The 112200-nt window shown below is 67.1% G+C and carries 99 protein-coding genes, 3 tRNA genes and 2 riboswitches (1 of these 104 cut by a window edge); of the genes, 52 read left to right on the top strand and 50 right to left on the bottom strand.

The genetic code is table 11. The features are described 5' to 3' along the window. From ACLNGM_RS11070 to ACLNGM_RS11090, 5 genes are all read right to left on the bottom strand, one after another. On the bottom strand, positions 1-122 hold the start of the coding sequence (locus ACLNGM_RS11070) for a PTS glucitol/sorbitol transporter subunit IIA (RefSeq protein ID WP_416354953.1). 259 nt of this gene lie to the left of the window's left edge; 122 of the gene's 381 nt are visible here — the first part of the coding sequence; the start codon lies at positions 120-122; the stop codon falls past the left edge of the window. Between the two features lie 80 nt (positions 123-202). Then, entirely contained in the window at positions 203-1246 is a 1044-nt protein-coding gene (locus tag ACLNGM_RS11075; protein WP_416354954.1) for a PTS glucitol/sorbitol transporter subunit IIB, read from the bottom strand. A 22-nt stretch (positions 1247-1268) separates the two neighbouring features. Further along, a complete protein-coding gene (locus tag ACLNGM_RS11080; protein ID WP_416354955.1) occupies positions 1269-2120 on the bottom strand; it encodes a PTS glucitol/sorbitol transporter subunit IIC in 852 nt (283 codons plus the stop codon). 75 nt (positions 2121-2195) lie between these two features. Beyond that, the gene (locus tag ACLNGM_RS11085; RefSeq protein ID WP_416354956.1) at positions 2196-2627 is read right to left on the bottom strand and encodes a transcriptional regulator GutM; all 432 of its coding nucleotides are present in this window, start codon (positions 2625-2627) and stop codon (positions 2196-2198) included. A 97-nt stretch (positions 2628-2724) separates the two neighbouring features. Beyond that, entirely contained in the window at positions 2725-3696 is a 972-nt protein-coding gene (locus tag ACLNGM_RS11090) for a sugar-binding transcriptional regulator (protein ID WP_416354957.1), read from the bottom strand. A 130-nt stretch (positions 3697-3826) separates the two neighbouring features. Between ACLNGM_RS11090 and ACLNGM_RS11095 the strand changes: the two genes are divergently transcribed. Together ACLNGM_RS11095 and ACLNGM_RS11100 are read left to right on the top strand one after the other, a co-directional pair. Continuing rightward, positions 3827-4531 carry a hypothetical protein gene (locus ACLNGM_RS11095; RefSeq protein ID WP_416354958.1) on the top strand — a complete coding sequence of 235 codons (705 nt, stop codon included), beginning with the start codon at positions 3827-3829 and terminating at the stop codon, positions 4529-4531. Between the two features lie 28 nt (positions 4532-4559). After that, on the top strand, positions 4560-5222 hold the full coding sequence (locus ACLNGM_RS11100) for a hypothetical protein (RefSeq protein ID WP_416354959.1): 663 nt from the start codon (positions 4560-4562) through the stop codon (positions 5220-5222). Between the two features lie 4 nt (positions 5223-5226). Here ACLNGM_RS11100 and ACLNGM_RS11105 read toward each other — a convergent pair whose 3' ends face one another. Further along, positions 5227-5925 carry a GntR family transcriptional regulator gene (locus ACLNGM_RS11105; protein ID WP_416354960.1) on the bottom strand — a complete coding sequence of 233 codons (699 nt, stop codon included), beginning with the start codon at positions 5923-5925 and terminating at the stop codon, positions 5227-5229. Positions 5926-6120: 195 nt separating this feature from the next. On the opposite strand from ACLNGM_RS11105, the gene ACLNGM_RS11110 reads away from it, so the two are divergent. From ACLNGM_RS11110 to ACLNGM_RS11135, 6 genes are all read left to right on the top strand, one after another. Continuing rightward, a complete protein-coding gene (locus ACLNGM_RS11110; protein WP_416354961.1) occupies positions 6121-7158 on the top strand; it encodes a 4-hydroxythreonine-4-phosphate dehydrogenase PdxA in 1038 nt (345 codons plus the stop codon). Positions 7159-7266: 108 nt separating this feature from the next. Beyond that, positions 7267-8163 carry a sugar phosphate isomerase/epimerase family protein gene (locus ACLNGM_RS11115; RefSeq protein ID WP_416358430.1) on the top strand — a complete coding sequence of 299 codons (897 nt, stop codon included), beginning with the start codon at positions 7267-7269 and terminating at the stop codon, positions 8161-8163. Then, positions 8160-9872: a dihydroxyacetone kinase family protein gene (locus tag ACLNGM_RS11120; protein ID WP_416354962.1), complete on the top strand. Its 1713-nt coding sequence runs from the start codon at positions 8160-8162 to the stop codon at positions 9870-9872. Before ACLNGM_RS11115 ends, ACLNGM_RS11120 begins: the two co-directional genes overlap by 4 nt. 76 nt (positions 9873-9948) lie before the next feature. Beyond that, positions 9949-10935 (top strand): Bug family tripartite tricarboxylate transporter substrate binding protein, encoded by a 987-nt coding sequence (locus ACLNGM_RS11125; protein WP_416354963.1) that lies wholly within the window; start codon positions 9949-9951, stop codon positions 10933-10935. A gap of 77 nt (positions 10936-11012) precedes the next feature. Continuing rightward, positions 11013-11558 (top strand): tripartite tricarboxylate transporter TctB family protein, encoded by a 546-nt coding sequence (locus ACLNGM_RS11130; RefSeq protein WP_090960850.1) that lies wholly within the window; start codon positions 11013-11015, stop codon positions 11556-11558. Positions 11559-11570: 12 nt separating this feature from the next. Then, positions 11571-13073 carry a tripartite tricarboxylate transporter permease gene (locus ACLNGM_RS11135; protein WP_416354964.1) on the top strand — a complete coding sequence of 501 codons (1503 nt, stop codon included), beginning with the start codon at positions 11571-11573 and terminating at the stop codon, positions 13071-13073. Positions 13074-13131: 58 nt separating this feature from the next. Here the strand turns inward: ACLNGM_RS11135 and ACLNGM_RS11140 are convergent, their stop codons facing one another. Genes ACLNGM_RS11140 through ACLNGM_RS11155 form a run of 4 tightly spaced genes read right to left on the bottom strand, consistent with a single transcriptional unit; the run spans position 13132 to position 18491 of the window. Beyond that, the gene (locus ACLNGM_RS11140; RefSeq protein WP_416354965.1) at positions 13132-14754 is read right to left on the bottom strand and encodes an ABC transporter ATP-binding protein; all 1623 of its coding nucleotides are present in this window, start codon (positions 14752-14754) and stop codon (positions 13132-13134) included. Position 14755: 1 nt separating this feature from the next. After that, positions 14756-15922, bottom strand: coding sequence for an ABC transporter permease subunit (locus tag ACLNGM_RS11145; RefSeq protein ID WP_090960842.1), 1167 nt, complete (start codon positions 15920-15922; stop codon positions 14756-14758). Further along, positions 15915-16838 carry an oligopeptide ABC transporter permease OppB gene (gene oppB / locus ACLNGM_RS11150; protein WP_416354966.1) on the bottom strand — a complete coding sequence of 308 codons (924 nt, stop codon included), beginning with the start codon at positions 16836-16838 and terminating at the stop codon, positions 15915-15917. The genes ACLNGM_RS11145 and oppB overlap by 8 nt, the downstream gene beginning before the upstream one ends. Positions 16839-16895: 57 nt before the next feature. Then, positions 16896-18491, bottom strand: coding sequence for a peptide ABC transporter substrate-binding protein (locus tag ACLNGM_RS11155; RefSeq protein WP_416354967.1), 1596 nt, complete (start codon positions 18489-18491; stop codon positions 16896-16898). Between the two features lie 414 nt (positions 18492-18905). Here ACLNGM_RS11155 and ACLNGM_RS11160 point away from each other — a divergent pair, with 414 nt between their 5' ends. Then, positions 18906-19874, top strand: a complete 969-nt coding sequence (locus tag ACLNGM_RS11160) for a lysylphosphatidylglycerol synthase transmembrane domain-containing protein (RefSeq protein ID WP_416354968.1) — start codon at positions 18906-18908, stop codon at positions 19872-19874. 12 nt (positions 19875-19886) lie between these two features. On the opposite strand, the gene ACLNGM_RS11165 is transcribed toward ACLNGM_RS11160, so the two are convergent. The 4 genes from ACLNGM_RS11165 to ACLNGM_RS11180 are packed head-to-tail and all read right to left on the bottom strand — an operon-like array spanning position 19887 to position 22959. Further along, complete coding sequence (locus ACLNGM_RS11165; RefSeq protein WP_416354969.1) at positions 19887-20669, bottom strand: methyltransferase type 11; 783 nt, start codon at positions 20667-20669, stop codon at positions 19887-19889. Next, complete coding sequence (locus ACLNGM_RS11170) at positions 20666-21724, bottom strand: glycosyltransferase family 4 protein (protein WP_416354970.1); 1059 nt, start codon at positions 21722-21724, stop codon at positions 20666-20668. Before ACLNGM_RS11170 ends, ACLNGM_RS11165 begins: the two co-directional genes overlap by 4 nt. Next, positions 21721-22119, bottom strand: coding sequence for a 6-pyruvoyl trahydropterin synthase family protein (locus ACLNGM_RS11175; RefSeq protein WP_090960829.1), 399 nt, complete (start codon positions 22117-22119; stop codon positions 21721-21723). The genes ACLNGM_RS11170 and ACLNGM_RS11175 overlap by 4 nt, the downstream gene beginning before the upstream one ends. 45 nt (positions 22120-22164) lie before the next feature. Beyond that, positions 22165-22959 carry a zinc-dependent alcohol dehydrogenase gene (locus tag ACLNGM_RS11180; RefSeq protein ID WP_416354971.1) on the bottom strand — a complete coding sequence of 265 codons (795 nt, stop codon included), beginning with the start codon at positions 22957-22959 and terminating at the stop codon, positions 22165-22167. 401 nt (positions 22960-23360) lie between these two features. Here ACLNGM_RS11180 and ribA point away from each other — a divergent pair, with 401 nt between their 5' ends. From ribA to ACLNGM_RS11220, 8 genes are all read left to right on the top strand, one after another. Continuing rightward, complete coding sequence (gene ribA, locus ACLNGM_RS11185) at positions 23361-24482, top strand: GTP cyclohydrolase II RibA (RefSeq protein ID WP_416354972.1); 1122 nt, start codon at positions 23361-23363, stop codon at positions 24480-24482. Between the two features lie 5 nt (positions 24483-24487). After that, positions 24488-25273 (top strand): CDP-alcohol phosphatidyltransferase family protein, encoded by a 786-nt coding sequence (locus ACLNGM_RS11190; protein WP_416354973.1) that lies wholly within the window; start codon positions 24488-24490, stop codon positions 25271-25273. Next, positions 25270-26046 carry an FkbM family methyltransferase gene (locus ACLNGM_RS11195; RefSeq protein WP_416354974.1) on the top strand — a complete coding sequence of 259 codons (777 nt, stop codon included), beginning with the start codon at positions 25270-25272 and terminating at the stop codon, positions 26044-26046. The genes ACLNGM_RS11190 and ACLNGM_RS11195 overlap by 4 nt, the downstream gene beginning before the upstream one ends. Then, on the top strand, positions 26043-27683 hold the full coding sequence (locus ACLNGM_RS11200) for a sulfatase-like hydrolase/transferase (RefSeq protein ID WP_416354975.1): 1641 nt from the start codon (positions 26043-26045) through the stop codon (positions 27681-27683). Before ACLNGM_RS11195 ends, ACLNGM_RS11200 begins: the two co-directional genes overlap by 4 nt. Then, complete coding sequence (locus ACLNGM_RS11205; RefSeq protein WP_416354976.1) at positions 27680-28438, top strand: RibD family protein; 759 nt, start codon at positions 27680-27682, stop codon at positions 28436-28438. The genes ACLNGM_RS11200 and ACLNGM_RS11205 overlap by 4 nt, the downstream gene beginning before the upstream one ends. Before the next feature lie 106 nt (positions 28439-28544). Beyond that, the gene (locus tag ACLNGM_RS11210) at positions 28545-29105 is read left to right on the top strand and encodes a TadE/TadG family type IV pilus assembly protein (RefSeq protein WP_175526777.1); all 561 of its coding nucleotides are present in this window, start codon (positions 28545-28547) and stop codon (positions 29103-29105) included. A gap of 92 nt (positions 29106-29197) precedes the next feature. Next, entirely contained in the window at positions 29198-29653 is a 456-nt protein-coding gene (locus tag ACLNGM_RS11215; RefSeq protein ID WP_416354977.1) for a hypothetical protein, read from the top strand. Positions 29654-29691: 38 nt separating this feature from the next. Further along, entirely contained in the window at positions 29692-31410 is a 1719-nt protein-coding gene (locus tag ACLNGM_RS11220) for a pilus assembly protein TadG-related protein (RefSeq protein ID WP_416354978.1), read from the top strand. A gap of 6 nt (positions 31411-31416) precedes the next feature. Here the strand turns inward: ACLNGM_RS11220 and ACLNGM_RS11225 are convergent. Beyond that, positions 31417-31489, bottom strand: a tRNA-Ile gene (locus ACLNGM_RS11225). 141 nt (positions 31490-31630) lie between these two features. On the opposite strand from ACLNGM_RS11225, the gene ade reads away from it, so the two are divergent. Next, positions 31631-33337 (top strand): adenine deaminase, encoded by a 1707-nt coding sequence (ade, locus tag ACLNGM_RS11230; protein WP_416354979.1) that lies wholly within the window; start codon positions 31631-31633, stop codon positions 33335-33337. Positions 33338-33352: 15 nt separating this feature from the next. Here the strand turns inward: ade and ACLNGM_RS11235 are convergent, their stop codons facing one another. Both ACLNGM_RS11235 and ACLNGM_RS11240 read right to left on the bottom strand, forming a co-directional pair. After that, on the bottom strand, positions 33353-35044 hold the full coding sequence (locus tag ACLNGM_RS11235; protein WP_416354980.1) for an aconitase X: 1692 nt from the start codon (positions 35042-35044) through the stop codon (positions 33353-33355). Between the two features lie 256 nt (positions 35045-35300). Next, a tRNA-Pro gene (locus ACLNGM_RS11240) sits at positions 35301-35377 on the bottom strand. A gap of 140 nt (positions 35378-35517) precedes the next feature. Here ACLNGM_RS11240 and ACLNGM_RS11245 point away from each other — a divergent pair. Further along, positions 35518-35592: transfer RNA gene (locus ACLNGM_RS11245), tRNA-Gln, on the top strand. Positions 35593-36379: 787 nt separating this feature from the next. Here ACLNGM_RS11245 and ACLNGM_RS11250 read toward each other — a convergent pair. From ACLNGM_RS11250 to ACLNGM_RS11275, 6 genes are all read right to left on the bottom strand, one after another. Then, on the bottom strand, positions 36380-36697 hold the full coding sequence (locus ACLNGM_RS11250; RefSeq protein WP_416354981.1) for a hypothetical protein: 318 nt from the start codon (positions 36695-36697) through the stop codon (positions 36380-36382). Continuing rightward, positions 36697-37092 (bottom strand): hypothetical protein, encoded by a 396-nt coding sequence (locus ACLNGM_RS11255; RefSeq protein WP_416354982.1) that lies wholly within the window; start codon positions 37090-37092, stop codon positions 36697-36699. Before ACLNGM_RS11255 ends, ACLNGM_RS11250 begins: the two co-directional genes overlap by 1 nt. Before the next feature lie 298 nt (positions 37093-37390). Beyond that, positions 37391-37765, bottom strand: a complete 375-nt coding sequence (locus ACLNGM_RS11260) for a hypothetical protein (protein WP_416354983.1) — start codon at positions 37763-37765, stop codon at positions 37391-37393. A 1-nt stretch (position 37766) separates the two neighbouring features. Next, entirely contained in the window at positions 37767-39845 is a 2079-nt protein-coding gene (locus ACLNGM_RS11265) for a hypothetical protein (protein WP_416354984.1), read from the bottom strand. Positions 39846-39863: 18 nt separating this feature from the next. Further along, positions 39864-40334 (bottom strand): hypothetical protein, encoded by a 471-nt coding sequence (locus ACLNGM_RS11270; protein WP_416354985.1) that lies wholly within the window; start codon positions 40332-40334, stop codon positions 39864-39866. A 156-nt stretch (positions 40335-40490) separates the two neighbouring features. After that, the gene (locus ACLNGM_RS11275; protein WP_416354986.1) at positions 40491-41075 is read right to left on the bottom strand and encodes a hypothetical protein; all 585 of its coding nucleotides are present in this window, start codon (positions 41073-41075) and stop codon (positions 40491-40493) included. A gap of 244 nt (positions 41076-41319) precedes the next feature. Between ACLNGM_RS11275 and ACLNGM_RS11280 the strand changes: the two genes are divergently transcribed. Then, positions 41320-41991 (top strand): recombinase family protein, encoded by a 672-nt coding sequence (locus ACLNGM_RS11280; protein ID WP_416354987.1) that lies wholly within the window; start codon positions 41320-41322, stop codon positions 41989-41991. 199 nt (positions 41992-42190) lie between these two features. Here ACLNGM_RS11280 and ACLNGM_RS11285 read toward each other — a convergent pair whose 3' ends face one another. From ACLNGM_RS11285 to ACLNGM_RS11310, 6 genes are all read right to left on the bottom strand, one after another. After that, positions 42191-43066 carry a hypothetical protein gene (locus ACLNGM_RS11285; protein ID WP_416354988.1) on the bottom strand — a complete coding sequence of 292 codons (876 nt, stop codon included), beginning with the start codon at positions 43064-43066 and terminating at the stop codon, positions 42191-42193. Between the two features lie 134 nt (positions 43067-43200). Continuing rightward, positions 43201-44841 (bottom strand): DEAD/DEAH box helicase, encoded by a 1641-nt coding sequence (locus tag ACLNGM_RS11290; RefSeq protein ID WP_416354989.1) that lies wholly within the window; start codon positions 44839-44841, stop codon positions 43201-43203. Between the two features lie 62 nt (positions 44842-44903). Then, on the bottom strand, positions 44904-46592 hold the full coding sequence (locus ACLNGM_RS11295; RefSeq protein ID WP_416354990.1) for an ATP-binding protein: 1689 nt from the start codon (positions 46590-46592) through the stop codon (positions 44904-44906). Positions 46593-46769: 177 nt separating this feature from the next. Further along, on the bottom strand, positions 46770-47603 hold the full coding sequence (locus tag ACLNGM_RS11300) for a phosphoadenosine phosphosulfate reductase family protein (protein WP_416354991.1): 834 nt from the start codon (positions 47601-47603) through the stop codon (positions 46770-46772). Further along, complete coding sequence (locus tag ACLNGM_RS11305) at positions 47600-50959, bottom strand: ATP-binding protein (RefSeq protein ID WP_416354992.1); 3360 nt, start codon at positions 50957-50959, stop codon at positions 47600-47602. The genes ACLNGM_RS11300 and ACLNGM_RS11305 overlap by 4 nt, the downstream gene beginning before the upstream one ends. Before the next feature lie 17 nt (positions 50960-50976). Further along, positions 50977-52074, bottom strand: coding sequence for a DUF4007 family protein (locus ACLNGM_RS11310; RefSeq protein ID WP_416354993.1), 1098 nt, complete (start codon positions 52072-52074; stop codon positions 50977-50979). 1 nt (position 52075) lies between these two features. On the opposite strand from ACLNGM_RS11310, the gene ACLNGM_RS11315 reads away from it, so the two are divergent. Then, positions 52076-53233, top strand: coding sequence for a cysteine desulfurase family protein (locus ACLNGM_RS11315; protein ID WP_416354994.1), 1158 nt, complete (start codon positions 52076-52078; stop codon positions 53231-53233). Between the two features lie 321 nt (positions 53234-53554). Here ACLNGM_RS11315 and ACLNGM_RS11320 read toward each other — a convergent pair whose 3' ends face one another. Continuing rightward, the gene (locus ACLNGM_RS11320) at positions 53555-55333 is read right to left on the bottom strand and encodes a DUF6538 domain-containing protein (protein ID WP_416354995.1); all 1779 of its coding nucleotides are present in this window, start codon (positions 55331-55333) and stop codon (positions 53555-53557) included. A gap of 381 nt (positions 55334-55714) precedes the next feature. Here ACLNGM_RS11320 and iolG point away from each other — a divergent pair, with 381 nt between their 5' ends. The 4 genes from iolG to ACLNGM_RS11340 all read left to right on the top strand — a co-directional run bounded on the left by iolG (position 55715) and on the right by ACLNGM_RS11340 (position 62227). Continuing rightward, on the top strand, positions 55715-56710 hold the full coding sequence (iolG, locus tag ACLNGM_RS11325; protein WP_416354996.1) for an inositol 2-dehydrogenase: 996 nt from the start codon (positions 55715-55717) through the stop codon (positions 56708-56710). Between the two features lie 175 nt (positions 56711-56885). Further along, the gene (locus tag ACLNGM_RS11330) at positions 56886-58454 is read left to right on the top strand and encodes a Re/Si-specific NAD(P)(+) transhydrogenase subunit alpha (RefSeq protein WP_416354997.1); all 1569 of its coding nucleotides are present in this window, start codon (positions 56886-56888) and stop codon (positions 58452-58454) included. A gap of 13 nt (positions 58455-58467) precedes the next feature. Beyond that, positions 58468-59904, top strand: coding sequence for an NAD(P)(+) transhydrogenase (Re/Si-specific) subunit beta (locus ACLNGM_RS11335; RefSeq protein WP_416354998.1), 1437 nt, complete (start codon positions 58468-58470; stop codon positions 59902-59904). A gap of 193 nt (positions 59905-60097) precedes the next feature. Beyond that, positions 60098-62227 (top strand): putative bifunctional diguanylate cyclase/phosphodiesterase, encoded by a 2130-nt coding sequence (locus ACLNGM_RS11340; RefSeq protein WP_416354999.1) that lies wholly within the window; start codon positions 60098-60100, stop codon positions 62225-62227. Here the strand turns inward: ACLNGM_RS11340 and ACLNGM_RS11345 are convergent. Then, positions 62224-63612, bottom strand: coding sequence for a PLP-dependent aminotransferase family protein (locus tag ACLNGM_RS11345; protein ID WP_416355000.1), 1389 nt, complete (start codon positions 63610-63612; stop codon positions 62224-62226). The two genes, ACLNGM_RS11340 and ACLNGM_RS11345, sit on opposite strands and share 4 nt — an antisense overlap. A 134-nt stretch (positions 63613-63746) precedes the next feature. On the opposite strand from ACLNGM_RS11345, the gene ACLNGM_RS11350 reads away from it, so the two are divergent. Next, complete coding sequence (locus ACLNGM_RS11350; protein WP_416355001.1) at positions 63747-64604, top strand: DMT family transporter; 858 nt, start codon at positions 63747-63749, stop codon at positions 64602-64604. 9 nt (positions 64605-64613) lie between these two features. On the opposite strand, the gene ACLNGM_RS11355 is transcribed toward ACLNGM_RS11350, so the two are convergent. After that, positions 64614-64901, bottom strand: a complete 288-nt coding sequence (locus tag ACLNGM_RS11355; RefSeq protein ID WP_416355002.1) for a hypothetical protein — start codon at positions 64899-64901, stop codon at positions 64614-64616. Positions 64902-64948: 47 nt separating this feature from the next. Continuing rightward, positions 64949-65053, bottom strand: a riboswitch (SAM-I-IV-variant riboswitch). Between the two features lie 229 nt (positions 65054-65282). On the opposite strand from ACLNGM_RS11355, the gene ACLNGM_RS11360 reads away from it, so the two are divergent. Continuing rightward, the gene (locus ACLNGM_RS11360) at positions 65283-65687 is read left to right on the top strand and encodes a diacylglycerol kinase (RefSeq protein WP_090960784.1); all 405 of its coding nucleotides are present in this window, start codon (positions 65283-65285) and stop codon (positions 65685-65687) included. Here the strand turns inward: ACLNGM_RS11360 and ACLNGM_RS11365 are convergent. Beyond that, positions 65662-65847 carry a DUF2256 domain-containing protein gene (locus ACLNGM_RS11365; RefSeq protein ID WP_090960781.1) on the bottom strand — a complete coding sequence of 62 codons (186 nt, stop codon included), beginning with the start codon at positions 65845-65847 and terminating at the stop codon, positions 65662-65664. The genes ACLNGM_RS11360 and ACLNGM_RS11365 overlap by 26 nt on opposite strands. A gap of 93 nt (positions 65848-65940) precedes the next feature. Here ACLNGM_RS11365 and ACLNGM_RS11370 point away from each other — a divergent pair, with 93 nt between their 5' ends. Beyond that, the gene (locus tag ACLNGM_RS11370; protein WP_416355003.1) at positions 65941-66633 is read left to right on the top strand and encodes an SDR family oxidoreductase; all 693 of its coding nucleotides are present in this window, start codon (positions 65941-65943) and stop codon (positions 66631-66633) included. Between the two features lie 4 nt (positions 66634-66637). Here ACLNGM_RS11370 and ACLNGM_RS11375 read toward each other — a convergent pair whose 3' ends face one another. From ACLNGM_RS11375 to ACLNGM_RS11405, 7 genes are all read right to left on the bottom strand, one after another. After that, positions 66638-68020 (bottom strand): deoxyribodipyrimidine photo-lyase, encoded by a 1383-nt coding sequence (locus ACLNGM_RS11375; RefSeq protein WP_416355004.1) that lies wholly within the window; start codon positions 68018-68020, stop codon positions 66638-66640. Between the two features lie 30 nt (positions 68021-68050). Next, positions 68051-68788 carry an ABC transporter permease gene (locus tag ACLNGM_RS11380; protein ID WP_416355005.1) on the bottom strand — a complete coding sequence of 246 codons (738 nt, stop codon included), beginning with the start codon at positions 68786-68788 and terminating at the stop codon, positions 68051-68053. Beyond that, positions 68785-69723 (bottom strand): ABC transporter ATP-binding protein, encoded by a 939-nt coding sequence (locus tag ACLNGM_RS11385; RefSeq protein ID WP_416355006.1) that lies wholly within the window; start codon positions 69721-69723, stop codon positions 68785-68787. Before ACLNGM_RS11385 ends, ACLNGM_RS11380 begins: the two co-directional genes overlap by 4 nt. Beyond that, positions 69720-70922 (bottom strand): ABC transporter permease, encoded by a 1203-nt coding sequence (locus ACLNGM_RS11390; RefSeq protein WP_416358431.1) that lies wholly within the window; start codon positions 70920-70922, stop codon positions 69720-69722. The genes ACLNGM_RS11385 and ACLNGM_RS11390 overlap by 4 nt, the downstream gene beginning before the upstream one ends. Positions 70923-71142: 220 nt before the next feature. Continuing rightward, positions 71143-71700 carry a DUF4166 domain-containing protein gene (locus ACLNGM_RS11395; RefSeq protein WP_416355007.1) on the bottom strand — a complete coding sequence of 186 codons (558 nt, stop codon included), beginning with the start codon at positions 71698-71700 and terminating at the stop codon, positions 71143-71145. Beyond that, positions 71697-72122, bottom strand: a complete 426-nt coding sequence (locus ACLNGM_RS11400) for a thiol-disulfide oxidoreductase DCC family protein (RefSeq protein ID WP_090960765.1) — start codon at positions 72120-72122, stop codon at positions 71697-71699. The genes ACLNGM_RS11395 and ACLNGM_RS11400 overlap by 4 nt, the downstream gene beginning before the upstream one ends. A 101-nt stretch (positions 72123-72223) precedes the next feature. Continuing rightward, positions 72224-74380: a TonB-dependent siderophore receptor gene (locus tag ACLNGM_RS11405; protein WP_416355008.1), complete on the bottom strand. Its 2157-nt coding sequence runs from the start codon at positions 74378-74380 to the stop codon at positions 72224-72226. Between the two features lie 184 nt (positions 74381-74564). On the opposite strand from ACLNGM_RS11405, the gene ACLNGM_RS11410 reads away from it, so the two are divergent. The 11 genes from ACLNGM_RS11410 (at position 74565) to ACLNGM_RS11460 (ending at position 89264) form a co-directional block, all read left to right on the top strand. Next, complete coding sequence (locus tag ACLNGM_RS11410; protein ID WP_416355009.1) at positions 74565-75488, top strand: class I SAM-dependent methyltransferase; 924 nt, start codon at positions 74565-74567, stop codon at positions 75486-75488. Next, positions 75485-76222 carry a pseudouridine synthase gene (locus tag ACLNGM_RS11415; RefSeq protein ID WP_416355010.1) on the top strand — a complete coding sequence of 246 codons (738 nt, stop codon included), beginning with the start codon at positions 75485-75487 and terminating at the stop codon, positions 76220-76222. The genes ACLNGM_RS11410 and ACLNGM_RS11415 overlap by 4 nt, the downstream gene beginning before the upstream one ends. A 115-nt stretch (positions 76223-76337) precedes the next feature. Further along, positions 76338-77477 (top strand): efflux RND transporter periplasmic adaptor subunit, encoded by a 1140-nt coding sequence (locus ACLNGM_RS11420; RefSeq protein WP_416355011.1) that lies wholly within the window; start codon positions 76338-76340, stop codon positions 77475-77477. After that, entirely contained in the window at positions 77474-80629 is a 3156-nt protein-coding gene (locus ACLNGM_RS11425; RefSeq protein WP_416355012.1) for an efflux RND transporter permease subunit, read from the top strand. The genes ACLNGM_RS11420 and ACLNGM_RS11425 overlap by 4 nt, the downstream gene beginning before the upstream one ends. 144 nt (positions 80630-80773) lie before the next feature. Continuing rightward, complete coding sequence (gene choX, locus ACLNGM_RS11430; RefSeq protein ID WP_416355013.1) at positions 80774-81715, top strand: choline ABC transporter substrate-binding protein; 942 nt, start codon at positions 80774-80776, stop codon at positions 81713-81715. Between the two features lie 78 nt (positions 81716-81793). Then, positions 81794-83314 (top strand): choline-sulfatase, encoded by a 1521-nt coding sequence (gene betC / locus ACLNGM_RS11435; protein ID WP_416355014.1) that lies wholly within the window; start codon positions 81794-81796, stop codon positions 83312-83314. Between the two features lie 159 nt (positions 83315-83473). After that, positions 83474-84772, top strand: coding sequence for a sn-glycerol-3-phosphate ABC transporter substrate-binding protein UgpB (ugpB, locus tag ACLNGM_RS11440; RefSeq protein ID WP_416355015.1), 1299 nt, complete (start codon positions 83474-83476; stop codon positions 84770-84772). An 82-nt stretch (positions 84773-84854) separates the two neighbouring features. Then, positions 84855-85739 (top strand): sn-glycerol-3-phosphate ABC transporter permease UgpA, encoded by an 885-nt coding sequence (gene ugpA, locus ACLNGM_RS11445; protein WP_416355016.1) that lies wholly within the window; start codon positions 84855-84857, stop codon positions 85737-85739. 4 nt (positions 85740-85743) lie between these two features. Beyond that, the gene (gene ugpE, locus ACLNGM_RS11450; RefSeq protein WP_416355017.1) at positions 85744-86592 is read left to right on the top strand and encodes a sn-glycerol-3-phosphate ABC transporter permease UgpE; all 849 of its coding nucleotides are present in this window, start codon (positions 85744-85746) and stop codon (positions 86590-86592) included. Continuing rightward, positions 86592-87650, top strand: a complete 1059-nt coding sequence (locus ACLNGM_RS11455) for a sn-glycerol-3-phosphate import ATP-binding protein UgpC (RefSeq protein ID WP_416355018.1) — start codon at positions 86592-86594, stop codon at positions 87648-87650. The genes ugpE and ACLNGM_RS11455 overlap by 1 nt, the downstream gene beginning before the upstream one ends. Positions 87651-87717: 67 nt before the next feature. Continuing rightward, positions 87718-87807: riboswitch (glycine riboswitch) on the top strand. 143 nt (positions 87808-87950) lie between these two features. Then, complete coding sequence (locus tag ACLNGM_RS11460) at positions 87951-89264, top strand: D-amino acid dehydrogenase (RefSeq protein ID WP_416355019.1); 1314 nt, start codon at positions 87951-87953, stop codon at positions 89262-89264. Between the two features lie 61 nt (positions 89265-89325). Here the strand turns inward: ACLNGM_RS11460 and ACLNGM_RS11465 are convergent, their stop codons facing one another. Further along, positions 89326-90021 carry a TIGR02594 family protein gene (locus ACLNGM_RS11465; protein WP_416355020.1) on the bottom strand — a complete coding sequence of 232 codons (696 nt, stop codon included), beginning with the start codon at positions 90019-90021 and terminating at the stop codon, positions 89326-89328. A 178-nt stretch (positions 90022-90199) separates the two neighbouring features. Here ACLNGM_RS11465 and otsB point away from each other — a divergent pair, with 178 nt between their 5' ends. The 5 genes from otsB to ACLNGM_RS11490 all read left to right on the top strand — a co-directional run bounded on the left by otsB (position 90200) and on the right by ACLNGM_RS11490 (position 94764). After that, a complete protein-coding gene (otsB, locus tag ACLNGM_RS11470; protein ID WP_416355021.1) occupies positions 90200-90958 on the top strand; it encodes a trehalose-phosphatase in 759 nt (252 codons plus the stop codon). Positions 90959-90960: 2 nt separating this feature from the next. Beyond that, on the top strand, positions 90961-92412 hold the full coding sequence (locus ACLNGM_RS11475) for an alpha,alpha-trehalose-phosphate synthase (UDP-forming) (RefSeq protein WP_416355022.1): 1452 nt from the start codon (positions 90961-90963) through the stop codon (positions 92410-92412). Positions 92413-92501: 89 nt separating this feature from the next. Then, on the top strand, positions 92502-93143 hold the full coding sequence (locus ACLNGM_RS11480) for a 2-dehydro-3-deoxy-phosphogluconate aldolase (RefSeq protein ID WP_416355023.1): 642 nt from the start codon (positions 92502-92504) through the stop codon (positions 93141-93143). An 89-nt stretch (positions 93144-93232) separates the two neighbouring features. Beyond that, a complete protein-coding gene (locus ACLNGM_RS11485; protein ID WP_416355024.1) occupies positions 93233-94096 on the top strand; it encodes an alpha/beta hydrolase in 864 nt (287 codons plus the stop codon). Continuing rightward, positions 94093-94764 (top strand): GNAT family N-acetyltransferase, encoded by a 672-nt coding sequence (locus tag ACLNGM_RS11490; RefSeq protein WP_416355025.1) that lies wholly within the window; start codon positions 94093-94095, stop codon positions 94762-94764. Before ACLNGM_RS11485 ends, ACLNGM_RS11490 begins: the two co-directional genes overlap by 4 nt. Before the next feature lie 13 nt (positions 94765-94777). Here ACLNGM_RS11490 and ACLNGM_RS11495 read toward each other — a convergent pair whose 3' ends face one another. From ACLNGM_RS11495 to ACLNGM_RS11515, 5 genes are all read right to left on the bottom strand, one after another. Then, on the bottom strand, positions 94778-95218 hold the full coding sequence (locus ACLNGM_RS11495) for a hypothetical protein (RefSeq protein WP_090960718.1): 441 nt from the start codon (positions 95216-95218) through the stop codon (positions 94778-94780). 159 nt (positions 95219-95377) lie between these two features. Beyond that, complete coding sequence (locus tag ACLNGM_RS11500) at positions 95378-96463, bottom strand: autotransporter outer membrane beta-barrel domain-containing protein (protein ID WP_416355026.1); 1086 nt, start codon at positions 96461-96463, stop codon at positions 95378-95380. Positions 96464-96559: 96 nt separating this feature from the next. Beyond that, on the bottom strand, positions 96560-97546 hold the full coding sequence (locus ACLNGM_RS11505) for a 2-hydroxyacid dehydrogenase (protein WP_416355027.1): 987 nt from the start codon (positions 97544-97546) through the stop codon (positions 96560-96562). 17 nt (positions 97547-97563) lie between these two features. Beyond that, positions 97564-98598, bottom strand: a complete 1035-nt coding sequence (locus tag ACLNGM_RS11510; protein WP_416355028.1) for a LacI family DNA-binding transcriptional regulator — start codon at positions 98596-98598, stop codon at positions 97564-97566. 80 nt (positions 98599-98678) lie between these two features. Continuing rightward, positions 98679-99155, bottom strand: coding sequence for a MarR family winged helix-turn-helix transcriptional regulator (locus ACLNGM_RS11515; protein WP_416355029.1), 477 nt, complete (start codon positions 99153-99155; stop codon positions 98679-98681). A gap of 120 nt (positions 99156-99275) precedes the next feature. On the opposite strand from ACLNGM_RS11515, the gene ACLNGM_RS11520 reads away from it, so the two are divergent. The 3 genes from ACLNGM_RS11520 to ACLNGM_RS11530 are packed head-to-tail and all read left to right on the top strand — an operon-like array spanning position 99276 to position 102270. Next, entirely contained in the window at positions 99276-100088 is an 813-nt protein-coding gene (locus tag ACLNGM_RS11520; protein WP_416355030.1) for a creatininase family protein, read from the top strand. 41 nt (positions 100089-100129) lie between these two features. After that, positions 100130-101293 (top strand): CobW family GTP-binding protein, encoded by a 1164-nt coding sequence (locus ACLNGM_RS11525; RefSeq protein WP_416355031.1) that lies wholly within the window; start codon positions 100130-100132, stop codon positions 101291-101293. Beyond that, complete coding sequence (locus tag ACLNGM_RS11530; RefSeq protein WP_416355032.1) at positions 101293-102270, top strand: WD40 repeat domain-containing protein; 978 nt, start codon at positions 101293-101295, stop codon at positions 102268-102270. Before ACLNGM_RS11525 ends, ACLNGM_RS11530 begins: the two co-directional genes overlap by 1 nt. Before the next feature lie 6 nt (positions 102271-102276). On the opposite strand, the gene ACLNGM_RS11535 is transcribed toward ACLNGM_RS11530, so the two are convergent. The 3 genes from ACLNGM_RS11535 to odc2 form a co-directional block, all read right to left on the bottom strand. Then, positions 102277-104673, bottom strand: coding sequence for a PAS domain S-box protein (locus ACLNGM_RS11535; RefSeq protein ID WP_416355033.1), 2397 nt, complete (start codon positions 104671-104673; stop codon positions 102277-102279). Between the two features lie 157 nt (positions 104674-104830). Further along, on the bottom strand, positions 104831-105412 hold the full coding sequence (locus ACLNGM_RS11540) for a GNAT family N-acetyltransferase (RefSeq protein WP_416355034.1): 582 nt from the start codon (positions 105410-105412) through the stop codon (positions 104831-104833). A gap of 126 nt (positions 105413-105538) precedes the next feature. Beyond that, positions 105539-106672, bottom strand: coding sequence for an ornithine/lysine decarboxylase (odc2, locus tag ACLNGM_RS11545; protein WP_416355035.1), 1134 nt, complete (start codon positions 106670-106672; stop codon positions 105539-105541). A gap of 527 nt (positions 106673-107199) precedes the next feature. On the opposite strand from odc2, the gene ACLNGM_RS11550 reads away from it, so the two are divergent. From ACLNGM_RS11550 to ACLNGM_RS11565, 4 genes are all read left to right on the top strand, one after another. Continuing rightward, the gene (locus ACLNGM_RS11550) at positions 107200-108123 is read left to right on the top strand and encodes a LysR family transcriptional regulator (protein WP_416355036.1); all 924 of its coding nucleotides are present in this window, start codon (positions 107200-107202) and stop codon (positions 108121-108123) included. A 41-nt stretch (positions 108124-108164) separates the two neighbouring features. Next, positions 108165-108671, top strand: coding sequence for a L,D-transpeptidase (locus ACLNGM_RS11555; RefSeq protein WP_416355037.1), 507 nt, complete (start codon positions 108165-108167; stop codon positions 108669-108671). Positions 108672-108746: 75 nt separating this feature from the next. Continuing rightward, entirely contained in the window at positions 108747-109415 is a 669-nt protein-coding gene (locus tag ACLNGM_RS11560) for a DUF1007 family protein (protein ID WP_416355038.1), read from the top strand. After that, complete coding sequence (locus ACLNGM_RS11565; protein WP_416355039.1) at positions 109400-110473, top strand: nickel/cobalt transporter; 1074 nt, start codon at positions 109400-109402, stop codon at positions 110471-110473. Before ACLNGM_RS11560 ends, ACLNGM_RS11565 begins: the two co-directional genes overlap by 16 nt. Here the strand turns inward: ACLNGM_RS11565 and ACLNGM_RS11570 are convergent. Continuing rightward, the gene (locus tag ACLNGM_RS11570) at positions 110470-111225 is read right to left on the bottom strand and encodes a gamma-glutamyl-gamma-aminobutyrate hydrolase family protein (RefSeq protein WP_416355040.1); all 756 of its coding nucleotides are present in this window, start codon (positions 111223-111225) and stop codon (positions 110470-110472) included. The two genes, ACLNGM_RS11565 and ACLNGM_RS11570, sit on opposite strands and share 4 nt — an antisense overlap. 181 nt (positions 111226-111406) lie before the next feature. Here ACLNGM_RS11570 and ACLNGM_RS11575 point away from each other — a divergent pair, with 181 nt between their 5' ends. Beyond that, entirely contained in the window at positions 111407-112123 is a 717-nt protein-coding gene (locus ACLNGM_RS11575) for a chromosome partitioning protein ParA (RefSeq protein ID WP_416355041.1), read from the top strand. Positions 112124-112200: the final 77 nt, after the last annotated feature.

Consider the following 112200-nt stretch of genomic DNA (forward strand, 5'->3'; position numbering starts at 1 on the left):
ACGGAGACTTCGGCAAGCTCCGGCGGGGCGCCGTCGGCGAAGAGGATGAGGACGCCGCCTTCCAGAAGATCGGGAACGTCCGGCCCGACGGCGGTGACGCGGGTGCGCAGGAACTGGGTCATGAAGGCTCCTCGGGCGGGCAGGGCCCGCGGTCAGGGATAGGGCGGGGCGAGCAGAGGTGCATCCGCCCCGCCTCGTCGTGTCAGAGCAGGAAGCTCGCGCCCCAGGCGATCAGGACGGCGATCGGCCCGGTGATCTGGCGGCTGATGAGCACCGCCGGCACGCCGATCTCGATCGTCTTCGGCTTGGCTTCGCCGAGCGCAAGGCCGACCGGCACGAAGTCGCAGCCGACCTGCGCGTTGTAGGCGAACAGCGCCGGCAGGGCCATCGCCGGGGCAATGGTGCCGTTGGCGATCTGCGGGCCGATGATGGCGACGCCGATGACCTGCGCGATGACCGCGCCTGGGCCGAGGATCGGCGACAGGAACGGCAGGGCGCAGATCGCCGACAGGACCACGAGCCCGAGGATGTTGTTGGCGAGCGGCCCGAGCGGCGCGGCGAGGAGGTCGCCGATGCCGGTGTAGAGGATGATGCCGATCAGCATGGTCACGAAGGCCATGAACGGCAGGACGTTGCGCACCACCATGTCGATCGTGCGCCGGCCGGCATTGAAGAAGATGCCGACCGCGCGGCCCATGACGCGGCCGACGCTCGTGATCGCGCCGATGAGGCCGCCCTGGTTGGAAGCCGGCATCGCGCCGCCGAGCGCGGCGGTCGCCTCGGCGGGCGAGGAGAACGAACGCGGCGCGGCCGTCGGCTGGCCCATCGCGGCGGGCGAGGCGGCCTGTTGTCCCGCCGGTGCGGCGGTGCCGTCGGCGGGCGCCATGTCGTCCGGCGTCACGCCGGAGACGTAGATGTCCTCGGTGATGAACTGGGCGAGCGGACCGGACTGGCCGACCGGCATGATGTTGATCGTCGGGATGCGCTTGCGGGCGTAGACGCCGCAGCGGGCCGTGCCGCCGCAGTCGATCACGACGGCCGCCATCTCCGATTCCAGCGGCGGATTGCGGAACCCGTCGACGACGGTGGCGCCCGTCAGTTCGGCGAGGCGCTGGGCGACGGGCGGGATGCCGCCGCCGGTCACCGCCACGATCTTGTCGCGCTCGGGCGTCGGCTGGATCACCAGCGGGCCGCCCCAGCCGCCCTTGCCCTGCGACACGCGAATGGCCTTGAAGGTCTTGGTCATGGGTTCGATCCTCCCCGGGGCCTTAGAGCGTCACGCCTTCGCGCGCGGCGAGGAAGCGCGTGACGCGCTCGGTGACGATGCCGCGCAGGAGGATCACCACCACGCCGACGATGAAGTAGTAGATCGCTAAGTTGATGTGGTAGCCGGCCGGGATGACGCCGCGGTTTTCGAGCTCCAGGAGCGCCACGAGCACGCCGCCCCAGACGAAGTATTCGCCGGCATTGGCATGCGGGAAGAGCCCGAGGATCGGGTGGCAGAACGAGACGGCCGAATCGTAGAAGGCCGGCTTGTGCTTCTCTTCGAGGAAGGTGCCGAACGTGTAGGCCATCGGGTTGGTCAGGAAGAACATCGAGAGGACCGGCAGCACGGTGTAGCGGGTCAGCGCGATGCGGCCGGCCTTCTGGGCGAGGCCATGGACGCGCTCCTCGCCGATCATGCCGGTGAGCGCGTAGAAGGCCGTCATCAGCACGACCAGCGTCGGGATGATGCCGGTGACGAAGCCAAGGAAGACCTCGCCGCCCTTCTGGAAGACGCCGATGAAGTGGCGGCCGATCGTGGCGAGCCAGCCGAGCTGCTCTTCCTGGTTGCCGGTGGCCGACAGCTGCTGCACACGCCGGGCGTATTCGTCGGCCGAGATCGCGCCGCCGCCGGACGCCGGGGCGGTCGCTGCCGCCGTGCCCGCCGCGCCGGGATCGGTCGCCTGGGCGAGCAGCGTGGCGCCGTGCTGGGCGGCGTCGGCGGCGCCGGCGCCGTGGTGCGCGGCCGCATCGGTCAGCGCGGCCGCAAGCGCGGGGTCGGCCAGGGTCTGGGCGTGGATGGCGCCGTGGGCGGCCAGATCCGCCGCCCCCTGCGCCAGCATCATCATCGTCAGCATAGTCGGCCCTCCCAGCCGTGCCCGCGTCGGGGCGTTGCGACGTTCGTGTCGAGTGTTTGGTCCCGTCGGCCGGGATCAGGCCGGCAGCGGCTCGCCGTGCTCGGCCGCCGGTGCCGCGGTCTGGCGCGAGCGGGCCTGATCGATCTGGTCGAGCGCGCTGAGGATCGCGGCGGCCAGCGGTTCGCGGCGGCGCGTCCCGGCATCGGCTCGCACGTCCGCCACCGACCGGCCTTCGAGGTCGGGCAGGCGCCGGGCCTTGGCGAAGATCGTGCGGCCTTCGAGGCTCGTCGCCCGGCGCACCCGGCCGTCCGGCGAGACGGTGATCATGGCGATGGCCGCGCCGCGCAGGGCGCCGCCGCCCTTGCCCACCCCCATCCACCCGTCATCCGACGAGCCGCTGAGGTCGCGGAATGCGTCGCGATAGCGCCGCACCTGGATCACGGTTCCCACGCACTGAAGCGCCCAAGCCAGCGCCAGGAGCGCCAGCGCGATCTGCCAACCCGTCATGCCCTTCGCCTCCCGGAAAGCGTCCGTCCCCGCTTCCTTTCGGTCAAGTGAACATTTGACTTGCGTTGTGTCAACATGTTCGTTGAAAGGGCTTGGGTCAGTCGAGAAGCCGCTGGGCCGTGGTCTCGTCGGTGACCAGCACCGTCGGCTTCAGAAAGGCGAGGGCGGCCTTGAGGACCGCGATCTTCTCGGGACCGCCCGATGCGAGGATCCGCTCTGGCGCCCTGCGAATCGCCGCCATGTCGGCGGAGACGATGCGCTCGTTGATGGCATGATCCACCAAGTTTCCGTCGCGGTCCAGAAAATGAAACAGGAGATCGCCCACCGCGCCGGCCTTTTCCAGCGAGCGCCGCTCGGCCTCGGCGATGTAGCCGGTGCGGTAGGTCGTGGCGTTCTTCTCGATGCCGCCGACGCTGAGGACCACGAGGTCGAGCTTCTCCGCCATCTCGAGCGTCGAGCCGAGGCCGCAGCGCTCGACGAGGGCCGTCTTCGTCTCCGGGCTGTCGACGATCGCCGGGGCGCTGAGGAGGAAGGCGTCGCCGTTGAAGATCTGGGCGAAGCGCCAGACGAACTCGGCCGGGTTGAAGCGGTGCGCCTGGTTGATGCCGCCGAGCAGCGAGACGACGCGCATTTCCTCCAGCGCGTGCGGCTCGATGAAGGGCAGCGATTCGAGGAGCGTGCGACCCCAGCCGAGGCCGACCGTCATGCCGCTGGCGACCGCACCGGACAGGACCCCGCCGATCGCCGCGCTGATGGCGCTGGACGGGTCTTCGCCCTTGCCGGGCGCCGGCGCGACGACCGCGCTGCGCAGGCCGTAGCGACGCTCGAGCGCCCGCTCGGCCGCGGTCAGCTCGGCCAGCGCGCCGGATACCGAGATGCGCACCTCGCCCCGTGCGCGCGCTTCGGCCAAAAGGCGCACCACGCTGACGCGGCCGATGTCGAGGGCGGCGGCGATGTCGCTCTGCGTCAACTCCTCGACGTAGTACATCCAGGCCGCGCGCACGCGCATGCGGTCGGCGCGGGTGTCGGTCGCGGGCGCTTCCGCGCCGTTGCGCGAGCGGCCCTTCACGAAAGCCCCCGGCGCGAAGCATCGCATAGAGGCCGTCGCGCGTTGAAGGAGCGGGTCTGCGCGCTGTCAGGAAAACGTCTCATGCTTCCGCCGTTCGTATGGTATTCGTCGGACCAGTTCGGAGAGCTTCATGTTGCCCCATCCCCATAATCTGACGCTGCCGCTCAAGGAAGGCATCCGGGACCTGCGGACGTCGATTCGCCAGGAAGCGGCGGCGGGCTCGATCTCGGCCCGGCTGATCGGCACGCCGGAGCCGGCCCGGCGTCTCGCCCGAATGGCGGACGGGGTGCTGTCGCGCGCCGAGAAGGTGGCCGAGCGCGTCATCCCGCGCGGCGGCGCCGACGTATCGCGCACGCTGGACCGCATGGCGACCTCGCTGATGGGCGTCGGCGCGCCGGTCGAGAGCGCCGATCTCTATGCGCTATGCCGCGAGGTCCTGTCGCTCGGCGGCCCGCGCGACGCGGTGGTGTCGGAGTTGCGGCTGGCGATGGCGTCCGAGGATCTCGGCCGCCGGGTCCGCGACGAGGATACGGTGACGGCAGCGGCCCGTGCGGCGGGGCGCCTCGCCGCGGTCGGCGCGGCGCGGCCCTGCCTCACCAGCGCGCTGGGCCCCGTCGACCCCGAGGACAGCGCGGCGGTGAACGATCACATGGCGCTGGCGGTCTGGCTCGGCGTTCTCGTGCGACGCGACAGCGGGGCGTCCGGCGAACTGGCGCTCGTCGGCGCGCAGCGCGCCGTCGAGGCCGAGGGACCGCAGTGGCGCACGCTGATGCGCGACGAGCGTTTCACCGATCTCGCCGCTGCTTGGCGCTCGACCATCCCCTACCTTCCCTGAACCATCGCTAAGCGAGGCGCCGCGTCCCGTGAACGACCCCGTCCTGACGCTCAGTCTCGAAGCCGCCGACGCCGGCGGTCGCCAGTCGCTCCGCCGGTCGATCCGTCGCCTCGGCGACTTTTCGCGCACGGTCGACATCGCGCTCGGGCAGTTCAACGTCCGCTATGGCGTCCACATGACGCTGGCGCAGCGCAGCCTGACGCGCGCCTTCCTGGAATGGATGCGCCAGTTCGATGCGCAGCGCTCGCTCGCCGATCGCGACCGGCGCGACTTCAGCCATTTCGCCGCTGGCATCCTCCTGTCGAGCCTCATCCGCAACCGCCCGGTCACGGGCGGCGCGGCGCGGCCGAAGGGCGGCGACCTCGCCCGGCCGGAAGAGGCGCTCGTCGCCTTCTGGCCGGAGGGCGTCTTCTATTTCGAGTTCTGCATCACGGTGCTCGACAAGGTTCTCGCCGAACAGGATCTCGAGGGCATCCACCTGTCGTCGCAAGCGCTGGAGCTGCGGTCCTGGGCGTCGTTCCGCGAGAACGTCGCGAGCGACCCGGACCTTGCGATCCCCTTCCTCGACCTCTTCCTCGGCGGCGATCCGAACTGGGACTTCCCGAAGGCCGCGCGCTTCCGCTCGGCGTTGAAGGGGCGGATGCTGGACTGGGACAAGCGCTTGGCCGCGCCCGCCGCAGCGGAGGCCTGAGCCGTCAGATCATGTCCGCCACGCGATCCCAGGCGCGGGACAGGTGGCGGGTGAGGATCTCCGACAGGGCGGGCCCGTCGCGCTTTTCGAGCGCGGCGATCATCTCCTCGTGCTCGGCGACGGCCGCCGCCCATTTGTCCGCGCCCTCGTGGGCGATGAAGCGGACGCGCTTCAGGCGCATCTGAAGGCCAGCATGGACGTGCATGAGCGCGGCGTTGCCCGACAGCTCGACGATGCGGGTATGAATCTCCTGGTTGAGCTTGTAATAGGCGAGGCGGTCGCGCGCCTTGTAGCGATCGATCATCGCGTCGTGCGCCCGTCGAACGGCGGCGATCCCCGCATCGCTGCCGGCCTCGCACGCGAGCCGGCCCGCCAGATGCTCGAGCTCGCGCAGGACGATCAGCATATCGTGGACGTCCTTGCGGCCGAAGCGTCGCACCACGGCGCCCCGGCTCGGCACGAGCTCCACGAGCCCTTCGCTCGCCAGATACTTGATCGCCTCGCGCAGGGGCGTGCGGGAGACGCCGAGCTGTTCGCCGAGCTGCCCCTCGTGCAGTCGTGAGCCGGGCTCCAGCGCGCCTTCGATGATCATGTCGCGCAGCCGCCCGACGATCGTGTCGTGCAGCGAGGTCCGCGAGATGCGCCCGAGATCCGTCCCGACGGCTCCGTTGATCGGACGAGACGCAGACATCGTATCGCTCATCGATCCCTCCCTATCGAACCCGACGCTCGGCATCCGAAGCGTCGTGGCTCCCGCGCGGAATGGCTTCACTCACACCACAACATCACCAAACCGTCAAACGCGAATGCTGTATGCAGAATACAAAATGAAAAAGGCTTGATGCGTGCATGCGAATGGGATAGCGCTATGGGCAAGCTTCATTCGGGAGGACTGGGAATGGCTTTCGCGACCAACGCAGCGGATCGTCCGATCGTGGCACTCGCCATGGGCGACCCCGCCGGCATCAGCCCGGAACTGGCCGCCATGCTGCTGGCCGACCCGGAAACCAACGAGCGCGCTCGCGTCGTGGTGTTCGGTGACCGCCGCATTCTCGATCGCGGTGCCCGCGAGGCCGGTGTGACGCTCGACCTCGGCGAGGCCAGCGATGTCGATCACATCGGCGACGGCTCCCGCCCTGTGATGATCGACCTCAAGAATCTGGCGGTCGAGGACGTGCGCCGCGGCGAGGCGACGCTCGAGGGCGGCACTTTCGCCACGACCAATTTCCGCCGCGCTCTCGAAATGGCCCATGCCGGCCGAGCGGACGCCGTGATCTTCACGCCCTTCAACAAGCAGGCGATGCGCCACGCCTATCCCGGCTACGACGACGAGATCCGCTTCGTGGTCGACGTCACCGGCTTCTCCGGCAAGGTGCGCGAGTTCAACGTTCTGGAGAAGGTCTGGAACGCGCGCGTCACCTCGCACATCCCGCTGAAGGAGGTCTCGGACCACTTGTCGGTCGAGGCGATCCTCGCCGAGGTGAAGCTCACCCACGATTGCCTCAAGCAGTCCGGCATCGAGCGTCCGCGCATCGCGATCAACGGCCTCAACCCGCATGCCGGCGACGGCGGCGCCTTCGGCATGGAGGAGATCGAGATCATCGAGCCCGCCGTGCGGGCCGCCAAGGAGGCCGGCTACGACGTGGACGGGCCGTTCCCGGCCGACACGGTGTTCCTGCGCGCCTTCAAGGACGGCTGGCACGCGGTGCTGACCATGTACCACGACCAGGGCCAGATCGCGATGAAGCTGATCGGCTTCGACAAGGGCGTGACCATGATGGGCGGCCTGCCGTTCCCGCTCTGCACGCCCGCCCACGGCACGGCCTACGACATCGCCGGCCAGGGCAAAGCCGATCTCGGCGCGACGCGCGAGGCTTTCCGCCTCGCCGTGCGCATGGCCAACCAGCGCCGCGCGCTGGCCGCCGCGGCCGAGTGAGCGCCGACGGCCGAGCCTTGAAGCGTCCGCATGCGTGAGGGAGGTGTGCGCGTGTCTGAAGGAGCCGGGCGAAAGCTCGACCGAACTAACTGGCCGATCGCGGCCGCGATGATCCAGTATCCGGGTATCCTGCCGGACGGCCGGACGACGCAGGACCAGTCCGCCGAGGAATGGTCCGCAACGCTCGCCGACGTCGCCGACGCCGGCTTCACCGAGCTCGACCCGACCGACGGCTGGCTGCGCATCGCCGACCTCGAGCCCTCGCGGCTCGACGAGTTCATGGGCGTCGTCGCCTCGCACGGGCTGACGATCCCGGCGATCTCCACCGCGCGCAAGAACCTCATCGACCCGTCGCTCGGCGAAGCGCATCTGGCCTACGGCCACCGCGTTCTCGACACGGCCGCGAAGATCGGCGCCAGCGCCGTGTCCTTCGGCTTCTTCGACCCGCTCACCGACGCGCAGAGACAAGCGCTCTGGTTCTGGACGGTGGAGGGCGAGCGCAACCCGACCGATGCCGGCACCTGGTCGCTCGCCGTCGAGCGGCTGCGCGATCTCGGACGCCATGCCGCCGACCTCGGCCTCGAGATCTCGCTGGAGATGTACGAGGACACGCTGATCGGCACGGCCGACGGCGCGGTGCGCTTCGTCACCGACGTCGATCTGCCCAACGTGAAGATCAATGCCGACATTGGCAACCTGATCCGCCTCCATCGTCCGGTCGAGCACTGGCAGGTAATGATGGAGAAGATTGCCCCCTTCGCCGGCTTCTGGCACGTCAAGAACTACACGCGCATCGAGGACGAGACGACCGGGGCCATCATGACCGCGCCGGCGCCCCTCGAGTTCGGCACGATCAACTACCGGACCGCCATTCGCATGGCGCTCGCCCACGGCTTCCGCTCGCCGTTCCTGGTCGAGCACTACGGCGGCGACGGGCTGTCGGTCAGCGCCACCAATCGCGATTATCTTCGCCGCATCCTTCCGCGTCCGGAGACCACGGCATGACCCTCATTTACGACGAGCCCGAACGTTTCGCGCAGAGCGCCCTCGAAGGCTTCTGCGACATCAACGCCCATCTCGTGCACCCCGTGCGCGGCGGCGCCGTGCGGGCGACGCAGACGCCCGAGGGCAAGGTCGCGCTGGTGATCGGCGGCGGCTCCGGCCACTACCCGGCCTTCGGCGGCTATGTCGGCATCGGCCTCGCCGACGCGACGGTTGCCGGCGACGTCTTCGCCTCGCCGTCGACGGAATCGGTGGCGCGCATCTGCCGGCAGGCCCATCGCGGCGGCGGAATCGTGCTTGGCTTCGGCAACTATGCCGGCGACGTCCTGAACTTCGGCGCGGCGGCGACGCGGCTGCGCGGGGAGGGGATCGACGTGCGCGTTCTCGCCGTCACCGACGACGTGGCGAGCGCGCCGAAGGAGACGCCCGAGCTTCGCCGCGGCGTGGCAGGCGACGTGCCGGTCTTCAAGATCGCGGGCGCGGCGGCCGAAGCCGGCATGACCCTCGACGAGGTCGAGCGTCTGGCAAGGCTGGCAAACGCGCGCACCCAGTCGTTCGGAATCGCCTTTTCCGGCTGCACCCTGCCGGGCGCCGACGCGCCGCTCTTCACGGTCGAGAAGGGTTCGGTCGCGGTCGGCCTCGGTATCCATGGAGAGCCGGGGATCCGCGACGAGACGGCGATGTCGGCGAAGGCCTTGGCCGACCTCCTCGTTGATCCGCTCTTGGCCGAGCGTCCCGCCGGTGCGAACGGGCGCGTCGCCGTGCTCCTCAACGGGCTCGGCGCCACGAAGTACGAGGAGCTCTTCGTCCTCTGGACCCATGTTGCCCGCCGCCTGCGCGACGCAGGGCTGACCCTGATCCAGCCCGAGGTGGGTGAGTTCGTGACCAGCCTCGACATGGCCGGCTGCTCTCTCACGATCACTTGGCTCGACGGGGAACTGGAGCCGCTCTGGCTGGCGCCCGCCCACGGTGCCGCATTCCGGCGTGGCAATGTCGAGCCGCGCGCAGCTGCGCCGAAGCCCGTCGAAGCGAATGCCGACACCTTGTCCTTCGCAGCGGCGTCGGACGCCTCGCGCCGGGATGCGGCCAAGGCCTGCGCCATCGTCGAGCGGCTGGCCGACGTGCTGGCTGAGGCCGAGGACGAACTCGGCCGCATCGATGCGGTGGCAGGCGACGGCGACCACGGGCAGGGGATGCGGCGCGGCTCGGCCGCGGCTGCCGAGGGCGCACGCAAGGCGTTGGCCGCAGGTGCGGGAGCGGGCTCGCTCCTCGCCCATGCCGGCGATCGCTGGGCGGACACCGCTGGCGGCACCTCCGGTGCGATCTGGGGACTTCTGCTGCGCGGCTTCGGCACGGCGCTCGGCGACGATGCTCCCGTGGATGCCGCCGCTGCGGCCCGCGCCGCGACGGCCGGCCGGGACGCGGTCACCACGCTCGGACGCGCCCGGGTCGGCGACAAGACGCTGGTCGATGCGCTGGTTCCGTTCGTCGAGACGCTCGACACCGAGGTGAAGCGCGGCGCGCGCCTGCGCGATGCGTGGGGCCGGGCTGCCGAAGCCGCGACACGCGCTGCCGACGAGACCGCCGGGCTGACGCCCCGGCTCGGCCGTGCGCGCCCGCTCGCCGCCAAGAGCATCGGACATCCCGATGCCGGCGCCGTCTCGCTGGCGCTCTGCGCCCGCACGGTCGGCGAGGCCCTCAACGCCGGCTGACCCGTTCTCCATTCCCCGGCCGGACGACCGGCCGGGTGCCCTTTTCTTCAACGATCCGTCTGGGAGGCATGATCCAATGAAGCTCTTCGCAACCACCGCCCTCGTGACCCTCGCTCTCGCCGCGCCCGCCATGGCGCAGTGGGCTCCGACGAAGCCCGTCGAGTTCATCGCGGCCGGCGGCGCCGGCGGCGGCACCGACCAGTTCGCACGCCAGATCCAGGCGGCGATCGCCAAGGAGAACCTGTCGCCGACCAACGTCGTCGTCTCCAACAAGGGCGGCGGCTCCGGCGCCGAGGCGTTCATCTACGGCGCGGGGGCGGAGGGCGACGATCACAAGCTGATCCTCGGCACCTCCAACGAGTGGCAGCTGCCGCTCGTCACGCGCCTCGGCTACAAGTCCGAGGACCTCACGCCGGTCGCGACGCTCGCGGTCGACGAGTTCGTGGTCTGGGTGCAGGCCGACAGCCCCTACAAGACGATCACCGATCTCGTGGAAGCCGGCAAGGCGACGCCGGGCAAGATCCGCTTCGGCGGCTCGCAGTCCAAGGACGTCGACCAGACGCTTGTGCGCCGCATCGAGGCCGCGACGGGGGCGAAGTTCCTCTATATCCCCTTCAAGTCGGGCTCCGAGGCCGCCGTGCAGCTCGCCGGCAATCATATCGACGCGAACACCAACAATCCGGCCGAGAACGTCGGTCAGTGGCGCGCCGGGCAGGCCAAGCCTCTGTGTGTGATGTCGAACGAGCGGATGGCCGATACGACCAAGGTCACCGAGACCATGTCGTGGAACGACATCCCGACCTGCCGCGAGCAGGGGCTGCAGTTGGACGCCTACCAGATGCCGCGCACCGTATTCGCCCCGGCCGACGTGCCGGCCGAGGCCGTTGCCTGGTACACCGATCTCCTGAAGAAGGTGTCCGCGACGCCGGAGTTTCAGGCCTACCTGAAGAACACCTCGCAGACGGCCCGTTTCATGACGGGCGACGAGTTCAAGTCCTACATCGCCGCCGACGTCGAGCGCTCGCGCAAGCAGTTCGAAGCGGACGGCTGGCTCGTCAACTAAGCCGACCGCCGGCAGTACGGGCGGCCGGCCGACGGCCGCCCGAAGCCAGCCCGTCACGCAAAAGGGGAGGACGCGCGATGGTGACCCGCCGTCACATCGAAGTCGCGACCGGCCTTTCGGCAACCCTCCTGGGTGTCGTCACGGCCTATGGCAGCCTGGAGAACGGCACCGGCTGGACGGATTTCGGTCCGTCCGCCGGCTATTTTCCGTTCCGCATCGGCATCATCCTGACGGTGCTCGGCCTCGTGATCGCCGTCAAATACGGCCTCACCGGGCGTCGTCGCGCGCCCGCCAACCTCGAGGCGCAGGCCGCCGGCGGCGCCGTCGCGCTGCACGAGCCGACCGGTCTCGACGAGCGCTTTCTGGAGGATGGGGCGCTCGGGCGCATCGCTTCGGTCTTCGTGCCGACGGCGATCTCCGCCGCGCTCATCCCGTGGCTCGGCGTCTATCTGTCCGGCGCGCTCTTCCTCGTCTTCTCGATGATGACGCTCGGCAAGGTCGGCGTCGTGAAGGCGACGGTGATCTCGGTCGCCACCATGGCCGTCTTCTTCGTCACCTTCGAGTTCTGGTTCCAGGTGCCGCTCGCCAAGGGCGTCGTCATGCCGCTGCTCGGCATCTATTGAGAAGATCGATCCATGGCTGACATCGCCAATCTCCTGCACGGCTTCTCCGTCGCCTTCTCGTTCTACCATGTCGCGCTCATCGTCATGGGCGTGCTCCTCGGCATTCTGGTCGGGGTCCTTCCGGGCCTCGGCGCGCCCAACGGCGTGACGCTGCTCCTGCCGCTGACCTTCACGATGGAGCCGGTCTCGGCGATCATCCTCCTGTCCTCGATGTACTGGGGCGCGCTGTTCGGCGGATCGACGACCTCGATCCTCTTCAACATCCCCGGCGAGCCGTCATCGGTGGCGACCACCTTCGACGGCTATCCGATGGCGAAGCAGGGCCGGGCGACGGAAGCGCTGTCGACCGCCTTCTTCTCGGCCGGCATCGGCGCGCTGACCGGCGTCATCGTCATCACGCTTCTGGCGAGCTGGATCGCCGAATTCGCGCTGCGCTTCTCGAGCCCCGAGTTCTTCGCGATATACCTTCTCGCCTTTTGCTCCTTCATCGGCCTCGGCGGCGGCGATCCGATCAAGGCGGCCGTCTCGCTGCTGGCAGGCCTGGCGTTCGCGACCGTCGGCATGGACACGGTGTCAGGCGAGCTTCGCCTCACCTTCGGCTGGCCGGACCTTCTGCGTGGCATCTCCTTCCTCGTCGCCGTCATCGGTCTCTTCGGCATCGGCGAGCTGCTGCTCACCGTGCAGGAGGAGCTGAAGTTCAAGGGCGTCTCGTCCAAGATCGAGGTGCGCGAGATCTTCAGGGCGCTCGCCCGCCTGCCGCACTACTGGGTGACCTTCCTGCGCTCGGCCGCCGTCGGCGTCTGGATGGGCATCACGCCGGGCGGGCCGACGGCCGCGTCCTTCATGAGCTACGGCCTCGGCCGCCGCTTCGGCAAGTATGGGCGGAACTTCGGCAAGGGCGAGCCGGAAGGCGTCATCGCGCCGGAGGTCGCAGACCACTCGGCCGGAACCTCGGCGCTCCTGCCAATGCTGGCGCTCGGCGTGCCGGGCTCGGCGACGGCGGCCGTCATGATGGGTGGCCTGATGATCTGGGGCCTCCAGCCCGGCCCGCTTCTTTTCGTGGAACAGCCGGACTTCGTCTGGGGCCTCATCGCGTCGATGTACCTGTCCAACATCATCGCCGTGGTGCTGGTGCTCGCCACCGTGCCGCTCTTCGCCTCGATCCTGCGCATTCCCTTCGGCATCATCGGCCCGATCATCATCGTGGTCTGCCTGATCGGCGCCTACACGGTGGCGAACGCCGAGTTCGACGTGATGTTGGCGGTGGCCTTCGGCATCGTCGGATACGTCTTCAAGCGGCTGGACTACCCGATCGCGCCGCTGGTGCTTGCCATGGTGCTCGGCGACAAGGCCGAGGACGCGTTCCGCCAGTCGATGCTCTATTCCGGCGGGTCGCTTTCGATCTTCTGGTCGAACGGGCTGGTCGGCACGCTGATGGCGCTGGCGCTCCTGCTTCTCGCCTGGCCGCTGATCTCCAAGGCGATCCAGATGGTGCGGCCGGCGCGCACCGCCTGACCGATCGAAGACCTGGGACAAAAGAAAAGGGGCGCCGATGTGGCGCCCCTTTATCGGTTCAGGCGGCCAGTTCGCGCGGCCGCTTTGCGTCGAAGGCGGCGGCGATCAGCGTGCGCGTGTAGTCCTCGCGCGGGGCGGAGAAGATCTCCTCCGTCGCGCCTTCCTCGACCAGCCTGCCGTCCTTCATGACGAGGATGTGGTCCGAGATCGCCCGGATCACCGCCAGATCGTGGCTGATGAAGACGTAGGACAGGCCGTGCTCGCGCTGGAGCTTGCGCAGAAGCTCGACGATCTGCACCTGCACCGAGCGGTCGAGCGCCGAGGTCGGCTCGTCCAGCACCACGACCTTCGGCTTCAGGATCATGGCGCGCGCGATGGCGATGCGCTGCCGCTGGCCGCCCGAGAACTCGTGCGGGTAGCGGTTGCGTGCCTCAGGCGGCAGCCCGACCTCCTCGAGCGCGGCGGCCGCGCGGCGTGAGCGCTCGGTGGCCGACAGCGCCGGTTCGTGAACGAGCAGGCCCTCGGTGACGATCTCGCCGACCGTGAGGCGGGGGCTGAGCGAGCCGAACGGGTCCTGGAACATCAGCTGCAGTTCGCGCCGCAGCGGGCGCATGCGCCGCCGGTCGAAGGCGGTGATGTCCTGCCCCTCGAAGCGGTATCGCCCGTCGCTCGGCAGGAGGCGCAGGATGGCGCGCCCGAGCGTCGACTTGCCCGATCCCGATTCGCCGACGACGCCGATCGTCTGGCCGCTCTTCAGGGCTAGCGAGACGTGGTCGACGGCGCGGAACGTGTCAGGCCCCTTCGAGAACAGGCTTTTCGATCCCCGCAGGTCGTAGTCGACGACGACGTCCTGCGCCGACAGGACGAGCGGCGCGCCCTCCGGGACCGGCGGCTTGCCGCCCTGCGGCTCGGCCGCGAGCAGCATCTTGGTGTAGTCGTGGCGTGGCGACCGGAAGATCGCTTCCGTCGGCCCTTCCTCGACCACGTTGCCGCGGCGCATGACGACGACCCGCCCCGCGAAATGCCGGACGACGCCGAGATCGTGGGTGATGAGGAGGATCGCCATGCCGAGGCGCTTCTGGAGATCGGCGAGAAGCTTCAGGATCTGCGCCTGCACCGTCACGTCGAGTGCCGTCGTCGGCTCGTCGGCGATGAGGAGTTCCGGATCGTTGGCGAGCGCCATGGCGATCATCACGCGCTGGCGCTGGCCGCCGGAGAGTTCGTGCGGAAAGCTGTCGATCCGCCGCTCGGGCTCGGGGATGCCGACGAGGCCGAGGAGTTCGAGCACCCGCGCCCGCACGGCCGAGCCGCGCTTGCCCGAATGGTGACGGATCACCTCGCCGATCTGCCGTCCGACGGGATAGAGCGGGTCGAGCGAGGTCATCGGCTCTTGGAAGATCATCGAGATCTTGGCACCGCGATAGCGGTTGAGCTGGCGGGCGGGGAGCCCGAGGATTTCCTCGCCGCGATAGCGCGCCGAGCCTGATGCTCGGCCGTTGGCGGCCAGAAGCCCCATCACCGCCATCATGGTCTGGCTCTTGCCGGACCCGGACTCCCCGACGACCGCCAGCGTTTCGCCGGGCGCGACCTCGAAGGATACGCCCTTCACGGCATCGAGTTGGCCGTCCTCGGTGTCGAAGGCGACGCGAAGGTCGCGGATGGAAAGCACGGTCTCGACCATGTCAGCGGTCCCTCGGATCGAAGGCGTCGCGCAATCCGTCGCCGATGAAGTTGAGCGCGAAGAGCGTCACGCAGAAGAGCACCGCCGGAAAGAGCAGGAGCCAGGGGGCCGCCTGGATCGTCTGCGCCCCGTCAGAGATCAGCGCGCCCCAGCTCGTCAGCGGCGCCTGGACGCCGAGGCCGAGGAAGGACAGGAAGCTTTCAAGCAGAATCACCTTCGGTACCACGATGGTGACGAAGACGACCACCGGACCGATCGTGTTGGGCACGATGTGGCGCCGGACGATCTGCCGGTCGGTGAGGCCCATGGCCTCCGCCGCCGCGACGAACTCGCGCCGCTTGATCGTGAGCGTCTGGCCCCGCACGATGCGCGCCATGTCCAGCCATTCCACGAGGCCGATGGCCACGAAGATGAGGACGAAGGACCGGCCGAAGAAGGCGACCAGCATGATGACCATGAAGACGAAGGGCAGCGAGTAGAGGATCTCGACGAGGCGCATCATCAGGTTGTCGACGCGCCCGCCGACATAGCCGGAGATGGCACCGTAGGTGACGCCGATCACGAGAGAGACGAGGCTGGCGAGAACGCCGATCACGAGCGAGATCTGCCCGCCGACCATGGTGCGGACCATGAGGTCGCGCCCGTTGCCGTCGGTTCCGAACGGGAAATAGGTCTGCCCGACGGTGCCCGCGACGACGAGTTCGCGCCCGTCCTCGCGCGTCTCGGCGACGGACGCGCCGGTGCCGAGTTCGCCCGCCCGGTCGAAGTAGCGCAGGACGCGCGGATCGATCGGCTCGTCGGAGCGGATGGTGGCGAGGTAGCGACCATCCTCGACGTCGAAGGCGGCGAGCGTGACGCGCGCCCGCTCGGCCACCCGTTCGACCGCACCCTTCAGGTTCTCCTCGCGCGGCCAGGCTTCCAGCGATGGCGGCACCGAGACGTAGGACTGGAACACCTGATCGTAGCGATGGTCGGTGAACTGCGGCCCGAGGAACGAGAACAGCGCGACGAGGATCAGGATCACGAAGCCGGCCATGGCGGCACGGTTCCGGCGAAGGCGCAGGAGCGCCAGCTGGAACAGCGAGCGGCCGCGGACGTCCTGCGGTGCAACGGGCAGGTCGCCGGGCAGCGGGCCCGGATCGGGCGTGGTGGATGCGAGGTCAGTCATGGCGGATCCTCGGGTCGAGGAAGGCGTAGAGAAGGTCGACCAAAAGGTTGAAGGCGATGATGAAGACCGAGATCAGCACCACCGTGCCCATCACCAGCGTGTAGTCGCGGTTGAGCGCCCCTTCCACGAAGTAGCGGCCGACGCCGGGAATCGTGAACAGCGTCTCCACCACGGTTGATCCGGTAAGGAGCGCGGCGCAGCAGGGTGCGAGGTAGGTGACGGCCGGCAGCATCGCACCGCGCATCGCATGGGTGACGACCACCGAGCGCCAGGGCAGGCCATAGGCTTTCGCCGTTCGCACGTGGTCGGTGCGCATCGCCTCGATCATCGAGCCGCGCGTCAGGCGGGCGAAGACGGCGAGCTGCGGCAGGCCGAGGGCGATGACCGGCAGGACGAGATTGCGCAGCGAGCCGTCGCCCCAGCCGCCGGCCGGGACGAGCGAGAGGGTGATGGCGAAGATCAGCGTGAGCACGGGGCCGATCACGAAGTTCGGGACCGTGATGCCGACGGTGGCGACGCCCATCACGAGATAGTCGACCCAGCCGTTCTGGCGCAGCGCCGCCACGACGCCGGCGATCGTGCCGCCGATCACAGCGAAGGCGAGCGCCCAGAGGCCGAGCGTCACGGAATAGGGCAGGGCCTGGAGGATCAGCTCGGAGACGGAATAGTCCCGGTAGATGAAGCTCGGACCGAAGTCCCCATGCACGACGTTGGAGAGATAGGTCGCGTACTGCACGACCAGGGGCTGGTCGAGCTGGTAGGTGGCCATCAGGTTGGCCATGGTCGCGGGCGGGAGCGGGCGTTCGAGATTGAACGGCCCGCCGGGCGCCGCCCGCATCAGGAAGAAGGAAATGGTGACGACGATAAACAGCGTCGGCACCGCGCTGAGAAGGCGGCCGAAGACGAAACGGATCATGGATGAAACTCTCGGGAAGGGTTGGGCGGCGCCGAAGCGCCGCCCGCCGGCCGCCGGTTAGCGGTTGACCGAGAGGTACTTCGACAGGTGCTCGTCGGCGGCGTTGTCGCCCCAGCCGGAGACCTTGTTCGACACGAGCCAGAGCGAGGCCGAGTTGAGGAGCGGGACGATCGGCTGTTCCTTGAGGATCAGCGTCTCGGCCTGATGCAGGATCTCGGCGCGCTTGGCCGGGTCCTGCTCCTCGTAGGAGGCGGCCATCAGCCGGTCGTATTCCGGGTTCGACCACTTGGAATAGTTGAAGGTCTTATTGCCGGTCGTCGTCAGCGCGAGGAAGTTCTCGGCGTCGGCATAGTCGGCGACCCAGCCGGCACGCGCTACGTTGAAGGTGCCGCCTTCCTGCAGGTAGGCGTAGTGCGAGGCGACGTCGGAGTTCTGCAGCGTCACGTTGGCGCCGAACTGCGTGCGCCACATGTCGGCGATCGCGGTGGCCACCCGCTCGTGGTTGGTGTTCGTGTTGTAGCGGATCGAGATGTTGAGCGGCTTGCCGCCCTCGCCGTAGCCGGCGTCCTTGAGAAGGCGCAGCGCCTCGTCCTCGCGATCGAGCTGGTCCATCGAGGCATATGTCGGCTCGCTCGGCTTCTCGTAGCCGACGATGCCCGGCGGCACGAAGGAGAGGGACGGCAGGCGGGCGCCCTGGAAGATTTCCTTCGACAGGAAGTCGCGGTCGATCGCCATCGACAGCGCGTTGCGCACGTTCACGTCGTCGAAGGGCGCGGTACGCGTGTCGAAGGCGTAGTATTCGGTCGAGAGCTTGGGCGTCACGCGGACCTGGTCGCCGAACTCCTTCTTCAGGAAGTCGAGCTGGTCGGCGGCGAAGTCGAACGTCATGTCGATCTCGCCGGCCTGGAAGCGGCGCTGCGCGGCGGCGGCGTCGTCGATCGGATAGAAGATCACCTCGTTCAGCTTCACGTTCGCCGCGTCCCAGTATTCCGGGTTCTTGGTGACGGTGATGTGGTCGTTGGTGACCTGCTCGGTGAGCTTGAAGGCGCCGTTCGAGACCATCACGCCGGGCCGCACGAAGTTGTCGCCCTGCGCCTGGACGGTCGCGGGGTGCACGGGCAGGCCGGTCTGGTGGGCCAGAAGCTCGATGAAGAACGGCGTCGGCCGCTCCAGGGTGATCTCGAGCGTCTTGTCGTCGACGGCGCGCACGCCGATCTGGTCGAGCGGCACCTCGCCCTTGTTCGCCTTCTCGGCGTTCTTGATCGGGTAGAGGATGTTGGCGTACGGCGCGGCGGTCTTCGGGTCCTGGATGCGGCGCATCGAGAAGACAAAGTCCTCGGCCTTCACCGGATCGCCGTTCGACCACTTCGCCGCGTCGCGGATCTTGAACGTGTAGACTTTGCCGTCGTCCGACACCTGCCAGCTCTCGGCGGCGCCCGGCACGATCTTGCCGTTCGGGTCGTAGATCGTCAGGCCCTCGTAGAGATCCTTCAGCACGAAGGCCTCGATGTTCACCGAGGTGCGCGCCTGGTCCAGCGTCTGCGGCTCGCCCGCGTTGCCCCGATGCAGGGTCTGGGCGAAGGCCGGACCTGCCAGAAGGGTCGAAGTGAAGAGGGCGGCGCCGATGAGCGCGTGGATCGGACGAAGGGTCATCAGGTGACGTCTCCATGTCGGTTGGTCGCCGGGAGTCCACCTTGTTGCGGACTCGACCGGTCGAACGGAAGGCACGGTTGAAGCATGGCGCGGGAACGATAAGCAAGCCGGACGGTATAGGCGAATGCCGCGACCAAGCGTCGTCGCTCATCTCGGCTGGGCCAGACATCGAAGCCGCCGCATGCCGGTTCGACTTCGCCTCGACTGGTCTTCAGGCGGCGATACTTTCGCATGTGGCTCGGATAGACATCGATCCTCGGTACGCTGACAGTTTTGCAGGCACGGCCCTCTCGGATCTTTGATGGCATCGATGTCCCCCTTGCGGCCCTGTCCGCGGCGGGGCTGGGCCGCTACATGCCGTTTGCAACCCCATGCCTCCGATCCGAGCCGGCGGTGGGCCTGCCCGGAGACGACGTGCCGAGACTTCCTCCCCTGTCCGCGATGCCCGCCTGGTGCCGCATCGTCCTGCCGCTTCTCGCCGGGGCCGCGATCCTGGCGCTCGTCGCAGCGATGCTCGACCGCGGACAGGTGATCGCCCGGCTGCGTCAGGCCGATCCCGTCTTCGTGGCGCTCGCGATCCTTTCGGTGCAACCGCAGATCGTCCTGTCCGCGCTGCGCTGGCGCTTCGTGTCGAAGCGGCTCGGCGAGCCGCTCGCGGCGGGACGGGCGATCGGCGAATATTATCTCGCGACGCTCCTCAACCAGGTTCTGCCGGGCGGCGTCGCCGGCGACGCGGTGCGGGTCGTCCGCGCGGCGCGGGAGGGACGGGACGATCGCTGGACCGGACGGGCCGGACAGGCTGTCGTGCTGGATCGCCTTTCGGGACAGCTCGTCCTCTTCGCCACGGCGGGCATCGGTCTTCTCGCCGCGCCGTTCGTGTTCGGCGTCGTCCCGCCGGGGGGGCGGGGGCTGCTCGTTTTCCTCGGGGCTGTCGCGGGGATCGTCGGGATCGGCTGGCTGCTTGCGCGCGCGCTCGGCGAGCGGGCTGCGCGGTTCCGTGCTGGTTTCGGACCGGTGCTCGCCGAGGTCTTCGTCCGGCGCGGTGCCTTCATGGTGCAGGCGGCCCTGTCGGTGTCCGTCGTCCTGTCCTATTTCGCGACCTTCGCCTTGGCGGCGATGGCCGTCGGCGCGCCGCTCGGCTTCGCCGGGACGCTGCTTCTCGTGCCGCTGGTGCTGCTGTCGATGCTGCTGCCCGTCTCGGTCGGCGGGTGGGGACTGCGCGAAGCCGCCGCCGCCGCGATCCTGCCGGCGGCGGGGATCACGGCAGACGGCGCCTTCGCCGCGAGCGTCGTCTACGGCATCGCCTCGCTGATCGGGGCACTGCCGGGGGTGCTGGTGCTCGCGCGCCATGCCGCGGACGGCCGCAGGCGCGCCGCGGCCTGACCCGATCCTTGTTCAGCCTCTCGGCAGGGCGAGAACATCCCAGTGTCCGACATGGCAGGCGGCCGGATGGTCGGTCCGGTCCCGTTGCCAGACCTCGATCGCCGCCCCGTCGACGCGTCCCGTCTCGCGGACCGCGGCAACGAACCCGTCCCGCAGGGCCGTTTCCAGCGCCCGCTGATCGGGGCCAAGCCGCCATGGGCTCTGCGCAACGCGGACTTCGTATCCCCGCCGCTCGAAGGCGTGACGCAGCGCGTCGGCGGCCTCCGGCCCGAGCGCCCGCCCGAGACCCTTGTCCGTGGTCTGATGCGCGTTGAAGGCCGCGAGCATTTCGCGGTCGCCGTCATGAGACGGCTCCCAACGCGTCGCGCCATCGTAATTCAAGGCCGCGTAGAGGCCGATGCGGTGCTCCGAGAGGAGATCGGCGATGCGCTCCACCAGCGCTTCGGAAGCGAGATCGAAGAGGGCCGAGGCCGTCACGAGGCGAGCGTCCGCCAGCACGGCCGGGTCGAGATGGGCAAGATCCGCCTCCATCCGCTCGACATGCGGGAAGCCGTCGAGACGCGAGACGGCAGCTTCGAGAAGGCGCGGATCGTGATCGACGAGGCGCCAGCGGACACGGTCGTCCGATCCGAACGCCCGGAGCGTCGAGCCGGTCCCCGAGCCGAGATCGACGGCGAGCGGCGAGGGGCCGCCGGCTTGGAGGAACTCGCGTGCCGCCGTCAGCAGCGCGGCATCTCGTGCGGCGTGGTCGGCAGGTTCGCGGAGATCCAGCCAGGTCGTGTCGAAACCGCTCATCGCACAGCCTCCAGAGCATCGGACAGGATCCGGGCGGATGCGCCCCAGGTCGGCAGGCGGGCGGCGGCTTCGAGGGCCCCGTCCGCCATGCGCTGTCGCAGGGCGGCGTCGCGGATCAAGGCTTCCAGCGCTCGTGCGAACGCCTGCGCGTCCCCCGGCTCGACCAGCATCCCCGCCGAGGACGGGACGACTTCGGAGACCGCACCGCCATCGCAGCCGACGATGGGCAGCCCGTGCGCCATGGCTTCGGCAAACGCCATGCCGTAGCCCTCGAAGCGCGAAGGCAGGGCGAAGATGTCGGCGGTCCGGTACTCGGCCGCGACGTCCCTGACCGCGCCGATCACCGCGATCCGCCGTTCGAGACCCGCGTCCGCGATGCGCATTTTGAGCGCGCGCGCGGTCGGCGGATCGGCGGTCTCGCTTCCGACGATCCGGCAGCGCCAGGGACGTTCGACGAGGCCTGCCAACGCATCGACGAGAAGGGCGTGGTCCTTTCGCGGGATCAGCGAGCCGACGGAGAGGATGGTCGGCATTCGCGACGACGGCCGTTCCAGAGGCGCGGCCCGACGCTCGGTGCCGGGCGGAGCGACCGCAATGCGCGAGCCGACGCCGAAGCCGATCGACAGGAGGCGCGCCGTGGTCGAACTGGTCGCGACGACGGCACGCGCGCGAGCCAGAGCTTCGCGCTCGCTGGCGCGCAGGGCGTCTGCGACCGGCGCGGCGAGCCCGTCCTCCAGCGCGAGCGGATGATGGACGAGAGCCACGATCCGCAGGCGGGTGCCCTCGCTCCTCGCGACATCGGGCAGGGCGCCGAAGGCCAGACCGTCGACCAGCACCAGCGCGCCGTCCGGCAGCGCACGGAAGGCCGCCGCCGTGGCCGCGAGGTCGGCGCGCCCCGGAAGCGGGAAGCCGGCCGGTAGCGCCAGGACATCGACCTGCCAGCCCAACCCGCCGAGTTCGGCGATCATTCGCCGGTCGTAGCCATAGCCACCGCTCGGTGCGTCGAGGTCGCCGGGAATCGCGAAGACGAGATGGCGAGCCGGGCTTGCGCTCAAAGCTCGCCCTCGTACCAGGCGCGCGCGACATGGCTCTCGTGCAGCGTCACGCGGATGCGCTCGATGCGACCGTTGCCCGGCCCGAACGCGCCCTCACGGATCTTCGCGGCGAGGGCGTCGAAGACGTGGCGCGACAACACCTCCGTGGTCGTGACGCGTCCCCGGAAGATCTCGAGCTCGTCGAGATTCTGATAGTTCAAGGGCGCGAGTACCTCCTTCAGGAGGCCGATCGCCAGACCCATGTCGACACCGAGGCCGTCCGCGTCGACCTCGCGCGTGAAGAAGGCGGCATCCACCTCGAAGGTCGCACCGTGCATGCCCTGCGCCGGGCCGAAGACGGGGCGGGGCAGGCTGTGGGCGATCATGATGTGGTCACGGACTTCGACGGCGTACATCGGCGAACCTTTGAATAGGGAAAACGGGATCGGAGGGAAAGTGCCTCAGGGCGCGTAGCGAATGCGATGGCAGAGCGTATCGGGATCGGAAAGGATGGTTCCGTAGTCCCGGTCGAGGCGCTCGAAGGCGCTCTCGCCGGAGAACACGCGGTCGAGAAGCGGATCGGCGAGGAGGCGCAGCGCCATGTCGAGCCGCCGGGCCGTGGTCCAGCGGGCCTGTCGGTTCGCCGGAATCCGCCCGACCTGCGACGAGACAAGACGTAGCCGCCGCGAATGGAAGGCGCCGCCGAGCGGGACTGCGACGTCCTGTCGCCCGAACCAGCTCGCCTCGACGACCCGCGCTTCGAGGCCGGCGCAGTCCAGCGCCCGCGCGAGGCCCTCCGGCCGGCCGGAGGCGTGGATCACGACGTCCTGGTCTCCGGGAAGGGCGTCCGGGGCGACGAGATCGCAGCCCCATCCGGCGAGCACGTCTCGGCGCGCGGGGTTCGGGTCGGCCAACGTCACGTCAGCTCCGGGGATGCGCGCACAGAGGTAGGCGACGAGGCAGCCGATCAGTCCGGCCCCAACGACCGCAACCCGGTCGCCGGGCGCGATCGCCGCGTCCCAGACGATATTGAGCGCGGTTTCCATGAAGGGCGCGAGCACCGCCCGGGCTGGCGGTACGCCCTTCGGAACCGGCCGGAACGCCATCATTGGAGCGGCGAACCGGTCCTGATGAGGATGGAGGCAGAAGACCGTCTGCCCGACCGGAGCGTCGCGCCCGCCCTCCACGAGGCCGATGACGCTGTAGCCATACTTTACCGGGAACGGGAACGCGCCCTCCTGGAGCGGCGCGCGCATTCGCTCGTGTTCCTCCTTCGGAACCCGTCCCTCAAAGACCAGTCGCTCGGTGCCTCGGCTGATCGCGCCGAAGAGGCTGCGAACGCGCCACTCGTCTGCGCCAGGAGCCGGGGCGACGCTTCGACGCAGCGCAGCCTTGCCGGGTTCCTCGATCCAGAGTGCGAGCGAAACGTCGGCGGCGCGAACGTCCGCTGGGTCAATGGTTTGCCGGGCAACGATGATCATATCTTCGCTTGGGAACCAGTCGCCGGGGTTACCCTCCGAGCGGAACTCATCACGTGGTTGTTCGCGACCTAATCTGGATAAAAACAGCGCGTCGTCTAGCTGTCACATACGAGCGAGCCGGTGCGAAGACGCCGCGCGATCGCCCGTATCGCATGGGTTTCGAGGAGTAGCAGGCGATGAGCGAGGGCAGTTCCGACATCCTCTTCCGGGATGACACCTTCTCAGAGTTCGCCAAGGTGAACACGGAACGTGCGGTTTCCGAACTGCGCTATGGCCGGCCGGTTCTCCTTCATTCGGGTGGGGCGGACCACGCTGTGCTGGCGCTCGATGCGGCCGCGCCCGGCGACATCGAACGCTTCTTCGGCGATACGCCGGACGACGTCGGTCTCTTTCTCAGCGCGCACCGGGCCCGCGCCCTCGGGATATCCACCATCGGGCCCGTCTGCCTGAAGACCGGCACGGCGTCGCTCGATGATCTCTCGCGTATCGCCTTCGCTGCCGATCTGCGCTTCGCCGACGAATGGCGACCGGCATCCGAACTCACCTGCCTCAACGATCTTGCCCGGCTCGCGCTTCTCCTGCCGGCCTTCCTCGTTCGCCCGATCCGCACCGACGACCGGATCGGCGGGCGCTTCCTGTCGGTCGACGAAGCCGAGGTTCGGGCGGCGCTGGTCGAGGAGACACACTTCACCGAGATCGTGCGTACGGCGGTTCCGCTGCGCGACATCTCGAATTGCCGGTTCATCGTCTTCCGCGGCGGCCTTGCGCAGCGCGACCAGCTGGCCATCATGGTGGGCGAGCCGGACAGGTCGAAACCGGTTCCCGTGCGCATCCACTCGTCCTGCATCACGGGCGACCTCTTCGGCTCGCTGAAGTGCGACTGCGGCGACCAGCTCCGTAACGGTCTGCAGCTGATCGCGCAGCGTGGTGGCGGCGTGCTGCTCTATCTCGACCAGGAGGGTCGGGGTACCGGCCTTGCCGCGAAGATGCGTGCCTACGGGCTGCAACACGAAGGCTACGACACGATCGATGCGGATGCGCAGATCGGCTTCGAGCCGGACGGTCGGCGCTACGGCGCGGCGGTCGCCATGCTTCGCTCGCTCGGCATCGGATCGGTCGAGTTGATGACGAACAACCCGACCAAGATCGCGGCGCTGCAATCGGCCGGTATCGAGGTGCAGGCGCGCACCGCCGTGCTCGGCACCGTGACCGCCGAGAACCAGGGCTACCTCGTCACCAAGGCGCGGCGCGCCGGCCATCTCCTCGACTGGCCGGCGATCGCGGCAAAGCTCGGCTGAAACGCATGCGCTTCGACCCGATCCCACTTCCGGCACGGGCCGGAGCGCGTATCCCTCAGACAGTGGCGGCGCATGCGCCGAGCCTGTCCGGCGCCTGCACGACGCTCGCCGCGACGGCCCTGCTCCTGACCGTGGCCGCCAGCCTTCTCGTGTCGCACGGAGGGCTCGGATGGCATGTGCTGCCGCTCTCGCTTGTCCTGTTCCTGCCGACGGCCGCCTTCGTCGTGTGGCGCCTCGACGACCATCCGCACGACCGCTTCGGCCCGGCCAACATCATCACCACGGCCCGTGGCGGCATGGCGGCGGTGATCGGTGCCTGCGCGTGGGAGTACGGTCGGATCGCGGCGACGGACAGCGCGCTGCAATGGCTGCTGGTCGCCTCGGCGCTCTTCGCGCTGGCGCTCGACGGGGTCGATGGCTTTCTAGCGCGCCGCTCGGGCCTCGCGTCCCGTTTCGGCGAGCGCTTCGACATGGAAGTCGACGCCTTTCTGATCCTGATCCTCTGCGTTCTGGCGCTCGTCTGCGGCAAGGCCGGCGTCCATGTCCTCGCGATCGGGCTCATGCGCTACGCCTTCCTCGCCTGGGCGGCGATCGACGCGCGCCTGACCCGGCCGCTCGCACCCTCGATGCGCCGCAAGACGGTTTGCGTGCTGCAGATCGCCCTCCTTTGCGTCGCCCTCCTGCCGCCTGTGCCATCTCCGTGGTCGGACGGGCTCGTGCTTCTCGCGCTCGGCCTTCTCACATGGTCCTTCGCCGTCGATATCCGCTCGCTTCTGAGGCGCCCGACATGACCCGGCTTCTGGAACGCGTCGGCGTGGATGCCGCGACGCTCGGGCTGTGGCGCTCGATCGTCGTCTACAACGGCCAGCCCTGGCGCCGCCGCGGGCTCGACCGATTCCTGGCCGCCCTGATCGGTCCCGGAGATCTCGCCTTCGACATCGGCGCTCATGTCGGCAGCCGCAGCCGCGCGCTGGCACGCATCGGAGCGCGGGTCGTCGCCTTCGAGCCGCAGCCGCTTTTTGCGGACTATCTCGCCCGCCGCCTCGACCCCTCACGGATCCGCCTTGATCGACGCGCGGTCGGTCGCGAACCCGGCGAGGCGACCCTCGCGATCTCCGCCCGCCATCCGACGGTTTCAACCTTGTCGAACGACTGGCGAAACCGGGTGGCGGCGGACGAGGGCTTCCGGCGTGTCGAATGGGACGCTCGCGTATCGGTCGAGGTCACGACGCTCGATGCCCTGATCGAAGAGTACGGCGAACCGGCCTTCTGCAAGATCGATGTGGAGGGGCATGAAGGCGAGGTGCTGGCCGGGCTGTCGCGCCCGCTTCGCTGGGTCGCCTTCGAATACACGCCCGCAACGCTCGATCTTGCAGGCGAGTGCCTCGATCGACTGGCCTCCTTGGGCCCTTACGAGTTCAACTTCGTGATCGGCGAGGAGGCGGCGTTCCGGATTCCGTCCTTCTTGCCGCTCGAAGCGTTCCGGGAGCGGCTGGCGGAAGAGGCGGATCGCAACCGACGCTCCGGCGACGTCTACGCCCGCCTCATGGAGCGTCCGGCTTGAGCCATGACGTCGGCGGGGAAGGTGAGGGTGCTCTACCGGCGGCCCGCATCTGGCGGCCCTGGTTGCGCGTCGGTCTCGGTCTTGCACTGCTTCTCGCAGCCCTTGCGCTTCCGCTGCGGCCCGGACCATTGGCCGACCTTCGGTTTCCGGTGGAATGGTTCTGGGCGGTCGCCCTGCTTGCGCTGGCGCGCGGCCGCGCATTTGGGCTTCTCGCCGCAGTCGTTCTGGCGCTTGCGGCGGCGGGGACCATTCTTAAACTCGCCGACTGGGGAACGCTGGCAGCGTTCTCGCGTCCGTTCGATCCGGTGGTCGACCGGTCGATCCTCGTCGCCGGCTGGCATCTCCTGTCGGGGACGGTCGGCAACGCGGCAGCGCTTGGCGCGCTCGGCGCTGCCTTCGTCCTGTTCTTCTGCTTCGTTGGGCTTCTCGCCTACGGCCTTTCGGGAATGCGGCGCCTGCCTGCGCGCGCGAGACGGAGCCTCGGCGCTGGTGCCCTCGGCGGCGCGGTTCTCGCAACGGTGATCCTGGCGTTGGTGCGGCCCGGCATGCTGCCGGTTTCCGCCGAATTTTCCGCCTATGCCGGCGGAAAACTGGCGGCTGCCCGCCAGTCCTGGGAGGCGCAGGCGGCCTTCTCACGCGAGGTCGCCGTCGATCCGCTACGGGATCGCCCGCCGGAAGGGCTCCTCGCGGCGCTCGAGGGGCATGACGTCGTTCTTGTTTTCGTCGAGTCCTACGGCCGCAGCGCACTGGAGAACCCGTTGTTCGCGCCGCGCACGCTGGCAAGGCTAGAGGTGGTCCAGAACGAGTTCACGGCTGCCGGGGTCGGCGCCCGCAGCGGCTGGCTGCGTTCGCCGATCGCGGGCGGGCAGAGCTGGCTTGCGCACGGCACGATGCTTTCGGGTCTGCTGATCGACAACCAGACCCGCTACGAAAGTCTCCTGCGCAGCGACCATCGGAGCCTGAACGCTCTCTTTCGCGGCGGCGGCTGGCGCACGGTTGCGGTGATGCCGGCAATCACCATGCCTTGGCCGGAGGCGGGCTGGTTCGGCTACGACGAGGTTCTGGCGGCCAAGGATCTCGACTATCGTGGCTTGGCCTTCAACTGGGTCACCATGCCCGACCAGTTCACCCTCCTGCGGATCGGACAGATTCTCCAAAGCACGTCCCAGCCAGTGATGGTGCAGACGGCGCTGATCTCGAGCCATGCGCCGTGGACGCCCATCCCGCACATGATCCCGTGGGAGGATGTCGGCGACGGCCAGGTCTTCGATGCGCAGGCCCGCAGCGGTGTGGCGCCCGAAGTCCTCTGGCGCGATCCGGAGCGGGTGCGCGAGAACTACGGCCTGTCGATCGACTACGCGATGGAGGCGGTCGGCTCCTTCGTGCAGAGATTTGCAAGGGAGTCCGTAATCGTCGTGGTCGGCGACCATCAGCCCGCCGAACTCGTCACCGGTCCCAACGCTTCGCGCGACGTGCCGCTCCATGTCCTGTCGTCCGACCCGCAGATCCTCGCCCGCCTCGACGACTGGGGACTGACGCCCGGCATGGTCCCGTCCTCCGATGCGCCGAGCCTTCCGATGCAGGCGTTCCGAGAGCGGTTCGTTCGCTCCATGAGTGGCGGAGGGCATGGGACATGATCGTCGCGCGTCTCTCGGACGAGGCTTGGGCGGCGCTTCTGGCACTGCGCTCGGGCGAAGCGACGGCCTTCGATCCCGGCGACGATCCGGCGTGGGCGATCTACGAGCCGCTTGCGCGCCGGCGTGGCGGACGTTTCGTCCTGGCGCAGGTCGGGCAGAGCCTGGACGGACGGGTCGCGACGGTGGACGGCGATGCCGCCCCCATCTCGGGCCCGGACGGCTTCGTCCATCTCCACCGCCTGCGCGCGCTGGCGGATGCCGTGGTGGTCGGCGCCGGCTGCGTCGTGGCGGACGATCCGCGCCTGACGGTGCGGGAGGTGGCGGGACCATCGCCGGTGCGGGTCGTGATCGATCCGAACGGGCGTGTGCCTTTGGACGCGCGCTGCCTGTCGGAGGCGGGACGCACGATTCTGGTGCGGGCCGAAGGCTCCATGGCGCCGACCGCTGTCGAGACGATCCATCTGCCGCCTGCCGCCGACGGACGCCTGTGTGCGATCGCGCTTCTCGCGGCCCTCAGTGAGCGCGGTCTGCAGCATGTCCTCGTGGAGGGCGGTGCCGCCACCATCCGGAACTTCCTGGAAGCCGAGGTCGTGGATCGGCTTCACATCTGCGTGGCGCCGCTCATCATCGGTTCGGGAGCCCCAGGCCTGTCGCTCGCACCGATCTCGCGGCTGACCGAGGCCCTGCGCCCGAAGACCCGCACGGTCGCCCTTGGCAGCGACGTGCTCTTCGACTGCGCGTTCGAGCGAAGATGACGCGTCCCGAGCAGCCGGAACATTCGCCGACACAGCGATTCTGACCTGAAGGTTTAAGCGCCCGTTAGAACCTGTTGGCCCAAAACTCGTCCGCATGATCGGGCGGATGAACACATCTTCAGAACGCACTCGCGGCGTGTTCGGCCGGTTTCGCCGCGACCCGGGCGGAGCTGCGGCCGTCGAGTTCGCGCTGATCGCGCTCCCGTTCTTCTTCCTTCTCATGGCGATGATCGAAACCGCGCTGGCGACAACGGCCGGCGTGATGCTGAACAATGCGGTGGGCTCGGCAGCCCGCCAGGTGTTCATCGGCGCCGTTCAGAAGTCCGACATGGACGCGGCCGGCTTCCGGACCATGATCTGCGACGACATCAGCATGCTGATGTCCTGCGAACGACTGTCCCTGGATATGCGGACCTACCCGGCCGGCACGCCCATCCCGAATTCGGTTGGCCTCAAGGACGGCTCCGTCGACGACGCGAGGTTCTGCTTCGATCCCGGCCGTCAGGACACGATCACCGTGATCCGCGCCTATTACGAGTGGCCCTGGGCGACATCGATGCTCAACCAGATGGAAGAGGACACGAACGGGAACCTGATCCTCGGAGCGATGGCGGCGTTCATGAACGAGCCGTTCGGCGGGGTCGCCTCGTCCAAGACCACCTGCTGAGGCCGGCGATGATAGGTCGCTCTCGCCTCACGCGCCTGCTCCACGACCGCTCCGCGACCGCGGCGGTCGAGTTCGCCATCATCCTGCCGGTGATGTTGATCCTCTACCTCGGCACCTTCGAGGCCTCGCATGCGATCACGACCAAGCGGAAGGTCGAGAGTGCCGCCGAGGCGATCGCGGGCATCGTGGCCCGCTCGCCCGAAATGGATCTGACGCGCCTGCGCAACGTGCTGCTGGTCTCTGACGCCATCGCCGACGGCGTTTCCGGCGCTGAGCCGAAGATCACAATCACGACGGTCAGGACGGATGCGAACGGCAAGGCGACGGTCGATTGGCAGCGCATCGGCACGGTCGCAGGGGCAGCAAAGGGCACGCCCTACACACTCTCCGGCGAACTGGCCGGGCTCGCCGACGCCTACTTCGTCGTCGCGCGCGTCGAATACAGCTACGCGCCGAACTTCGATGTGGGCGGCTTGTTCGGCACGCTCGAATTTGATCGCAGCTTCACCTTCCGGCCGAGAAAAGGTTCGGAGATCCCTTGGAAATGACCGCTCCACCGCCCCGCTCCGCGAACCGAGGACATGCCGTGTGCATCATCCGCTCCTTCCGACGCGCCACATCGGGCAATGTCGCGATGATCTTCGCGTTGACACTGCCGGTGATCGTGGTGGTCACGGGCATGGCCGTGGATACGTCGCAGGTCGAGGAGGCGAAATGGAGCCTTCAGAGTTCTGCGGACGCGGCCGCGCTCGGCGCCGCCAAGCAGTTCGGCAAGACCCAAAACCCGGTCGAACTGGAAAAATGGGCCAAATCGATCTTCTTCGCCAATGAAGGCCGCGACGACACGGATACACGCTTCACCTACGAGGGCGTGACGCGCGTGGCCGGCAACAACGTCCTGCGCGTCACGGCGACCCGTGACGTTCCGACCTATTTCGGTTCGGCCGTGAAAGCGGTCACGGGAGGCAAGGTCGATCTGGAGACTTGGCATCTGTCGGTCGCCAGCGAGGTCATTGTCGCCAACCGGACGGTCGAACTGGCGCTGGTGCTCGACAATTCCGGATCGATGCAGAGCCCGCCCGTCGGCGGCACGACGCCCAAGATCACCACCCTCCGCGATGCGTCCGAGAAGCTCGTCAAGCAGATGCTCGCGGCCTATCCGCAGGCGAACTCGACCGATCCCGTCCGCATTTCTGTCGTGCCGTTCGCAGCCTCTGTGAACGTCGGGACGAACAACGCGACCGCCTCCTGGATGGACGTCGCCGGCCTCAGCCCCTCCAACAGCGATGATTTCGACTGGAGTTCTGCCACCCTGTCGACCGTGAAATCGAAGTTTTCGATCTTCGCGGCTCTGAGCCTTCGCAACTCCAACTGGAAATGGGGTGGATGCGTCCAGTCACGTCCCTTGGGATACGCCGTGACGGATGATCCTCCGAGTTTGAACACACCGGCCACGTTCTTTGTGCCCTTCCTTGCACCATCCGAGTATAACTGGACGGGCAGCCTGTCATCGGTCAAGAATGACTACCTTCCGACTTCCGCCGGAACGGATGATGCGAAGTCCCTCGCAGCTCAGAAGAATGTCAGCCGTTATTTCAATCTCCTTTCCACGGCTGACTTCAGCAAGAAGGGGCCGAACAATGGCTGCACCACGGCTGCCATCACGCCTCTCACCGCTACACAAACCACAGCTCTCAACGCCGTGAAGGGGATGATCGCGAACGGAGGAACCAATATCGGCGAAGGACTGGCATGGGGCTGGCGCACTCTGACCAGCGGACAGCCCTTTGCCGAAGGCCGCGCCCGCAACACAAAAGAAAACCTGAAGGTCATCGTCCTGATGACCGACGGCGAGAACACCTACAACGCCGCTTACACATCCGGCGAACAAATCGAACTGACGAACGCCAACAAGTCTCAGTTTGGCACGTACGGTTACGGCCAGTATCTCGGCACCGACGGCAAGATCCACGCAGGCCGCATGTTCGACGCGACTAGGACGACGTCCCCCAAGGCCAACATCACCAGCATCACCGCGGCGATGAACGAAACGATGAGCATCACCTGCGAGAACATCAAGAAGGACGGCAAGAACGACGAGGGCGGCGACGGGATCGTCATCTTCTCGATCGCCTTCGACCTGAAGGACGGCAGCCCGATCAAGGATCGCCTGCGCAACTGCGCGTCGAACGGCATCGATGGAAAGGGCAGCAAGCTCTACTACGACGCGAAGAACTCGAACGACCTGCTTCTGGCCTTCTCGGCCATCACGGACGAGATCTCCGCACTGCGAATCTCGCGCTGAGACGGGTGGGCCCGGCAGGACTCGAACCTGCAACCAAGCGGTTATGAGCCGCCGGCTCTAACCATTGAGCTACAGGCCCGACCCGGAGCCGAAGGCCTATCGCAAAGGCGTTGGCTTCTCAAGTCGGCCACGGGCGCCACCGCAAGGGATTTCGCCGCCCGCCCCGGATCGCTAGAGGTTGTGTCCAGCCGGAATGTCCGGCCTCGGACGAGGAAGACCCATGGCATCCGATCTGTCGCACCGCATTCTTGCCGGCCAGGGCCTGCGGCCCGCCGATCTCGTGATCCGTAACGCGCGCCTCCTCGACCTCGTGACCGGCTCGATCGACGATACCGACATTGCGATCGTCGGCGAGCGTATCGTCGGAACCCACGGCCGCTTCGAGGGCGAGCGGGTCGTCGACGCCGCGGGACGTTTCGTGGTGCCGGGCTTCATCGACACACATCTGCACATCGAATCCTCGCTCGTCACGCCGCTCGAATTCGACCGCTTCGTGCTGCCGCGCGGCGTGACCACGGTATTCTGCGATCCGCACGAGATCGCCAACGTCCTCGGGGCGGAGGGGATCGCCTACTTCGTCGCCTGCGCCGAGGCGAGCGTCATGGACATCCGCATCAACCTCTCGTCCTGCGTGCCTGCGACCTCCTTCGAGACCGCGGCGGCCCGGCTCGAGATCGACGACCTCCTGCCGTTCCTCGACCATCCGAAGGTCCACGGCCTTGCCGAGATGATGAACTACCCGGGCGTCCTGTCGCTCGACCCCGGCATTCTCGCCAAGCTCGAAGCCTTTCAGGACCGCCATGTCGACGGCCATGCGCCGCTCCTGCGCGGCTCTGCGCTGAACGGCTATCTTGCGGCCGGCATCCGCACCGACCACGAGGCGACCGGCGCCGACGAGGCGATGGAGAAGCTGCGCAAGGGCATGGCGATCCTGATCCGCGAGGGGTCGGCCTCGAAGGACCTCGAAGCGCTGGCCGAGATCCTGACCGCCGACACGTCGGCTTTCGTGGCGCTCTGCACCGACGATCGCAGCCCGCTCGACATCGCGGAAGAGGGCCACCTTGACGCGATGATCCGGCGGCTGATCGGGCGCGGATGCCCGGTGCACCACGTCTACCGCGCCGCTTCGCTCTCGGCTGCCCGCATCTTCGGTCTTCGCGATCGCGGCATGATCGCGCCGGGCTGGCGGGCCGACCTCGTCCTGCTCGACGACCTGGAGGCCTGCCGCGTTTCCGACGTCGTCGCGGGCGGGCGCCTGGTCGAGCGGGCGCTGTTCGACGCGCGGCCCGCAGTCGCCCCCGTCGGCCTCGCTTCGATGAAGGCGGAACCCGTGGCGTCGGAGCATTTCCGCCAGCCTGCAGTCGGTTCGACGTGCGACGCGGCGGTCATCGGCGTGAAGGCGGGTCTCCTTCTGACCGCAAGGCTTGGCGCGACGCTTGCCGTCGTCGAGGGCGAGGCGCAGCCGGACTTGGGCCAGGATGTCCTCAAGCTCGCGGTGGTCGAGCGCCACGGCCGCAACGGCAATGTCGGCCTCGGCTTCGTCAACGGCTTCGGTCTCCAGCGCGGCGCGATCGCCTCGTCGGTCGCGCACGACAGCCACAACATCACCGTGGTCGGCACCAACGCGCAGGACATGGCTGCGGCCGTCAACGGCGTGATCGCACGCGGCGGTGGTTTCGCCGTGGCCGACGAGGGCCACGTCGTCGCGGCGCTGGCGCTGCCGATGTCAGGACTGATGAGCCTCGAGCCGGTCGACACTGTGATCCACGATCTGGAGGCGCTGGTGGAGGCGGTGAGAGGGCTCGGGTGTTCGCTGCCCGAACCCTTCCTGCAGCTCGCGTTTCTGGCCCTCCCGGTGATCCCGCACCTGAAGCTGACCGATCGGGGGCTCTTCGACGTCGACCGCTTCGCCTTCGTGGAGGGTTGAGCGTCCGGTCTCGCGTCAGACGAGCCAGTCGGGGAGGCGAGGGGGCGCGAAGCCGGTCGCGAGAGCGTCCGCGCAGTCTGCGAGCGTGCCGAGCCGTACCGCACACCCGGAGAGGCCGGGACCGTAATGGGCGTACTTGCCGGACGTGGTGAGGACGGTCCGCGCTTGTCGCGGGAACACGGGGCGCGAGATCGAGCACCAGCAAAGGTCGGGGATCATCTCGATGCCGCTGGCGGACAGGCGGGACCGCGTCCCGTCCGCCTCGGCTGCGGCGAGCACCTGCCGCCCGGCCGTGATCATTCCCCGGACCCGGGGATCGCGCGCTCGTCCGGCCAGCGCGTCGGCGAGCATCTGACATTCGTTCAGGGAAGCATGCGGACTGCCAATCGCCACGAGGTCGATCTCCGCCGCCCCCTCGTTCAAACGGCGCCATGCGGCGGCGAGGTCGGCGCGAGAGATAGTGGCGAGGTCGGCGCCCGGCATCGCGCAGCCCTCGGCCTCCGGCGTGACGCCCTCGACATGCAGCATCGGAGCGGCCGAGGTGGTGCCGAAGGCGGCGCAGAGGGCCTTGAGGTCGTCGTGGCGGGGCGCGAGATCGGCGAGACCGCGCAGGAGCGGCACTCGCTCGGGCGCGAGACGGCCGGCGAGATAGCCGACGAGCGGCCAGGCCTCGGACCCGATGCGTTCCGGCAGATCGATGTCGACGACGAGGGCCGCGCGGCGCCCCGCGTCGAGATAGGGGCCGGCCAACGGGGCGCGACCCGTCAGAGCGATGCACAGGTCGAGAAAGTCCGGATGCTTGGCGGTCCGCGCGCCCAGCACGCTGTTGGCGAAAATCACGGCGTTCGATTCCGACCAGCCGATGATGTCGCCGCAGCCGGGCGCATCGTCGAGAAGATAGGGCGCGCAGGTGAAGGTGGGCCGGCAGCCCATGCCGACATAGGCATCGGCCAGGCGGGCGGCCGGCTCGCCGAAGACGGGGGCCACGCCCTGCTTCCGCCAATTTTCGGCGTCGACCGAGATGGCGTTCATCGTGGTCGGCACGCGAACCCGCGCGCCTTTCGCCGCCATCGCCTCGGCGAAGACGAGATTGGCGGGCCCGGCATAGATGCAGCCGTCGATGTGGGCGCAAATGACATCGACAAGGCGCTCGGCGCCCTGCTGGCGTGCCATCGCCACGAGGATGCGCATCGCCTGCGCGGTGGCCTCGCCCTCGGCACCGTCCAGCATTGCGCGGTCAGCAGGGGCGAGTTCGAACGCCGTGACGGGAAGGCGGGCGATGGGAAGGAGGCACTCGCCGGCCCGGATCGCATCGCGATCGATCGTGGCAAATGTCTCGCGTGCGAGCGCCGCATGGGCATCCGGCGACAGTCTGAGGACCGGCAGTGCGTGCCCGAACATTTCCCCGGCGACGAGGGCGCCCAGTGTCGCGACGTCCTCCGCCTCCGCGAACACCAGCGCCGCGGGCGCCCGCCCGGCAAGCGTCAGCTCCAGCACCACGCCCGATCCCGAGCACGACCCCCGGCTGGTCGGCATCAGCACCACGGCGCCTGCGAGATTCGCGCCGCACTGCGGATGATGCGCGTCGATGATGCGACCCGTGGCGGGATCGACGCCGCCCCAGAAGCTGAGCCCCTCCGACAGCGCGACCACGGGTCCGCGCGCCGGTCCGTCGACGATCGAAAGAGCCGAGTGCATTGGCGTCATGAGTGAGCCGTAGCCGGCATCGAAAGGGCCCTCGATGCGGGAGGAAGAATGTCGGGAGCGGAGGGCAGCATCATGGTCCCGCTTCGCGACGCTCGCAAGGCGATCGGATTGTATCCGATTCCGCCGCGCGGCGGGCTGTCAGGATGCCAGCGAACACGCAAAGGGCATGCGAGGCGGCGCGAACGAATATCGTTGTGACGAGGCGGGATGGTCTTCGAATGGCTGGTCGGGAAAGCCGAAGACGCTCACGGTTGGCTGGTCGGAGTGGCAGGATTTGAACCTGCGACCCCCTCGTCCCGAACGAGGTGCGCTACCAGACTGCGCTACACTCCGTGGCCGAGCGGGTCTATAGCGGGACGCGCGACGCTGCGCAACAGGATTCGCGACGCTTTTCCCACCTCGCTCGAACGGCGCCGGCTTCCTTGCACGCATCGCCCCGAGCGATTATAGAAGCGCTCGCCGACGGCAGGTTTTGGGGCGTAGCCAAGCGGTAAGGCAGCGGTTTTTGGTACCGCCATCCCCTGGTTCGAATCCAGGCGCCCCAGCCATCGACTTAATTTATATATTTTTCAGATACTTACGGGAACGGCGAAAAGGGTATGTGTCCTAGTCTCATACCCCATCGGAGAGCGCCAAAATGAGCGACGAGAAGGATAGCCTAACCCCGATTCGCGCCGAGCTTGGGGCTAAGCTAGACCCGGCGCTTCGGCCGAAGCACGACGGCCCCCTCACTCATGAGGAGACGATGAAAATTGCCCGCGCCGTGATGCGGAAGAATTGCGCCGTATTGGCCGCGCTTGCTAAGTAGCTTCGGAACTCTCGCGCGCAGAACGGCGAATCAAAACCGGGCTGTGAATATCCACAGGTGAAGAAAAAATTCTTGCCCACGTGAAAAGCGCACTTTTTTCAGGGGTTTAGCATCACCTGCGGCTCGGTTGTTCACAGCCTTTCAACAGGCATGTTCAACCGTCGATACCTCAAAGTTGGGGATCGCGATCCGCCCGGCATTCCGGGAACAACAAACGTGTGCTAGATCGGAATGGTGACGAGGCGGGCTCAGTTGGTAGCCGACCCGCCTCGGTCACTGGCAACAGGCCCCTTCCACAAGGGCCACGATCGCATCCAGCCCTTCCATAAGGCTGATTTTGCAAAGGGCGGCACGGTCTCCAAAACTGTGCCGCCCTTTTTCGTTCGTACCATTGAAAGATCATCTTTCAAAGGCCGAAACGATCATCTTTCCCTTGACAGCGGTTCCAAAGCGCTTGGTGCTGTGGAAAACACACAGCACTCTTCAAGCCGTTTCGGCTGCGACTATTCCGGCCAGCCTGTCAACGCCTACTCCGTCGTCTGCGCCGAGCAAGGCCGCGTTACACATGGAACGCGGATGCGCGGCTTCACCTGCTGGAAAGGGATCGGATCGCATTCGAGCAACATGCCGGCTTTCCGCGCTAAGGCTTCCAAGCGCCCATAGCGCCGACGCGCAAGCTTAAGCCGACGCCTGATCTCGCCGCGACTATCTGGGACATCGAAGCCGTCATCGGGGTTCGACAATGCGGTGATCTCGATAGCGATTTCCCACCAAAGCTGTTGCAGCAAGGTGGCGCCGTCTGCACCCATGCGCTTGAAGTGGGGAAGCGTAGGGATTCGCGTCATCAGCGATCCCCCGCCGACCCAAGGAGGGCCACACTATCCGGCGCTCTTTGTCCGCGCAGAGAATGCGCGAGGGTGTCCGACGCCGTCGGCACGCGATAACGATCTTCCGGCTCTGCGTCAGACAGCGCGTGGGCCGCTGTGAAGTTATAGAAGCCGCTGAATGCCTCTTGGAGGCTCCACCTTAGCTCAAGAACGCTATCGACTAGGTTGGAGAGGAATACCAGCGGCGTGGACTCTTTGCCGGCGTCCGTCATGATACGGCCTGCGAGTTCGCGAAACGCGTCGTTCCCCCCCTTGAACGCAACTACACCGTGACGCTCTGCGAAGACGGCGAATAGCTCCTGCTGTGTGAGCGTCGGCCCCGACGCGGCGGTTGTCGTCTGATTCTTGGTCATGCTGAAGCCCTCGTCGCCCGATGATGCGAGCGCAGATTGATGTTTGTCGTCAGTCAAGAATGCCGGAGTTAGTGCCGGCAGCACTGTTCCAGCCGGCGCGGCTGCAATCCGCGTCGGTTGAACTTGCTTATGGCCGAACCCCGTGAGTGGGATGATCCACAAGCGATCATGGATCTCAATGAGATTGAGACGGCAACTTCGGTCGCCGCATAGATCGCCGAAGATCGGCGCGGATTAGCTTGCCTCGGCGAGGATCCACATGAGCGCACCGATATGAAGGTCGCGGACTTCAGAGTCCTCAACCCCGTTCGTTCTTGCTGCGATCCAGGGCGCTCCGGAGAGCTGCAGCGCGATCCGCCATCTCGCGATCGGAAAGGCGAGCGCTGGTCTCCTGCACGGGTTCCAGGGGCTCCGATGCGACCAGGACGGGTGCGGCCTGCGGGACGGACGTGAGCGCGTTCCTGATCTGTGAGCCAACGCTTGCGATCACACCGGCGAGGGCGACGACGTAGCCGAGGTGAATGACGTTCTCGGCGATCATGCCCTTGTGCATGTTGAAGACGGCGCGCGACCCATACTCATCGCCGCCCGCGGCGGTGCCGAGCATGAGGAAGACCCAACCGCCGGCCGCGATGACGGCACCAAGGAAGGTGAGCGGATGTGTGTCGGACATGTCAGAACCTATCGAAGAGGCGGGGTTGCAGGAGCAAGCGCGGGTCTCCCAAGGCACCAACAAGAACCGGCCGCCGAGGGCGATCCACGAGCTCGATGGAAGCAAGCATACGTTTCGGCTGCAGGGTGGTCGCAATGGGGTGCATAAGGCGATCCGAGATCGTCTGTGCGTTCTCCCCAAACTCATCGGAACTGTCGCGAGGATCAGGCCTGATCTCTGTCAGCTCGATGCGATCGGCAGGGATTAAATCGGGGCGTCCGATGACGACTTCCTCATCGGGGCTAAAGGGCCAGCATGTGATCGCGGCTCTCGCGATAACCGCTCTCGCGCAGAACTTCCGCCATCCTTCGCGAGCCCTGCCACCGTAGTGCGTAGCTGCGGTTGGACTGAGCGACCAGTGGAAGCCGCGCACGGCGTTGTCGAGGTTGAATATCGAGGATGTGGGGCTTCCGTAGACGGTCTGGGTTGGAAGCCCGATATGGCGATAGATTTTGATTTCGGCAGGCAGTTTGGCCAGGTCGTCGAGTTTGTCGGGCGCGATCAGGCTGACGTTTGAATTCCGCAAGACGGAGTAGATCCAGACCTGAAGGTTCCGATCCTCTGGCACTCCCCAGGTCAGGTTTTCCGTCATCGCTCGCAGGACCGGAGCGGAAATCTCGCGCCCTAGACGGGAGGTGAGATCGAACGGGTTAGGCGTGTTGTAGGACGAGAAGGGACCGTCGCTGAACCTGTATTCAAAGTTGTAGAACGGCGTTTCGCCTTCCGGCAGATGAAGGCGCGCGCCGTGTTCCACGAGGATGCCGGCGACGCACATCTCGAACTCGGTGTAAGGACAGTCCCGGAAATAAGCACGCCAGACTTCGAAATCGGCGCTCTCGCTTGGCTTGTTGGCGACGTGCCAGGCTACTGACATGCCGGGATCTCCCCGTGCTGGCGGATCAGGTCCGGGAAGACGTTGGCGTGCTCGCCAAGCGCGATCATGAGGGCGTTGCGCTCGACCAACTCGGGCATCCCATGGAGCGTGGACGCGGCGCACATGAGGGCGTCGATCAGTCTTTCGTAAGTCTCTTCTAGCATTAGGTGCAGCGTCTGCAAGTTCGCGGCCTTCATCGGCGTTGTTAGATGTGACTCCTTGAGTCCTTGATGGGCAGACGTCAACACCTATTTCGGCCTCTCCCGAAGTTTCATCCGAATGATAAGTCAAATTTGACTTATCCTCCACTTTTTCCGACGCAGTTCGTTGCTTTCTAAGGCCGGAGATCACGACCGTTCGACCATGCACGCGTCCCGCTGAACCTTCTTCCTCGGCGTTCTTGGCGATGTACTCTAGGACGCAAGCCGAGTAGGCGGGTCTCACGTCCACTTGGTACTCGCGGAACGCCTCCTCGACCTTCCCGCCGGCCTCGTGCAAGGCGAGCTTAAGCGCATCGAGATCGTCCAGGCTGACCGCTAGTAGGGCGTGGATGTGCAGCGCGTCACCGCCGTCTGAGACAATCCCGGTCGCGAAGATGCCAGCCGGCGCATACCCAAGCGCCTTCTTGCTGATCCGGATGAACCGCTTGCGCAGCCAGTTGCACGGCTGCTCTTGTGCGAGCGCGTCGGCTTCGATCTTCCGTGAGAGCCGGACGGTCGTCGAGTGGATGACCTGAACCTTGGCCTTCGCCTGGATGCGGAGCTTCTCCGACCAGCCCATCAGCTTCGTGCCGGTGATCGCATGTCCCGTGTTCGACGCATGCTGCTTGAGCTTCCGCTTGCGAAGGCGATCGTAGCAGGCCTTGGACGGGGTGAGGGTGTCGGAGCGTCGAAGGGTATCGACTATATATGGGCCGAGCGAGGCGTGTGCTTCGCTGACTGCGCGTGTGACCCCGATACCCTGCTGCACAAGGCGTTGAGCGCGATATTTGACCGTCGCGTGAGCTTCGGTTCGGAGCCGCGGATTTACAAATTCCACCAACGCACCGGCTCGGGAAACCGGGCGTGGGGAGGCAGTTTTGCGTTGAACAACAGTGCGGGACACAGTATATTTCGGGTGCTTGAAGACAGAAGTGATGGCGCAGCGGGCGGCAACCCGAAGCGCCATTTTTCGTTTGTGATCCGCCTATGCTGGAGCCGAAACCTCGGCGTCCGATCCTTGGCTCAGCTTCTCAAAGTTCCGGAGGACGTCCACTAGGATCGGCATCGTGGCCGTGATGCTGGCGGGAACGGTCTGGTTGGCGTGAACCGAGAGCCGGATGCCCTGTCCCGCGCGCTGCGCGACGAATGAGTGGCCGGCCGGCAGGGTGTGGCGCATGATCCGACCCGGAGACATGACGAACTGCACCAAGGCAAGGCCCAAGCGATCGGCTTCATCGACGGTGAGTTGCGGGAGAGCGTATCCACCGAGCGTGATCCTCACTGCATCGTCTACGCGGTGAACAGTGAATTCCTCGATCTGATCGGGAAGAGCGCCCGTCTCCATGAGACGAGAGACGAACCAGTCAATCACTCTTGGAACAGAGTCCGAGACGCTGGCTGCAAAATCCGTGAGTTGTTTTGCCCGGATCGGATGAACGCGGATTGTGGTCTTCACTTCTGTTTTCCTTCAATACTGACTTGAGCAATAGGATAACAAAGTGTGACGTTTGACTGGTAGGAAAAAATGCACGCTCGAAAATTGACCGTGCGCGCACTCATCATCCCCTACGGCATATGCGTGGATTTCTAGGACTTCGGGTCTTGCGTCGGCTCATGCGGCCGACAGCTCGACCAGCTCGCCTTCCTCTTCGAAAACCGAGCCGTTCTGGATCGCGGTGATCTCGTCTGCCGTGATGTCCACCAATGTCAGCGTCGGCAGCTCGCGTGTCAGATGATCGGCGGCACTCAGGCCAAGGGCCTTGTCCTCGATGATGTGAAGGCGCTCCAACGCCGACGCTGCTGCGACGAGCGAGCGGATCATCGCCGCCGGTCTGACGGTCGTGTCTGTGGCGAGGCCGCGCACGGCGCTCATGAGGCGCTGACCAAGCTCCTGAGCATTCGCAGCCGTTCGTGTGCGCACCTCAGCCGCAACGGTCGCAATGTCCTCCCCGGAAGCCGGCGCGGCTTGCGCCGGCAAGTGATCGAGCGTCGGCACATCGAGATCGAACCCGCCCGCAGGCGCGCCCTTCATAATGCCTCGGGCTGCGAAGTGGTTCTGTAGCGTGCGGATGGCGACGTCGTAGGTCTCGGACAACTCGACCAACGTCGCGCTGCCGGATGCCCACGCGTCGTCGATCTCAAGCCATTCCGCGGGCGTGAGCTTCCGGTAGCGGCGTGTTTGGCGTTTGTTGGGCATGGTCCGTTCTGCGCATGGCTATTGTGGTGTCAGTGTACCCCACAAATGCGTGTGCATGGGTCGAAATCGACGTCACGCTGGCAAGAGTGCGGGCGATCAATCGTTATATGCAGTTTCCACACATCGTTTCGGCGAAAGGCGAGCCGATCTGAAATTAATTTCACTGAGTGACAGAGTCCGTCTTGTATCAACTCTATACGTCCGTATAAGGATGTGACGAGCGTGGCGCACGAGGGCGAAAGCGATGAAGACGGCGATCGGATATGTCCGGGTGAGCACCGAGACGCAGGGTCGCTCTGGTCTTGGTCTCGATGCGCAGCGCGCTGCGATCGTTCGCTTTGCCGAAGCCGAGGGCTTCGACGTTGTGGGGTGGTTCGAAGAGGTCGAGACCGGAAAGGGAGCGGACGCGCTCGATCGCCGGCCGCGTCTTAAGTCGGCACTGGCGAGCGCTCGCAAGCTCAAGGCCCCGGTCATCGTCGCCAAGCTCGATCGCCTGTCTCGTGACGTCGCGTTCGTTTCTGGCCTGATGGCACAGCGTGTGCCCTTCATTGTGGCTGAGCTTGGCGCGGACGTGGACCCCTTCCTTCTGCACCTCTACAGCGCCCTGGCCGAGAAAGAGCGTGCCATGATCTCGGCGCGCACCAAGGCGGCTCTGCAGGCGAAGAAGGCTGCCGGCGCGCAGCTCGGGAACCGGACAAACCTTGATCTCGCTCAGAAGGCTGGTGCGGCGTCGAACGCGGCATCAGCGGACGTGTTCGCCGGGAACGTGCTTCCGATCGTTCGTCAGCTCCAGGTGGCCGGCTGCAGCTCGCTGCGCGCCATCGCTGAAGCTTTGAACACCCGGGGTGTCCGCACAGCTCGGGGCGGTGACTGGACTGCTATGACGGTGAAGCGGGTTCTCGATCGAGCTGCGTGACCCTGACGATCGTGCGTCCGAGGTCAACGTTGCTAGTCATTGTGATTGAGTAGCTGGGGCCGAGGTCAGTCAGAGCCCGCTCGAACATAACCGGAGTAGATTCTCCGTGCCGCGCCAATGTCAGGGCTGAATCTGAAAACCAAGTGCCTTCTCGGGGTCGCTTCGGCCGCGCTGCTGGCGCTAGGGCCCGGCTTTCGAATTACATGCCGCCTACGGCCGTTAGACGCTGAGAGTAATTCGGCCGATCAACCCTGAGACCGCAGCCAAACATTTCGGCATAAGAATAGAGGTTGCTGACGAGCGCCTTTACGTCCTGGCGGTAGGGGCGCGGATCGTCACACAGCGCGCCGTGCAGCAGCGAGGTGATGGCTCCGTACCAGATCTCGCGATTGGGCTGGCAGCGGACTGCATTAATCAGCCATCTCCAAAACCTGCTCGACACGAGGTGGGAGACGATCGTCGCAACCGCGTCCTCCCTCGTTGCATAGCCAGGCTCTAAACCGAGAAGGCCAACGTCGTGCTGCAAACTGCCCGAGACCCACTGATCCGGCGCGGTGAGCTGGGCTATCAACTCAGGTGCCGCGAGCCACGGCAGCTCAGCGGTGAAGAGCCTCGTCGGCACCGTTGCCAGCTGCGCACTGATCGAATCTGGGAACGCAGGCCCCTTCTGCATTCCCCTCTTCCTGTTGTCGGCCACCCAGGTGGCGATTTCATCCAAGAGAGCCTGAGTCACCAGAACCGCGTCGTTGAGCAGACCGCGGCAGGCGAGAACGTCCTCGGGCGAAGCCTTCACGGCCAGTCCGAATTCGCGGTTGGAGGCTGGGAGCAGGCTCATGCCGGCTCCGGTCAGGTTCGCACTACCGACGATGAGGTCGGTCTCGTCGACTAGGGTCACCTTGGCGTGCAGACCCGGAAGCACGTGGAAGCGCCACCCCCGCGCCATCGCCAGGCGGCAGCCTTCGATGTCCGAGGCTCCCGAAAGCAGATCGCCCGATGACCAGCGGGCGACGATGTCGCAGTCGATCGCCGCGCCACGCGTCGCCTGGCTTAGCCACTCAACGCCGATGCGCGTCACATAGGCGGATACAATCTGCAGACGGGTCGGCGGTCGGGCGAGTAGGTCGCCGAGGTGGTTCCGCAGCGCCTCTGCGCCTAGCAGGGCAGTCCGCAGCCCCTGAACTGGAAGCAGAGGTCTACCTTCCTCCGGTGTCATCCGTAGTAGCCGGCGAAGTGCTCGAAGACGGCGTGCTCATCAGAGAACCCGACAATGTTGTCCTTGACGTCAATGACTGTGCAGCGCTCCGTGCCGCCAATCGCAGGACCGCGAAGGCCGCGCCCGATCATCTGGCTGTAGAGCACGATCGACCCCGTCGGGCGGCTGATGAAGACCACGTCCGTCTTCGGCGCATCGAACCCCGTGGACAGGATGCCGTAATTGCAGATGATTTGGATGCGCGAGTTTTTGAATTCGTCGATAAACGCGGCACGCTGCGATTTTGGGGTTGAGCCGTCTACATGAGCCGCGCGAATTCCTAGGAACGTGAGCAGCGCGCAGATGAACTTGGAATGCTCCACGCTACAGCCGAAGAAGATGATCTGCCGCCCGGCAGCTGCCTCAGCTTCCAGCCGCTTGACAATCTCCACGTTGCGCACGTCGTCGTCGCCGATCCGCTTCAGGACACCGGCCGGGAGGTCGAAAAAGCGCTCTAGATGGATCTTCTCCTTCGCGCTCAGCGCGTAGGACTGTGCGGTCATGAGCGGAACGTAGGTGGTCTCTGAAAGCACCCTCCTCGCCCGGAGGTAGTCGATGACGGAAGCGTCCCCCGACGCGATGTTGACTATCTCCCCGAAGAAAAAGTTGGCTAGCGCGGCATTCTGCTCCTCGTCGTCGGCGCCCCGTCCTGGTGTGGCGGTTAAGCCCACGACCTTAGTTGTCTCGCCCAGCAGCGCCTCGGTGACCTGCTGGTAGGTCGGTGCGAGGACCTTATGCGCCTCGTCGATGACGACGAGCGTTATGCGCTCACGAAGCCTAGCGAAACCCGCAGCCTGCTTGACAAGAGCTGCATATAGAGTCTGGAAGCTGCCGATGACGAACGCGCTGTCCTCATCGGGCGTCGGAAGCTTAGCACCCTTGCCCCAGCACCGAACCAGGCGGGCCGAACGGCGTGCGACGTGTGGCCAGACGTCGCGGAACGCCTCATAAGCTTGCTCGCAGAGCTCCTCGGCATGGGCCAGCCAGAAAACGATGGTTCCAGGCGGGCTCTCGTTCAGAAAGGTCGTGATGATCTCGGTGGCGGTGCGGGTCTTGCCTGACCCGGTCGGCATCTGCACGATGAAGCGTTGACGCTCCACCGCAAGGCGCCGGATCGCTTCGTGGTAGACCGGGGTCTGATAGTCCTTGAGAACCTTGTAGGGCCGCTCCGCAGCGGGAAGCAGCTGCTCGGCCGGCACCACGTCGACCGATGCAGGGAGGATCTCATCGGGCAGGTCGAGGACCTCCGCGACGGCTTCCGCGAAGGGCCGGCTGCGCCACGACTTACGCGCGAGGTGGTCAACCTTGTTTGCGAAGGTCGAGGAGGCGCCGATACCGCCGACCTTCGCCAGCAGCGCATTCACCGTCTGCTCATCGAGCGAATTGAACAGCTCCTTCCGAAAAGCAGACTTCTCCATCATCGCAGCTCCAGCGAAGGCCTCGAAGATCTGGGTCAAGCCTGCGCGGGAGTAGATCTGGTCCGGATCGAGTTCATCGGGACGCAGCGCCGGCAGGAGCATCTCCAACCGCTCGAGCACGTCCTCGCCAATCAACTGCTGTAGCCTCGCGATCCCGAGTGCCGACCAAACGCTTGCCATACCTTACCTTGCTTAGCCGCCGGACAGGGCCCGGTGCGACGATCTTGTAGAAGCTTTCCAGCTCACGCGGACGTGCCGTCCTCGGACTTCTTCGACGTAGAGATGTAGTTGGAAAGGTAGTTGCCCCAGTTCATGCGGAGCTGCTCAAGCAGTTGCTCCGCCGTCATCGTGAGCTTGGGATCGAACATCGCCTGCGCTTTAGCGAACGAAATCAACAGCAGGTCGATCAGGAGGCGCAGGCGAGTCGCGTTGTTATCGTCGCCCTGCTCACCCTGTATCGACACGCGGATGGCCTCGAGCTCAGCGAAGAACGAATGCCGCATGTTATACTTGAGCACATCGGAGCCACCAAGATGGGCAACCTCCATGAACTCGGGTCCACGCCAATTCGCGTCGAGGATGGTGAACGGCTGTCCGGCGAACTTCGATTCCCATTTCTTCCGGCTGGCCTCGTCCGCATCGGCGAGCCATTCCTTCGTGAACTTGTCGATCTCCTCGTCGGTGTTCTTACCCTTCGAGGTCTCGTTCTTCGGCGTTGGCGTGTCCTTCGCGACTTTCTCAGCAGCCTCATGGCCAGTGATCACGGTCTCGGTGTTCGTTTGGACGTGCTCCTCGCCTTTCGCCTGCTTCCAAAGTTCGCGGACTCGCTCCAACGCAGTCTTCCGCGTCGGCTCGATCTTGTCCCGCAGCGCGTCCTTAAGATCCTTCATCGGCAGCGCACCGCGCTTGATGTTCTTGACCATGAACGCCTTATCGAGGATTGCGTCGAACGAAATCTCGCAGCCCCACCAGCGGTCGATTTCCTCGAAGCGTGCGCCATTCCAGTAGGGAATTACGTCGTAGAGGACCTCGCGGCCGTTCCTCAAGATCGATACGCCGTTGTTGCGGTCGATGTAACGTTCCTGCGCGGCCTTGGAGTTGCCTGCACCCTGGGCGGGTCTGAGCTCCGCGGGCAGTAGGCTCATCCTAATCCGGATCGTGGACGTTGTCGGACCTCCTGACACTTGGTCCTCGCGCGCGATCGGCCAGTCTAGCGTCATCTCCTTGAACTCAGTACCTTTGGGGTCCGCGGAAAACTTCGTAAGCTCAGTTTTTACGTAGAGAGGATCGATGGCGGCGACCTGCGCGCCGTTCACAAAAAACTTGACGTTCTTCCAGATGAAGTGCCGATAGGTGCGACCAACCCAGACCTTCAGTTCCTCGACGATGCGCGAACCGTCGTCGGGTTGGCGGTCGTACTTGCTCCAAATCACGAGCGTCCCACGATCCGTCCCGACAAGATCCTTCAGATCTTCTGGGATCGCCTTCGAAACGGGAACTGGAATGCTTTCCATGGTTGGAGGGTCAGAAAAGACCTGCTCGAGATCGACGTAGGTGTAGAGCCACTCGCCGCCGGCCTCTTTTGAGTAGACCTCGACCTTCTGGCATTGGTTGATCGCTCCGAGGATTGCACCAACGCCGAACCGTCCGATGCCGGTCCGGTCGTTGTATCGGCTGCTGTAGCCGAGCTGCAAGCAGCGTTCGAGGATCTCGGCCGACATACCGACGCCGTCGTCCCCGAAGCAAATCTTCCGGATTGGCTCGCGGCGGCTCTGCGGCCTGGCTGGATCGTATGTTACCTGGACCCTGATGTTCTTCGCCTCGGCCTGCACGGCGTTGTCGATTACCTCACCATAGGCGCTGTAGGCATCGAAGTCAGAATTACGCATCGACTGCAGCGCAGCACCACTCTCGACAAGGCTAACGGCCACTCTCACCCCCCCTCTCGGCACGGGCGAACGCCCATGGACATGTGACACGTATAACGCGAATGTGGGACGAGTCAGAAGGTTATATCGGGATCGCGCGCGTAGAGATCACGACAACTTGATGTTCGGCACCGAAGCGCCGGGAACGCTAACATCGCATCTAAGCACGCGTGCAGGCCCTCACTTGTGGCAGGCCAGGCACACTTTCGCCGTTCCGTAAAGCTCGTCGAGGTCGAGCAGGTCGTCACCGTCACGTAGCGGGTTGGCGACCCGCTTAGCGGCCAGTCTTGCAACGCGGCGCTGATGATCGGCGCGAATTTGCTGCACCCGCTCAGGCCTAGCGAGCTCGTCGAGGGATTCGCCTTGGCTCCAGGTGAATGGCGAACCATGCTCGACGGCGTTCTTCTCGTATGCCTTAGCCTCCTCGAAGCTTTCGGGGTGGCGCTCCATTAGGCGAACCCATTCGATCTTCTGCTGAAAGAAGCAGAACGTGCAACCGGAGCGTGAACGCCAACCGTAATAGTCTGGCAGACCCAGACCACTTGCGTTGAGCAGGTCGATTACTCCCGGCTTGTCGATGCCCCGTTCGCGGAACGGCAGCCGCACCGACAGGTTCGGATGCGTGGAGGTGTAGCCCTCGCGATAACCCTCATCGGAGCGGATCGCGACGTAGCTAATAACCTTCTCGCCAGCGTCTAGCGCCGGCCACAGCCACTGTTCGAACGGCCTGATCTTGAGCTGTCTCGTGCACCACCGCATCTTCGGGCTGGGCAAGAACGAGTTGTACTGCCGGAGCCAGAAGTCGAAGTCGCGGTCTGGGTTCAGACGCTGGATGGGCCTTCCGAGGAAGCCCTCTAGGCGCCCGAGATACTCGTAGACCTCCGGTAGCTCCTTGCCGGTGTCGGTAAAGAAATACTCAACGTCGATCTCGGGATGGGCCTGCGCCATGTAAACGGCGAGCGCGGCAGAATCCCGCCCGCCCGAAAGGCCAAGAACGTGGCGTTCGATGGTCATCGTGCGTTCGCCGCCGTCCGAACGGGGCCCTCCCTAACTGTCTGCTCGTCGTTGAGGATCGCGCCGAGCTCGGCAACCGCTGCCAGCGCGACGTCGCGCGTTACTTCGTCACCGATCAGCTTGTGCAGCTTCGCCGCGAGCTGCCTCGCGCGCTGCCTGTCGAGGTCATCGACGGAGAACTCCGGCGTGACCAGCGCGGGGCGTCCCGGATCGGAAATGAAGAGCGCCATACGGACCCGACCGTCCTCACGACCTTTTATATGCGCGAAGCCTTCCGCCCTGAGGAACTCCTGCGAGAGCGCAGCGAGCTCCACACGGGCGGCGTCGACATCGCGGTCAACCCAGTCGCGCGGGGGCTTGTTTGCCGCCAGACTCGCCAGGCCCTCAAGCATCTCGATCGAGCCGTCGAACGTGGAAAGGCGCGTCGCGAACGCGTCAAGACGATAATTCCCAGTGAGCCCGATCACAGTCCGGGCGCGAGACTGGAGGCGGCTCCAGTCCGTGTCCGGCCGACCGGCCCGAAGTTCGTCGATTAGCATGTCCAGCAACGACGTGAACATCGCGTCATAGGCAAGCGAAAGCTCAAGCAGACCCGCCTTCAGCTCGGCCACGACGCTCTCGACATACCGATCGGCGTCGGCCTCTTGACCGAACAGAGTCGGCAGGTCGTCCAGCATGAACTTGTTCGGATCGTGGGCCGATGCCGCGATGTCGCGAACCTTGGAGGCGATCGGGCCGAGCCGCTTCGTCCGCCGAACCCAGCCCGGCGCTCCGGTCACCAGCGCCACAAGGCGGCGCCCCACTGCAAGCGGCTCGATACCGGTCTCCGGCTCGAGGCCGGACAGTTCAGCGGTCAAATCGGCGACGCCGCGAAGTATTCGGGCATGGGCATCGGAAACGACGCTCCGCCGAACGCGCAGCGCGGCAGGATCCTGGAGCATCCGGTCGACCAGGAGGTCGCCGAGCGACGAGCAGAACACACCATCGAGATAGACCGAGATTTCGTTCTCCTGCGAGAGCAGGAACGCTAAACCGAGGATGGGATGGAGGCCGTCCTTCAGGCCATAAGGACGTGCGCGCCACTGTCCGAAGAGGTCGGCGAGGGTGCAGCCCTCCGGCCCCGCCTCGTCGATCAAGTGAGTCGCTACTTCCCACAACGGATGCAAGCGATAGGTCTCATCGTCATCGACGCTTGGCAGCAAGAACCCGTAAATGCCGTCGCCGCGGTCCACGTGCAGGCCAGTTCGCTCGAGGAGCGAGGTATAAAGTCCCCCCTCAGCCGGGAAGTCGGTGATTCCCAGACGCGGCTCGGAGCCGCGCAGGACCATCGCGACCATCAGTGCCCGGACCGCCGCCATTGCGTTGGAGGATGGCTTGGACCGGTTCACGAGCTCGTTGAGGATACGCGGTGCGCGAGGGAACAGTGACGTTGCCATCAGCGACGCTAGGACGCTTAGCCTCGCCGCTCCCTCGGCAGTTGCCGCAACGGCATCCTCATCGTTAACGAACGGAGTCCGCCAGGTGGTGCTAGCCAGGCTGTTGCGCAGCCGGTCCTCGAGCTCCGCCGCCAAGCGTGCGAGCCTGCTGCCAACCTCGCGACGTGCCACTGGGTCACCCTTGAGCTCGGGCCTCGAACTCTGCACCCGCTCCAACGCGATGAGCTCGAGGCTCAGCTCACGGAGCATGTAGCTATCGGTTGCGACGCCGAACGCGATCGGCCGGTCGCCGACCGACTCTTCGATCCGGGCAAGACGTCGGCGCACGGCTGCGGCGTTCGCTCCTCCCTCGTTGACGAGGAGCAGGAACAGGCCGACGGCGCCCGTGTCGCCCTTGAAGCGATCGATCCGCTCCTGAGCATCATCTAGAGGGGCTATATCAACATCGAACCAGCGCATCGCACCCGAGTGGTGGTAGTGGCGCTTAGCCAGAATTGGACTGAAGACGCCGGTTCCGCGTAACCGTGCGTAGTCGCAGCCAATCATCTGTGCCCGGACAGACTCGATCGCCGCATCAATATCGAAGTCAGAGCCAGCGTAGAGCGAGAACGCGCCCAAATGCCGACGGTAGATGACTACCGACCAGGACTTGAGCGTCTCAATCGCGTCCGCCACCGCCACCGGATCGATGTCCGGCATGGCCGCTGCGACGATGACGCCATCCGCCACGAGCCCTGACCGCTCGCGGAACATGTCAACGAGCGCGATGGTCTTTGCTACCCGCAGCTGGACGTCGTCGGCGCCCCGGCCCTCGCAGCGCTCTACGGCGTCGATCGCCAGCGACCACCGGTGCCCATCTGGGGAGGCGAGGATTGATGGTTCGAGGTTCGCCCTGAGATAGCTCCATAGCCAGCCGGCATCGTAGAGCTGCCCCGACCTCAGTCCGTTCGACCTCAGGAAGTCCTGGAAGCCATACGGCTCGGCCGATCCAAGGAAACCGAAGAGGCTGCGCTGGTTCTGTCCGAAGCGACGCCTCGAGAGCGGCCCGAGCAAGCAGGCCACCACGGGATTGAGTGGCCAGCAGGCCGTCAAGGTCTCGGCGATGCGGTCCCGCGGCGCGCTGTTGCTACGCAGCGCGTTCGCCACGGCTACCGCAGGTTCGAGCGCCGCCGGACGGTCGGGCGCGTTGAGCGCGCGGGAAAGCAGCTCGAGCTGCTCCTCCCCCGCCGGATTCAGGGGAACATCGACATAGCGACCCTGAATCTTCAACCAATCGTCCCGCGTCTCGCGCGCAAGACGATACGCATAGTCGTCGAACGCTTGATGCAGGACGCCGATGATGACGAGGCGCCCCTCCGACCTCGTGGCGGCCTCGGCTAGCTCCTGGAAAAAATAGGCGTCGGCGAGACCTGCGGCCGCATGCTCAAGCAGCTTCCCCATCTCATCGATGATAAGGAGGAGCCCAGGCCCACCAGTGGTCGCCGCATGGAGAAGCCGAGGTATAACGTCGCCACTACCAGCAAGACCCTGCGCATCGAGTGCGGCCGCGATGACCTCACGGGCGTCTGCGCGCCTGCCGACGGCGGGGACGATCGTCCATCCGGGCCGCCGCCAGCGCATCTTAGCCACAATCCCGTCGCGCAGCGCGGCGGGCAGAGTGGCCAGCGCCCGGTCGCGCACCTTCCCGGCCGGTCCGAGCGTCGCCGCAAGGACCACCGCGAGGCTTGACTTACCGCAGCCGTATGGGCCGGTCCACGTGAATGCGCCGTGGCCAAGCTCCGAGACATGGTCGATGGTTGTCTGAATCGCCTGCTCGGCGGTTGAGGTGCAAATAAACCCTTCCGAGCCTTCCACCCCTATGTCGGTGTCGACGCGTACCGAACGTCGGAATCGACGCAGCACCGTGACGGCCTCGCTCATTGCGCCCAAGCTCGTCGTCATGCCGCGGCCCTTATCGAATACAGCTGCCGCAGCGGCTCCAACGGCGCAAGCGTGCTCAGCTGCGAGCGCATCGAGACTTGCCTGAGACCCGTACTTTCGTCCCACGAGATCGCACCAGCCGTCACGTCCGCGAGCCGCTCGAGCCGCTCCGCGACCGACTCCTCATCGAGCAGGAAGACTCGTCCGGGCGACCCTGGCTCGTGGGTTACAGCCTCCACCGACAGCGCGCCGCGGGTTTCGAAATGCGTCTGCCAGAACTCTATCAGAGCCATCGCGAACACCTCGTCCGGCAATGTCGGCTTCGGCCCACGTCGAAACTGAGATGCACCGGCACCCGCCAGGTTCGCAATGAGGCCCAACTCCGCGAGGGGGCACTCCAATCCGTCCTCCGCGCCGGCCTTGCCCCCGGAACGCGGAACATAGGTCCTCATCAGACACTCAACGTCGCGATCGATCGTCGAGCGGGTGATGCGGCTGCCGTTCAAGCGGCCGGATTCACGCAGGTCATCAATGCGCGCCATAAAGCGCGTCGCCAGCGTCTCCCGATTGAAGATCGCCTCGTTGAACTCATTGAAGGCGAAGTACCAGGTTGAGGCCCGCCCTGGCGTCGACGCGAGCCGCCAGTGAATTGCCCAGAGCGACGCGGGCTTCTCGAGATAGGGGTCGCCGCCACCGAAGAGCAGGTCCCCAAGCGCCGTTGGGGCAAGTCCAGGAAGCTTACCTTTAGTCGAGGAGAGCACCTCGATCACGCCGCATGCCAACGCCCAGTGTCGCATGGACGCGACCATGTTCTTACCGACGCCAAAATCTGATATCGCTACGTCAGGAACGAACACCCGGCGCGTCTCTTCATCACCGATACTACCCGCGCGACGGATCGCATCATAAGACTTCTTGAGCCAACCATAACGGCACGGAAATGTCTCGTGGCCCGCAAACTGCAGCTTCACGTCGGCGCGATCAAGCAGGCTTCTCAATGACCGACCTTTCACTGGACGAATTCCCCAGTAAGCAATACGGAACGTACCGGGATTGGTCAATCGCTGCGCTGGGCGAATCCACCAGTGGCGCTCGCGAAGAATGGAGAAGGCCACGATGAAAGTCACGCGCGTATATTTGGACCATCAAGCCTCTACGCCAATGTCCCGCCATGCGTTAGACGAGATGCTACCAGCGTTTTCAGAGTCTTACGCGAATCCCCACTCGGACGACCACGCCGCCGGCTGGGAGGCGGCAGAGCGCGTAGAGGCGTCGCGCGAACAGGTCGCGTGCGCGATAGGCGCGGACAGCGCGCAGATCGTCTTCACCTCTGGCGCGACCGAAGCGAATAATCTCGCGATGCTGGGCCTTTTGGAAACGGACCGTCACCGAAGCCGGGTGGTCATGTCTGCGATCGAACACAAGTCGATCTTGGCAACCGCGCGGGCTCTGACGGAACGGGGCTACGAGGTGGTGACGATTCCAGTTGACCCTCTCGGGCAGCTCGACATGCTGGCGCTGCACGAAGCCATCGACGAGCGCACCCTCCTAGTTTCGATCGGCTTCGTGAACAATGAGATCGGCGCTGTCCAGCCGATCAAGGCGATCAGCCAGCTTTGCCGCAGCGCTGGTGCCCTTCTCCACACCGATGCAGCGCAGGCCCTCTCGTGGGACGCGGTCTCAGTGGACGAGATGGGCGTCGACCTGCTCAGCCTCTCCGCCCACAAGGCGGGAGGACCGAAGGGGATCGGCGCGCTCTATGTCGGCCCGGCTGCAGCCGACCGTCTTCGCCCCATTATCCATGGTGGAGGGCAGGAACTGGGCCTGCGGCCCGGCACCGTGCCGACTCCCCTATGCATTGGCTTCGGCGCCGCATGCAGCTCGCTGCCGTCCACGGAACAGGTGGCGGCGTGGCGCGCCCTGACGGTCTCGCTGCTCGACAGGCTTCGGGCGCTGGTCCCGGACATCCATGTGAACGGGGCGATGGAGCCCCGCCACCCCGGCAATCTCAGCATTCGACTGCCGGGCGTTGACGCCGACGTGCTGGCGGCCAGGCTACAACCAGGCGTGGCGGTTGCTCGGGGATCGGCCTGCACATCGGGCCTACCCGAACCAAGCCACGTCCTCCGCGCGATCGGACTGACGGCGGGAGAAGCCAACAACTGCCTTCGGCTGAGCACCTCGCCGGCAACGACCGAAGAGGAGGTCGCCTTCGTGGAAGCGGCTTTCGCGTCGGCAATTCGAGAGATGGCAAAAGTACCTACTTACCGTTGAGGCGACGCATTGGCAGTGCAAGACCGCCCCCCGGCTCGGCCTTGCGTCCTCGTTCATTGAAGACCCTAATGACACTCAGATCCGCGAACCGGCAGGCGCGAAAGTGGAACAGCGAGCCTGTTGGGCACAACAGCAGGATCGACCTCCGGCGGGCGGCCGGGCGAACGATGCGGTGCCAGAACTCTGGGTCTGCGACGAGCGAGGTCGTCACGGATGCAGTTACAAGCAGCGTTCAGGTTCTTGAGAGGATTGTAGCGAAGATCGCGACACGAGATGTGCTCAAAGCCTAGGTGATTTCTAGGCGATGTCGGTGGTATCCCGTTAATGCAAATGGCAAAGGTTTAGGCCAGGATAAGCGATCGCCTCGATAAGCTCAACGCGCTGTTCCAGCATCCCCTGCGGAAGTGTGCCATATCTTCCCGTCATGCTCCCCTTCGTGTGACCGAGGATAAATCCGAAAGCCTCGTCTAGATACCCAGCTCTGCGTAGCGCGTCGGCCGCTCCGTGACGGAAGCTGTAGAGCGACAAGCCACGACCGTTCTTTAGGCCGATGCGAGTGAGGTAGCGCCCGAACTCGCGCGAGAACTCGGCTATCATCTGGCCACGTGAGTTGCGCTTCGCTTCGGGGAATAAGCGCGTCTCGCCTGCATCCTTCATCGCGGCGTGATGCTTCAGGAAGCCGAGCCGAATGAGTTCGGAATGAACCGGCACGACGCGCATAGACCCCGCCGTTTTCACGCTCTTCTCGCCGTTCCCTTCCGTCGTGATATGCATGATCCATCGGCCGTGCTGTTCCCGAACGTCAGCAACGGCGAGTTGCGCGATCTCTGCCGGCCGAGCGCCGGAATACAGCATCACGAGCGGCACCCAGAAGCGATGGTCGCGAATGATCCAGTTTCCCGGTTTGGCGATGCCGGCCCACTCGTCGGCGCTCTGACTGCCGGTGAAGAGCGGCGACGAGAAGAGCTTCGTTAGCTGATCCTGCGTGAAGGGGAACGTGCTTCGCTTCTTTTCTTTCGCAAGCGCCATGTCTGCCGTTGGGTTCGTTTCGAGATACCCGTGGGCAACGAGCCATGTGCAGAAGGCGCCCAGGCTCGACAAGTAGCGATTGATTGTCCGAGGCGTCAGGACCGGCTTACCGACTTTCTCATTCTCTTTCACAATCCGGTCGATCGACATGCCGGCGAAGGCTTTTGTCTCCGACGCCTTGACCGGGAATTTCATGAGAAGCGCTTTCCACTCGCGGACGGCCTTTTTGTCGATCCGGCTGACGGGGAAGCTGTTGCCGTGAAGATCGACAAACGTCCCAATGTCCCGGCGCGCTTGGTTGAGCGTGTCGGCCGTGATGCCGCGTGGGTTTTCCTTCGCGTAGGTCTCGAAGAGCGTCATGATCTCTTCGCCTTTGGCTGCGAACTCGCGGGCCGGGCCGGACGGCGGAACGACAACGGGGTCTTTCGGCGTGCCGGAGTAGTCGCCCGCATCGCGCTCTAACGATCGTTCAAGGTACTGAATTTCGGCACGCATCATGCGGCGAGCGAGGTCCGCGTAGTCCGACGAGCCCGGCTTTGTCAGAAGGCGATTTCGACGAATGAACTCGTCAACCTCGTCGGCAATCAAGGCGAACTCGCCTTCGGTCAGATGGCGCCGGAGGGTGTCCAGCTTCACCTTGCGACTATGGGCGTCGAAGTTCCTCCGGCCTTTCACGACGAGGAAGTCCGCGATCACGTCTAGCATAGCAAGTTGATTGCTCGGATCGATACCCCTCGCTTCGACCGTCGCCAAGGCTTCGCCTTTCGCCTTCTCGATATCGTCGGGTGTTGGCATGTGCTGGCGTGCGATCTCGTCGCGCTCCATTGCTCCGGCGAAGTGGTCCCAGGCGGCATGAGCGCGATCTTCGGTCGTGAGGTCTCGCCGCTTTCGAAGGTCGTCGAACTCGTGGCTCCATTGCTCAAGGATCGGCCACATGCGGCGCTTGGCTTCGTCACGGTCCTTCGTCCGTAAGCTTTGCTTACGGTACTCCGAGCCAACGATCTCAACCAAATCGAGTGGCACGCGAACACGGACATAGTACGTTGCGCCGATGCGATATGGTTGCGTCATGGAAGCCCTGCGATTCAGTCCTGTGTCCCAGCCGTGTGTACCGGTTTCAGCCTAAAAGGGTCAATTTCAACAGGTACTTATTGAATTTGAGGCGCTTAGTATTTGTTGGATTTTGTTCCAGGCGCCCCAGCCAACGATCGATGTCTCATAACATCAGCGTGCTCCCACCGGTCTTGCCTTGCCGGTCGCGTTGCGGACCGTTCGGCCGCCAAAGCGGTCGAGGCTTGCGGCCGCGCTCCGTCCTCGTGTCGCCTTCGTTGCGGGACGCGGTCGCAGGCCATTGCGCGCCCAACGGCTCGACACTAGACCGTTTGCCGGGCACGCCGGGAGGCGTGCGGGTGGAAACGTGCCGACGCGTCGGCCAGTCGAGAGAATCACATCATGCGTGTTGCCTTGCTCGGTGCCGGTCGCATCGCGGAAGTCCATGCCCGTGGCATCAAGGGAGCGGGCGCGGAGCTTGCCGGCGTCTACGATCTGCGCCGCGAGTCGGCCGAGGTCGTTGCCGGGCGCTTCGGCGGGCGCATCTACGGCGACGTCGCGGAGGCGCTGGCCGATCCGAGCGTCGAGGCCGTGGCGATCGCCACGCCGACCGACACCCATGTGGATTATCTCGTCCAGGCCGTTGCGGCCGGCAAGGAGGTGTTCTGCGAGAAGCCGATCGACCTGTCGGTCGCCCGTGCGCTGGAGTGCCTCGACAAGATCGGGCCGGCCGCGGACCGCGTCCAGATCGGCTTCAACCGCCGCTTCGACAAGACCTTCGCCCGGCTTCGCGAGCGCCTCGCCGAGGGTGCGATCGGCAAGATCGAGAACCTCACCATCATCAGCCGCGATCCGGCGCCGGCCCCGATCGGCTATCTCGCCAGCTCGGGCGGCATCCTGAAGGACATGGCGATCCACGACTTCGACATGGCGCGCTTCATCCTGGGCGAGGAGCCGGTCGAGGTGTTCGCGACGGGCTCGGTGCTGGTCGACCCGGCGATCGGCGAGGTGGGCGACCACGACAGCGTCAGCGTCGTCATGCGCACCGCGTCCGGCGTCCAGTGCCAGATCCTCAACTCGCGCCGCTGCGCCTACGGCTACGACCAGCGGATCGAGGCCTTCGGCGAGAAGGGCTCGCTGCGCGCCGAGAACCCCTTGAGGGACGAGCTTCGCGTCAATCTCGCCGACACGACCGACGCGCGCTCCGAGCTCTCGACCTTCTTCCTCGACCGCTACGCCGACGCCTACGCGGCGCAGTGGAACAGCTTCTTCGCCAACCTGAAGGCGGGCAAGCCGCCGGCCGTCACCTTCCGCGACGGCCTGCGCGCGCTGGAGCTGGCCGAGGCCGGCAACCGCTCGATCGCCGAGCGGCGGGTCATCGAGCTGTCGGCTCATTGAGGCCGGCGCCTGCCTAGGGGCGACACCGGCTTGGCCTATCCCGTCGGGTTCAAACCATCCGGCGGGTTTTCTTGCAGCTCAAGACGATCGCGCGGCTGATGCAATTCAGCCGCAGCGAATCACTGGTGGACTGTTGCAGGACGGGCAATAGTCCGGCCGACAGGGGAGGAACAGAATGAAGTTCGGAGTTCCGAAGGAGCGCTTTGCCGGCGAGCGGCGCGTCGCGCTGACGCCGGAAAGCGTCGGTCGGTTGCAGAAGCTCGGCTACGAATGCCTGGTAGAAACCGGCGCCGGCGATGCGGCGCGGTTCTCGGACGAGGCCTATGCGGCAGCCGGCGCGCGGGTCGTGCACGACGCTGCGTCGCTCTGGGCCGAGGCCGACATCGTCGCCAAGGTTCGCCCGCCGGAGGACGCCGAGGTCGAGCTCGTCCGCTCCGGACAGATCCTGATCTCGTTCCTCTACCCCGCGCAGAACACGGCGCTTCTGGAAGCGCTGCGTGCGAAGGGCGCGACGGTGCTCGCGATGGATATGGTGCCGCGCATCAGCCGCGCGCAGAAGATGGACGCTCTGTCCTCCATGGCCAACATCGCGGGCTACCGCGCGGTGATCGAGGCCGGCAACCAGTTCGGCCGCTTCTTCACCGGCCAGATCACGGCGGCCGGCAAGGTGCCGCCCGCCAAGGTGCTGGTGCTGGGCGCCGGCGTCGCGGGTCTTGCCGCGATCGGCACGGCGCAGTCGCTGGGCGCGCAGGTGCGGGCCTTCGACGTGCGCCCCGAGGTCGCCGAGCAGATCCAGTCGATGGGTGCCGAGTTCCTGTTCCTCGACTTCGCCGACGCGGCGGACGGCGCGGCGACGGGCGGCTATGCGGCCCCGTCGTCTCCTGAGTTCCGCGCCAAGCAGCTCGAGCTTTTCCGGGCCCAAGCGCCCGAAGTCGACATCGTCATCACCACGGCGCTGATTCCTGGCCGCGATGCGCCCAAGCTCTGGCTGGAGGACATGGTCGCGCTGATGAAGCCCGGCTCGGTCGTGGTGGATCTGGCTGCCGAGCGCGGCGGCAACTGCGACCTCACCGTGCCGGACGAGGTGGTCGAGACGCCGAACGGCGTGCGCATCGTCGGGTACACCGACTATCCCAGCCGCATGGCGACCCAGGCCTCGACGCTGTTTGCCACCAACATCCGCCACATGATGGACGACCTGACGCCGAAGAAGGACGGCGTGCCGGTGGTCGACATGGAGGACGACGTCATCCGCGGCGCGACCGTAACGCACGAGGGTGCGATCACCTATCCGCCGCCGCCACCCAAGATTGCGGCGATCGCCAAGCAGGCCCCCAAGAAGGTGGTCGAGGAAACGGCGGCAGAGAAGGCGGCGCGCGAGGCGCTCACCGCCCGGAAGTCCGGCCAGCGCCAGGTCATGCTGCTCGCCGGTGGCGCGATCCTCCTGATGCTGATCGGGCTGACGGCGCCGCCGAGCTTCCTCCAGCATTTCGTGGTCTTCGCGCTGTCCTGCTTCGTCGGCTACCACGTCATCTGGAACGTCTCGCATTCGCTGCATACGCCCCTGATGGCCGTCACCAACGCCGTGTCGTCGATCATCATCCTCGGCGCGCTGCTGCAGGTCGGCACGTCGGGCTGGTTCGTCTCGTTCCTTGCCGGGCTCGCTATCCTGATGGCGTCGGTCAACATCTTCGGCGGGTTCATGGTGACGCGCCGGATGCTCAAGATGTTCCAGAAGAGCTGAGGAGGTCGAACCCATGAGCCCAGGTCTCGTCGGCGCGTCCTATATCGTCGCCTCCATCCTCTTCATCCTCTCGCTCGGCGGGCTATCGAACCAGGAAAGCGCCAAGCGCGCCGTCTGGTACGGCATCGTCGGCATGGCGCTGGCCGTCTTCGCCACCATCACCGGGCCGGCGGTCGGCGTGCTCTGGCTCGTCGTGCCGCTGATCGTCGTCGGCGGCCTTGTCGGCGGCTGGCTCGCCGGCCGCGTGCAGATGACGCAGATGCCCGAACTCGTCGCGGCGCTGCACTCCTTCGTCGGCCTTGCCGCCGTCTTCATCGGCTTCAACGCCGATCTCGAAGCCGCCCATGTCGCCCACGCCATCGCCACCGGGACGGACCACCTCCTGACCGGATTCGCCGCGACGCTCGCCACCAAGATGCCGGTGGAACTCGCGATCATGCGCGTCGAGGTGTTCCTCGGCGTCTTCATCGGCGCCGTCACCTTCACGGGCTCCGTGGTCGCCTACGGCAAGCTGTCGGGCCGCCTCGATTCCAAGGCGCTGGTCCTGCCCAACCGCCACGCGATCAACCTCGCCGGCGTCGTCGTCGCCCTCATCCTCGGCATCGTCTACTTCAACGGCGCCGGCATCTGGACGCTGATCCTCGTCGCGATCCTCGCGGGCGCGCTCGGCTGGCATCTCATCATGGCGATTGGCGGCGCGGACATGCCCGTCGTCGTCTCGATGCTGAACTCGTATTCGGGCTGGGCGGCAGCCGCGATCGGCTTCACGCTCGGCAACGATCTCCTGATCGTCACCGGCGCGCTGGTCGGCTCGTCCGGCGCGATCCTCTCCTATATCATGTGCCGCGCAATGAACCGGAACTTCGTGTCCGTCATCCTTGGCGGCTGGGGCGGCACGAGCGGTCCGGCGCAGGAGATCACCGGCGAGCAGGTCGCGATCGACACGGACGGCGTCGCGCAGGCGCTGGACGAAGCGGACTCGGTCGTCATCGTGCCGGGCTACGGCCTCGCGGTCGCGCAGGCGCAAGGCTCGATCTCCGAACTGACCCGCCGCCTTCGCGCCAAGGGCAAGACGGTGCGCTTCGCGATCCACCCGGTCGCCGGCCGCCTGCCGGGCCACATGAACGTGCTCCTCGCCGAGGCCAAGGTGCCCTACGACATCGTCCTCGAAATGGACGAGATCAACGAGGACTTCCCCCAGACGGATGTAGCGATCGTCATCGGCGCCAACGACATCGTCAATCCGGCAGCAGAGGAAGACCCGAACTCGCCGATCGCCGGCATGCCAGTGATCGAGGTCTGGAAGGCGCGGCGCGTCATCGTGTCGAAGCGCGGGCAGGGCACCGGATATTCCGGCATCGAGAACCCGCTCTTCTACAAGGAGAACACCCGCATGTTCTACGGCGACGCCAAGAAGTCGCTCGACGAACTGCTCAAGCAGATCGGCTGATCGCCTGCGGGCGACAGCTGTGCGAGAACGCGAAGGGGCGGGCGCCGGATGGGCCTGCCCCTGTCGTTTCCGGCATCGGCTTGGCGCCTCTGCACCGCGCGGAAGATAACCTCCGGTTTCGACCTTTCGATTCCTTTTTACCTTTCACGGCTAACGTGACCGTCGATCTGTGCCACGCACCGCACGGGAAACGATGGAACACCAGAACGACACGTCACGAGCCTTGGCTGGCCGCATCGCGACCTTCAACCGAAGCCAGCTCTTGCAATGCGCGGATTTCGCCAGGACGGTGCTCTGCGCCTCCCTTGTCGAGATCTGCGTGCTGGACGGCGAGCAACTGAAGCGCGTCCATCGTTCGGGCACCTCCGACCTCTCCGGGTGTGCCCTGCGAGTGATGCCACGCGAGCTCCAGGACACCCAGGACCTCCTGTTTCGCGACGTCCAGGCTTCGAGGGGGAGGGGCCGGTTCCGGCAGTGCGTCGTGCACGCGCCGGTCCGTCTCTCCGACAACACACTGGCGGGCTGTCTGTCCGTCGTACTTTCGCTGGGGGTCGAAGAGTTCGGTGCGGTCGAGACGCGCGTGATGCGCGAACTCGCGAGCTTCCTCGGGCGGCAGTTCGACTGGGCGCGTCGCACGGTGGAGGTCGACCGTCCATCGGTCTTCGAGGGTATCGCCACCACATCGCCCGACGGCATCGTCGCCGCGGACGCCAGCAACAGGATCGTGGCCTGGAATGCGGGCGCCGAGCAGCTTTTCGGCTTCACCGCCGAGGAGGCGATCGGCCAGCCCCTCGATATCATCGTCCCCATGGGCAACCGCGCTGCGCACCGGGCAGGCGTCGAGCGTGTGGCCGGTAACGGGCCGACGAGCCTTATCGGACGCTCGGTCACGCTTCATGGCCTGCACAAGAACGGCACGCACATTCCCATCGAACTTTCCCTGTCGCAGTGGATGGAGGGCGGTGAGCGCCGGTTCGGTGCGATCATCCGCGACGACAGCGAACGGCAGCGCCTTGCCGAGAGCCTGCGCGGCGCGACGATGCTCGATCATCTGACGGGTCTGGCGAACCGGTCGAGTCTCGACCGGCGTCTGGCCGCCCTTGTCGAGGCAGGACGCAAGATCACGCTTCTCCTCGTTGATCTCGACGGGTTCAAGGAGGTGAACGACACGCTCGGGCACCTTGCCGGGGACCAGGTCCTTGCCGAGGTCGCGGCCCGCCTGCGATCCGAGGCGCGGAACGGGCAGTTCGTCGCGCGGATGGGCGGCGACGAGTTCGTCGTGCTGATCGAAGATGACGCGAATCCGCTGGAGGGCGCCTGGCTCGGTGAAACGCTGATCGACGCGATCGAGCAGGCGATCACCATCGAGGACGCTATGGTGAGCATCAGCGCGAGCATCGGCGTCGCCTGTTCCGGTCACGACGATACGCCTGACAGCCTGCTCGGCGACGCCGACCTTGCGCTCTACAAGGCCAAGAGGAGCGGGCGAGGGCGGACGGAGCTTTTTACGCCCGACCTGCGGCTGAAGATCGTCGAGAAGGGTCTGGCGAGGACCGAACTCGCCGCCGCCTGGGCCGACAACCAGTTCGAGCTCTACTACCAACCGCAAGTCTCACTACGGGACGGCCGTCTTTGCGGCGCCGAAGCCCTCCTGCGATGGATCCATCCCCGGCGTGGCGTGCTGGCGCCCGGCGCGTTCCTTCCGATGATCGAGGCGGATGCGCTCGCCATTTCCGTCGGCGGCTGGATCGTCGACGAAGCGTGCCGGCAGGCTGCCGCATGGCGAGCCGGGCCGTTCCCCGGCTTCCGCATCGCGGTCAACCTCTTCGCATTGCAGTTCAAGTCCGGTGATATCGTCGGCGAGGTCACCCGTGCCCTGGAGCGTCACGACCTGCCGCCGGAGGCGCTGGAACTCGAGATCACCGAGAACACGATCCTCAAATCCGACGAGCGCATCCTGAAGCAGCTCAATCGCCTGCGCGATCTCGGCGTCGGGCTCGCCTTCGACGATTTCGGCACCGGCTTCGCCTCGCTCTCCATGCTGCGGGATTATCCGGTGACGAAGATCAAGATCGACCGCGCCTTCGTCAGCGGTGCCGACGTCTGCGAGCGCGACCGCGCCATCACGCAGGCGCTGGTTTCGATGGCGCACGGGCTGGGGATCGAGGTCATTGCCGAAGGTATCGAGACAGTCGAGCAGCATGCGCTGATGCTGGGACAGGGCTGCGACATGGGGCAGGGCTATCTCTACAGCCGCCCGGTCAACCCCCGGACCTTCCTCGCGCTCAGCCAGACGGACGCAAGGCTTCGCTCGGCCGGTTAACGCTCGCCTCCATGCGCCAACCCACTCTGAACGGTCTCCCAGACGCGTGGGTCGGACATCTGCGCCACGTTGAAGCGCATCATCGATCCTGCCCTGCCTGAAGGGCTGAACACGTCGCCAGGCGCCAGCACCACCCCGCGCCCGGCTGCAAATCGAGCGAGGTCGGCCGCGCTTCCGCCCTCCGGCAACTCGCACCAAAGGCTGAAGCCGCCGCGCGGAACCGTCCACAGGCGCAAGCCGATCGTCGCGAGACGCCGGGCGACTTCCCCGCGCGCCCGGCCGAGCCGTCGGCGCACGCCCTCCATGTGCCGGCGATAGCCGCCATCGGCGAGCGCGTCGTGGACGACGCCGGCCGAGACGGGACTTGCCGCCCCGAACTGCGTCGCGATCTGGAGGTCGGTGAGGGCTTCGATCCAGTCCAGCCGCGCCGCGATGTATCCGCAGCGAACCGATGCCGACAGGGTCTTGGAGAACGACCCGATGCGAAGGACGCGCTCCAGGCCGTCGAGATCGGCAAGGCGCGGTGTCGGCTCCGGCTCGAAGTCGGCCAGGATTTCGTCCTCGACGATGGCGATGTCGTAGGCGGCTGCCGCGGCCAGCACGCGATGGGCCACCGCAGGCGACAGGCTGGCGCCGGTCGGGTTGTGGATCGCTGAGTTGGTCACGTAAAGGCGCGGCCGGTGACGTTCCGCGAGTTCTGCGAACGAGGCTGGGTCCGGGCCTATGGGTGTCATCGGCACTCCGACGACCGTGACGCGGTGGGCGGACAGGAGCGCGCGGAAGTTGAAGTAGCAGGGATCATCCACCAGCACGGTCTCGCCGGTCCGCAGAAGGAGACGGCAGATCAGATCAAGCGCCTGTGTGCCAGAACCTGTCAGCAGCACCGCATCAGGCCCGACGTCGAGGCCTTCCGCCGCGAACTGCCGGGCCAGCAACTGGCGAAGCGGTGCATGGCCTCGTGCGGAACCGTAGTCCGTCAGGACCGCGTCCCCGGCGCGCGCGGCTCGTCGCAGGGCCCGGCGCAGCGCCTCGGTCGGCATCCAGTCGGCCGGTAGCCAGCCGCATCCGGGCTTTGCTGCCTCCGGTTCGGCGTCGAGCGACTGGCGCGAGACCCAGAACGGATCGATGGCGCGCTCCGCATCGCCGCGCGCGGTCGTGAGAGGTCGCGGCGCGGGGCTGCGCGCGACGAACACGCCGGAGCCCGGCCGTGCCCGCACCACGCCTTCCGCCGCCAGGCGCTCGTAGGCCTCCGCGACGGTCGACGGCGAAACCGAGAGGCTGGTGGCGAGCGCGCGAATGGACGGCAAACGGTCGCCCGCGGCAAGCCCGCGAGCGGCGATGCGATCGCGCACCGCATCCATCACCTCGTCCGTGCGTCGACCCATCGCCGCCCTCCTGCCGTCAACCGTACTATTCCGATAAACCATACGGTTCGAAGAAATTGTATGCCTTCTGTATCTCCTCCAGCGAAGCGGCGACGGGTTACGCCAAAGGCCTGAATAGTCGGCGGGGCGTTGCGATGAGATCGGTGGCGGGCTGGGGAAGCGGACTTCTCGGAGTGGTCATTTTCAGCGGTTCACTTCCGGCCACGCGTGTCGCGGTCACGGATCTACCGCCCTTGTTCCTGACATCGGCGCGGGCGTCGATCGCGGCCGTTCTGGCCGCCGGTCTCCTCGGCCTGCTTCGCCAGCGGCCGCCGGAACGCCGTGATCTGCCGGGTCTCGCGATCGTCGCCCTCGGCGTCGTCGTCGGCTTCCCGCTACTCACCGCGCTCGCCCTGCAGACGGTGACCGCATCCCACTCGGTCGTGTTCATCGGCCTCCTGCCGATGGCGACCGCCCTGTTCGGCGTCCTGCGGGCGGGCGAGCGGCCACGGCCGGCCTTCTGGCTCTTCTCCAGCCTCGGTGCCCTCCTTGTGTCGGGCTTCGCGGTTGCCCAGGGCGGGCGCGGCTCCTGGCAGGGCGACGGCTTCATGGTGGCTGCCATCGCCGTGTGCGGCCTCGGCTATGCCGAAGGCGCGCGACTGTCGCGCCGGATCGGCGGCTGGCAGGTGATCTCTTGGGCGCTGGTCCTGTCGCTGCCGGTGATGCTCGGGCTGCTCGCCTGGACCACGCCTGCCAGCTTCTCCACGGTCGGGGCGCCGGCCTGGGCCGGCCTTGCCTATGTCTCGGTGTTCTCGATGCTGATCGGCTTCGTGTTCTGGTACCGGGGACTGGCAAGGGGCGGCATCGCGGGCGTCGGCCAATTGCAGCTTCTCCAGCCGTTCTTCGGCCTTTCGCTGGCCGCGCTCGTGCTGGGCGAGCCGGTGCCGGCATCGATGGTCGCCGTCACGCTCGGCGTCGTCGCCTGCGTCGCCGGGGCGCGGCGCTTTGCCTGAACCGGGCGGTCAGGCCGCGAACCGCACGCGCTCTTCGACGCGATCGATCGCGAAGGTTTCGAGAGCCCAGTCGATCCCTTCGTTCCGCCGGTCGCCGTCAAGCGCACGCTCGAGGAACACAGTGCGGCGGTCGCGCGGATCGAGACGATAGATGCCCGCCCAGTCATCGTGGAATACCATCCAGATTTCGCCCGGCCGTTTGGCATGGCCGGTGCCGGGATGCCGCGACAGGCCGAGGAAACGGCTTTCGCGGCCAGCGTCGGCGAGAGGGTGGGATGCGGTCGTCGCGTCGGGCAAACTCGTGTCTCCGCCAGTCGTCGCGGGACCGATATGCAAGATATGGCGAGGCTCCGATTGGTTGCCGGTGCGGCCACATCCTCCTTGCGGAGCGCCACCTTGCCCGGACGGCAGGTTGGCGTTGGACATCGGTCCAACTCTTGATGCTGGCGCAGGCCTAGCAGATCGGAGCGGAAGCTGCAACTCGGTAGAAGGAGGGAGGCAGCCATCCGGGCAACCCGAACACGACGAGTTGTGCGGCAAGGGGCGATGCATCGACTAGAGAAGGGAATGCGAAACGGGTCGAAGGTCGGTCGAAAGCCATTCTCTCGCCATTCGCCTGCCGTAGCGCGGCTTGTGCGTCGCGCGAGTTGCCGACTCAACCCCTCGAGCACCTCCCCCATGTCCGATCCCGAAACGTCCGCCGGCCTCCCGCCCCCCAAGTTGAAGGGCATCGAGCACATTCTGGCGGCGGCCGGCTATTCGATCAACGGCGGGCGGCGGCTCCTGCGCGAGCCGGCCTTCCGGCACGAGATCCTGTTCGGACTGGTGCTCGTCGTGCTTCTGGCGCTCCATGGCGCCTCCACGGCCGCCTTTCTCATCCAACTCGTTCTTCTGGCGATCCTCGGCGCGATCGAGGCCGTCAACACGGCGATCGAACTCATCGTCGACCGCGTGTCGCCGGAGTTCTCGGCCTTTGCCAAACACGCCAAGGATCTTGGGTCCTTCGCGGTCTTCTGCCTGCTCGTCGCCAACGCGGCCTTCTGCGCGGCGGTGCTCCTCAAGGATTCGACGTCGTTTCTCTGAGGTCGCCGGCGCGGCGGCGCTTGGCCTCGGCGCGGCAGCGGTCGGAGCAGTAGAGCACCTCGTCCCAGGTCTTCGCCCAGGCCTTGCGCCAGACCATCGGGCGTCCGCAGTTGAGGCAGGTCTTCTGCGGCAGGTCGGCCTTTCGGCGCATCTTGGCCATGGGTGTCCTCGCGCGGTCTGGTCGCAGGAACCGAACCATGCGGCGCGCGGTTCCAGCGCAGCCATCGGCATTGGGTGGGCGTGGAGGACCAGGATGCTGCCATCGCTGCAGACGGGCTATCGGGCTCTCGTGTTCGGCGCCACAGGGGGCATCGGCAGCGCGGTTCTGCAAGCCCTGCAGGCGGACGAGCGCTGCGGCGAGGCCGTCGGCCTGTCGCGGCGCGACGGCTTCGACCTCGAGGACGAGACCTCGATCGCAGCGGCGGCCGAGCGTCTCGGCAGCGGCGATTTCGATCTCCTGTTCAACGCGACCGGCGGCCTTCAGCTCGGCGGTTACGGGCCGGAAAAGGCCTTGCGTGCCATCGAGCCGGACGGCATGGCGCGTCAGTTCGCCGTCAACGCGATCGGCCCGGCGCTGATCCTGAAGCATTTCGCTTCGCGCCTGCCGCGCGGCCGCCGCTCGCTCTTCGGTACCTTGAGCGCGCGCGTCGGATCGATCGGCGACAACCACCTTGGCGGCTGGATCTCCTACCGTGCTGCCAAGGCCGCGTTGAACCAGATCGTGCGCACGGCGGCGATCGAGGTGGCGCGTCAGCGCCCCGAGGCGGTGCTGGCGGCGCTTCATCCCGGCACCGTCGCGACGCGCCTGTCGGAGCCTTTCGCGGCCCATCACGACCGCCTGAACCCCGACGATGCCGCCGCCGCGCTCCTCTCCGCGCTCGACGCCCTGCCGGCCGAGCGCAGCGGGTGCTTCGTCGCCTATGACGGAAAGCCCATCGAGTGGTGAGGCGTCAGCGGTCGGCTTCGGCCTTCGCCAGCTTGTCGACCGTCTCGACATAGGCGTCGGCATCGAACTTCTTCAGCGTCGCCGGTCCGAGATAGCGGATGCTGCCGAACACCGGCCGCTTGCCCCACGGCCGGTCGTGCAGGCCGAAAAGCCAGGCGACGTTGGTGAAGGAGTTGGCGTCGCGCCCATCGAGGAAGTAGCGGTTGTTGAGCCGCAGCGTCGTGCGGAAGGCGTCCTCCGGCGAAGCCGACCATTCCAGGATCTTCTTGCCCCAGTACATGCGCAGCTGGTTGTGCATGTAGCCGGTCTCGCGCATCTCGCGCATCGAGGCGTTCCAGTAGGGATCGTGCGTCTCGCCGGCGGCGAGCTCCGTCTCGGAATAGATGTGCTCGCGCTTATCCTTGGCGTGCTCGCCTAGCGTCTTGCGGCACCAGTCCGGCAGGCAGGCGTAGTCGTCGTACTTTTCCTCGTAGAAGACGTGGTTCACCGCCAGCTCGCGCCGCACGATGAGCTCCTCGAGGTAGGACGCCTTGTCCTCGTCGCCACCTGTCTTGGCCTCGCGGACGGCCAGCGCGATCTCCAGCGGCCCAATCTGTCCAAAATGAAGGTAGGGACTCATGTGCGAGGCGGCGGCCGCTTCCGGCCGGTTGCGATCGGTGCCGTACGTCGCGAAGGACTTTCCAAGGAACGCCTTGAGGCGCTTGCGCGCCTCGCCCTGGCCACCGCGGAAACGCGTGACCGCGCCGATCTTGTGGTCGAGCTTCATCGAGGCGACGAGCTTGGCAGGGTCCGAGAGGGCGAGCTTCGACTTCGGGACATCGGCGGCCTGCTTGTGCTTCACCCGCCGCTCCGACAGGGGCTGGAGGAACTCGTCCCAGAGCTTGTGGATCTTCGGGCGCAGCGTGCGCGCGGCGTATTCGTGCTTGGGCGAGGCGGTCTCGACAGGGACCACCGTCTCGGTCTCGATCTGGTGCAGCGGGCAGTCGATGGCTTTCGCAAGCTTGCGCCGCCACTCCTTCTCGATCCGGAGATAGCCCCGGTCGCACACGGTCAGCGCGGCCTTCTTCGACAGCCGGAGGGCGATCTCGTCGGGGTCGCCGAGCGCGCCGTGGAAGGTCACATGCCGCTTGGCGAGATCGGCCTCCACCTCGGCCAGTCCCTCGACCATGAAGTGGTAGTGCCGCGCGTTGCCGTCGGGAAAGGCGTCTGTCATCCCGAAGACGCAGACCAGCGGCAGATCGAGCTCGTTGGCCCGGTCGATCGCATACTCCAGCGCATGGTTGCCGTGCGCGCGCTTGGCCGCCTGCATCCAGTAGAGGACATAGGCGCCGTCCTCGCGCGGCTCGCCCTCTTTCAGCATGCGGATGCGTTGCGGCTGGATGGTCATGCCACGGGTCCTCGATACGGGGGGAGGGGGTCAGCCGCGACGCGGCAGAGAGAGACGGCGTTCCAGAAGGGAGAGGGCGTCGAAGACGAGCACGGCGAGAAGCCCGACGATCACCGCGCCCTGCACCACGAAGGCGGTGTTGCCGGACAGGAGCCCCGCGATGATGACTTCGCCGAGCGTCGGCGCGCCGACGGTGGAGCCGATCGTCGCGGTGCCGAGACCGACGACGACGGAGAGGCGGAGCCCGGAGACGATGAGCGGCAGCGCCAGCGGCAGCTCGACCCGCCAGAGCCGCTGCCACGGCGTCAGCCCGACACCGCGTGCGGCCTCCATCACCGGGGGGCCCGCCGCGTTGAGGCCGGCCACCGCGTTCTCGAAGATCGGCAGGAGCCCGTAGAGGAAGAGCGCGAAGAGCGTCGGCGCGAGACCGAAGCCGACAGCCGGCACGGCGAGCGCGAGAACGGCGACCGGCGGGAAGGTCTGGCCGACATTGACGATGCTGCGCGACAGGGGGAGGAAGTCGGCGCCGAAGCGCCGCGTCACCAGGATCGCGAGCCCGGTCGCCACCACGAAGGCGGCAAGGATCGACGCCAGAACGAGTTCGAGATGGCTGACAGTGAGCGCCAGAAGGCTGGTCTGCGTGTAGATCGCCGGGGCGCCGTTCTTCACCAACGGCTGCAGCAGCGGCGCGAAGGTTTGCGGCGTCAGCACGACCGCCGCCAGGAGGGCCAGCGCCAGCGTGCGTGCGATGGGAGCGGCGAGGCTCACGCCGGGCGCGCCGCGCTCTGAATCAGCGCATCGCGGCGGATGATGCCGGCCGGAATGCCCCGTTCGTCGAGCACCGGAGCCGACTCACGGCCCGACCAGAGGAGTTCAGCCAAGGCATCGCGCCGGTTGAGTCCGCGGGCAAGCGGCGCGCCGAACGCCTCGCCGGGTTCCAGAAGCCCGTCGATGTCCTCCACCGCGAGGAGTCGCAGCGCCCGGTCGCCGCTGCCGACCATCTCCTCGACGAAGCCGTCGGCGGGACGCGCGAGGATTTCGGAAGGCGTCGCGCACTGGACGACGCGCCCGGCGCGCATGACGGCGATGCGATGCCCGAGGCGGATCGCCTCTTCCATGTCGTGGGTGACGAGCACGATCGTCGTCGCGGTTGCCTTCTGCAGCGCCTCGAGGTCGCTCTGGGCCTTGGCGCGGATGATCGGGTCGAGCGCGCCGAACGGTTCGTCCATCAGGAGGATGTTGGGCCGGGCGGCGAGCGCGCGGGCGACACCGACGCGCTGCTGCTGGCCGCCGGACAGCTCTTGCGGCAGCCGGTCGGCGAACTCGCGCGCGGGCATCTGGAAGAGTTCGAGAAGCTCCTCCACCCGCGCCCCGATCTCACGCTCGCTCCAGCCGAGAAGGCGCGGCACGGTCGCGATGTTCTGCGCCACCGTGCGGTGCGGGAAGAGGCCGTGGTTCTGGATGACGTAGCCGATACGGCGGCGAAGCAGCGGACCGGGCACCGAGCGAATGTCGGTGCCGTCGATGCAGATCTCGCCCGATGTCGGCTCGATCATCCGATTGATCATGCGCATCAGGGTCGTCTTGCCCGAGCCGCTGGTCCCGACGATCGCCATCACCGTGCGCGGCTCGATCGTCAGCGAGACGTCGTCCACCACGGGGCCGGCGTCGTAGCGCTTGGTGACGCGGCGGATCTCGATCATGACGCGGTCCCCTTGGGCGAAATGGAGGCGAAGTCGATGGCCGCATCGAGCACCGTTGCCGAGGCGAAGGCGAGGGCCACGGTCGGGAGAGCGCCGAGGAGCACGAGGTCGGTGGCATTCTGCCCGAGGCCCTGGAACACGAAGACGCCGAACCCGCCGCCGCCGATCAGCGCGGCGACGGTCGCGAGCCCGATGTTCTGCACGAGGACGATGCGGATGCCGGCGAGAATGACGGGGAGGGCGAGCGGCAGTTCGACGCCGAGGAGGCGCTGGCGCCGTGTCATGCCGAGGCCCGTCGCAGCGTCGCGCGCGGCATCGGGCACCGCGGCAAGGCCAGCCAGCGTGTTGGCGACCACGGGCAGCAGCGAATAGAGGACGAGCGCGACCAGCGCCGGCGCGGCGCCGATGCCGCGAATGCCGAGCGCCGAGGCGCCCGGCACATGCAGCGCCACCCAGCCGAGAGGCACGATCAGAAGTCCGAAGAGCGCGATCGAGGGCACGGTCTGGACGACGTTGAGGACGGCGAGCGCCGGCGCGCGTAGGGCCTCCATGCGCCAGGCCAGCACCGCAAAGGGAACGCCGAGCGCGACCGAGACGGCCATGGAGCCGAACGCCAGTGCGAGGTGCCGGGCGCCCTCCGACCAGAAGGTGCCGGCGCGCACGGCGTATTCGCGCATCATTGACAGGCCGTCGAAATGGCCGGTGGCCAGGAGGGCACCGATGACGAAGAGGATGGCGGCCAGAAGCACCAGCCGCAGAACCGGACCCGGCCGCAGCCGCGTGAGCGCGTCGGTGAAGAGAAGCGCGAAGCCGCAGAGCGCCATCCAGAAGCCCGATGCGGGCGATACGCGCGCATAGGGATTTTCTGGTGCGGCGAGGACGCCGGGCGCGATGCCGATCGCCAGAAGCAGGGTCACAAGGCCGGCGAGCGCGACGCCGACACGCAGCGTCGGCCCGAGGCGAACGGCGCCGAGCACAGCGAAGGCAACGAGGATCGCAAGGAGAACGGCGCCGGTGCCGGACGGCAGCGACGCCGTGAAGCTGTTCGCGACGCCCGGCACGATTCGGTTGGCCTTCGCGGTCGCAAAGGGCAGGAAGGCGAGGGCTCCGAACAGAAGGAGCGCGGCGGAAACGCCGATCTTGTCGAGCCGCACTGCCGTCTTCCGACTTTGCGCCATGTCGGTGTCCGAGCGCAGCATCGCCTCGTTTGCCTCGGCCGGCGGTGTCGGAAGGAGAAGGGCGGACATGGCTTCTGTCTCCGGTGCTCGTCGCGGGATCGGCGCCTCGCGGGCAGGCCATGGTCTGCGTGCGGGTCGCCCCGCGTCACCCAGAGATTATGGGGCAGGCAAACGATTCGTCAGGGGTGCGCCCCCTCCCGCGACCGCATGGCACGCCCATCGGGCGCGCGCTCGCACGGAATCATCCGGCGGTCGGAGCCTCGGTCAGGTGCCCGCGATAGGCGACGACGAGGCCGATCACCGGCGCCCGGATCGTGACGTCGAAGCAGAAGCTGCCACCGCCCTGCGTTTCGAACGCCTCACCGAATGTCGGCAGCCATCGGGGCACGGGCAACCCGAGGCACCAGGCGCGGCGCTGGACGAGTTCGAGGCGGCCCGCGTGGAGGACGAGCGCGGTGGCGACGCAGACCGGCCCGAACCGTTCGAAGAGAAGCATCTCGCCGCGATCGACGCCGGCCCACTGCGTGGACCGGAAGACGTGCCCGTCGAAGTCGCGGGTCCAGACCTCGCCGGCCCCATGAGGCTCGACCGTCACGGTGACGGGCACGGCCTCGCCGGCCGCGGGAAAGCGGAGGATCGCGGCGGCCATGCGAGCGAGGATGCCCCCGCCCCGGTGGATCGAGGCCGTGCCGACCCAGCGGTGCGGACCCCGGCTGGTGTGGAACGCGCGCACGGGACCCGGCAGGTCTGCGAACGCCGCGCCCATCACGACCTGATAGGCCGATGGGTCTGCGTTCAAAGGATGCGGCCGCGATATTCGGGGGCGGGCACCCAGCACGTCTCCCGCTTTCCGAACAGCCGGTAGCGGTTCCGGGCGACCAACCGGTAGACAGCGTCGCGGATCGGGCGGGGCACGAGCCGGAACACCCCCATCAGCTTCCAGGGGAAGCCGATCCGCTCGTAGATGCTGAGGACCGCGTCGCTGTCGCGGCGCAGCCGATCGCCCTCGACGACGATCATGGTGGAGGGATCGTTCGGATCCATCCCATGCCTTCTGTAGAGCGCCTGCCCGACATCGCCCTGCATCGAGGCCAGACGGAACCGCCCCGCCTTGTCGTGGTCGAGCACGAACTGGGCGTTGGCCGAACACAGGACGCATTCCGCGTCGAACAGGATGATCGGGCCGTCCGTCTCGGGTCTCAACTGGGCGGCCTCCCGCATCCGATCGTCCTCTGCGGCGCAGGCGGCGCTTCGAGGAGGCCGCCGCGCCAGAGGTAGACCGCGCGGCAGCGTCGGGAAAGCCCGTGCGACGTCCTGGAGCGCTAGAACCGGAAGCGCAGCGACCCGATTACGTCGCGACCCTGCTCGCGGTAGCAGTACGCGTTGTTGCAGAGGGCCGCCCGGTTGTCGAAGAGATTGTTGGCGTTCATCTGGGCGCGCACGCCTTCGAGCTTCGGGTTCGCCGCGCCGAAGTCGTAGCTGATCGCCGCATCGATCAGGATGCGGGAGTCGTTCTCGCGCGTGTTCGTGTCGTTGGCCGCGTTGGCGCCGAGGAACCGGCTGCCCACGCCGAAGCCCAGACCTTCGGCGACGCCGGAGCGGACCTCGTAGTTGCCCCAGAGCGAGAACTGGTGCTCGGGAATGCCGGCGACCTGGTTGCCGACGTTCTCGCCTTCGGTAAACGCGATGTCGGTGTAGGAGTAGGCCGCGACGAGGCTGAGCCCGTCGGTCAGGGCGGCGTTCGCCTGCAGCTCGAACCCCTGCGAGCGCACCGCCCCCGTCTGGACCTGGAAGAAGCTTGACGTGTTGACCGGGTCGGTAACGAGGAGATTGTTCTGCTCGATGCGGAACAGGGCGGCGTCCACCGTCAGGGCGATCCAGTCGGGGGCGTATTTTACACCCACCTCGACCTGCTCGCCCTCCGTCGGATCGAACGCACTGCCGTCGAAGGCGGTGCCGACCGTCGGAGCGAAGGAGGTCGAGTAGTTGGCGTAAGGGGTGATCCCGTTGTCGAAGAGATAGGAGAGGCCGACCCGGCCGGAGAAGTTGCGATCCTCGGCCCGGACCGTCGCGTCGGGGTCGTTGTTGTTGAACGTGTCCGTGTCGAGCCAGTCGTAGCGACCGCCGACCGTCAGGACGAGGCGCTCGTACTCGGCCTGATCCTGCAGGTAGAGACCGATCTGGCTCTGGTGCGTCGTCGTATTGACGAGGTTGTGCGAGGTGGGCCCGAAGATCGGCTGCTGCCCGTAGTTTCGGGTGACGAGGTCGAGATCCGGCGCGGACGAGCCGCCGTAGCGGTATTGTCCGTCGAAATAGGTGTAGTCGAGCCCGCCGAGCAGCGTGTGGCCGACGGCGCCGGTCTCGAACTTGCCTTCGATCTGGTTGTCGACCGCGAATCCCCTGGCGTCGTCCAGGATTTCGCCCGCGCTGCGGCTCGCCGACAGCCCGTCCGGGTCGATGCCGAGTACCGAGACGAAGCGCATGTCGGTTGCGATCGTCTGGTAGCGCAGGTTCTGGCGAACGGTCAGCGTATCGTTGAAGCGGTGCTCGAACTCGTAGCCGACGCGCCCTTGGGTCTGATCGAGGTCGCGGAAGGCCGGGTCGCCCTGCTCGATGCCGGTGATGCGGGCGTCGGGCGTCGTGAAGAACCCGCGCCCGCCGCCTGACTTGGTGTCGGTGTACTCGCCAAGGAACGTGAACTGCGTGTTCCGATCGTCCGAGCGCAGCGTAAAGGCCGGGGCGATATAGGTGCGGTCGTCGCGGGCGGCGACGAACTCGGTGTCGGCGGAACGCTCGATCCCAGTGATCCGGTAGAGCACGTTGTCGTTGCCGCCGAGCGGGCCGGAGGCGTCGAAGTTCGCCTGATAGTGGCTGTCCGTGCCGATCTGGCCGACGACTTCGCGGAACGGCGCGTCGGTCGGGCGCTTGGTCACGAGGTTGACGATGCCGCCGGGCGCGGAGGCGCCGTACAGGACCGAGCTCGGCCCCTTCAGGATCGACACACCTTCAATGCCATAGGGCTCGTTGCGGAAGTAGGCGAAGGAGCCGCCGAGCGAGCGCAACCCGTCGCGATAATAGCCCGTGTTGGCGACGTTGAAGCCGCGGATGAATAGCGTGTCGAACGCCGGGTCGAAGCCGAACGTGCCCGCCCGCACGCCCGCCGTGTAGCGTGCGGCCTCGACCAGCGTCTGCACGTTGCGGTCGTCGAGTTCTTCGCGCGAAATGACGGAGACGGCCTGCGGCACCTTGCGCAGGTCGGTATCGGTCTTGGTGCCAACGCGCGCCTCACGCCCGACATAGCCCTCGGTCGAGATCCCCCCGCCGACGCCGACGCCCTCCGACGCCGCGCCGCTTCCCGCGCCATCCACCACGACGGTGTCGAGCACCACGTCCTGAGCGAGCGCCGGACCGGCCATCACAACCCCGGCCAGAAGGGCGACGCGTCGTGCGGAACGGATGGAAGGACGAGTGAGGGGCATGGGTCGGCTTTCACTTCATGGCGATTTCGTGGCATGCCCTCTCAAACATGACAGAAAGAGTCAAGTATATGGGTGCGAAAAACGTCAGTCCGACTGACGACGGGCGGCAGGCCTGTGGACGACGCGTCTCGTTTCGATCCCCCGCGTCCTTCGACAGGGCGCGCAAATGCGCTATGGGACGGGGGTGAGCGACATTCCTTCCGTTTCCGTTCGGTGCGCCGTCTACGGCGCGCCGCCATCCGACCTTCTCGACGTGCCGGACGACGCCGTTCAGGTGTCGCCACTACGGCCAGGCTCGGTCGGGCTCGACACCCTTCCCGATGCGACGCTGGAGGAAGCCGTCGTCGCCGCGCCGCCTGGCTCGATCGAGCGCCGCCACGTGCTGGCGCAGGCCCTTCGGGCGCTGCGACCGGGCGGAACGCTGGACGTGCTGGCACCGAAGGACAAGGGCGGACAGCGCCTGCGCGGGGAGCTCGAAGCCTTCGGCTGCGCGGTGGCCGAGCGGTCCAAGGCGCGCCAGCGCATCTGCCGGGTGGAACGACCGGACGCTCCGATCGGTCTGGACGCCGCGATCGCGGAAGGGGCGCCGACGGTGGTGGAGGAGACCGGCCTCCACTCGCAGCCCGGCGTCTTCTCCTGGAACCGCACCGATCCGGGCAGCGCCCTCCTCATGCGCCATCTCCCGGCCTTCTCGGGGCGAGGCGCCGATCTCGGCGCCGGGCTCGGCGTGCTGGCGCGCGCGGTTCTGTCGGCGCCCGCCGTCGAGGAGCTGACGCTCGTCGAGCTCGACCGGCGGGCGGTCGAGGCGTCGAGGAAAAACGTCTCAGATGCGCGCGCCCGGTTCCTCTGGGCGGACGTGCGCTCGGTGCCGCTGTCCGATCTCGATTTCGTCGTGTCCAATCCGCCGTTCCATGCCGAAGGCATCGAAGACCGTGCGCTGGGCCAGGCCTTTGTCGCTGCTGCCGCGCGCATGCTGCGGCGCTCGGGAACCTTCGTCCTCGTCGCCAACCGGCACATGCCCTACGAGGACGGACTTCGCGCGGCCTTCCGCAGTATGACCGTGCTCGCCGACGAGGCGGGCTACAAGATCATCGAAGCGCGCAAATGACCAAGGTTCCGACCGCCCGGCTCGACAAGCTTTTGGCCAATCTCGGCTACGCCTCGCGCCGCGAGCTCCAGTTGTTGGCGAAGAACGGCCGCATCCGGCTGGACGGCGCGCCGCTCGCGCGGGCCGACGAGCGCATCGCCGTCACCCCGGATCTCGAAAGACGAATGGTCGTCGACGGCGAGCCGCTCGATCCGCTGCCGGGCTTCGCGCTCATGGTGCACAAGCCGCTTGGCGTCACCTGTTCCCACAAGGAGGCGGGGCCGCTGGTCTACGACCTTCTGCCAGCCCGCTGGCGACGGCGCGATCCGGCGATCTCGACGGTGGGCCGCCTCGACAAGGAGACGTCCGGCCTTCTTCTGATGACCGACGACGGCGCGCTGCTCCATCGCATCATCTCGCCGAACAGGCACGTGCCGAAGGTCTACCGCGCTCACCTCGCGCGGCCGATGACGGGCGACGAGGCGGCGCTCTTTGCGGCCGGCACGCTGATGCTGGACGGCGAGGACAAGCCGCTTAAGCCGGCCCAGCTCGCGGTCGTAGGGGAGCGGGAGGCGCTCCTCACCGTGCACGAGGGGCGCTACCATCAGGTGCGCCGGATGTTCGCGGCGACCGGCAATCATGTCGAGGCCCTGCACCGCGAGGCGGTCGGCAGCCTTTCGCTGCCGCCCGATCTCGAGTCCGGCGCGATCCGGCGTCTATCGGCCGACGACATCGCCGCGATCTTTGCGGCTTGAGCGGCGGGACGTCGCGTCGCGGTTGACGCGGGTGCCTGGCGACACGATGTCACGCTGAGGCCAAGCTTTCGCGCTTCTTCTCGCCCCTGTTCGAACGGATACCGGATCAAGATTCATGGCCGTAAGGCTTCGCAGGCTTTTGACGGGCCTCCTCGTTCTCGGGCTCGGTGCCGGCGCCTATGTCGCGCTGGACCGGGGCACCGACCGCTCGGATGCGGCCGTGCTGGCGCCCGCCGCGCGCGAGACGGGACCGATCGAGCTCGCCGCCTTCGAGGTCGAGACGGTGGCGGCGCGCGACTTTGCCCGCACCGTCGCCGTCTCGGGTCCGGCGCGGCCGATCCGCCGCGCCGTGGTGACGGCCGAGGTTTCGGGTCGCCTCTTCGAGGTGACGGTCGAGGTGGGGCAGGCGGTGACGTCTGGCGAGGTTCTGGCGCGGTTCGACGAGACGCTCCTGCGCTCGGCCCTGTCGGCGCGCGAGGCGACGCTCGAGGCGCGGCGTTCCGAGATCAAGCTGGCGGAATGGACGCTGGAGCGGCGCGAGCAGCTCGGCACCCGCGGCATCACGTCGGACGCCGATCTTCTCAGCGCGCAGTCGCAGCTCCTTAACCTTCAGGCGCAGGCCCGCGCGCTGGAGGCCGAGGTCGCCGACGCGCGCAAGGCGCTGGACGATGCGGTCGTCACCGCGCCGCTCGACGGCGTCGTTGCCGCGCGGCCCGTGGAGCCCGGCCAGACGGTCGCCGTGAACACCGAGCTTCTCCAACTCGTCGACCTGTCCACGGTGGAGGTTGCTGCCAACGTGCCGACGAGCCGGATCGGTGAAATCGCGGTCGGCCAGACGGCGCGTCTGCGCTTCGAGGGCGCGGGCGAGCGGGTCTTCGAGGGGCGCGTCTCGCGCATCGCGCCGGAAGCGGAGGCCAATTCGCGCGCGATCAGCGTGTTCGTAACCATTCCGAACCCCGACGGCGCGATCCGCGGCGGCATGTTCGCGGTCGGCGAGATCGCGATCGAGGCGATGGACAAGGTCGTCGCCGTGCCGCCCGCAGCCATTCGGCAGGACGAGGCGGGCGCCTTCGTGCTGGCGGCGGAGGCCGGAAAGCTGGAGCGGCGCCCCGTCGAAGCCGGGGCCAGGCTGCCGCGCGAAGGTCTGGTCGTCGTCACCTCCGGCGTTTCCCCCGGCGACACGGTGGTCGTCGCGCCGCTGCCCGACCTCAAGGCGGACACGGCGGTGACGATCGAGGGCGCTGGCCCAGCATGATCCTCACCCGCATCAGCGTCGCCCATCCGGTCTTCGCCACGATGATGATGGCGGCGATCGTGGTGATCGGGCTGTTCTCCTATGGGCGGCTCGGCCTCGATCAGTTTCCGGACGTCGACCTTCCGGTCGTCGTGGTGGCCACGACCTATTCCGGCGCCTCGCCCGAGACGGTGGAATCCGAGATCACCCGTCCCGTCGAGCAGGCGGTGAACACGATCGGCGGCGTCGATCGCGTGACCTCGCAGAGCTTCGAGGGCCGCTCGCTCGTCATCGTCGAGTTCACGCTGGACACGGATTCGCGCACCGCGGCGCAGGAGGTGCGCGACCGCGTTTCGCGCCTCGAGGCGGGCTTTGCCGACGGCATCGACACGCCGCAGGTGACGCGCTTCAACCCGGACGACCAGCCTATCCTCTCGCTCGCCGTCTCGTCGGCCACGAAGACGCTGCCCGAACTGACGACGATCGCCGACCAGATCATCACCCGGCGCCTCAATGTCGTTCCCGGCGTCGGCCAGACGGCGATTGTCGGCGGCGCCAAGCGGCAGATCCAGGTGCTGCTCGACCCCGAGCGCATGGAAGCCTTCGGCGTTGCGCCCGGCACCGTGATGGATGCTATCCGCCGCGAGAATCAGGACATCGCGGCCGGCGCCCTGACCGCCGGCATCACCGGCCGCAACGTGACCGTGGAAGGGCGCATCGCCGATGCTGCCGGGTTCGAGCGCATCATCGTGAAGCGCGACGAGGGTGCGCCGATCCGCCTCGCCGACGTCGCGACGGTGCGCGAGGCCGGCGCCGAGCTGACGAGCCGCGCGGCCTATCGCGGCGTGCCGGCGCTTGGGCTCGACGTCGTCAAGGTGCAGGACACCAACACGGTGGCGGTCGCCCGCGCTCTGCGGGCCGAGATCGAGAAGCTGAAGGTTGAGCTGGCGGGGCAGGGCGTCGAGCTCGCCGTCTCGCGCGACAATTCGCGCTCGATCGCCGCGCAGGTCGCCGACGTGCAACGCACGTTGATTGAGGGGGCGCTGCTCACCGTCGCGATCGTCTTCCTGTTCCTGAATTCCTGGCGGTCGACCGTCATCACCGGCCTGACGCTGCCGATCTCGGTGATCGGCACGTTCGCCGTGATCCACCTCCTCGGCTTCACGCTCAACACGATGACGCTCCTGGCGCTCTCGCTCGCCATCGGCATCCTGATTGACGATGCCATCGTCGTGCGCGAGAACATCACGCGGCATCTCCACATGGGCAAGTCGCACCGGCAGGCCGCGATCGACGGCACCGAGGAAATCGGTCTCGCGGTGCTGGCCACCACCCTCTCCATCGTCGCCGTGTTCCTGCCTGTCGCCTTCATGGGCGGCATCATCGGCCGCTTCTTCCTCGAGTTCGGCGTCACCGTCGCGGTGGCGGTCCTGATCTCGCTCTTCGTCTCCTTCACGCTGGACCCCATGCTCTCCAGCGTCTGGTACGATCCCGCCTCGCAGCCCGATGCCAGGCGCGGGCCGCTCGGCCGGCTGGTCGCCCGGTTCGATCGCGGGTTCGAGCGGACAGCCGCGCGATATGCGTCCGTGATCCGCTGGACGTTCCGCCACCGCATCCTGACGCTCGGTGCGATCCTTCTCACCTTCGGCGTCAGCCTCGCGCTCGTGCCGCGCATCGGCGCCGAATTCGTGCCCGCCGGCGATCGCGGCGAGTTCACCGTGTCGATCGAGACGCCGGAAGGCTCATCGCTCGACTACACCGCTCGCAAGGTTTCGCAGGTCGAGCGTGTCTTGGCAGGCGTGCCGGAGATCGCGACCTACTATTCCACGGTGAATGCCGCAGCCTCGCGCGGCTTCAACTCCGCGACGGTCGCCGTCACGCTGAAGCCGATCACCGAGCGCACGCGCGCCACGATGGATCTCGCGGAGCCTCTGCGCGAGCGCCTGTCGCGCATTGCGGGCCTGACGGTCTCGGTCAACCAGCCGTCTTTGGGCGGCGGAGGCGGCGGCGGTGCCAGCGCCAAGCCGCTGCAGGTCTCGGTGCTCGGCGAGGGCGAGGCGGAACTGAAGCGCCTGTCGGACGAGATCATGGCGCGGCTGCGGGCCATCCCCGGCGCTGTCGAGGTCGAGTCCTCGCTGGACGACCAGCAGCCGACGCTCGCCGTACGGGTGCGCCAGGAGGCGGCGAGCGATCTCGGCGTATCGCTGCAGGCGATCGGCGACACGTTGCGCCCGCTCGTGGCGGGTGATGCGATCTCGGTCTGGAACGCGCCGGACGGCGAGACCTACGACGTCCTCGTGCGCCTGCCGGAGGCGGGGCGCGAGCGCGCGGCACAGCTCGGCGAGTTGCGCGTCGCTTCCAGCCGGCAAGACGCGAGCGGCCGGCCGATCCTCGTCTCGCTCGACCAGGTGGCCGACGTCGTCGACAGCGTGGCGCCCTCGTCGATCAACCGGCGCGACCTGTCGCGCGAGGTGCGCATCTCGGCCAATGTCGAGGGACGCGCGCTCGGCGAGGTGGTGGCCGACCTCCAGCGAGAGATCGCCGGACTGACACTGGCGCCGGGATATCGCGTCTCCTTCGGCGGCGAGGCGGAGGACATGGCCGAGAGCTTCGGCTATGCGATCCAGGCTTTGGGACTCGCGGTGATCTTCATCTACCTGATCCTCGCCTCGCAGTTCGGCTCCTTCCTCCAGCCGCTCGCCATCATGACCTCGCTGCCCCTGTCGCTGATCGGTGTGCTTCTTGGTCTGCTCGCGACGGGATCGACTCTCAACATGTTCTCGATCATCGGCTTCATCATGCTGATGGGTCTCGTGACCAAGAACGCGATTCTCTTGGTCGACTATTCCAATCAGGCGCGCGCCCGCGGCCTGTCGCTGCGCGACAGCCTTGCCGAGGCGGGGCAGGTGCGCCTGCGCCCGATCGTGATGACGACGCTCGCGATGATCTTCGGCATGTTGCCGCTGGCGCTGGGTCTCGGCGAGGGGGGCGAACAGCGCGCGCCGATGGCCCATGCGGTGATCGGTGGCCTCCTGTCGTCCACGGTCCTGACGCTGATCTTCGTGCCTGTGGCGCTGACCTATCTCGACGGGCTGGCGCGTCGCCTGCGCCCCTTCCTGCCGCGCTCGGCCGACGATGCCCATTCCCGGGAGGCTGCCCGTCCTGCCGAATAGGCGAGGGGGAGGCCGGACGTTCCGTGCAAAGGCTCGGAGGCGAAACGGAATGGCCTTGTGCTTTCCGGTCTCTGCCGTTGAGATGGCGGGACCGGGAGCGGCGCTCCCATCGCGGTCCGCCGGAGCGGACGACAGGAGACGCGCATGATCCGCAACGCATCGATCGCCTTCGCCGCCCTCTCGCTGGGCCTCGGCGTCGCCGGAGGGGCACAGGCCGCCGATCCCGCCTCCTGCAAGACCGTGCGCATGTCCGATCCCGGCTGGAGCGACATCACCTCGACCAACGCTCTGGCAGGCGTCGTCCTGAAGGGCCTTGGCTACGAGCAGAAGGTCGAGACGCTGGGTGTTCCGGTCGGCTACCAGGCGCTCGCCAATAAGCAGACCGACGTCTTCCTCGGCAACTGGATGCCCGCACAGGCGAAGTTCCGCCAGCAGCTCGAGGTGGACGGCACCGCCGAGGAACTGACCCGCAACCTGACCGGTGCGAAGTTCACCCTCGCCGTACCGAATTACGTCGCCGAGGCGGGCGTCAAGGACGTGAAGGATCTCGCGACCAACGCCGACAAGTTCGGCAAGGAGATCTACGGCATCGAGCCGGGCGCGCCTGCCAACATCAACATCCAGTCGATGATCGATGCCCCCAACTACGGGCTCGCCGGCTGGAAGCTGGTGGATTCCAGCGAGCAGGGGATGCTGACGCAGGTGCAGCGCGCCGAGCGCTCCAAGGGCTGGGTCGTGTTCCTCGGCTGGGCACCGCACCCGATGAACAACATGGGCATTACCTACCTGTCGGGCGCCGACGAGTTCTTCGGCCCGAACTTCGGCGGCGCCGAGGTCTTCACGCTGGCCCGCGCCGGCTACAAGACCGAATGCCCGAACGCGGCCAAGCTCTTCGGCCAGATGGTCTTTACGGTCGAGCAGGAGAACCAGATCATGGCCGCGCTCGCCGACGGCACCGATCCGGCAAAGGCCGCCAAGGACTGGCTGAAGGCGAACCCCGGCGTTCTCGACGGATGGCTCGCGGGCGTCGAGACCCTCGACGGCCAGCCGGGCCTTGCCGCCGTGAAGGCGAGCGTCGAGGGCTGACGCCGCATCCGGCTTGACGGATCGGGGCTGTCGCGGTCAATGCCGCGGCAGCCCCTGCATCCTTCTGGCGAGCGCGACATGCTTCAGAGCCGGCCCAACTTCCTCATCGTCATGGTGGACCAGCTCAACGGCACGCTGTTTCCCGATGGGCCGGCGCGTTTCCTCCACGCGCCCAATCTCAAGGCGCTGGCAGCCCGTTCCGCGCGGTTCGTCAACACCTACACCGCGAGCCCGCTCTGCGCGCCGGCGCGCGCCTCGTTCATGAGTGGACAGCTGCCCTCGAAGACGCGCGTCTACGACAACGCCGCCGAATTCGCCTCCGATATTCCGACTTTCGCGCATTACCTGCGGCGCGCCGGCTACCGCACAACGCTGTCGGGAAAGATGCACTTCGTCGGGCCGGACCAGCTCCACGGCTTCGAGGAGCGGCTGACGACCGATGTCTATCCCGCCGACTTCGGCTGGACGCCCGACTACCGCAAACCCGGCGAGCGCATCGACTGGTGGTATCACAACCTCGGCTCCGTCACGCACGCGGGCGTCGCCGAGATCACCAACCAGCTGGAATACGACGACGAGGTCGCCCACCACGCGGCCGCCCGGCTCTACGACCTGTCGCGACGCAACGACGACCGGCCCTTCTGCCTCACGGTCTCCTTCACCCATCCGCACGACCCCTACGTCGCGCGTCGCCGTTTCTTCGATCTCTACCGCAATTCGCCGGCGCTCCTGCCCGCGGTCGAGCGGATCGAGTTCGCCGACCAGGATCCGCATTCGCAGCGCCTGATGATGGCCTGCAACGACCACGAATACCGCATCACGGACGAGATGATCGCCCGTTCGCGGCAGGCCTATTTCGCCAATATCAGCTACATCGACGAGAAGGTCGGCGAGCTCGTCGACATCCTCGAGCGCACGCGCATGCTGGAGGACACGATCATCCTCTTCGTGTCCGACCACGGCGACATGCTCGGCGAGCGCGGCCTCTGGTTCAAGATGAACTTCTTCGAGGGCTCGGCCCGCGTGCCGCTGATGGTCTCGGCGCCCGGCCTGCCGCCCGGCCCCTACATGCAGCCGGTCTCGACCCTCGACGTGCTGCCGACCTTGGCGGAGCTCGCCGGGATCGACCTGTCGGACGGCGCCGAATGGCTCGACGGCATCTCGCTGATGGACACGGCGCGGCGGGGGGAGCGGGCACAATCGGTGCCGATGGAGTACGCCGCCGAGGGCTCGATCGCGCCGATGGTCGCGGTCCGGCGCGGGCGGTGGAAGTTCACGCGTTGCTTGGCTGATCCCGACCAGCTCTTCGATCTGGCGGACGATCCGTCCGAACTGCGCGACCTCGCCGCAGACCCGGACCATGCCGAACTGCTCGCCGCCTTCGACGCCGAGGCGACCCGTCTGTGGAATCTGCGCGCCTTCGACCGCGACGTGCGCCAGAGCCAGGCGCGCCGCCTCGTCACCTACGAGGCGCTGCGCAACGGCGCCTACTATCCATGGGACTTCCAGCCGCTTCAGAAGGCGTCGGAACGCTACATGCGCAACCACATGGACCTCAACGTGCTGGAGGACTCCCAGCGCTTTCCGCGAGGCGAGTGAGCGCACGAGGTGCGTGTGGAAGGCTGAAAACGAAGGCGTGATAAGGCTTTGCGCTGTCATGGAACCATCGTAGGTTTGACACGCGACTGTTGGTTCGCGCCGCTAGGAGGGCGGTGACGGACCGTGGCCATCAAGGCCCGGCGCTGGGAGCCTATTGCGATGACCAAGACGACCGCCGCCGCTGCGACCCTCGTGGCCGCCCTTTTCGCCTCGACCGCCGCCGTGGCGCAGACCGAGATCCAGTGGTGGCATGCCATGACCGGCGCCAACAACGAGGTCGTGGACACGCTCGCCAAGGAGTTCAACGAGAAGCAGTCCGACTACAAGATCACGCCGGTCTTCAAGGGCACGTACCCCGAGACGCTGAACGCCGGCATCGCCGCCTTCCGCGCCAAGCAGCCTCCCGCGATCATCCAGATCTTCGACGCCGGCACCGGCGTCATGATGGGCGCCGAGGGCGCGATCAAGCCGGTGGCCGAGGTGCTTGGCCAGAGCTTCGACAAGTCGAAGTACCTGCCGGGCATCGTGTCCTACTATTCCAAGCCCGACGGGACGATGCTGAGCTTCCCGTACAACTCGTCCTCGCCGATCATGTACTACAACAAGGACGCCTTCCAGAAGGCGGGCCTCGACGTCGACAACCCGCCCAAGACCTGGCCGGAGGTGTTCGACGCCGCGAAGAAGATCAAGGCGTCGGGCGCCGCCCCATGCGGCTTCACCTCGACCTGGCTGACCTGGATCCAGACCGAGAACTTCGCCGCTTGGAACAACGTGCCCTACGGCACCAACGAGAACGGTCTCGCCGCCCTCGACGTGAAGCTCGAGGTCGATGCCCCGATCTTCGTCGAGCATTTCCAGGCGATCGCTGACCTCGCCAAGGACGGCACGTTCCGCTACGGCGGCCGCACGTCGGAGGCCAAGCAGCTGTTCCTGTCGGGCGAGTGCGCGATGCTGACCGAATCGTCGGGCGGCCTCGGCGACGTCGTGAAGTCCGGCATGAACTACGGCACCGGCCAGCTTCCCTACGATCCGAAGGGGAACAACGCGCCGCAGAACACCATTCCGGGCGGCGCCAGCCTCTGGGTCTTCGGCGGCAAGTCGGACGAGGAATACAAGGGCGTCGCCGCCTTCTTCGAGTTCCTGTCGCAGACCGACATCCAGTCGCGCTTGCACCAGGTCTCCGGCTACCTGCCGGTGACGCTCGCCGCCTACGAGGCGACCAAGGCCAGCGGCTTCTACGAGAAGAACCCGGCCCGCGAGATTCCGATCCAGCAGATGATGGGCAAGACGCCGACCGAGAACTCCAAGGGCGTGCGTCTGCCGAACCTGCCGCAGGTCCGCGACATCATGAACGAGGAGTTCGAGGCCATGCTCAACGGCAGCCAGGACGCCAAGATGGCGCTCGGCAAGATCGTCGAGCGCGGCAACGCGGCGATCGCGCAGGCCGCCGGCCAGTAAGCGGCCGCACAGGCGATCCTCACCCTCAAGGCGCCCCGCCGTTCGCGGCGGGGCGCGCCCATGTCATGCTCGGGGCGGCCGTTTGAACACCCGCGTCACCTTTCCCAACAAGCTTCTGCCGTACTTGCTGCTCGCGCCGCAGGTTCTGGTGACGCTCGTCTTCTTCTACTGGCCAGGGGCGCAGGCGCTCTACCAGTCCGTCCTGCGCGAGGACGCGTTCGGCCTGAAGACCGAGTTCGTCGGCCTCGCCAACTTCCGGCAGGTGCTGAGCGATCCCGGCTATCTCCACGCCCTGAAGACCACCATCATCTTCAGCCTTTCGACGGCCGTGCTCGCGATGGGTCTCGCGCTGCTGCTCGCGACATCGGCCGAAAAGGTGCTGCGCGGCAAGGCGTTCTACCGCACGCTCCTGATCTGGCCCTACGCGGTCGCACCCGCCATCGCCGGCATGCTCTGGCTCTTCATGTTCAATCCGACGATGGGCACGTTCGCCTACATGCTGCGCGCGGCCGGCTATGGCTGGGATCCGCTGCTGAAGGGCGATCAGGCGATGGGACTCGTCATCGTCGCGGCAGCCTGGAAGCAGATCTCCTACAACTTCCTGTTCTTCGTCGCCGCCCTCCAGTCCATCCCGCGCTCGCTGATCGAGGCGGCGGCGATCGACGGGGCGCGGGGGCCGAAGCGCTTCTGGACCATCGTCTTTCCGCTGATCGCCCCGACGACCTTCTTCCTCCTCGTCGTCAACACCGTCTACGCCTTCTTCGACACGTTCGGCATCATCGATTCGGTGACCGGCGGCGGCCCCGCGAAGGCGACGGAAACGCTCGTCTATAAGGTCTATACGGACGGCTTCGTGAACCTCAATCTCGGCGCCTCGGCCGCCCAGTCGGTGATCCTGATGGCGATCGTCGTGGCGCTCACCGCCTTCCAGTTCCGCTTCGTCGAGCGGCGCGTGCACTACGGATAAGGCGATGATCGAGAACCGACCCTTTGCCACCGCGCTCGCGCACTGCGTCCTCATCCTCGGCGTCCTGATCGTCGCCTTTCCGATCTACTACACGTTCGTCGCCTCAACGCTCTCGGTCTCGGAAATCCTGCGCCCACCGCTCCCCCTCGTGCCGGGCGATCGCTTCGCCGAGAACTACGGGCAGGCGCTGTTCGGCGGCGTCGGGCGGATCGGCGGCGTCAGCGTCTGGACCATGCTGTTCAACACGTTCGTGATGGCGATGGGCATCGCGCTCGGCAAGATCGTCATCTCGCTCCTGTCTGCCTTCGCGATCGTGTTCTTCCGCTTTCCCTTCCGGATGGCGTTCTTCTGGCTGATCTTCATGACGCTGATGCTGCCCGTCGAGGTGCGCATCCTGCCGACCTACAAGGTCATGGTCGATCTCGGCCTGATCGACACCTATGCCGGGCTGATCCTGCCGCTGGTCGCCTCCGCGACGGCGACGCTGCTCTTCCGCCAGTTCTTCCTCACCATTCCGGGCGAACTGGTGGAAGCCGCGCGCGTCGACGCGGCGGGGCCGATGCGCTTCTTCCGGGACATCCTCCTGCCCCTGTCGAAGACCAACATCGCCGCGCTCTTCGTCATCCTCTTCATCTACGGCTGGACCCAGTATCTCTGGCCGCTTCTCGTCACCAACGACAACTCCATGAACACGATCGTCATCGGCCTGAGGAAGATGATTTCCTTCGCCGACGCCGACACGCCGTGGAACCTCGTCATGGTGACGGCGATCCTCGCCATCGTGCCGCCCGTCCTCGTGGTGGTGCTGATGCAGCGCTGGTTCGTCAAAGGTCTCGTGGAATCGGAAAAGTAATGGCCTCGATCACGCTCCAAGACGTCCGCAAGACCTATCCGAACGGTCAGGAGGCGGTGAAGGGCATATCGCTCGATATCGCCGACGGCGAGTTCGTGGTGCTGGTCGGTCCGTCCGGCTGCGGCAAGTCCACGCTCCTGCGCATGGTGGCGGGGCTCGAGACGATCACGGGCGGCGAGGTCCGGATCGGCGACCGGCGGGTCAATGACCTCGAACCCGCCGACCGCGACATCGCCATGGTCTTCCAGAACTACGCGCTCTACCCGCACATGAGCGTGCGCCAGAACCTCGCCTACGGGCTGAAGAACCGAAAGATGCCGGCCTCCGAGATCGAGCGGCGCATCGGCGAGGCGGCGCGCGCGCTGGAGATCGAGACCTATCTCGACCGCAAGCCGGGCCAGCTGTCGGGCGGGCAGCGCCAGCGCGTCGCCATGGGGCGCGCGATCGTGCGCGAGCCGGCCGCCTTCCTCTTCGACGAGCCGCTGTCGAACCTCGACGCCAAGCTGCGCGTCTCCATGCGCGCCGAGATCCGCCGCCTGCAGAAGCGGCTGAAGACCACGAGCCTCTACGTCACCCACGACCAGCTCGAGGCGATGACGCTGGCGGACCGGCTGGTGGTGCTGAACGGCGGACAGGTCGAGCAGGTCGGCACGCCGATCGAGGTCTACGAACGGCCAGCCTCCCTGTTCGTCGCGAGCTTCATCGGGTCGCCGGCCATGAACCTCGTGCCGCTCGCCGAGGCGCTGAAGATCGAGGGCATGGATCGGGCGCTCGGGCTTACACCGGGCCGCGCCGAAGTGCTCGGCATCCGGCCGGAGCATGTCGCGATCGTCGAGGGTCCGGGCGACGGTCGCCCGTACGCGGACGTGACGCTCAGCGCGATCGAGCGGGTGGGGGCGGAGACCTATCTCTACGGCGCCCTGCCGGCCGGCGGTCCCGACATCGCGCTGCGCACCGCCGGGCACGTGCGCAAGGACCTCGGCGAGACGGTGCGGATCGGCTTCGATCCGGCGGCCCTCCACCGCTTCTCGGCCGACACGGGGCGGCGTGTTGCCTAAAAGCTGGGCAGAGGCTGCGGATTCTTTGATCTTGCCGCATTCGTCCTATTCCCATATGTAACAGCTATCGCCGCTTGCGGGAGAGACCAGCCGAAAGGCTGGCGCCGAAGGAGCAACCGCCCCGGAAACTCTCAGGCAAAAGGACCGCGCGGCGCAAACCATATCCGGAGAGTGACGACCCGTCGGGTCGTCCGCCGAAGGAGAAAGCGGACGAGGGAATGCTTCCCCGCCGTGAAACTCTCAGGCCAGTGACGGAGGGGCACGAAGGCAACCCGCGATAGTGCGGGGAAAGGACCTGTCGTGACCTCAGTGGCCGTTATCGGCGCCGGCATCACCGGCATCACCACCGCATACAAGCTTCTCTCGCAGGGCCTCGACGTCACGGTCTTCGACCGGAACGCCTATTCGGCCATGGAGACCTCGTTCGCCAACGGCGGCCAGCTGTCGGCCTCCAACGCCGAGGTCTGGAACTCGCCGTCGACCTTCATCAAGGGCATCAAGTGGATGCTCAAGAAGGACGCGCCGCTTCTCGTCCACCCCGCGCCGACTTGGCACAAGCTGTCCTGGATGGCCGAGTTCGTGCTGGCCGCGCGCTCCTACGAGGAGAACACCGTCGCGACCGTGAAGCTCGCGATCGCGGCTCGCCGGCATCTCATCGAGATGGCCGAGCGCGAAGGGTTCGAGTTCGACCTCGTGAAGCGCGGCATCCTGCATGTCTACGAGTCGAAGTCCGAGTTCGAGCATGCCTCGCGCGTCAGCCAGCTCTACGCCAAGGGCGGGCTCGAGCGCCGCAGCCTGACCGATGCCGAGATCCACGCGATCGAGCCGGCGCTCGCCGGCACGTTCCATGGCGGCTTCTTCACCGAATCCGATTTCACCGGTGACATTCACAAGTACACGCGGGGCCTTGCCGACGCCGTGGTGCGCCGCGGCGGCAAGATCCGCTACGAGGCCGATGTGACGCAGCTTTCGATGCGCACCGAAGGCGGCGCGGCCGTGTTCTCGCGGACCGTCGGCAGCGAAGGCGAATCGGTCCGCGAGGACTTCGATGCCGTGGTGGTGTGCGCCGGTGTCGCCAGCCGCCGCTTCGCGAGCCAGCTGGGCGACCGCGTGAACGTCTACCCGGTGAAGGGCTACTCGATCACGGTGAACCTGACGGACGAGGCGAGCCGCGAGGGTGCCCCTTACGTGTCGCTGCTGGACGACAAGGCCAAGATCGTGACCAGCCGTCTCGGTCCCGACCGGCTGCGCATCGCGGGCACGGCGGAGTTTGCGGGCGAGAACCGCGACATTCGCATGGATCGCATCAAGCCGCTGGTCGACTGGTGCCGCCACCGCTTCCCCGGCGTCTCCACCGCCTCGGTCGTGCCCTGGGCAGGCCTGCGCCCGATGATGCCCGACATGATGCCCCGCGTCGGCCGCGGCAAGGCGAAGGGCGTCTACTACAACACCGGTCACGGCCATCTCGGCTGGACGCTGTCGGCGATCACCGCCGACACGATCGCGGCCGAGGTGGCGGGCGACTACGCGGCGCCCGGTGTCTTCGTGCGGCCGGAGCTGAAGTCGGTGCCCGAGGTGCGCGCCGAAGCCGAGCGCCTGACCGAAGCGGCCTGAAAACCGTAGAGAACGTCATGAAAGCCGGTCCCGCCGCTCGAGGGGCCGGCTTTCCCATATCCTACGCGAGAGCCGTCTCGAAACCGCCGCCGGGCAGCGTCATCCGGACGATCCTTGGGTTCCCGCCGGGCGCGCTGGCGGGCCAGCGTGCGCCGAGACATTGCGAACGGGGCAGGCGCTTGATGTTCACAACATCGCTCTGATTGCCGCCGAGGACGTAAAGCCCGGCCGCGTCCTCACCCGCGTAGAAGCCGACATGGCCTTTGCCGCTCGCCCGGCTTTCCCGCCAGAAGACGAGGATGCTTCCCAGCCCCGGCTCGCACGCCGTGCCGAACCGCGACCAGTTGCGCGCGCCCAAGGGATGGGCCGGCAGCACCTCGTCCGGCAGGGTGGCCCCGACGCAGTGGGCCACGAAAAGTCCGCACCACGGCACGTCGTCGCCGCGATAGGGAATGCCGAGCTCCTTCGCCCAGTCCTCGATCACGAGGTTGCTGCCGGGCCCGGGCACTTCGCGCGTGCCCATCAATCGGCGGGCTTCTGCCATCCAGGGAAGATGATCGGGGGAGGGCGGGGAAGCCGCTCCGAACAGTCGGGCGCGGGTCTGGGGCCCGACGATGCCGTCCGCCGCGAGCAACTGGTCGCGCTGGAAGGCTCGCACGGCCGCAATGGTGCGCCGTCCCCAGATCCCGTCCGCGGAGCCGGGATCGTAGCCGCGCTCGATCAGTCGTGCCTGGATGCGCTTCGTCAGGTCGTCCATTCCATTCGCCCTCTTCCGTGGCGCAAGCGGATCGTAGCTGGCTCTGCGCTTGCATCCGGCATCTTCGTCGCAACCTCGGCGCGTGGGATGAGGTCGGGGAGAATGATGGGCGGCTAAGCGTGACGCGCGAGCGAGAAGACGGGTAGGCAGGCCTTTCGTTTCCCCTATCTTGGGGCCCATGAATCTCCCGCCTTCGCTCGATCCCGCTCGTCACGCTTTGTTCCTCGATTTCGATGGGACGCTTGTCGAACTCGTCGACAGGCCGGAGGACGTTTACATCGCGCCTCATGCGGTGGAGCGGCTCGCCGCGATCCAGTCCGCCTGCGACGGCGCCTTTGCTGTCATCAGCGGGCGCCGCATCGCCGACCTCGCCCACATCCTCGCGCCGCTGCGCTTTGCGGCGGCCGGCGTCCATGGGCTCGAGCGCCGCGAGGCGCCGGACGGTGAGGTGATCCCGCTGGCCGGGCCCGCGGCCCTGGATGCGATCCGCCTCGTTCTTTCGATCGGCGTCACCGAGGAGCCTCGGCTCCGGCTGGAGGACAAGGGCACCGGCCTCGTGATCCACTATCGCGGCTATCCCGAACTCGAACCCGTGGCGCGCGAACTCGTCACCCGCGCCGTCCAGGACGAGCCGGGCTTCGCGGTGATGCGGGGCGACAACATCGTCGAGGTCCATCTCGCCGGGATGGACAAGGGCAAGGCGATCGCTGCGTTCATGACGCGCGAGCCGTTCGTCGGGCGCGTACCGATCTACATCGGCGACGATACGACGGACGAGTTCGGCTTTGCGGCCGTGAAGGCGCTGAACGGTGTTTCGATCAAGGTGGGTGACGGCCCGAGCGAGGCGGATTTCCGGCTCGCCTGCGTCGATTCCGTCCATCGCTGGCTCGGGGTGGAGCCGGTGACAGGCGAGGACAGCATGAAAGAGGCATCTTAGGCATGGCAGGGGACAATCATCGCCTGGTCGTCGTATCGAACCGGGTCGGCCCTCTCAGCGACGAGGGGAAGGCAGGGGGATTGGCGGTGGGGCTGGCCGATGCGCTGCGGCGCCGGGGCGGCGTCTGGTTCGGCTGGAGCGGGGAGATTACCGAAGAGGGCTCGCACAGCGAGCTACGCGTCGAGGAGCACGGCCACACGGCGCTGAAGACGATCGACTTGTCGGAGGAGGAGATCGAGGGCTTCTACTTCGGATATGCCAACCGTTCGCTCTGGCCGCTGCTGCACTACCGGCTCGACATCGCCGCCTTCGACCGGGAATCCGAGCGCGTCTATCGCGCGGTCAATCAGCGCTTCGCCGAGCGCCTGAAGCCGCTCCTCCAGACCGACGACCTCGTCTGGGTTCACGACTATCACTTCTTCTTCCTCGGCCAGGACCTGCGCAAGGCGGGCTACGATGGCCGCCTCGGCTTCTTCCTCCACATCCCTTTCTGTCCGCCGGACATGATGACGGCGCTTCCCGCCAGCCAGGACCTCGTGCGCGCCATGCTCGCCTACGACGTCATCGGCTTCCAGACCGACAACGACCGGCGCAACTTCGTGGACTTCTGCGTGCAGGAGTTCGGGGCCGAGGACCTCGACGGCGACCGCGTGCGCACCTCCGACGGACGCATCGTTCGCGCATCCGCCTTTCCGATCGGCATCGACGCCGAAGGCTTCGCCGAGTTCGCGGTTTCCGACGAGGCGCGCGAGCATCAGACGATGGTCGAGAACATCTCCCACGGCCGCCACCAGATCGTGGGCGTCGACCGGATGGACTATTCCAAGGGCATCGTGGAACGCTTTCGCGGCTTCGAATTGCTTCTTGAGGACAACCCCGACCTTCGCGGCCAGACCCAGTTCCTGCAGGTCGCGCCGGTCTCGCGCGGCGAGGTCGAAGCCTACGCCGACCTGCGCGTCGAGCTGGAGGGGCTCGCCGGCAACATCAACGGCCGCTTCGCGACGCTCGACTGGAACCCGATCCAGATTCTGGTCAACGGCTTCACGCGCCGGGCTCTCGCGGGCATCTATCGCGCCGCGCAGATCTGCATGGTGACGCCGTTGCGCGACGGCATGAACCTCGTCGCCAAGGAGTTCGTGGCGGCGCAGGACCGCGCCAATCCCGGCGTCCTGATCCTGTCGCGCTTTGCCGGAGCCCGCGCCGAGCTGCCCGAGGCGCTGATCGTCAATCCCTATTCGCCCGACGATCTCGTGCGCGCGCTGAAGCAGGCGCTGACGATGCCACTCGAGGAGCGTCAGCGCCGGCACGAGGCGATGCGGGCGCGGGTCTTCTCCAACACCGCTCACAACTGGTGCGAGACGTTTCTGGCGGTTCTGGACGCCCCGGCGGAACGCGATCTTCAGCCGCCGTCCTGGTGGGAACGCTTTCGCTCCGGCATGGGCGTCGGCCGCTAGCAAATCGATTGAATGCCGGGTTTCGGGCGGCGGGCGCATCGGCTAAACCACCGTCAGCTCCACCCGTCGACGCAAGGACCGGACCGCTCATGACCCAGAAGACCCATGCCCTGATGGACATTCTGACGCGCCAGCCGGTGATGCCGGTGGTTGCGGTCGACAGCGCCGCCGACGGCGTGAAGCTCGCTCGCGCCCTGGCCGCGGGTGGCCTGCCCGGAATCGAGGTGACCTTGCGCACCCCGGCGGCGCTCGACGCGATCAAGGCGATCTCCGCCGAGGTCCCCGAAGCGGTCTGCGGCGCCGGCACGATCCTGACTCCGCGCCAGTTCGATCAGGCGGTGGAGGCGGGCGCCCGCTTCATCGTTTCGCCGGGCACGACGCACGAGGTGCTGGATGCCGCCAAGACGTCCGACGTGCCGCTCCTTCCCGGCGCCGCGACGCCGAGCGAACTGATGGCGATGATCGAGGAAGGCTACGAGATCCTGAAATTCTTCCCGGCCGAACAGCTCGGCGGCATCCCCTATCTCAAGGCGCTGGCGCCAGTGTTTCAGGGCATCCGATTCTGCCCGACGGGCGGCGTCAGCCCGAAGAACGTCGGCGAGTATCTGGCGCTGCCGAACGTCGTCTGCGTCGGCGGTTCGTGGGTGGCGCCGAAGGACTTCGTGTCGGCTGGTCGCTTCGAAGAGATCACCGCGCTCGCGCGAGAGGCTGCGGGTCTCGCCCGGCGCTGAGGCGATCGGCGCGGTAGCCGGCGTCTGGCCGCCGCGTCCGCCTGTTCCATCTTCTGCAGGACCTTCGACCCCTGGTCCTGCGATTGCCCTTGCGCTCCCTTCCCAGACTGCTTCTCCTCCTGTCGCTGGCCGGCTTCCTGTCGGCCTGCTCAGGCGCCGCGCTTCTCAACTCCGTCACCAGCCGCGCCGGCTATGAGACGGTTCGAAACCTTCGCTATATGCCGGGCGATCGCGGAACGCTCGACCTCTACGTTCCGTACGGGGCGGGGCCGGCGACGCCCATCGTCGTGTTCATCTACGGTGGGAGCTGGGACTCCGGCTCGAAGTCGATCTACCCGTTCGTCGGCCAGTCGCTGGCATCCGCCGGCTATATCGTCGCGATCCCCGACTATCGCGTCTATCCGGATGTCCTCTTCCCCGGCTTCGTAGAGGACGGCGCGCGCGCCGTGGCCGCGGTCCGCAAGCTCGGTGAGACCGGCGGCGCGGGCTTGGCGGCCGGGTCGCACCCACTATTCCTGATGGGGCACTCCGCCGGCGCGCAGATCGCGGCGCTCCTCGCCTACAACAAGCGCTATCTCTCGCGGGCAGGAGGCAGACCGGTCGCCGGCTTCATCGGGCTGTCCGGCCCATACGATTTTCTGCCGCTCAAGGAGGAGCGCTACAAGCGCATCTTCCCGCCGGCGTTGCGCGAGGCGAGCCAGCCGGTGAACTTCGTCGGACGAGGCGACCCGCCGACCTTCCTCGCCCACGGCGGCAAGGACACGACGGTCGATCCCGAGAACATGCGCTCCCTTGCGCGCAGGCTGCGGGCGGCCGGTGTGCCGGTGTCGGAAAACCTTTACCCCGGCCTCGACCACATCGGCACCGTCAGTTCGTTCGCCACGGCGCTGCCGCTTGGCAACCGGCAATTGCGGGCCGATGTCCTCGACTTCCTGAAGGACCATTCCCGATGAGCACGCACGACCTGTCGCACTGGGAGCCGCGCGAATTGCCCGGTCAGGGCGTGGTGACCGGCGAGCATGTCCGCGTCGAGCCGATGCACGACGCGCGCCGCTTCGCGGAGCTCTGCCAAGCGTTCGAGGGGCACGACCGGCTTTGGGACTACCTCGCTTACGGACCGTTCGAGACGGCCGAGGACTTCGGGCGCTTTGCCAACGCCAACTATCTCGGCACCGACCCGATGTTCCACGCGATCGTGCCGACGTCGTCCAACCGGGCGGAGGGGGTCGCCGCGCTCATGCGCATCGACCCCGCCAACGGGGTGATCGAAATCGGCCACATCTGCCTGTCGCCCCGACTGCAGCAGACGCGCGCGGCGACGGAGGCTTTCGCTCTTCTTTTCTCGCGCGTCTTCGACGAGCTTGGCTATCGCCGGCTGGAATGGAAGTGCAACGACCAGAACATGCCGTCTAAGCGCGCGGCGGCCCGGCTCGGCTTCGCCTTCGAGGGTGTCTTCCGGCAGCACATGGTCGTCAAAGGCCGCAACCGGGATACGGCATGGTTCTCCATCGTCGATGCCGAGTGGCCGAAGGTGAAGGCCGGCTTTGAGGCTTGGCTTCAGCCGGAGAACTTCGACGCGAAGGGCCGGCAGCGCCGGTCCCTATCGCAGCTTCGCCCATGAGGTGCGGCGTGCGTCAGCTCCGCGCCGGGACGATCGTGATCAGCGCGTTGGACGGATAGATCGACTCGTAGAGCACGCCGTCGCCCGGAATGAATTCGAGCACGGTCTCGCCGCCACCGTCGGCCATGATCAGCGAGCCGTCGCCGGTCGTCTTCCAGTAGGCGACGCGCGCGAGTTCCGGCGAGGCGGCGCAGTCCGGGCCGATCGGCGCGCGGCGGAAACCGGCGGCGGCGTCGGCGGGCCCCGCGATCTTGCAGGTTGCACCATTGCGCAGGTCGATGAGACGCACGGCTGCCGCAGGCTGCGGGCCGGCCGGTGCGATCGAGCCGGTGATCTCGGCGGAAGGTCGCATCAGCGACACCAGGCTCTCGGCGTTCGCATCCGAGCGAGCGGGAAGGTTGGCGAGGATCGTACCGACGAAGCCGACGCCCAGCGCCACGGCTGCAAATCTCATGACCAATCTCCGAATGCGCCGCGTTGCCGAGCGGCACCGAACCCTTGAACGGCCTGCGGCTCCCGGAAAACGAAGGCTTCCGAATGGGCAGAGGGGCAGGCTGACAGAGGCCGAGTATCGCATCGTTAGCCTTACCTGAAGGTTAACGATCGTTTGCGATCAGAACGTCGTCTCCAGCCGGATCTGCAGCGAGCGCGTGTCGCCGTCGCCGCCGAAATGGGAGCGGTGTTCCAGGCGCGCGGTCCAGTGCGGCGCAAGTTCCGCCTCGATCTCGGGCGCGATCATCAACTCTTGGCTGACGCGGCGACCGAGCGGACGCGCGCGGGCGATGTCCTGGCGCATCTCCAGCCGCAGGGCCGGTGCGATCGTCGCGCCCTGGCGGCGGATGACACGGCTGGTCTTGACCCCCGTGACGGCCGAGGTGCGGCTTGCCAGAAGCGCGCCCGACCAGGCGCCGTCCCTCGGCAGGGCTCGCACGACCACGCTTTCCATGCGGCCATAGGGCGACAGGGTCAGCGGACCCACGGCGAAGCGCGAGCCGTAGGTCGCGGTTGCGAACCCCGCCTCGCCCGATGCGATCGGAAGGCCGACGCCCGCCGGCGCGGATCGAAGCGGTCCGGCGCCCGCCGTCACGTCGAGATAGCTGTCCGGCGTCGGCGCGATGGTGCCGTAGGTCGAAAGCGTCGGCAGGTCGAGACTGCCGGCGCCGTCGATGGTGGCACGGTTGAGGCCGAGCGCCGCGCCGGCGGTCGCGCGAACGGAGAGCGACACGTCGAGGCCCGTCGCGATGTCGGCCCTCGAGTGGCGCGCCGCGATCATGCCGTCCGCTTCGCGACCGAACTCGACGATGCCGCTGCCCCAGACGTCGCCGCTCCCGTCGCTTGTCAGCCGACGGCTGACCTCGAGTTCGCTGGAGGGGGCGGGACGGCCTTCGAAGTCGTTGTCCCAGAACAGCGTCGGCAGGTCCGGCTGCGGAGCGTCGAGAAACGGATCGAGCGTGCGGTCGACCTGAGTCCGGTCGATCCGAAGGTCGAGATCGAGGCCCGACATCGCCGTGATGCCGGGATCGCGCACGGCTTCGACCCGCGCGTTGAGGCGGGCAGCGGCGGCAAGGGCCAAGTCGCTGGCGCTGCGTAGGCTGTCTTCGAGGGTCGCGGCCCGAGCCTCGGGTACGGCGACGAAGAAAAGGGCGGCGAGCGCTGCGAGCGTGAGCTTGCGACGCTTTCGTGGCCGGAGAACGGGCATGAACCGTATCCCCCAGAATGATGCTGATGCGAATGATCGCAGTGCAGCATAGTCCGGGGCTGGATCATGCGAAAGGGAGATAAGTCTCCCTTGCGATCACGATACCTTGGCGTGCGTCAGCCCGGCCTTGACGCTTTCGGGGACCGGTGTCGGCAGCGGCTCGCCTACGAACCAGGCCGACAGGTTGTCGGCCACGAGATCGCCCATGGCGCGGCGGGTATCGCGCGAGGCGGAAGCGACGTGCGGAAGGACGACGGCGTTGGGCAGGGCGAGAAGCTCGGCCGGGATGCGCGGCTCGTCCGCGAAGACGTCGAGCCCGGCACGCGCGATCGTGCCGTCCTTCAGCGCGGCGATGAGCGCCGGCTCGTCGACCGTCGAACCGCGTCCGATGTTGATGAAGATGCCGTCGGACCCGAGCGCCTTCAGCACGTCGGCGTTGACGGCCTTGTCGGTCGAGGCGCCGCCGGGCGCCGCGACGATCAGGATGTCGACCGCCTTCGCCAGACCCGCGAGCGTGTCATGGTAGGTGTAGGAGACGTCGCTCCGCCGGGAGCGGTTGTGATAGGCAATCGTGAGGCCGAAGGCTTCGAGGCGGCGCGCAATGGCGAGGCCGATGCGACCGAGACCCATGATGCCGACAGTCTTTCCGCGAAGACTGAAGCGCGTCAGCGGGTAGGGGCCCTTGGCCTCCCAGTGCCCGGCCCGCGCATGGGCTTCGGCCTGTCCGAGTTCGCGCACCGTCATCAGGAGGAGACCGAGCGTCGTGTCAGCGACTTCCTCGGTAAGAACGTCGGGCGTGTTGGTGACGGCGATGCCCTTGGACGCCGCGTAGGCCGCATCGACGCCGTCGTAGCCGACGCCGAAATGCGCGATGATCTCGAGACGGGGAAGGGCGTCGATTGCGTCGTTCGGGATGTGCCCGGCGACCGCCACTGCCCGGATCGCGCCGCGCTCGGCCTCGGGCAACTCGGTAAGGTCGCGCTTCTGCAGCTTGCGAACCGCGAAACGGCGCTCCAGTTCGGCGATCCCGTCGGCATTGAAGGGGCCGAACACGAGGACGGTGTCGTCGTTGGGCTGGGGCACGCGGGCGCTCGCTTCTTTCAGATGGTGGGGAGTGTTGAGTCGGAGCGCACGAGGCTGGACCGGCGCACGCGCAACTCGGGACGGATGAGTTCGAGGCGCTCCTCGGCCGGCGCGCCGTTGAGGCGGGCGAGCAACGCGTCCGCCGCCCGGTGTCCGACCTCGGCCTGACCGTTGGCGACCGTGGTCAGCGGCGGCATGGCGATCGCCGCCTCGTCGATATCGTCGTAGCCGCAGACGGCGATGTCGATGCCCGGCCGCACCCCGGCGCGCGACAGGCCGTACATCAGGCCGAGCGCCACGAGGTCGGAAAAGCAGACCACGGCGCGGGGCGAGCCCGGCAGGGCCAGGAATTCCGCGGCGGCATCGAAGCCCTGGTGCCGGGAACGGGGACCCTTGATCCACCAGTCCGGCCGGTACGCGATGCCGGCCTCTTCCAGGGCGTCGCGGTAGCCTTGCGCGCGGTCGCGGCCGGTCGAGGTCTGGTCGGTGCCGCCGACGAGCGCGATGCTGCGATGGCCTTCCTCGATCAGGTGGCGCACGACGAGCGACATGCCGTAGGCGTCGTCGCCGCGGAAGGAGGCGACGCCCGACCCCTCGACGGTTCGCGCGATGAGCGCGACCGGCAGGTCGTTGTCCTCGGCGAGACGGATGTCGGAGGCGGGTGTGCCGATCGCCGGTGACATGATCAGACCGTCGGCGCCGAGCTGCAGCATCGTGTCGAGGAACGAGCGCTGCTTCGACAGGTCGTCGTAATGGTTGCACAGCACGAAGGTTTGGCGCTGGCGGTCGAGTTCGTCCTCGACCGCTTTCAGGATCTCGCCGTAGAACGGGTTCATGATGTCGTGGACGCAGACGCCGACGATCCCGGACTTCGACGTGCGCAGGCTCGCGGCGCGGCGGTTGTAGATGTAGCCCGAGGTCCGCGCCTCTTCCTTAATGCGCTCGCGCGTGACCTCGGCGACGAGTGGACTGTCGCGCAGCGCCAGCGAGACGGTCGCCGTCGACAGGCCGAGCCGCTCCGCGATCGTCGACAGTTTGACCTTCTGCGCCACCTAGTCCCGTTCCATGTCCGTGCGAGAACAGCAATCGTTCGGGTGTAAGGACTGGCCTTCGCCGACGCAACCGGAGGCGATCAATCCTCGGTCTCTTCCAGAGGATTGGCGGTGCCGTCCGTCGTGAAATTGCGCTCGATCCGCTTCAGCATCTTGCGCAGGCGCCGTGCGTCCTTCGCCTTCACCCCCTTCAGCGCGCGCTTCTCGACCGCGGCGCGGGCCGCCTTCACCTCGGCGACCAGTCCGAAGCCCTTCTCGGTGAGGTGGACGAAGCTCTGCCGCGCATCGAGCCGCGAGGGGCGGCGCTCGACGATCCCCTGCGCCGACAGGCGCGTCATCGTCTTGGTCACGGTCGGCGGGCGGACCTGAAGCCGGTCGGCGAGATCGCGCAAGGAGATGCCGTCCTTCTCCTCGGCGATCGCGATGAGCACCGCGTCCTGGCCGGGATAGAGGCCGCGCTCGCTCAAGGAGTGGGACAAGGCGTTGCGCACGGCGCGCGCCGTCAGCGTCAGTTGGACGCTCACCACCGCCGGCCTGTTCTTCTTGCGCTCGCCCATGCCCCACCGTCGAGAATCCCGGTGCGAGGATGACCGGGCGATCCCGACTTGTCCACGCCGCGCCCTTTCCCCATTCCCCTCCGGACCCTACAAGCCTCTCACTCCCTACATGAGGCCGAAATGATCCCGCTGGCGCATCGATTCGAAGAGCTGACGAGCGCCGAGCTTCGCGCGCGAAAGGGTCGGCTCGAACGGGCCGTCGCCGTCCTGCCGGTGGCCGCCGTTGAGCAGCACGGGGCGCACCTGCCGCTCGGCACCGATGCGATCATCGCCGACGCGATGGTGGCGCAGGCCATCGCGACGCTGCCGGACGGTCTCGAGGCCGTCTTCCTGCCGGTGCTGCGGGTCGGCGCCTCGGACGAGCATCTCGCCTTTCCCGGCACGCTGTCTCTTGGATGGCGTACGGCGACCGAGACGATCGTCCGCCTCGGCGAGGGCGTGGCGAACGCGGGCTTCCAGCGCCTTGCCATCGTTTCCTCGCACGGCGGCAACACGCAGGCCGTGGAGGCCGCCGCGCTCGACCTCCGGCAGCGGCACGGGCTGCTGTGCGCCAGCGCCTCGTGGACCCGCTTCGGCCTGCCGACGGAGCTTCTCCCCGATGAAGAGATCGCGATCGGCATTCATGGCGGGGCGGTCGAGACCGCGCTGATGCTGGCGATTCGCCCCGATCTCGTTCGCACCGCCGAGATCGCCGACCAGCCCTCGCTGCAAAGCCGTCTTCTCGCGGAACGCCGGCTCCTTCGCGCCCACGGCCGCCTCGGCTTCGCCTGGGCGGCGGAAGACCTCAACCCCGTCGGCACCGTCGGGAACGCCACGCTCGGCACGGCCGCGATGGGCCAGGCGATCCTCGACCACCAGTCCGCGCGCTTGGTCGAGTTCCTGGCCGATATCGCCGCCGTGGATTGGCCAACGTCCCCCGTGCAAAACGGATAGGACGGGCCTATATCGGGCGCTCCAGACAAGGAGGCATCCCGATGTCCGACACGTCCCGCCCGACCGAGGGCCAAATTCCCGTCACCGTGCTCACCGGCTATCTCGGCTCCGGCAAGACGACGCTCTTGAACCGCATTCTCACCGAGGACCACGGCAAGCGCTACGCCGTGATCGTCAACGAGTTCGGCGAGATCGGCATCGACAACGACCTCATCGTCGAGACCGACGAAGAGATCTACGAAATGAACAACGGCTGCATCTGCTGCACCGTGCGCGGCGATCTCGTGCGCGTGGTCGAGAACCTGACGAAGCGGACCGGCCGCTTCGACGCGATCATCGTCGAGACGACGGGTCTCGCCGACCCGGTTCCGGTGGCGCAGACCTTCTTCATGGACGACGACGTGCGCTCGAAGACGCGCCTTGACGCCGTGGTGGCGCTGGTGGACGCCAAGCACATCGGCCTGCGGCTGAAGGATTCGCGCGAGGCGGAAGACCAGATCGCCTTCGCCGACGTCGTTCTCCTCAACAAGACCGACCTCGTGTCGGCCGAGGAACTTGCCCGCGTCGAGGCGACGGTGCGCGCGATCAACCCGTCGGCCGTGATCCATCGGACCGAGCGCTCCGCGATCCGGCTCGACCGGGTGCTCGGGCAGGGCGCCTTCGACCTCAGCCGCGTTCTCGACCAGGACCCGCACTTCCTGGAGGAAGCCGCGCACGCTCACGACGACCACGTCTGCGGCCCGGACTGCGACCATGACCACCATGGCCACGACCATCACGCCCATGACCATGGCCACGACCACCATGGACATGACCATCACGGTCATGATCACCACGACCACGACCACGGGCATCACCACCATGGTGAGGTCGCGCCGATCCACGACGTGACGGTGACGTCGGTCTCGCTGCGCGGCGGCGAGCTCGATCAGAACCGCTTCTTCCCCTGGATCCAGAATCTGACGCAGACCGAAGGGCCGAACATCCTCCGTCTCAAGGGCATCATCGCCTTCAAGGGCGACCCGGACCGCTACGTGATCCAAGGCGTCCATATGATCATCGAAGGCGACCACCAGCGTCCATGGCGCGAGAGCGAGCCGCGAGAGAGCCGGCTCGTCTTCATCGGGCGTGAGCTCGACGCCAAGCGGTTGGAGGAGGAGTTCCGCTCCTGCGCGGCCAAGACCCGTGAGGCCACGCCCGCCTGATGCCGCAGATTGCCCCTTACGCCTTCGACGGCCACGTCGAGGCGGCCGCCTTCCTGAAGGACGAGCCTGTCTTCGCCCTGTCGGACGGCACGATCCGCTTTCCCGCCGGCGGCGAGACCGCGATCGAGGCGCACAAGGGCGGGCTCCTGTCCGCCCGCCTCGACCCGTTCGCGCCGCGGCTCCTTTCGGGCGGCGAGGATGGGCGCGTCGTCCAGACGACGCCCGACCGCCTGTCCGCCGAGATCGCTTCGGCCGGACGGAAGTGGATCTCGTCCGTGGCCGGTGGCCCCGGTGGCGTGGTCGGCTATGCGGTCGGACGAACGGCCTTTGTGAAGGGGGCCAAGGGGGACGTGCGCGAGTTCGCGCACGCGCGCACGGTCGAGGACGTGGCCTTCGCGCCCAAGGGGCTGCGGCTGGCGACGGCGCGCTATGACGGCGCGTCGCTGTTCTTCGCGGGCACCGATGCCAAGGCGCAGGAACTCGACTGGAAGGGCGCCCATACCGGCGTCACCTTCTCGCCGGACGGGCGCTTCTTGGTCACCATCATGCAGGAAAACGCCCTGCACGGCTGGCGCCTCGACGACGGCAAGCACATGCGCATGACCGGTTATCCCGGCAAGGTGAAGAGCCTGTCCTGGTCGGCCAAGGGCAAGTTCCTCGCGACCTCCGGCGCGCCGGCCGCGATCCTCTGGCCATTCACCGGCAAGGACGGGCCGATGGGCAAGGCGCCGCTCGAACTCGGCACGCGGGGCGACACAACGGTGGTCGCGGTCGCCTGCCACCCGTCCGACGACGTCGTCGCGATCGGCTACGCCGACGGCATGATTCTCGCGGTGCGATTCTCCGACGCCAAGGAGGCGCTCTTGCGCCGGGGCGGCTCGGGTGCCGCGCGCACGCTCGCCTGGGACGCGAAGGGCCGCTTCCTCGCCTTCGGGACCGAGAACGGCGAGGCCGGCGTCATCGACGTCGCCGGCTGAGACCGATCAGGCGTCGCTGAGCGTCGAGGGAAGCACGCTGTCGTCGAGGTCGTTCTGGAGATCGGCCTCGATCAGGCAGACGAGGCCAGCCGGGTGATAGGTCATCGTGACCTCGCCGGCGAACTCCGCCGCGAGCGACTGCTCGATGAGCCGCGAGCCGAACCCCTTGCGCTCGGGCGCCACGACCGGCGGCCCGTCGACCTCCCGCCATTCGAGCCACAGGCTCCGGCAGCCCTCGCCCGGACCGACGCGCCAGGCGATGCGCACTCGTCCCGCGTCGTCGGAAAGCGCGCCGTATTTGGCGGCGTTGGTCGCGAGCTCGTGGAGCGCGAGCGCGAGGGCGAGGCTCTGGCGCGCAGTCAGCCGGATGTCCGGTCCGTCCCACGTGATCCGTTCGTCCTCGCCGCCATGCGTCGCCAGCGCCTGCGAGACGATCGCCTCGATCGGCGCACTGGTCCAACTCGTCTGGGTCAGGATGTCGTGCGCGTGGCTGAGCGCGAGGAGGCGGGCGGAGAAGGCCGTCAGCCCTTCCTGTGCGCTGGACGCGCGCCGCAGCGTCTGGTTGGCGAGCGCGTTGACCATGGCGAGCGTGTTCTTCACGCGGTGCTGAAGCTCGCGTGTCAGGAGCGTCTGACGCTCCTCGGCCTCCTTCGCTTCGGTGACGTCGCGCACCGCGCAGACGATGCGCACGGCCTTGCCGTCCTCACGAACGCATCGGCCGCTCGCATGGACGTTCCGCGTGGCGCAGTGATCGTGACCGATCGTGCGCAGAAGAAGATCGAAGTTCGGATCGCCGTCCGAGGCCATGGTCCGACGGACGGTGGCCTCCACCCGATCCCGGTCCTCGGGATGGATGCGCGGGCGGAAGGTGGCGGAATAGCCCACCGGCTCGTCCGGGCCGATCCCGAACACGATGCGGCATCGCGCGTCGCAGACCATCGTTCCGGTCTCGAGATCGTAGTCGAAGGTGCCCATCTCCGCGGCTTCGTGCGCCAGCCGGAGCCGCGCTTCGGTCTCGATCAGCGAGCGCTCGGCCTGGCGGCGGCGCGTATAGGTCCAGGCCCGGTTCAGCACCTCGCGGATGAAGCCGATCTCGTCGGCCGTCCAGCGACGCGGTGCGGAATGGTGGAGATACAGGATGACCTGCAGCCGGTCGTTCTCGCGCACCGTCAGATTGATCATCGACAGCGAGCCGATCGCCTCCCAGGCCGCGGCGCCATCGGCGGTGATCGGGTCGAGGCGCACGTCCTCGATGACCGTCATGCCCTGCCGCAGAGCGTCGGCGAGCCGGGTGCCGAAGTCGGCGATCCGCTTGCGGCCGGCCAGCGGGACAAGACCGGGCATCGTCCACTCGCCGATGACGGTCGCGAAAGTTTCGGTCGGATCCACCGTGGCGTAGCCGACGCGCGTGATCTCCAGCGTTTCGCCGAGGAGATGAAGCGCCTTCAGCGTGTAGTCCGTCGCCTCGCCGAAGCCGCCCTCGTCGCCGAGCCGCAACAGCGCATCCTGGCGACGCTCGCGCATCTTGTCGTGGGTGATGTCCACGACCGCACCGGGAAAGCGCACCGGTCGGCCGGCGTCGCTCAGGAAACAGCGGCCGCGCGCGTAGACCCAGCGCACCGCGCCGTCGCGCCGGACCGTGCGGTATTCGGACTCGAAGACGCCGCCCGTGGCGACGGTGTCGCGGATCAGCTCTCCGACGCGGGTCCGATCGTCGGCGTGGATGCCGTGGAGATAGGCCGAAAGGGGGAGGCCGGATGCCGCCTCGGTCTCGTCGACGCCGTAGAGCGAGGCGAAGCGGGCATCGGCGTAGATGATGTCCTCGGGGATAATCCAGTCCCAGGTGCCGATCAACGCCGAGGCGTCGAGCGCGAACTGCAAACGCTCGCGGCTCGCGGCAAGCTCGAGGCGCGAGCGCTCCTCCTCGGTCCGGTCGCGCAGGATCTTCAGGAAGCCAGTCGCCGCGCCGTCGCGGCCGCGCATCGGCACGAGTTCGCCGCGCGCGAAGAAGCGCGACCCGTCGGCGCGCTGCAGCCATCGGTCGTCCCGGGCGCGACCGTCCCGGATGGCCGTCGCCATCTCCCGCGCGAGCGGGTCGGCCGCACGGTCCTCAGGCAGGAAGATGCGGTTGGCGGACTGGCCGACGACCTCCTCGGCCGCCCAGCCGAAGATCGTGGTCGCGGCCGCGTTCCAGGCGACGATCCGCCCGGCGGGGTCGGTTACGATGAGAGCGGAGTCGGATACGCCGCCGAGCAGCGTTTCATAGACGGCTATGGATAGGGGCGTGTGACCATCCACGCCGCCGTCGAGCGCCCCGCAGGACCGGAGCCGTTCGTTCTCGCGCGTCAGGTCCGCGATCCTGTTTTCGGCAGCGGCCAGTCGGCTCGCGGCGTCCCCCGTCATTACCAGTTCCAAGCCATGCCATCGTGGAAGGCCCCCAAGCTCGTCGGCTTGGAGGCGTTGTCGTCCCCCGCATCACGTGAAGCATGTTCGCGCGCCGGGATCAAAGGCAAAGGTCGGTCGGAGTACAAGAACCGGGAGCCTTGCGGCTCCCGGCCAGTCAGGCGGCCACCGCCTGCGAAGCGAGACGGCCGGTCGGCACGATGGCGCCGCGAGCGCCCGACAGCATGCCGTCGCGCAGTTCCAGCCCGAGGAGGCGGTGCCGCTCGAAGGGGCCCGGCATGGCAAGTTCGGCGGCGCGGTCGGCAGCGAAGCCGAAGCGTTCGTAGAACGGCGCGTCGCCGACGAGGACGATCGCGCCGTGGCCGCGCCAGCGGCTTTCGGCGATCGCCCGGCGCATCAGCGCCGATCCGATGCCGAGGCCCTCGCAGCGCGCCGACACGGCCAGGGGCCCGAGCAGCAGCGCGGCCACGTCCACACCATCGCGCGACCCGGCCGCGACGTTCCACAGACGCACGGTGCCGAGCAGTTCACCCTCGTCCGATTCGGCGACCAGCGACAGACCTTCGGCGGGCAGGCGGTCGCGACGGATCGCCTCCGACGACTTGCGGCGGCGGCCCGGACCCATGGCGTCGTCGAGAAGCGCCTCGCGCGCGGCCTCGTCGGCGGCGGTCTCGGCGCGCAGGGAGAAGGCGGGCGGCAGGAAGGGCAGGTCGGCGAAAACTTGAGAGCGCGCGAACATCTGCGTTCATCCTCCGGGAACAAGGGGACGAGCGAAAGCGCGGCGCCCGTCCGGGCGCCGGCGACGAAGCCTTCCGGCGCTTGCGCGCCGGAAGGGATGTTCAGGATGGGACGGGCGGGCGGCCCGTCAGATGACGTAGGAGCGGAGCGGCTCGAACCCGTTGAACGCGACGGCCGAGTAGGTCGTCGTGTAGGCGCCGGTGCCCTCGATCAGGACCTCGTCACCCACCGTCAGCGAGATCGGCAGCGGGTAGGGGGTCTTCTCGTAGAGCACGTCGGCCGAGTCGCAGGTCGGGCCGGCGATGACGCAAGGCTCCATGCGGTCGTCGTCGCGCGCCGTCACGATCGGGTAGCGGATCGCCTCGTCCATCGTCTCGGCGAGACCGCCGAACTTGCCGATGTCGAGGTAGACCCAGCGGTTCTTGTCCTCGGCCGACTTCTTAGAGACCAGCACGACCTCGGCCTTGATGACGCCCGCGTCGCCGACCATGCCGCGGCCCGGCTCGATGATCGTCTCCGGAATCTGGTTGCCGAAGTGACGTCGGAGCGCGGCGAAGATCGAGCGGCCGTAGGCCTGCGCCGACGGCACGTCCTTGAGGTAGCGCGTCGGGAAACCGCCCCCCATGTTGACGAGCGTCAGCACGATGCCGCGCTCGGCCAACTGGCCGAACACCATCGCCGCATCGGCCAGCGCCTTGTCCCAGGCTTCGGTGTCGCACTGCTGCGAGCCGACATGGAACGAGACGCCGGTGGCGACGAGGCCGAGGTCGCGGGCATGGCTCAGGACGTCGATTGCCATCGCCGGGACGCAGCCGAACTTACGGGACAGCGGCCACTCGGCGCCCTCGCCGTCGGTCAGGACACGGCAGAACACGCGCGCACCGGGCGCCGCGCGGGCGACCTTCTCGACCTCTTCGACGCAGTCGACAGCGAACAGCGAGACGCCGAGCGCATGGGCGGCCGCGACGTCGCGCTCCTTCTTGATCGTGTTGCCGAAGGAGATGCGGTTCGGCGTGGCACCGGCGTCGAGCGCCATCTCGATCTCGGCGACCGAGGCGCAATCGAAGGACGAGCCCAGCGAAGCCAGGAGACGCAGGATCTCCGGCGCGGGATTGGCCTTTACGGCGTAGAAGATGGAGCTGTCCGGCAGGGCCTTGCGGAACGCACGGAAATTGTCCTCGACGATGTCGAGGTCGACGACGAGGCAGGGGCCGGCGGGGCGGCGGGTGGCGATGAAGTCGAGAATGCGCTGCGTAGCCATCGGAAGCTCCGGTTAACCATGAGGTTGACGAGGAGCGCACGCATTCGTTCCCACATGCAGCCGGTGGAGACCCCGCACGTGAAGCGAACGCGAAACGCGACATGTACGGACCCGACGACGGGGTGAGCCGCCAAAGGATCCGGTAAAGTCTGCCGTGGATTGGAGAGCTACGCTCGCCGCACTTCGGGCAAGGAAGGTGTGCCTCTGCAGTATTCCTGGCTATGGAGACCAGGAGAGACCAGAAAGGCCCTCACCGTCGTTGCTTCAAGGCGTCCACGATTTCGCCAGCAGCGAAACCGACCTGGAGACGAACTCCAGTGACCGACCCGGTAATCTTCGCATTCGAAGATCCGGGGGACGCCCACAGGCACGTGCGACATTGGGCAAGGCGGGATATAGAAACGGTCGCTGTCATACGCAACAGAAAAAACGCCCCCCGAATCGTCTTTTTGAAAAGGCGCTGGACTTACCGCCATCATGTCGTCAGACGGCAACACCGGTCAGCTTCGCACACGAGAGATATGCCGATGGACACCCTGACCCGCATGCGCGCCTTTCTTGCGGTGGTGGAGAACGAAGGCTTCTCGGCGGCCGCGCGCAAGACCGGTCGCTCCAAGGCGCTCCTGTCGAAATACGTGCGCGAGCTGGAGGACGAGCTCGGCGTCCTTCTCATCAACCGCACGACGCGGCAGGTGGCGCTGACGGCAGCCGGCGAGGTCTATGTCTCGCGCGCCTCGGCGATCCTCGCCGACCTCGAGACGCTGAACGACGAGGCCCGCGAGGCGACCGGCGAAGCCAAGGGCACTCTGCGGGTCACCGCCGCGCGCACCTTCGGCGACGCCGAGCTCGGCCTCAGCCTCGTCGAGTTCTCGGCCGCCCATCCCGACATCTCGCTTGATCTTCACCTCAACGACAGTTTCGTCAATCTTCTGGAGGAGAACTTCGACGTCGCGATCCGCATGACGCGGCTGACCGATTCGGCGATGATCGCGCGCCGGCTCGGCTCGCTTGACTTCACCATCTGTGCGACGCCGGAATTCCTCGCCGAGCACGGCACGCCGACCCATCCGAGCCAGATCTCGCGCATGCCGGCCGTGATCGATTCCAACGCCAAGGTCCTCTACAACTGGACCTTCCGCGATCCCGCGACGGGCGATCCGATCCCAATCAGCGTCTCGGGGCGCTTCTCGGCCAATTCTCCCTATACGGTGCGCGCGGCAACCCTCGCGGGGCTCGGCATCGCCATGCTGCCGGAGTTCGTCGCGCGGCCCGAGATCGCGGCCGGGCGGCTTGTCAGCGTGCTCGACGACTACGTGCCGAAGGACGCCGGCATCTATGCAGTGTTCCCGCATCGTCGCCACCTTCCGGCGAGAACGCGCGTTTTCGTTGACTTCTTGGCAACCTGGTTCCGCAAGAATAATCCCGGCCGGGACATGAGCGCCGCCGCCTGAGGCGCGAGGGCTCGGCGCCAGCTGAAATGCCGAGGTCCCGCATGTGCCTGTTCACCAAGCTCCTTGCCGCCGTCCTGATCCTCGGCGCCGGCTCGGCCGCCCATGCCGGCGTGAAGGCGCGCGAGACGGTGTTCGTCGGCGACTACGAGCCCGGCACGATCGTGGTGATGACCGGCGCGCGCCAGCTCTTCCTGGTGACCGGCGAGGATACGGCGCTGCAATACGACATCGCCGTCGGCAAGCCGAGCGAGCAGTGGTTCGGCACCAGCTGGGTCTCGAAGAAGCGCGTCGATCCGACCTGGGTGCCCACCCCCTCGATGCGCGAGAAGAAGCCGACTCTCCCGGCCTCGATGGGGCCGGGGCCGAGCAATCCGCTCGGCAAGCGGGCGATGAACCTTGGATGGGGCACCTACCGCATCCACGGCACCAACTCGCCGAACTCGATCGGATCGGCTGCCTCGGCCGGCTGCTTCCGCATGCGCAACGACGACGTGATGGATCTCTTCGAGCGCGTGCATGTCGGGGCGCAGGTCGTCGTCCTGCGCTGAAGGCGCAAGGACCCTTTCCCCACTTTCGCCTTGAATTCATCGTCCCTCCGCCGGGGCATCGAAGCGGGGACGAACATGCGTCGACCAATCATCCTGGCCGGGACGGGCGTCGCCCTCCTGGCCGCGACCTGCGGCGCGGCCTCGGCCCATCCGCACGTCTTTGCCGACTCGCGCATGGAGATCGTCGGAACAAGCGACGCCATGCTCTCCTCGGTGCGCAACATCTGGCGCTTCGACGAGCTGTTCTCCTCCAGCGTCGTCGTCGACTTCGACAAGAACGGCAATGGGACGCTGGACGACGACGAGGTGCAGGCCGTCGCCGAGACGGTGCGCCAGTCGATCGCCGAATGGGATTTCTACACCTTCGTCAGCATCGGCAATCGCGACCTCAAGCTGAAGCCGCCGGAAAGCATCCGCGGCCTTTTCGAGAAGGGGCAGCTTCTCCTGTTCTTCGAGATGAAGCCGGAGGAGGCGGTCGACCTGAAGGCGCAGCCCGTCACCTTCTCGGTCTACGACGAGTCCTATTTCGTCGCCTTCGACTTCGCCAACGAGACCGCCTTCCAGCTCCTCGACCTGCCGAAGACCTGCACCAAGAGCTACACGCGCCCCGATCCCGACGAGGACGCGAGCGAATGGATGAACTCGGTTTCGATGCTGAAACCCGGCCAGTCGATCCCGGAGGACGGCGTCAACTTCTCCCAGCTGCTCGCGACACGCGTGGACGTCTCGTGCAAGGCCGGCTGACGCGCGCGTCGCTGGCGTTGGCCGTGGTCTTGGCCGCCGCCGCGACGGCCCACGCCCAGTCCTCGCTCGGCATCGGCAATGCCGAGGTCACGGCGGCCCCGAGCGGGCCCTTCGCCGGCGTCTTCATGGAGATCCTCGCCGTCCAGCGGCAGTTCTTCGTCGATCTGCGACAGGCGCTGGTGGCGCTGCGCGACGGGCAGGGCGGCTTCCTCTGGCTGGCTGGCCTGTCCTTCGCCTACGGCGTCTTCCATGCGGCAGGGCCGGGGCACGGCAAGGCGGTGCTGTCGTCCTACATGCTCGCCAACGAGGTGGCGCTGCGGCGCGGCGTCGTCCTCTCCTTCGCCGCGGCCCTCGTGCAGGCGCTCTCGGCCTCTATCGTGGTCGCGCTCGGCTGGTTCGCGCTGCGCGGCAGCGGCCTGTCGATGACCGAACTCGCCTTCGGGCTCGAGCTCGGCTCCTATGCGTTGATCGCGCTCGTCGGCGCCTGGCTCTTCGCGCGCAGGGGCTGGCCGCTTCTTCGGCGCGCGGCGGGCGCTGTACGGGTCTTCAGCCCGCAGCCCTCCGGCGGCCTCGCCTTCGCGGGTCGCGGCACCTTCACCGGCACGAGCGGGTCCGCTCCCGGCCTCGCGCTCCGTGCTTCCGGCGGCTATGGCGCCGATATCTGCGACGACCCGGCCGGCGACGCCTGCGACTGCGGCCGGCCGCATATCCTCGACCCGAAGCTTCTCGACGGTCCGGCGTTCTCCTGGCGCACGGCGGTCGCCACCGTGATCGCGATCGGCCTGCGCCCGTGCTCGGGCGCCATCGTGGTCCTGACCTTCGCCCTGATGAACGGGCTTTACGGCGCCGGTGGGCTCTCGGTCCTCGCGATGGCCCTCGGCACGGCGATCACCGTGTCGCTGATCGCCGCGCTCGCGGTGTCTGGCAAGGGGCTGGCCCTCCTTGCGGGCCGTACCGGCGGCTGGGGGCGGGGACTGCGGACGGTGCTGGAGCTCGGCGGGGCCGGCCTGCTCGTCGCCGTCGGCCTCGGGCTCCTTCTCGCCTCGCTGCCCGGCTAGCGTGCCCTGCGGTACTGACGGGCTGCTTCGCCGAACGCCTCGAAGATCGCGCGCGAAGCGGGATCGCTCGCAGCCCAGTATTCCGGGTGCCACTGCAGCCCGAGCGCGAACCCGCCCGCACTCGTCACCGACACGGCCTCGACCGTCCCGTCCGGCGCGCGCGCCTCGACCGTCAACCCGTCGGCCAGGCGGTCGATCGCCTGCCGGTGGAGCGAGTTGACCTCGACGGTCTCGGCGCCGACGATCGCGGCCAGCCGCCCGCCGGGCTCCACCGCCACCGGATGGCGGAGCGCGAAGCGCCCGTCCTGTTCGGGGTGGGTCGGCGCGCGGTGATCCATCCGTCCTTCGAATTCCTGGATTTCCGTTGCCAGCGATCCGCCCAGCGCGACGTTCAGCTCCTGATGGCCGCGGCAGATCGCCAGGAGCGGGATCTCGCGTGCGATCGCCCTTCGGATCATCGTCTCGGTCAGGCGATCGCGCGCGGGATCGAAGGGCTCGTGCGCGGGCGTCGGCTCGACGCCGTAGCGGCTCGGATGGACGTTCGACGCCGAGCCGGTGACGAGGACGCCGTCGACGCGGTCGAGCACGACATCCACCGCCGCCTCGTCGGCGAGCGCCGGCACGATGACGGGAACGCCGCCAGCCGTCGCCATGATGGCGGCGAGGTACGTCGAGGGCGCGGCATGCCACTCGTAGTTCTCGAAGCGCCTCGTATCGGCGGGAACGGCGATCAGGGTGGCGCTGTCTGGCACGGCGAGGGGTCCCTTGCGATGCGCGAAGGTTCGAATCGCGCCTCCATCCGATCGCGCGACCGCAAGGCCCGGTCAAGCACGGGAGCGTTTAACAATGGTTATCGCCTAACGCCCGCCAGTCCGGGTGCGTGGGTCGGGCCTCGTTCCGGGGCCGGGCCCGATGCTTCCAGAAGGAATTCCCATGACGCCCGTCCTGTCGATCGGCTCGCTCAAGACCTCCGGTTCCACCACCCTTGCCCTGACGCTCGCGGGCGTCGCCGCTGCCGCCGACATTCCGGTCGTGCTGGTGGATGCAGGCCGCGACAAGGACCTCGTGGACTGGGCCGCCAAGTCCGGCCGCCCGTCGCTCTGCACCGTCGAGGTGGCCGACGACGAGATCACGCTGGAGCGCATCGTGCGCGCCGCCCGCCGCCGCGGCGACCTTGCCCTGATCGATGCGGGCGACAACGCCGAGATGATCCGCGCCGGTGCCCGCCTGTCGGATCGCGCACTGATCCCCGTCCGCTTCTCGCCGCTCTCGGCCTATGCGGCGCTCGCCACCGATCGCCTGCTCGCGACCGAGGCCGACAAGGGTCGGCGCGGGCGCGACTGGGCCTTCGTCGCCAGCGCGGTCACCACCATTCCGAGCCGCGTGGCGCGCACCATCGAGGGCATGATCGAGCGCTCGCCGACGGCCCGCCTCGAGCTCGGCCTCGTCCAGCGGGCGGCCTACGAAGCGCCGTTCCTGCACGGCGGCACGCTCTTCACGCTCGGCGAGGACGTCGCGCCGGGCATCGAGCGCGCCCGCGCGGAGGCGGCGACCATCGCCTACGAGATCGGCATTCTCGGCCATGACGTCGCTGCGACGACCGTCATCCGCGAGCGCGGCTCCTTCGAGGCCGCCGCCGCAGCGGCTTGATCCGGCCAGCCATTCTATTCGAGACGGCCTCGGCGATCGTCGTCCGGGGCCGTTTTGCGTTGGGGCCGGTGACGGCG

Origin of the sequence: Aureimonas phyllosphaerae, assembly GCF_047943035.1 — a bacterium.
GTDB lineage: Bacteria > Pseudomonadota > Alphaproteobacteria > Rhizobiales > Rhizobiaceae > Aureimonas > Aureimonas phyllosphaerae.

Bases quoted from the DNA above. Each gene is read 5' to 3' on its own strand.
- ACLNGM_RS11145 (WP_090960842.1), bottom strand. From the start codon at position 15,922: ATGACTGACCTCGCATCCACCACGCCCGATCCGGGCCCGCTGCCCGGC.
- ade (WP_416354979.1), top strand. From the start codon at position 31,631: ATGGCATCCGATCTGTCGCACCGCATTCTTGCCGGCCAGGGCCTGCGG.
- ugpB (WP_416355015.1), top strand. From the start codon at position 83,474: ATGACCAAGACGACCGCCGCCGCTGCGACCCTCGTGGCCGCCCTTTTC.
- ACLNGM_RS11140 (WP_416354965.1), bottom strand. From the start codon at position 14,754: ATGGTCGAGACCGTGCTTTCCATCCGCGACCTTCGCGTCGCCTTCGAC.
- ACLNGM_RS11085 (WP_416354956.1), bottom strand. From the start codon at position 2,627: ATGACGGGTTGGCAGATCGCGCTGGCGCTCCTGGCGCTGGCTTGGGCG.
- ACLNGM_RS11320 (WP_416354995.1), bottom strand. From the start codon at position 55,333: ATGACGCAACCATATCGCATCGGCGCAACGTACTATGTCCGTGTTCGC.
- ACLNGM_RS11265 (WP_416354984.1), bottom strand. From the start codon at position 39,845: ATGGCGCTTCGGGTTGCCGCCCGCTGCGCCATCACTTCTGTCTTCAAG.
- ACLNGM_RS11405 (WP_416355008.1), bottom strand. From the start codon at position 74,380: ATGCCCCTCACTCGTCCTTCCATCCGTTCCGCACGACGCGTCGCCCTT.
- ACLNGM_RS11350 (WP_416355001.1), top strand. From the start codon at position 63,747: ATGAGATCGGTGGCGGGCTGGGGAAGCGGACTTCTCGGAGTGGTCATT.
- ACLNGM_RS11415 (WP_416355010.1), top strand. From the start codon at position 75,485: ATGACCAAGGTTCCGACCGCCCGGCTCGACAAGCTTTTGGCCAATCTC.
- ACLNGM_RS11540 (WP_416355034.1), bottom strand. From the start codon at position 105,412: ATGTTCGCGCGCTCTCAAGTTTTCGCCGACCTGCCCTTCCTGCCGCCC.
- otsB (WP_416355021.1), top strand. From the start codon at position 90,200: ATGAATCTCCCGCCTTCGCTCGATCCCGCTCGTCACGCTTTGTTCCTC.
- ACLNGM_RS11215 (WP_416354977.1), top strand. From the start codon at position 29,198: ATGTTGATCCTCTACCTCGGCACCTTCGAGGCCTCGCATGCGATCACG.
- ACLNGM_RS11095 (WP_416354958.1), top strand. From the start codon at position 3,827: ATGTTGCCCCATCCCCATAATCTGACGCTGCCGCTCAAGGAAGGCATC.
- ACLNGM_RS11280 (WP_416354987.1), top strand. From the start codon at position 41,320: ATGAAGACGGCGATCGGATATGTCCGGGTGAGCACCGAGACGCAGGGT.
- ACLNGM_RS11315 (WP_416354994.1), top strand. From the start codon at position 52,076: ATGAAAGTCACGCGCGTATATTTGGACCATCAAGCCTCTACGCCAATG.
- ACLNGM_RS11375 (WP_416355004.1), bottom strand. From the start codon at position 68,020: ATGACCATCCAGCCGCAACGCATCCGCATGCTGAAAGAGGGCGAGCCG.
- oppB (WP_416354966.1), bottom strand. From the start codon at position 16,838: ATGATCCGTTTCGTCTTCGGCCGCCTTCTCAGCGCGGTGCCGACGCTG.
- ACLNGM_RS11575 (WP_416355041.1), top strand. From the start codon at position 111,407: ATGACGCCCGTCCTGTCGATCGGCTCGCTCAAGACCTCCGGTTCCACC.
- ACLNGM_RS11535 (WP_416355033.1), bottom strand. From the start codon at position 104,673: ATGACGGGGGACGCCGCGAGCCGACTGGCCGCTGCCGAAAACAGGATC.
- ACLNGM_RS11480 (WP_416355023.1), top strand. From the start codon at position 92,502: ATGACCCAGAAGACCCATGCCCTGATGGACATTCTGACGCGCCAGCCG.
- ACLNGM_RS11130 (WP_090960850.1), top strand. From the start codon at position 11,013: ATGGTGACCCGCCGTCACATCGAAGTCGCGACCGGCCTTTCGGCAACC.
- ribA (WP_416354972.1), top strand. From the start codon at position 23,361: ATGAGCGAGGGCAGTTCCGACATCCTCTTCCGGGATGACACCTTCTCA.
- ACLNGM_RS11495 (WP_090960718.1), bottom strand. From the start codon at position 95,218: ATGAGATTTGCAGCCGTGGCGCTGGGCGTCGGCTTCGTCGGTACGATC.
- ACLNGM_RS11210 (WP_175526777.1), top strand. From the start codon at position 28,545: ATGAACACATCTTCAGAACGCACTCGCGGCGTGTTCGGCCGGTTTCGC.
- ugpE (WP_416355017.1), top strand. From the start codon at position 85,744: ATGATCGAGAACCGACCCTTTGCCACCGCGCTCGCGCACTGCGTCCTC.
- ACLNGM_RS11260 (WP_416354983.1), bottom strand. From the start codon at position 37,765: ATGTCCGACACACATCCGCTCACCTTCCTTGGTGCCGTCATCGCGGCC.
- ACLNGM_RS11330 (WP_416354997.1), top strand. From the start codon at position 56,886: ATGAAGTTCGGAGTTCCGAAGGAGCGCTTTGCCGGCGAGCGGCGCGTC.
- ACLNGM_RS11250 (WP_416354981.1), bottom strand. From the start codon at position 36,697: ATGACGCGAATCCCTACGCTTCCCCACTTCAAGCGCATGGGTGCAGAC.
- ACLNGM_RS11235 (WP_416354980.1), bottom strand. From the start codon at position 35,044: ATGACGCCAATGCACTCGGCTCTTTCGATCGTCGACGGACCGGCGCGC.
- ACLNGM_RS11390 (WP_416358431.1), bottom strand. From the start codon at position 70,922: ATGCTGCGCTCGGACACCGACATGGCGCAAAGTCGGAAGACGGCAGTG.
- ACLNGM_RS11080 (WP_416354955.1), bottom strand. From the start codon at position 2,120: ATGCTGACGATGATGATGCTGGCGCAGGGGGCGGCGGATCTGGCCGCC.
- choX (WP_416355013.1), top strand. From the start codon at position 80,774: ATGATCCGCAACGCATCGATCGCCTTCGCCGCCCTCTCGCTGGGCCTC.
- ACLNGM_RS11175 (WP_090960829.1), bottom strand. From the start codon at position 22,119: ATGTACGCCGTCGAAGTCCGTGACCACATCATGATCGCCCACAGCCTG.
- ACLNGM_RS11455 (WP_416355018.1), top strand. From the start codon at position 86,592: ATGGCCTCGATCACGCTCCAAGACGTCCGCAAGACCTATCCGAACGGT.
- ACLNGM_RS11165 (WP_416354969.1), bottom strand. From the start codon at position 20,669: ATGAGCGGTTTCGACACGACCTGGCTGGATCTCCGCGAACCTGCCGAC.
- ACLNGM_RS11305 (WP_416354992.1), bottom strand. From the start codon at position 50,959: ATGAGCGAGGCCGTCACGGTGCTGCGTCGATTCCGACGTTCGGTACGC.
- ACLNGM_RS11120 (WP_416354962.1), top strand. From the start codon at position 8,160: ATGACCCTCATTTACGACGAGCCCGAACGTTTCGCGCAGAGCGCCCTC.
- ACLNGM_RS11360 (WP_090960784.1), top strand. From the start codon at position 65,283: ATGTCCGATCCCGAAACGTCCGCCGGCCTCCCGCCCCCCAAGTTGAAG.
- ACLNGM_RS11290 (WP_416354989.1), bottom strand. From the start codon at position 44,841: ATGGCAAGCGTTTGGTCGGCACTCGGGATCGCGAGGCTACAGCAGTTG.
- ACLNGM_RS11110 (WP_416354961.1), top strand. From the start codon at position 6,121: ATGGCTTTCGCGACCAACGCAGCGGATCGTCCGATCGTGGCACTCGCC.
- ACLNGM_RS11420 (WP_416355011.1), top strand. From the start codon at position 76,338: ATGGCCGTAAGGCTTCGCAGGCTTTTGACGGGCCTCCTCGTTCTCGGG.
- ACLNGM_RS11195 (WP_416354974.1), top strand. From the start codon at position 25,270: ATGACCCGGCTTCTGGAACGCGTCGGCGTGGATGCCGCGACGCTCGGG.
- ACLNGM_RS11515 (WP_416355029.1), bottom strand. From the start codon at position 99,155: ATGGGCGAGCGCAAGAAGAACAGGCCGGCGGTGGTGAGCGTCCAACTG.
- ACLNGM_RS11365 (WP_090960781.1), bottom strand. From the start codon at position 65,847: ATGGCCAAGATGCGCCGAAAGGCCGACCTGCCGCAGAAGACCTGCCTC.
- ACLNGM_RS11335 (WP_416354998.1), top strand. From the start codon at position 58,468: ATGAGCCCAGGTCTCGTCGGCGCGTCCTATATCGTCGCCTCCATCCTC.
- ACLNGM_RS11345 (WP_416355000.1), bottom strand. From the start codon at position 63,612: ATGGGTCGACGCACGGACGAGGTGATGGATGCGGTGCGCGATCGCATC.
- ACLNGM_RS11525 (WP_416355031.1), top strand. From the start codon at position 100,130: ATGTCCGACACGTCCCGCCCGACCGAGGGCCAAATTCCCGTCACCGTG.
- ACLNGM_RS11385 (WP_416355006.1), bottom strand. From the start codon at position 69,723: ATGATCGAGATCCGCCGCGTCACCAAGCGCTACGACGCCGGCCCCGTG.
- ACLNGM_RS11180 (WP_416354971.1), bottom strand. From the start codon at position 22,959: ATGCGCGCGCCGCTCCAGGAGGGCGCGTTCCCGTTCCCGGTAAAGTAT.
- ACLNGM_RS11115 (WP_416358430.1), top strand. From the start codon at position 7,267: ATGATCCAGTATCCGGGTATCCTGCCGGACGGCCGGACGACGCAGGAC.
- ACLNGM_RS11370 (WP_416355003.1), top strand. From the start codon at position 65,941: ATGCTGCCATCGCTGCAGACGGGCTATCGGGCTCTCGTGTTCGGCGCC.
- ACLNGM_RS11340 (WP_416354999.1), top strand. From the start codon at position 60,098: ATGGAACACCAGAACGACACGTCACGAGCCTTGGCTGGCCGCATCGCG.
- ACLNGM_RS11155 (WP_416354967.1), bottom strand. From the start codon at position 18,491: ATGACCCTTCGTCCGATCCACGCGCTCATCGGCGCCGCCCTCTTCACT.
- ACLNGM_RS11105 (WP_416354960.1), bottom strand. From the start codon at position 5,925: ATGAGCGATACGATGTCTGCGTCTCGTCCGATCAACGGAGCCGTCGGG.
- ACLNGM_RS11300 (WP_416354991.1), bottom strand. From the start codon at position 47,603: ATGACCATCGAACGCCACGTTCTTGGCCTTTCGGGCGGGCGGGATTCT.
- ACLNGM_RS11400 (WP_090960765.1), bottom strand. From the start codon at position 72,122: ATGCGGGAGGCCGCCCAGTTGAGACCCGAGACGGACGGCCCGATCATC.
- ACLNGM_RS11560 (WP_416355038.1), top strand. From the start codon at position 108,747: ATGCGTCGACCAATCATCCTGGCCGGGACGGGCGTCGCCCTCCTGGCC.
- ACLNGM_RS11425 (WP_416355012.1), top strand. From the start codon at position 77,474: ATGATCCTCACCCGCATCAGCGTCGCCCATCCGGTCTTCGCCACGATG.
- ACLNGM_RS11075 (WP_416354954.1), bottom strand. From the start codon at position 1,246: ATGACCAAGACCTTCAAGGCCATTCGCGTGTCGCAGGGCAAGGGCGGC.
- ACLNGM_RS11465 (WP_416355020.1), bottom strand. From the start codon at position 90,021: ATGGACGACCTGACGAAGCGCATCCAGGCACGACTGATCGAGCGCGGC.
- odc2 (WP_416355035.1), bottom strand. From the start codon at position 106,672: ATGGCTACGCAGCGCATTCTCGACTTCATCGCCACCCGCCGCCCCGCC.
- ACLNGM_RS11125 (WP_416354963.1), top strand. From the start codon at position 9,949: ATGAAGCTCTTCGCAACCACCGCCCTCGTGACCCTCGCTCTCGCCGCG.
- ACLNGM_RS11255 (WP_416354982.1), bottom strand. From the start codon at position 37,092: ATGACCAAGAATCAGACGACAACCGCCGCGTCGGGGCCGACGCTCACA.
- ACLNGM_RS11205 (WP_416354976.1), top strand. From the start codon at position 27,680: ATGATCGTCGCGCGTCTCTCGGACGAGGCTTGGGCGGCGCTTCTGGCA.
- ACLNGM_RS11500 (WP_416355026.1), bottom strand. From the start codon at position 96,463: ATGCCCGTTCTCCGGCCACGAAAGCGTCGCAAGCTCACGCTCGCAGCG.
- ACLNGM_RS11520 (WP_416355030.1), top strand. From the start codon at position 99,276: ATGATCCCGCTGGCGCATCGATTCGAAGAGCTGACGAGCGCCGAGCTT.
- ACLNGM_RS11530 (WP_416355032.1), top strand. From the start codon at position 101,293: ATGCCGCAGATTGCCCCTTACGCCTTCGACGGCCACGTCGAGGCGGCC.
- ACLNGM_RS11190 (WP_416354973.1), top strand. From the start codon at position 24,488: ATGCGCTTCGACCCGATCCCACTTCCGGCACGGGCCGGAGCGCGTATC.
- iolG (WP_416354996.1), top strand. From the start codon at position 55,715: ATGCGTGTTGCCTTGCTCGGTGCCGGTCGCATCGCGGAAGTCCATGCC.
- ACLNGM_RS11550 (WP_416355036.1), top strand. From the start codon at position 107,200: ATGGACACCCTGACCCGCATGCGCGCCTTTCTTGCGGTGGTGGAGAAC.
- betC (WP_416355014.1), top strand. From the start codon at position 81,794: ATGCTTCAGAGCCGGCCCAACTTCCTCATCGTCATGGTGGACCAGCTC.
- ACLNGM_RS11490 (WP_416355025.1), top strand. From the start codon at position 94,093: ATGAGCACGCACGACCTGTCGCACTGGGAGCCGCGCGAATTGCCCGGT.
- ACLNGM_RS11275 (WP_416354986.1), bottom strand. From the start codon at position 41,075: ATGCCCAACAAACGCCAAACACGCCGCTACCGGAAGCTCACGCCCGCG.
- ACLNGM_RS11555 (WP_416355037.1), top strand. From the start codon at position 108,165: ATGTGCCTGTTCACCAAGCTCCTTGCCGCCGTCCTGATCCTCGGCGCC.
- ACLNGM_RS11135 (WP_416354964.1), top strand. From the start codon at position 11,571: ATGGCTGACATCGCCAATCTCCTGCACGGCTTCTCCGTCGCCTTCTCG.
- ACLNGM_RS11475 (WP_416355022.1), top strand. From the start codon at position 90,961: ATGGCAGGGGACAATCATCGCCTGGTCGTCGTATCGAACCGGGTCGGC.